Genomic DNA, 115,343 nt, shown 5'->3' with positions numbered 1-115,343 from the left:
GAGGTGTCAGCAGCTTTAAATGTCATTTTTTCTTGTGGCAACCTTTCACGGCGTATTTCAGAAGCTGTTGGCCCGGCGCCTTCAGCGGAAAAAATACGGGAAGTATACCTTCAACTGGCGGACTGCCTCCGGAAAGGCTGCGTTTTTCTACCTGAAAATCCATGCTAAAATTTATACTTACCTGCGAGCACGGCGGAAACGAAATCCCGGCTGCCTACCAGACACTTTTTAAAGACAAAGAAGATATCCTACATTCGCACCGCGGCTATGACAAGGGAGCGCTGGAGCTGCTGCAGCACCTGAAAGAACTTCCTGATAAGAGCTTCGCCAGTTCCACTTCGCGCCTCTTGGTGGAGCTCAACCGCTCTGTTCATCATCACGGGCTTTTCTCTGACATCGTATCGGGTTTGCCTGACAGCGAAAAGCAAACGATACTCTGCGAGTACTATTATCCCTACAGAAATCGAGTGGAAGAGCTAATTGGCGATCTGGTGAGCGTGGGGCATCAGGTGCTGCATATTTCCGTGCACAGTTTTACCCCTGTTTTAGACGGTGAGGAACGGCAGGCAGACATCGGGCTACTGTATGACCCCAAACGGGAAAGCGAGCGCACGTTCTGCCGCAGCTGGAAAAAAGCCATACAAAAGGCGCAACCAGCACTGCAGGTACGCTTTAACTACCCTTATCTGGGCATTGCAGATGGTTTTCCGACGTACCTGCGCCGCAAGTTTACATCCGAACAGTACATTGGCATAGAACTGGAGGTAAATCAGAAGTATGCCGAGGCAGGCGGCAGCGCGTGGCAAAAACTGAAGAATACTATCAGGAGAAGTTTGAAAGCTGTACTTTTGCAAGCCCGCCCCGAGGCTGTGGAAGATAATAGCGCTTAAATTGCTCTATTAACAAAACAAAATATGATCATTTAAAGTATGAAACATCAGTTGACCCTGCCGCAACAGCAATGCTTCAGGGGAATGTATTCTGAACAATTCGTATCATTCAAAAATAAAACCTATGAGAATTAAGAATCTACTCTATTTAGTGGTGGCGTTGGCAACAGGACAGTTCCTGTTTTCCTGTAGCTCTGCCGAATACTATACTTTTAAGCCCGGAAATACGGAAGCATACAATACAGCTAAACCAAAACCTGCAGCACCTGAAGTTGCCCCTGTAACGGAAGTTGCGCCAGCAGTGGCTGAAACGATGGTGGCTACTACCGAAGAAACAGAGATGGCTGCCGCTGATGAGCCGGTTCTGGAGGCTAGCACGAGCACGGCACCTGCACCCGCACTTGCGCCACGGAAAGAAGCAAAAGTGGCTAACGTGCCTGCAGCGGCTACCGAGGAGGTAACGCTGGAGAAGCGCGAAATGACCGTGGTAGAAGCCGAGGCGCTGGCCATGGCCAAAGAGCACCTGAAGAACATGACGAAGGCTGAGAAGAAGGAGCTTAAGAAAGAGGTGAAGGAAATGATGCGCCAGAGTGGTTCCCGCACCTCTGTGGTAGAGATCATCCTGGCCGTGCTTCTGCCGCCACTAGCCGTATTCCTGCACGATGGCATCGGTACTTCCTTCTGGATCAACATCATCCTGACGCTACTATTCTTTATTCCGGGTATCATTCATGCCTTATTGGTAGTAACAGACACGATCTAAGGTATAAACACATCATAACGAAAGAAGCACCATTTACGTGGTGCTTCTTTTTTTTGTAGCTTAGGTAACGAAAGTCACGACAGGTTTTTTCATCTGGGTAGGATAAGCAGGCAGCTTAATAGAAATAAGAGCAGTAAAAACCGGATGAGAATTAAACAATAGAACTGCAGGAAGTCGTACAATAAAGAAACTTCGGAACGCATGGAGTACAAGGACTACTACAACATATTGGGAGTGGATAAAAAAGCCACTCAGGCTGAGATAAAGAAAGCATACCGCTCCCTGGCAAAGAAATATCACCCCGACAAAAACAAAGGGAACAAAGAGGCAGAGGAAAAATTCAAGGACATCAGCGAAGCCTACGAGGTGCTGGGGGATGAGGAAAAACGCAAGCAGTATGACCAACTAGGCGCCAATTGGCGTCAGTTTCAGCAGCAAGGAGCGGGTGGGCAGTACTATGGCCAGCCCGGCGGCGGCTTTAGGGGCAGCTACCAGGGCGACTTCAGCGATATTTTTGGAGCCGGAGGCGGAGGTGGCGGCGGCTTTTCCGACTTCTTTGAGCAGTTTTTCGGGGGCGGCGGAGCAGCTGGCTTTGGAGGCCAACGCGCGGGAGGCCGAGCCCCAAAAGGGCAGGACTACCAGGCTGAGATGGAAATTTCGCTGCAGGAAGCTTACACGGGCACCAGCCGCCTACTCAACGTAAACGAACAGCAGTTGCGCATTACCACCAAGCCCGGAGTGGCCGATGGGCAGGTGCTGCGCATAAAAGGCAAAGGCGCACCGGCACCCGCCGGCGGCCAGCCCGGCGACCTGTATATAAACGTGCGGGTAATGCCTGATGCCCGTTTCGAACGTGCCGGCGACGACCTGACCACCACTTTGCCGGTTGATATGTACACAGCCATACTTGGCGGCGAGGTGCAAGCGCCTACCATGTCGGGGCAGGTGAAACTGAAGATCCCGGGCGGTACGCAAAGCGGCAAAATACTGCGCCTGCGCGGAAAAGGCATGCCAAAGTATGGCCAACCTGACCAACATGGCGATCTGTACGTAAAATTAGAAGTAAACCTGCCTACAAGCTTAAGTGCAGAAGAGCGGGAGCTGTTAGAGCGGCTTCGCGATTTGCGCAAGGCCAGGGCAGTTTAGTATGTGAGCAACTTATTACCCCTACTATACCATGCTTGTAACCATAGAACAAACCCGCTCTTACACCCCTCTGGAGAACTTCCTGGACAGCCTGGCTGATAATAAACTGACATGCTATGCCTCTGATCTGTTGCAGCAGCACGGCTGCGAAAGTATGGAGGAACTGGCGCTGGCGATAAGGCGTGCGACAGAGGTTTGCAATAGCATGCACCTGCCTCTTCGCGAGAACTTCAAGCCGGTTTACCGTTCCCGGAACGGGGAGGTGGTGCAGGACTGGCGGCTGTCGCCGATGGCGTACATGCTGATGGTGCTGAACGCCGACGCTCGTAACGGCCTGGTGGCACGCACACAGGTAGAAATGGTTAAGAGATTCCTGAACCACTAAGCTCCGGAAGAGGCTGTGGCAGGGCCTCCTGTTGCGCCAGCACCGCCTGCCAACCAAACCTATGGCAGAGCCTTAACGTGTTTTCCGGAAGCTGTGCCTGAATATAGACCTGCTGGCCTGTGTAAGGATGGGTAAAACTGAGCGCGGCGGCATGCAGCAGCAGGTAAGGACTGCCCAGCTCCTCCAAAAACATTTTGTTGTGGCGCCAGTCGCCGTGCCGCTTATCGCCCACTATGTAGTGCCGTAGGTGCGCAAAATGCTTCCGGATCTGGTGCATACGGCCGGTTTCAGGCTTAATCTTAACCAGGCTGTAGCGGGCAGTCTGGTAGCGGCCAACCGGAATGGGAAGCTCTACCGTGGCCAGCCGCTCGTAGTGCGTCACGGCATCCTGCGGTTCCTTGTGCCGGTGGTCTTTGTCAGGGCGTATAGGGTTGTCGATGGTACCTGTCTCGGGTGTATAACCTCGCACGATGGCAAAGTATGTTTTGTCTGGCTCGCGTGCCTCAAAAGCCTGTACAATGGGAGTAGCCGCCTCCGCCGACTTAGAAAACAGCAGCACGCCGGAGGTGCCGCGGTCCAGGCGGTGCACCGTGTATACATGGTAGCCCAACTGGTCGCGGAGCATCTGCATGGCAAACTCTTTTTTCTCTTCGGCTATGCGCGTGCGGTGCACCAGCAAACCATTTGGCTTGTTGATGGCCACATAATGCGCGTCTTCATAAACAATCTCTAACACAGCGTCCTTTTTGCGCAAAGATAGCAAACAAGCTTATTTTCTTCTTGCAACGTAAAAAAGAGTTCTCCAAACAAGCGCAGCGCTCCTCTACATCTGTTTTTAATTACCTTTGCTTTATGGAACAGAACAAGCACGACTTACTCGATATCATACACCTGATTTACGTGATGGATCCCATGTGCTCCTGGTGCTACGGGTTCGCCCCGGTAATAAAGCAGCTGGTGCAGGAGCAGGAGGGCAAGATGCAGTTCAAGCTGGTGATGGGCGGCCTGCGCCCCGGCACGGAGAAACCGCTGGAGGAGCAGATGAAGGAAGGTATAAAAAAGCACTGGCAGGACGTAGAACAAATCACCGGTCAGCCTTTTGATTATTCTTTTTTTGAGCGCCAGGATTTTGTGTATGACACCGAGCCCGCCTGCCGGGCAGTTGTAACGATGCGCTACCTGAAGCCGGAAGCTGAGTTTGAGATGGCCGAAACAGTGCAGCGCGCTTTTTACGCCAAAAACAATGATGTTACCAATCCCGAAGTGCTGGCAAGTATAGCCGCTGATTTAGGTGTTGGCGAAGAGGCTTTTCTGGAAAAGTTTGAGAGCGTGGAGATGATAGAGAAAACGCAGCAGGACTTTACCATTGCCCGCCACCTGCAGGCCACCGCCTTCCCGAGCCTATACCTGCTGAATGGCACCAACATCCATCTTATCAGCAGAGGCTACCGCCCGTACGATGGCTTAAAAGCGCACCTGGAGCGGGTATTGCAGCAGCTGGCACCAGACCAAAACCCTTTGGGCAGCTAAAGAAGTATAATAGGAAGCCCAGGAAACGGCATTTGCTTGTATGCGCCATCATCAGGAACCTTTCGGACTTTGCCAGGTAACCAAGAAGCACCTGCCACGGCATCAGCTCGTATCTGGCAAAGCCATTCGACAAAGTATACTGCAGCTCATAAAGCAGGATTACCCCGATTTTGATGAGGAGAAGTATGTATCGGCGGTTGTTCTGGCCAAGTACCGGAAGCTGTACCTGCAGCACATGCTGGAACAGGAACTGGGAGAGCTCTCGGAGCTGGAGGAAGACGTTGTTAAAAGTATAAACAAGCAGGAACTCCTCTCCAGCAACATCGAAAAGGAACTGGAAGAGCAGCTAAGTTTGGGCGACAGGCTGGCGGACATGATCGCTAGCTTTGGCGGCAGCTGGACGTTTATACTTATCTTTTTCTCGTTTCTGTTTCTCTGGATGGCAGTAAACGTGTACCTGCTGGCCACCCGCCCGTTTGATCCCTACCCATTTATACTTCTTAACCTGATCCTTTCCTGCCTGGCCGCCATTCAGGCGCCCATCATCATGATGAGCCAGAACAGACAGGAAGCCAAAGACAGGCAGCGCTCACAGCATGATTATAAAGTAAATTTGAAAGCTGAGCTAGAGATCAGGCTGTTGCACGAGAAAGTAGACCACCTGCTCACGCACCAGAACCAGCACCTGGTGGAAATACAGCAGGTGCAGCTGGACATGTTGGAGGATATCATGCTGCAGCTAAAACGAAAGAAATAAGCCGTTTACAACACCAGTTCCAGCGGGTCTGTGCCGGCCCAGGTGCCCTGGCTGCTGACAGGCTTAAAGCGTGCGAACAGCTCCTCCTTATACCAGTTCTCCTGCCGCGTTCTGCGCATCACCTCCTGATGGAGAGGGTTTCTATACGCATAGTCTTTCATCGCCTCTGCTGACTCCCACACGCTAAAAGTGGCCTGCCGTACCAGTGGCAGTTCTCCCAGGCCGATAGAGCAAAGCAGCCCTTCAGCGTTATCCAGGGCATGGCTGGTTTTGGGCACAAAGCGCCAAAAGGAAGGTAAAGCACGCCAGTTTATACTTGCCCGCGTCAGCACGGCAACCGGACCGCTTGTATACTTATCTGTTAGGGTAGGAGTGAAAGGTGACTGGCCATCCCATTTGCCGTGCTGCTGGAAAGGCAGCAGCTTAATGGTCCAATTTTCGGAAGTGTGGGACTGATATTCCTGCATCAGGGGGGAAGCGTGCAGAAACGCATCGGCCGCCGCCTCCGACTGCCAGGTGCAAAGCAAGCCGTAGCGCCTGAAGTTTGGTTTGATGCTAAAGCCCCGCCCGTGGCCGCTGCCAAGCAGTTTAAAAAACAATAGCCCGGGCACCTGTTGCAGTTTTGGCCCGGAAGTGCCCATCTGCGCCAGCCCCCAGCGAACATGCCCGCTACGTATTCCGAACAGGGTAAGGGTGGTAAGGCGAGGCGAGGAGGGCTGCATGGCAGGTGTCGTATGGTGGTATCAGCAAAGAAATAAAATAAGAACGCAAAAAAGAACACCTGCCAAAATAATCCGGCAGGTGTTGCAGAGAGATGTATTTCCTTATTACAGGTTGATTTTCTTGTTTTCGCCTCCTTTGGCTGGCTCACCGGTCAGGGCGGCTTTGGCCATACCGTACAGCGTCACCATGGTGTTGCTTGGCGTGTCCCAGTATTCTGCCTTGTCAATGGCCACCCGGATCAAGCCGATGTTTTTGTCTTCTTTTCCATCCGGAAACCAGGCCTTCATGTCAGCGCTCCAAAGCTCGTCAATCTTCTGCTGGTCGCGCAGCACGCGGGCTTTACCAGAAACCGATACATACAGGTTGTCATCCGGCTCCGCATAGCTGAGGTTTACGTGCGCATCATGCTCAATTTCGTGCGTTTTTCCTGACGCATACCCAGTAAAGAACCACAGCTCCCCATCTGGCCGCGTCTGTTGCGTTTTCATGGGTCGGCTTCGGAGCGTGCCGTCATCATCCACCGTCGTCATCATGGCAATCTTCACGTCCTTAATTTTATCTATAAGTTTCTCCAGGTTCTCTTTCGTGCTTGGGTCGTTATTCATAGCTTTATCCATTGTTTCTGTTTGATTACGCGGCATGCTGCCTTAGGGTTTATACTTGTAAACCGTGGGCCAAAGCACCAAATTAAGGTTGGAACAAAAGCCGCCGCAGCTTGTTTAGTATAGTTAAACCGATCAGATCAAGAATTTGAACTACCTCGCCCATATTTACCTTTCCGGTAACGACAACGAACTTTTAGTAGGTAATTTTATCGCAGACGCCGTGAAAGGGCGGCAGCTGGAGCAGTACCCCGCAGGCGTCGCCAAAGGCATCCGACTGCACCGCCTCATCGACCGCTATACTGACACGCACCCGGTGGTAGAGGAAACCAAGGTGCGGCTGCGGCCAAAGTATAAAAAGTTCTCGCCGGTTATCGCCGATATGTATTTTGACCATTTCCTGGCCTGCAACTTTGAGCATTACGCTCCAGTACCGCTTACGGCCTTTGTAGATGAGGCTTACACGCTTATTCAGCAGCACCACCACCTGTTGCCCGACGCCATGCAGCACCTTTTTAAGTATATGCATAGCCAAAACTGGCTTGCCTCTTACGCCCAGGTAGAGGGGATTGCGCAAGCGCTGACGGGAATGAGCCGAAGAACCGTTGTTGATTCCGGGATGGAAACAGCTGCAGAAGAACTGGTGGCGCAGTATGAGCTGTACGAAGCTGACTTCAGATCCTTTTTCCCGGAGCTGCAGCAATACGTGGAGCTGGCCAAGCTGCAGTTGTAAGAGGGGCTAAAAAAAGCGCAACAGAAGTACCTGCCGCGCTTTTAAAGTTTTCTATACTTTTATTAATGGTGTACACCGCCTTGGCCGTGCACATGGCCATGGTCCAGTTCGTCCGGGGTAGCCTCGCGCACTTGCTCCACTTTGCCTTTAAAGTATAGCTCTTTGCCAGCCAGCGGGTGGTTGAAGTCCATTTTCACGGTGTCTTCCGTCACGTTCACCACGCGGCCCTGCAGCTGGTTGCCCTCGCTGTCGGTCATAGGTATAAAGTTGCCGATCTCCAGCATATCCTCCGGCACGGCGCCTTCCACCTCGAACGCAGACTTGGGCAGGTCTACCACAGCATTCTCGTCCTGCTCTCCGTAGCCTTCCTCAGCGTTCAGCTTAAAGTCAAAATCATCACCGGTCGAAAGGCCGCTCAGCTGATCCTCAAACTGCTCAGGCAGTCCGCTCATGCCGAAGATAAACACCATTGGGTTCTCTTTTTCTGCTGTCTCTATCAGGCTTGGCTCACCTTGTTCGTTTAAAATGCGAAGTTCGTAAGAGAGTGTCACCACTCTGTTTTTTTCAATTTTCATGTTGCGTGTTTTAGTTCTGCTTTTCAGAAAGTTAGGAAAATATATCCATACCTCTAAATCTGGGGCCTTATTTGGGCTTAAGCCATCAGCTCCTGCAGCTCCCAGGCGCTGCGGTAGGCGTTGATGCTTTCTACATAAGTGAGAAACGCAGCATAAAACGGATGGTTGCTGAGCGTGGCACTGTCGCCTACAATTACAAGCTTTTTCTTAGCCCTGGTCATGGCCACGTTCATGCGCCGGATGTCAGCCAAAAAGCCGATCTCTCCCTGCTCATTGCTGCGCGTCATGCTGATGTAGATGATGTCGCGCTCCTGCCCCTGAAAGCTGTCCACGGTGCCTACCGTCAGGTGGCGCAGTTGGCGCAGCTCGTGCAGCAGCGGGAGGTGCTCCACGCGGTCCTGCAGGTAATTGATCTGCGCACGGTAGGGGGCAATCACACCGATTCGCAGGTGCTCCACTTCTTCGTCGGCGTGGTTGTAGTTCTTGAGCAGGTGCGTCAGGTGGTTCAGCAGAAGGTTAGCCTCGTCGGGGTTGGCAGAGCTGCTGCTTTCCGGCGTTTCCACCTCGTTGTAGCCACAGCCGGCCGTGTCGATGAACTCTACCGCCAGCCCCGGCGCAAAGTGCGGGTTATACTCGTGCAGGTCGCTGCTGTGCACGCTCTCATGCGCCTGCAACTCGCCCTTGTAAAACTGCTGGTTTGAGAACGCCATGATGTGGTGGTGCATGCGGTACTGCGTTTTCAGCATAACCGACACGTCCGGCTGCCGCTCTATGCACTTTTCGAACAGCGTCTTGCCCAGCCCTTTCTGCTCGGCCTCAAACGATTTTACGGTAGGGGGCAGCTGGCAGTGGTCGCCGGCCAGCACCACGCGCCTGGCCCTGGAGATGGGAATCCAGCATGCTGGCTCCAGCGCCTGCGCCGCCTCGTCTATAAACACGGTTTCGTACTCCAGGTGCCGGATGGCCTTGTTGGCCGCACCCACCAGCGTGCAGGTAATCACCTGCACGTTGTTCAGCAGGTCTTCGGTAATGTATTCTTCCACCCGGTCGGCCTCGTCGAGCAGGCGCTTGCTCTCGGCCCGGAAGAACTGGCGCTGCAAGCGCTCCTCGTGCCCGAACTTGCGTTTGTACTGGCCCGCCATCCGCTTATACTCTTCGGCTGTTTTGCGGTAGTCTTTCAGGCTTTTGTAGCAGCGGTGCTCCATGATCTGCGCATCCAGGGTATGCTCCAGCAGCACATCCGACACCCGCGAGGGATTGCCGATCCTGATCACGTTCACGCCCTCATTGGCCAGCTTTTCAGTCAGCAGGTCTACGGCCGTGTTGGAGGGGGCCGTGACAAGCAGGCGCTTCTGTGTCTCCAGTGTTTTAAAGATGGCCTGCACCAGCGTGGTGGTCTTACCAGTGCCGGGAGGGCCGTGAATGATCGCCACATCTTTTGCCTGCACAATCTTGCGCACCGCCTCGTTCTGCGAGGGGTTCAGGGACGGGATGTCGCTCATAGTGGCATCGGTGAAGCTGGCAGGCACATCTCCTAAAAGTATGTCGCGTAGCTCCGCCAGGCGAGTCTTGTATGCCTCAATCACCTTTTTCATGGCTATCTCCATTTCGCGATAGCTCATTTCGTCAAAGGTAAGGTCAATGCCCAGGCGGCCGTCCTCCACCCAGTCCGGAAGGTCTTCTTTGTTTGTGGCCAGCTGCACCTTGTTGCGCCTCAGGCCCACGATTACGCCGTTTATACTTTGGCGCTCGCCCTGGTTGCTAAACAAGGCAGCCGTTTTACCTACCTGAAACAAGTGCAGCTGGTCGCGGTCGCGGGTGCGCTCGAGTTCCAGCACCACTTTGTTGCCAAAGCCCAGTTCTTCTTTAGAGATCGAGACGGGGTACCAGCAAAAGCCCATTTCCTTACGCTCGGCGATGGTGCTTTTCAGGCTTTTGATTTTATACTGCTGTCGGTCCTCTTCCTGCTCAATCTTCAGCAGTTCCTGTACCCGCTTCAGTTCAAATAATATTTCGCTCATGTATGTTCAAAAAGAAAGGCTGGTCGTGTTGTGCCAGCCTTTATACTTTAAAATAAACGGCAGAGGGTTTCCTCCTTTACTGCCAGCTGATTATCTTCTTAAGAGCCTAACAAAATTCGTGCGTTATACGATCCATCTGCCACGCAGGCACAAACTTATACTTTCTTTTTACGCTTCGGCTTGGAGTTGGCCTTGTTTAGCCGCACCTGCAGGAAGACGGCATACAGCAGAAGTATAAATGCGCCCACTGCCAGCACTGTGATCACTTTGTCTTTGCCATACTTTACGTCGTAGCTGGCCTTTACCTGGCTCTGCAGCTCTGCCATCTCACGGTCTTTTTTGCGCAGCGTGCTCTCCAGCGTCTTCACCTCGCCCTTCAGGCTGCTGATCTGCTTTTCAAAATTGCGCTGGTCTTCTATGGTAAGTTTGCTCTCGCGCTTGCTTTGCACTGTTTGATGCGCAAACTGGCGCAGGCTGTTCTCTTTCACCGCAGCCACCAACTCAGAGTCCAGGTTAATGATTTTCTTAAGGGTTTCAATGATACTGAGCAGGTCTTTTTTGGACTGAGTGCCCCAGAAGCTGCTGTTTTGCTGCTTCAGGTACTGGTACTCCAGCACCAGCTGCTCCCGCTCGCTCATCAGCCGCGCCAGTTTATCTTCCTTCTCCTGTTCGCTCTGCGCCTGCGCCCCAATTACCAGGAGGCACAGCATCAACAATGTAAAAAGCTTTTTCATCTTCACTCGCATTACTATTCCCACAATTTACACGCAAATATGGTCATCCTTATTGGATTGGGCCTAATTTATTTTTAGGAATTCGGTAGAAACAGAGCACCAGCACGGGCAGCAGCATCAGGTCGGCGACAACGGCAAATACCAGTGTCAGGCTTACAAAAAGGCCCACATAAAAGGTGGCATCAAAGGTAGAGAGCACCAGCGTCAGGAAGCCGGCCACCAGGATGCAGGAGGTAATGATGATGGCCTTGCCCGTGGAAATAAACGTGCGCTTCACGGCATAGGGAAGTGATTTGCCGGACACCAACTCCAGCTTCAGCTTGCTCAGGAAATGAATGGTATCGTCCACGGCTATACCGAAGGCAATGGTGAAGATAATGGACACTGACACCGTAAATTTTACGCCCATCAGCCCCATGATGCCCCCGATCATCAGCAAAGGGATGATGTTGGGGATGAGCGAAATGATGACCATGCGAAAAGACCGGAAAATCAGCCCCACGATAACAGCAATAACGGCAAAAGCTATCAGCAGCCCCTGCATCATGTTCTGGGTGACGTAGGTATTGTTCTTGTCGAGCAGGATGGCGCTGCCAGTAAGGCGGGTTTGCAATAAATCCGGGTTGATGTGCTGCCGGATAAAACGCTGCAGCGAGTCGTTTTGGGCTGTGGCTCGGGCGCTGCCAATGCCCTGCATGTTGCCGCTCAGGCGGCCTTCCTTGTCGTCTGCCGTTACCACGCTCCGGAGTTCGCTGCGGTTGCGGAAGGCCTGCAGACGGCGCTTTATACTTTGCAAATCACTTCTGCTATCGGGCAACGTATAAAATTGCTGCAGTCCGCCGTTTTGTGCGCGGTTCAGGGTCTTCACGATAGTGGCAGGAGAGGAGATAAAGTTGAGTCCATAGGTTTGGCGCAGGTATACTTCCAGCTTCTCCACTTCCTGCAGCACCTCCTCATCAAATAATGTATGGCCTTCGGCTGCCATCAGGTGCAACTCAAAGGGCCGCACGCCCGCAAACTTCTGATCAAAGTATAAAAAGTCTTTGATGATCGGATCGTCATCCCCCAGGTCTTCCAAAAGCGTTGTATCAACTTTTATCTGGCTGATGCCCGCCAAACTCAGCACCACCAGCACGGCACTGGAGGCAAGTATGGCTTTGGGGTGCAGCAGCACAAAACGCAGCAGCCGGCGCATAAAAATGGGCCAGGAAAAAGTTACCTTACCTGCCTTAATGGGGTTGGGCTTTTTAAGGAGCAGTAGGAGGGCCGGCAAGCTGGTGAAAGCCAACAGGTAAGCAAAGCCAATGGAAATGGCCGTGTAAAGGCCGAAGTTCCGGATTGGAACGATAGCCGTGGTCAGCAAGGTTAGAAAGCCGACAGCCGTAGTGAGAGAGGTAAGGAACGTGGCCAGCCCGACTTCTTTCACCGTCAGCTTCAGGGCAGGCAGCTTGTCCTGGCCGCTGGCTATTTCGGTGATGTAGCGCGACAGGATATGGATCACATCGGACATGCCCACCACAAACATGATCGTGGGCAGCAGCACCGTCATCAAATCGATGGGTTTGTTGAAGAGGCCCATCACGCCCATGGCCCAAAGCACCGATAGCAGCACCACCAGGAGCGGCACCAGCACGCCCCAGGCCGTCCGGAGAGCCACCCACAGAAAAATGATGACCAGCACAATGGAAGCCGACATAAAAATGGCCAGCTCCACCTTCATCTTGTCTACAAACACCGACTGCGCCAGTGCTTTTCCGGCCACGTGGGTTTGAGGCAGCTGCAGTTCCTCCAGTTTCTGTTGCAGGGCCGCCATCAGAGTGTCGCTGGCGCCTTTGCCCAGGTTATCCGTTGTCTGCACAAACAGCGACACGGCCGTCGCGTCCTCGGAAAACAAGGTTCCCACCAATTCCTCCGAAGTATAAATGTTTATGGAATCCTGTTGATAGCGATCCGGCTCTGCCACGTGCAAGTATGGGATCTCAAAATAGCCGAAAGCCTCTATCACAGGGCTCTTTACCGTGGTAGGGGAGAGCACCGCCCTGACGTGGGGCTGCCGTTGCAGGTAACTTGTCAGGCTGTCGACTTTTGTTAAAAAAGGTTTTTCAAAAACGCTACGGCCCTGGTTGTCTATGCCTATCAGCAGGTAATCGTTGTCGTTGCCGAACTTGTCGCGGTAGCTGAAGTAGTAGGCCAGGTCAGGGTCTCCTTTCGGGAAGAAATTATCGAAGTCGTAATCGAAGCGCAGGCGCGAGGCAAAGTATACGCTAAGCGCCGTGAGCACGGCCAACAGCAGCAACACCAGGTAGCTTAAGTTTCGGTAGTTCAAGGTAAGGGCTCTTATGCTGATAATTTTGCAAAATTAACCTGCACCGTCTGTTTTTGTTCGCTGAGCCCGCTGCTTTCTTGCTTTATACTTGTCCAGAGCTATAAAGTAAGAAAGCAGCCGGAAAGAGAGGTTTCTGCTGCGCAGCATGTATCACGAACACAACGTTCAGAACTCCGAAGTCTTTACTATCTTTATAGCTCCACAAACCGAGAGCAGAAAGTATGAAGCAATATTTAGAGTTGATGCAGCACATCCTGGACAAAGGAGTGAAGAAAGAAGACAGGACCGGCACCGGCACGTTGAGCATTTTTGGCTACCAGATGCGCTTTGACCTGCAGGAGGGCTTCCCGCTGGTTACCACCAAAAAAGTGCACCTGCGCTCCATCATCCACGAGCTGCTGTGGTTCCTGAAAGGCGACACCAACATCAAGTACCTGAAAGACAACGGCGTGAGCATTTGGGATGAGTGGGCCGACGAGAATGGCGATTTGGGCCCGGTATACGGCTCGCAGTGGCGCAACTGGCCAAGTCCCGACGGCCGCCACATCGACCAGATCACCCAGGTGGTAAACCAGCTGAAGAACAACCCCGACTCGCGGCGCATTATCGTGAGCGCCTGGAACGTGGCCGAGATCGAGCACATGAAACTGCCGCCCTGCCATGCCTTTTTCCAATTCTATGTGGCCGAAGGCAAGCTGAGCTGCCAGCTGTACCAGCGCTCCGCCGACGTGTTTTTGGGCGTACCGTTTAACATTGCCTCCTATGCGCTGCTGGTGCTGATGATGGCGCAGGTAACCGGCCTGGAGCCCGGCGAGTTTATCTGGACAGGCGGCGACACGCATTTATACCTCAACCACCTGGAGCAGGCAAAACTGCAGCTAACCCGCGAGCCGCGCGAGCTGCCGCAAATGAAGCTTAACCCCGACGTGAAAGACATATTCCAGTTTACGTTTGAGGACTTTGAACTCATGAACTATAACCCGCACCCGGGCATCAAGGCTCCTGTGGCCGTATAAGCTATACTATGGCAGACATCATCAAGGGAAGAGAGGCGATATTTAACCAGCTAAACAAGCTGCAGGCTGATCAAAAACCCGCGTTTGGGAAAATGAGCCCGCAGCACATGGTGGAGCACCTGGCTTTTGTGATAAAATTCTCGAACGGCAAACTGCCCCAAAAGCTGCATTACAATGCGGAGAAGGCTGAGAAATTTAAGCAGAATACCATTTACAGCGATAAAGAGCTGATGCCGGGCTTCCGGGCACCAATGCTGGGAGACGAGCCGGAGCAGCTCATCCATAGCAGCCAACGCGCCGCCCTGGAGAATCTGCGGCAGGAGTTGGAGGCTTTCGACACGTTTTCAGGGAGATGCCAGATGCCAGGCCGGTTAGCCCCACCTTGGGGGAGCTGACGTATGAGGAGTGGGTGATTTTTCATAACAAGCATTTTCGGCACCACCTCCGGCAGTTTGGTTTAGCCTAAACAAACGGTACATACGTATGTTAATAGCTAAAACCCAATCAAAACTATGAAACTAAAAAGTATACTTGCGCTGGCTTTTAGCCTCGGCCTTGCACCTGCTATGGCGCAGCAAACAGCCACACCGGACACCATTAAAACCACGGGCGGACCATTGATTATTCAGCCGATTACGCACGGCACACTGGCGCTGCAGTTCAAAGGCAAAACAATTTATGTGGACCCTTACGGTGGGGCAGCGGGCTTCTCCGGTTTGGCCAAGCCGGACCTGATCCTGATCACCGACATCCACCCGGACCACCTGGACATGTCCACGCTTTCCAACATCCAAACGGAAGGTATAAAAATAGTGGCACCGCAAGCCGTGGCCGACAGTCTGCCGCAAAAGTATAAGCAGCAGGTGGTGGTGCTCAAAAACGGCGACAAAACAGAGCAGCTTGGCATAAAAATATTGGCCTTGCCCATGTATAACCTACCGGAAAGCGCTGATGCAATGCACCCGAAAGGCCGCGGAAACGGCTATCTGCTGGAGATGGGCGGGAAGCGCGTGTACATTTCCGGCGACACGGAGGGAACGCCCGAAATGCGCAACCTGAAAAACATTGACGTGGCTTTTGTGAGCATGAACCTGCCTTATACCATGGACGTGGATCAGGCCGCCGAGGCCGTGCTGGCCTTTAAACCGAAAATCATCTACCCTTACCACTACCGCGGCAAGGACGGTTTGAGCGATGTGGACTCGTTTAAGCAGCAGGTAAACACGAAAGACAAGCAGATTGAGGTGCGCCTGAAAAACTGGTACCCCGAGCAATAGTATAAAGTTGTTGTTGTAGATGAAGCACAGGCCAAACGCCTGTGCTTCTTTGTTTTTGATTTCAAGTATAAATGGTATCTTCCGGCTGATTTTCAACGAAACAGCCAATCACTTGAAACAAGCTTTACCCTCTCTGAAGCGCCTGCCGAGGCGTTTCATACTTGTTGCCCTGTCGCTTTATACTTTGCCAACGGCGGCACAGACTGTCAAACAAGACACCGTGCAGACAGGCTTTGCCCGGCTTCCGGCTGCGGCTGTCACCGAGCCAGCAACAGTACTACACCCCGACAGCCTGCACGCGGGGCTGGTGACTTACACCGAACAGTTGCTAAAGGGGCAAATAGCTGGTCTGCGGGTACGTGATGCAAGCGGCGCGCCGGGAGCAGAAGTGCTGATGAAGCTGCGGTCCGGCACGAGCTTTTACGGAGGAGATGCGCCGCTGGTAGTGCTGGATGGCGTCCCACTGGATGATAACAAGCTTTGGGATAGCTGGCTAACGACGCAGCAACAAGAAACGGGAAATTCCTACCAAAGCCGCCTGTCTTACATTAATCCCGCTGATGTGGCATCTGTCACCTATCTGAAAGATGCTGCCCTCAATGCCGTGTATGGCAGCAGGGCTGCAAACGGCGTGCTCTACATCCGCACAAAGCAGGCAGAACGCACAGCTGGTACAAAAATAACTTACAGCGTAACAGGGGCATTTTCCCAGCTCCGGAAGAAGGCCGATCAGGTATTGAGCGCAGCGGAGTTCAGGGAGTTGATACAGGAGAAGTTTCCGGAGCAGGAGGAGGCGCTGGGAAATTATGATACAGACTGGCAAGACGTTATCTACAGAAATGCCTTTAGCCAAAACCATCACCTTTCTGCAAGCGGAAACCTCTTTAAAACAGTGCCATACTATGTCTCTCTGAACTATTTAAATCAGAATGGCATCATCAAAACATCAGGCCAAAAACGCACATCAGGGCTAGTTTCCCTTAATCCGTCGTTGCTGCACGATCACCTGAACCTGCAGTTATCCTACCGGAAAGCAGCTGAGAAAATAAACGTGATCAATGAGGGGGCCATTAGTGCGGCATGGCTGTTTGACCCGACACAGCCAGTGCACCAGAAAAACAAGTATGGAAATTATTTTACCTACCTTGATGAGTCCGGCAATTACTTATACCCTGAGGTAAGAAATCCCTTGAGCCTGTTAGAGCAGAGCCAGGACTACGAGGAAAATAGTACGGACTTGTTACAGGCAGCTTTACAGTATAAGCTGCATTTTTATCCTGCCCTCAGCCTTCATGCCCGCTACGCGAGTTTTAAACAGACTGCCGATTTCACCTCTGTACGTCTCAACGACATGGATCTGTATGAGTATTATGGCAGCATCACCAACCTTTATAAAACAGATATCAGCTGGAAACAAAAGCAGGTATATGTCGCTTTTGATAAGGCTCTAAAGCCCCTGCAGACCCAACTGAACCTATCGGCAGGGTTAACTCGGAAAGAGCGCGAGAATGACTTGCTGGTTGAAGGCCCCATTTTTGGCAATGAACGCCTACCGCTTCAGACGAGCAAGAGTATCTTAAAGTACAACCTTTCACACGAGGCCCTGTTTGGCATGGCTGCTCTACAAGTAAGGGGCCGCTACAGCCTAAATGCTGCCCTTACGAATGAAAAAGCCTCTACCTTTCTCATCAGAGACGAAAAAACAACTACTGTTGGGCTGGGCGCTTCCTGGAATGTAGCGGAGGAACCATTTTTGAAGGACATCTCTACACTGAGCCAACTACGGCTTTTCAGCAATTACAACGACATAAGGAAACCTGAACTTAGTTCGTACATCAGTAGTAAGGAACCTATAAAACAAGAGCGCACAAAAAAGTGGAATGCAGGCATCTCCTGGGAGCTGCTGAACGAAAGGGTCTCCGCAAGTTTCAGCTACTATAGCACTTCAACAGACGACCTCTATTTAAAGTGGCCAACTGCATCCGGAACTGGAAACAGATACATTTTTGTAAATGGAGGTGAGTACAAGTCCAATGGCGTGGAAGCCAGTGTTAATGCCATTCTCCTAAACAAGAGCTCTTTTACATGGCAGTTAGGCGGAAACGTTACCACCCTACGCTCCGAGGTTGTATCGCTCAACCCATCCATTGCGCTAGATAAACTTATTTATACAGACGACAAGTATGGCTTAGCGTTGGAAACGGGAAAACCGGCAAACACTTTCTATTTATACCAGGTAGTGTACGATGAAAAAGGTTTGCCGACAAGTGAGCTAAAGAAGAACCAATTTGGACATGAAGCAAAGTATGGAATGCATTCTGCAGAGCCTAAGCTGGTGTGGGCGGTGCATTCGCAGATAAACTACCAAAAGTGGCATGCTGGCTTTCTGGTAAGAGGCGAAGCAGGGCAGTATGTTTGGAACTACATGGTCGGGAGGACAAGCAACCCCGTGCTGTATAATGCCCCCTCGGTAGTTTTAACGAATACTACCCGAAATTATAGAGAGAACGGCTACCAATATATTAACTCACACTCTGACCATTACCTGGAGAAAGCTTCTTTTGCCCGCATGGAATACCTGAGTTTAGGATATGACGTGGGAAGCATTTGGAAGGAACGGGCGAAGCTAAGTTTATCGGCATTCGTGCAGAATACCTTAGTGCTCACCAAGTACAGCGGCCAGGATCCCGAAGTAGAAAACGGAATCGATTTTAACCATTATCCGCAGCCGCGAACTTTCTCAGTTGGCTTAAAGCTTGAGATTTAAAGTATAAACCCGGGGTGAGTGGCTCCGGGTTTTATACTTTGTGTGCTTAACTTACTACGGATTTGTGGACCACAAGCCCGCTTCTTTCACAAACACGCGGCGGTTGAGCTTCAGCTGCGAGATGATGAGCTCGGCAAAGTCTTCGGGCTGCATTACGCGCTCGGGGTTACCGTCCGTTAGTTTCAGGTCAATGGCCATATCGGTGGCAACGGTGCTGGGGGTAAGGGTGGTAACGCGAATGTTGTGCTTGCGCACCTCCTGCATCAGCGACTCCGACATGCCGATCAGCCCAAACTTAGAGGCGCTATAGGCGCTGGTGACAGGAGCTCCCTTTTGGCCTGCCGTAGAGGAAACATTCACTATGTCGCCCGTTTGCCGCTCTATCATCTCCGGCAGCACGGCGCGCGTTACATAGTATGGCCCCAGCAAGTTCACCTTAATGATGTTTTCCCACTTATCTGGCGCCATCTCCAGGAACTTGGCAAATGCGCCTACACCCGCGTTGTTTATCAAAATATCGATTGGGCCCAACTGATTCTTAGCCTCGCCTACTGCCTTGTTCACCGCATTAATATCGGTGACGTCGGCCGTTACCACGGCGGCTTTCACGCCTTTTGCCCGAACGGCCTCGGCTACTTCTTCCAGCTGGCTGGTAGTGCGCGCCATCAGCGCGACGTTCACGCCTTCTTCGGCCAGGGCCACGGCAATGGCGCGCCCTATTCCTTTACCTGCCCCGGTTACCAGGGCATTTTTTCCTTTTATAGCTTCCATTAGATATTTGTTTAATGATTGCAGGATTAGAAACAGTGTCTGCTAAAAATTGTTTAGGGGCTCATTAAACAAACAGCCCCCTGCCACAAGGCAGAGGGCTGAAAAATAATCAGGAGTTAGTATAAAATCTATTCTTTCACGAAGCGCTGGAACAGCTGCTTTTGGCCGTCAAACAGTTCGATGGTATAAATGCCTTTGGGCAGTCGTACCACGTCCACACGGTTGATTCCTTTCTGAAGCTGTAGCTGCATCACTTCAGCGCCAGTCACGCTCGTAACACGCAATTGCGTATCCTGGGCCGGCGCCGCAATGTTCAGGTAATCGTGCGCAGGGTTAGGGTAAGCCAGCGCAGCCACAGACTGCTCATGGCCCAGCACCTCTGCCTTGCCCGAATCGCCTGCCTTCGTGGCCGCTGCGATTGCGGTAATGGTATTGCTCACGCTAATGCTATAGTCTTCCACTTCGCCGTAGCTAAACGTTTCGCAGGCGGTCTGGGCAGCGTTATACTTCATGGAGACACGCATGCGGGTAGTGCCCAGCAAGGCTGTAGATGGCACGCTTACAGTGGCGCTGAGGGTGCCGCTGCTGGAGCTGGAGCCACTTACCACCAGTTCACCGGAGTCCTCAAAGTCTCCGTCCTGGTTAAAGTCAATCCAAATTTTCCAGTACTCGGTGTAGGCGCTGCTGGCAAAGCCTGCGCTGATGTAGATGGTCTGGCTGCTGCCCGGCGCCACCGTGCCCACCAGGCTGGTGTTGTCTTTGTAGCCGCCGTCGTTGCCAGAGCTTTTGTTGATGCCCGCAAACTGCACCAGGTCTATCCACTCATAGCTGGAGTTGCTGCCTTTAGAGGCACAGTAGGTAACGCTGCCGGCGGTGGTGGTAAAGGTAGCCGAAGAAGAATAGGCCGAGCTGCCTCCCGCGCAAACGGTATTTACCTGATACTCGTAATTAGTGCCGGCTGTTAACCCTGTTGCACTTGCCGAAGTGCCCGTGACGCTGCCGGTGGTCCAGGTGCTGGTGCCGGTTGGCCGGAAGCGCACGTTATAGCTGCTGGCGCCACTCACGGCAGACCAGGAGAGGGTGGCTGAGGTGGCAGAGATGTTAGAGGCTGTTAGGCCAGTAGGCGAGTTGCAGGTTGGCGTAGCTCCGGAGAAGCTAACGGTATAGTCTTCCACCTCGCCGTAGCCAAACGATTCACAGACAGTTTGTGCGCCGTTATACTTCATAGACACGCGCATGCGGGTGGTGCCGGAGGCGGAGGAGGCGATATTCATAGTACCGGATACAGCCGACTTGCTCAAGCTTCCTGCATCGAACGCCAGCTCGCCAGCGTCGTTAAAATCCCCGTCTTTGTTATAGTCAATCCAGATCTTCCAGTACTCACTGTAGGTAGAGCTCGCAAAACCTGGGGTAAGCTGTACGGCATTGCTGCTGCCGGGGGCAAGGGTAACGGTCGTTCCGGTAAAATCAGAATATCCCGCCGCACCGGATGTTTTAGTGAAGCTTCCGATTTTCACCCCGGCGATCCACTCATAAGAAGAGTTGTTGCCTTGTGAGGCGCAATAGGAGATCTCGCCATACTTGCCGCCGACGCCAACGGCGTTCCAGGCGTTGGTGGTTTGCACCACCGCGTTTGAGCCCGCGCCATACAAATCCTCAGCCGCCTGGATGGCAAACGTGCGCGCATCGGCATAGGTAGAGTTCGCGCTCATGTACACGCTCTCCATACGGTAAACGATCTTGGCCGCAGCCTCAATGCCAATGCCCGACACGTTAAAGCCCGTGCCCAAATCGTTGGTGCCGGACTTACCCACTGACAAAATGTAGAACCAATGGTTGATAACGCCGCTGTTGGTGTGCACACCACCGTTATCGCCGGTGCCGGTGTACCAGTAGGAGCCTTTATACGTATCGGGCTGGCTCTCCGCGTTAGGGTCTACCATGGAGCGCAGCGATGGGCGCTGCTTGTCGATGTCCTCGCCGATAAGCCAGGTAGATTTGTTGGGAGCGGCATAGTACTCCACAGCCGCCGCCCAAATGTCGGACAGGCCTTCGTTCAGCGCCCCGGACTCGTTGCTGTACACCAGGTCTGCCGTAGACGAGCAAACGGCATGGCCAATTTCATGCGCTCCCACGTCCAGGCTGGTCAGCGCGTCGAAACGGGTGGCGCCGTCGCCGTAGGTCATCACGGAGCCGTTCCAAAACGCGTTCTCATAATTCTGGTCGTAGTGCACATAGCTCTTGATTTTGGCGCCGTTGCCGTCGTAGCTGTTGCGGTTATGCTTGATCTTAAAGTAATCGTAGGTTTTCTGGGCCGCCCAGTGTGCATCCAGTGCCGCGTTGTCTTTGGCCGTATTGGCAAACTCCGCTGATGTCCAGTTGTTGTCGTTGTCGGTAAAGTCGACAGCCGTGTTGTAGCTGGTGATGGTGTTGCAGTCGTAGGTCTCGATGCCGCTGCCCCTGGAGGCGTCGCGCAGGCGATAGGAGCCGTTGTAGCTGTCGGTGGTGATGGTTTGCGTGCCGCTATAGCGCGTGCTGGCGGTGCCGGAGGCGGCCGCATGCTTAATGATGGCATTGGTATGCACAATATCGCCTGAGTGTGCATCCACATATACATAGGCACGGCTTAGCGGCTCCAGCGCATACACGTCAAACTTCCAGGCCAGTGTCTGCTGCCCTTGCTTTTCCTTATCCGAGCTTAAATAATTCCGCACAATCACCAGTTCTCCCTCTGGCAGGAAAGTAGCCTTCGGGTTGTTGCGGTCTTTCCTGATCCAGGCTTCCTGGTCTTTGTCTTGCCAGGCATAGGTTTTAGCGCCAACGTAGGAAATGGCTTTTTGCAGGGCAGCGCGCTCAGGCAAGGCAGGTTTGGTGTCAAGGCCTTTAACATGCTTAAACTCACCGCTCATCGCCTGTACTACATCATTCTTGGAGTGGATGGTAAGGTCGGCATACTCTACAGGCACATTCTGATAATACTGCGTGTAGCGCTGATGCACAAAGCCAAGCTTGTCTGTTTCCTGCTTCTTCAGCTTAAGCTCTTCGCCGGGCTGCATGCCCAGGTATGAACGCAGTGCCTGAGGGGCCTCGCTCGCCCGCAGCTTCTGGTTACCGTTTGCTTTAAAATCAATGAGTGTGGGGGCGCCGTGCGCCTCCTGCACATTGGCTTTCACACGCTGGCCTAAGTTGTCTTGCGCAGACGCCTGCCAGCTCAGCCCGCCAATCAACAGCGAAGCTAAAATGTAAACTTTCCTCATACTTGTTATTTAAAAAATTGAACATTAACAATGAGTGAAAGTTGGTTGCGTGAAGTCTTCGTTCTGGTGTTTAGATGTTATGATGTGGACCACAGTCATTCCCCCGAACAGGATATGTAAGTATACCTGCGACTAATGGACCTTATTGCCTCCAACGGAAGCAGTTGAAATAAAGTTAAGGATTTTTTTTCGCCGGTCAAGCATGCCATAGCAAAACATTAAACATGATATGTTATCAAGATAATCAACGCAATTACATCAATTTAAACTGGCGCTTTTATGTCGCTACGGGCAGTGTTGCCATGTTATAATCCCAAGCTAAGGCGCAGCTGCTGCACAAACTCCTCCTGCTGGCTTATGGGCTGGCCCTCTATACTTTCTATACCCCGGATGCCGGTTACGTTGGCAGCAAAAACGGCATCGGCTTTCAGAAGATGATCGGGGGACAGCATTACCTCCTGCACCTGCATCTGTTGTTGTGCGTAGCGCAGGATGTTGCGGCGGGCAATGCCGTTGATGCAGCCTGTTTCAAGAGCCGGCGTACAGAGCACCTGGTTCTGCACCCAAAAGATATTTGACGAAGTAAGCTCCGCCACCATCCCTGCCTGGCTGAGTAGTAGCATGTCGTCCAGCTGGTTTATACTCTTTTCGTGGGCGGCCAAAACATAGAGCGGTCCATTGGGGCCTTTAAAGTGGGAGAGGGGCGTGTAACTTGTATGCGCCGCCTTGCAAATTCCGATTTGAAGCGGCTTGCGGGAAGGAAGGGCCACTATGGGCGCTACTGTGGCCAACACATTTACTTGGTGCGTTTGGGGAGTATACAAACCTGCGCCGGCACGCCATACCTTTAGCTTCAGCCTGCCGGCGCCATGCGCTTTCTCCTGCTCCGCCAGTTGCAGCAAATGCTCTTCAAAAGCGGGTGATAGGATGTAAGAAGGTAACTCAAGCTGCAGCGCCAAAGCCGCCTCCTGCATCCGCTGCCGGTGGTTCTGCCAAAAGCGGAGACGCCCCTCGTGGATGATGGCGGTTTCGAAAAAGCCGTCGTTATACTGAAAGGCTCTGTCGGTGAGCGGCAGCCGGATTTCCTCTTCCGGCACCAGACGATTGTTATAAAGTATAAACAAGGCTGCTAAAGCGGTGTTAAGGTATAAAATGAAGCTCTCGCCGGCACGCACTATTCTTTAGAACAGAAAAAACAGCACGGCGCACAAGCCGTACAATTTACTATAAATTTTATACTTATGATCCGACCTTATCTATACTTCGCATTCCTGTTTATTTTCTTCATGGCCTCCTGCTCCGAAAGCTCTAACGCAGACCGCAACAGAACTACAGACTCTGAGGCACAGGCGCAGCCCCTGGACCAGGACACGGCCGGCCTGGCCAAAGCCGTGTTTGCAGGTGGTTGCTTTTGGTGCACCGAAGCCTATTTTGAACGCCTGAAAGGAGTTGAGGCGGTCGTGTCGGGTTATGCAGGCGGCAAAGAGCCGAACCCGAGTTACGATGAAGTGAGCGCCGGCAGAACCGGACATGCAGAGGCAGTGCAAGTATACTACGACTCAACAAAGATAACTTACCAGGGCCTGCTGGAAGTGTTTTTTGCCACCCACGACCCAACCACACTTAACCGACAGGGGCCGGATGTGGGCAAGCAGTACCGATCCATTGTGTTTTACAGTAACCCTCAGCAGAAGAAACAGGCCGAGGACTACATAAAGGAGCTGGAGGAAGCGGGCACCTTCAAAAACAAGATCTTAACCTATGTGCAGCCGCTCCGCAAGTTCTGGCCCGCCGAAGATTACCACCAGGATTATTACCGCTTAAACCCTGATGACCCTTATGTGCGATCGGTGGCGCGGCCCAAGGTGCAAAAGTTTGAGTCTAACTTCCGGGACAAGCTGAAGCCAGAATATATTAAATAGAGAATAAGAAATATCTATTTCGGTTTCCATCTCGTAGTACGCACAAAACACAACATTCACTATACTTCAAAACTATGGGATTCATTGTCAACTTATTGGTAAGCGCAGGCGTCATTGCTTTGCTGGCCTACATCATGCCGAGTGTGCATGTAAAGAGCTTTTGGACGGCCCTTTGGGTAGCTTTCCTCATCGGTATTTTTAATGCCACCATCGGCTGGCTGCTCGGCGGCATCCTTAACCTGGTTTCCTTCTTTTTGCTGGAGGCAATTGTTAGCCTGATCGTGACGGCGCTGATGATTAAACTGGTAGATGCGCTGGTTGGGAATTTTAAGGTAGACGGTTTCCTGCCTGCCCTGATCATAGCCGTTGCCACCGCCGTTGCGCTGGCTATTGTTGGTTGGGCCATGGGAGGCGATGACGACGTGGCTCTGCTTCAGGACCAAAACGCTTCCAAAACAGCATACGTGGCGGCGGCTTAAGAAATATTATCTCTCTATAACAGAAAAAGCTGCACAGGAAGTGCAGCTTTTTCTGTTTGGGCAAAGTTTGCTTTTCTACTTAAAGCTGATTCTTCTTTTCTCTTTGCTGCTCTGCATCGCCAGCTCTATCACCCGAATTGTGCTGCGGGCCTGCTGCGGCTTTACGACCAGTTCTTCCTGCCCAAGTATGGCTTTGTAGACATTTTGGTACAACCCAGTATAATCGCCTGTTTCGCTGGTGAGCTTGCCTTTGTAGTGCATCCCGTTCATGGTGGTGTGCAGCAAGCCCCACAGGCGTTCCGGCTCCATACCCCAGTTCTGCGTTTCAGCGGGAAAGCGACCGGCCTTCAGGTGCTCCTCCTGCACATCCATGCCATACTTCACAAAAGACCCTTCGCTGCCATGAAGTATAAAATGCGGCCCGTTTTCGCGCACCAGCATGCCCGCCTTGAGTATGGCTTTCATTCGCTCGTAATACAGTACCACTTCAAAATAATCCGGCACCTGCGAGTGCTGCCGCTGCGCCTTCACGTCGGCGTATACTTCGAGCGGCTCCCCGAACAAGTATAAAGCCTGGTCGATGAGGTGCGAGCCCAGGTCGTAGAGAATGCCGGCGCCTGGCAAGTCCTCTTCTTTCCAGGTGTTGGGCTTGATCTCGTTCCGATAGCGGTCGAAGTGCGCCTCGTACTCTACCAGTTCGCCCAACAGCCCCGCCTGCACAACTTTCTGCACGGTTTTAAAGTCAGAGTCCCAGCGGCGGTTCTGGTACACGGTCAGTATTTTCTGCTGCCGCACTGCCAACGCTGTCAGTTCTTCGGCTTCGGCGCTGGTAATGGTAAAGGGCTTATCTACCAGCACATGCTTGCCTGCCTCCAAAGCGGCTTTAGCTAGTTTGTAGTGCGTGGGGTTGGCAGAGGCAACCACTACCAAATCTATACGTTCATCCCCGAAAATATCCTGCTCCTGCGGCACCACTTCCGCCTCTGGGAAGCGCTGCCGCGCCAAGGCCACACTCTCCGGCCGGTTGGCTTTTATCTTTTTAAGCTGCAGGCCCGTCGTGTTGCTGATAAAAGGCGCATGGAAAATTCTCCCGGACATCCCGAAGCCAATCAGGCCCACGTTAATCGTTTTGCTCATAGTTTTCTTATTGTTAAGAACAGCATTTTTAGCGAAACCGCCTCTTTGGCAAGCCAAGGCGGCGGCATTGGCTATACGGCAAGGGCTTATCTGCGTAAGTTATAGTTGCCTGAAGTATAAAATCAACCTAAAATATAGAAAAACGACGGATGAAAAAAAGAAAGCTAGGAAAACAAGGATTGGAAGTATCGGCACTGGGCTTGGGCTGCATGGGCATGTCGGACTTTTACAGCAACCGCAACGACAGCGAGTCCATTGCCACCATACATCGTGCGCTGGAGCTGGGCATTAATTTTCTGGACACGGCCGATATGTATGGCGTGGGCTCAAATGAAGAACTGGTGGGCAAGGCCATCCGCGACCGGCGCGACCAAGTAGTGGTAGCCACCAAGTTTGGCAACGTGCGCGGCAAAGACGGCAGCTTTCTGGGCATTAACGGCAAGCCGGAGTATGTGCGCCAAGCCTGCGAAGCAAGTCTGAAGCGTCTGGGCATTGAGACCATCGATTTGTACTACCAGCACCGGGTAGACAAAGACACGCCTATTGAAGAAACAGTAGGAGCCATGGCCGAGTTGGTGAAGGAGGGGAAAGTGCGCTACCTGGGCCTTTCCGAAGCTGGGGTAGAAACGATCAAGCGGGCGCACCAAGTGCATCCTATTTCGGCGCTGCAGACCGAGTACTCGCTTTGGAGCCGCGACGTGGAAGATGAGATTCTGCCGGCCGTGCGCGAACTGGGCATCGGTTTTGTACCTTACAGCCCCCTTGGCAGAGGCTTTTTAACCGGGCAGATACGCCAGTTTGAAGACTTAGCGGAAGATGATTATAGACGCCACTCCCCACGTTTCCAGGGAAATAACTTTCAGAAGAACTTGGACCTGGTGAAAAAAATTGAACAACTGGCCAAGCAGAAGAACTGCACGCCATCGCAGTTGGCGCTAGCCTGGCTGCTGGCGCAGGGCGAGGACCTGGTGCCGATTCCGGGCACGAAGCGCCGCAAATACCTGGAGGAAAATGTTGGCGCTCTGGATGTGCACCTGACACAGGCAGAGCTGCAGCAGATAAATGAGATTGCCCCCAAAGGCGTTGCTGCCGGCGGCAGGTACAGAGAAGAGCAAATGGCCAGCGTAAATCTCTGATCAGCTTTCTATGCTATACTATTAAAAACAAACTTAAAGACAAAAGCTTATGACTAACTATGTTTTGCTGTATTACTTTGATGACCAGCAGGTAACGCAGCAGTTTGAAGAGCGGCTCAAAAAAGTGTTTAAACGGCACAAAGAGCTGCAGGACAGCGGCTATACGTACTTTGGATTTGCCGATGTAGAAGAACCCGGCGTGGTAGACAAGCTCGACAGCATCCTGAACGATGTGGGCATTGGGGTGCAGGGCAATTTTGGGCAGCAGGACTATGTGGCCTTGTACTTTTCGCGGGAGAAAGACCCGGATAACATCAAGCGGCAGCTCCTGATCGGCACTGCAGACATGGTAGACAAAGGTGCCGAGCGCATGGCTACCGATGCGCACCGCGATAATATTCAGAACCTGCTGGGCTATACTTACCAAAACGCATAAGCCACCTTCTACATCAAAAAAAGCCGGAGTTTGTTCCGGCTTTTTTTGATGCTTATTTTCTTTGCCGCACAGCTAACATTATACTTATAGATGATGTAGCCACTTGAACAATAGGCTGTTAAATTGCGACAGTCTAGCGTATAAAATGGTAGTTAACCCCAAACTGCAGGCTGTTGGCCTTCACTTGGTCTATGACGCCGGGCTTGAGGCCCATGTTGTAACCAAGCACCAGTTCATACTTATCGGCTAATAAAATGCCAAGCCTTACTGGCACTCCAAACCAAACATTATTGTACCTCATGTTGGTTGAGCTGCCCCTGAAGACCATTTCCTCCAAGTTATCATTATAGTAGTGGTGCTCCGAAATTAGTTGGTTTGTAGCATTAAGGGCATAGTTTATACTGAAGCCACCGTTGGCAAAGAGCCGCCATTTGTCGGAAACATAAAAGCTGTATTGTAACTGTGGCGAGAACCTGAGATTGTGATAGCGCTGCACATAGGTGTTTACTCTATAGGAGACCAAACCTCGCGCACGTATTGTTGCGCTTGCATCGTGCTTTACATCAGCATAAGCTAGTTCCCAGCGCACTGCCAAGCGTTTTGTGAATTTGTTAAAGTACGTAAGGTAGCCCAGGGTAACTAAAGGGCCGACCGAATTTGACCTTTCCTTTTCCGTTACGAGCGGGTTATCCTCGCGCACTTTGGCGGCGCTTATGTTAATCCCCAACCCAGCGTACAGGTTCGACTGCTTTCTTCGTTCTTTTTCTGCTTTGGAAGCGGCCTCCTCTGTTTTATTAAGCAACAGCACGATCTCCATCAGATTATTATTGGAATAATCAGCGTTTTCAATTTTCTTCTTCAGCCCGGCACTGGTGCGCCCCAGGGCATTGGCAAGGCCCCACAACTGCCCGCGGTACTGGTGCACATACTTCACATGCATTTCACCGGTAGCTGGCAGGTATTTAGAAAAGTATAGTTCCTGTATCTCGCCGCTCTTGAGGTTCTCCAGAAAAAACCTGGACTTCACATGGTCTGTGTAAAGGTAGAGCGCAGCATTGTTGCCTTTGTGTAGCTGCCGCAGAAAAACACTGTCTGGCTGCACATTCATGTCAGGTCCCACCGCCAGGCGGCTCATTTCCATATAATTCATACTTACTGGCCCTACATAGCGCTTGTAAATATCGATGCCATCGATATTGAGGTAAACCGTATTGGCTGGTGTAAGGGTGCTTTCAGAAGAAGACGCTGTTGATTTAAAGGTGAAGGAGTTGGGATTTATGTTCCATTCCCGCAAATTTACTAAACCCCGCAAAGTATCGCCATTGGACTGCACCACCTGCGCTTTTCTGAAATCTGCCTGCGCTAACAGCGAGAAAGGAAGTAGGAAAAGGATGGTTACTAGCGTAAAAGTTTGTTTCATATCATGAATTTAATTGTGAGAATTTTATTGAGTGTGCTTGATAAATGCTAGGATACAGGAATGCATCAGTGACGGCACAGTTTTATGATGGTAGGGTTAATAAACTCTTTCTTTTAATCCAGACACGTCTATTAAATAGTGGCCGATTCTACTAAAATCGCTCCTTGGGCTCCACCGGTTTACAACCCAATACTTGTCTTTTTGATGCGCTTCTACTATCCAGCGGGAGCCATCCATTCCAAAGGTATCATCAGAAGGTGCCATACTCCAGTAGCCTGTTTCCTGTAGCAGGTTTTCGAACGTTTCCCAATCATTCAGGGTAAGTTGTTTTGTCTCGTTATAAGAAATATTTCCCCTGAATTCTGTATCCATAATAACAGAATGCGTCATAATCATTCTTTTAGTGACAGAGTCATAAACAGCATACATTTCGGGTATAATGTTTAAGCCTCTTTCTAGCGTTTAAGCATTAAGCCATACTTCACTTCCCTTACGGTGCAATGTAACTGCTATTGGTGGATCGAATGATCTTAGTAAAAGGAAACGATATTGATCATGGCCCAGGTAATAATTTGATAGGACCTTCTCGTTAAGAGCATATAAATAAATTGAATAGAAATTAAAAGTATCAATTCCAGTACTTACATTTTTATCATTAAACTTTATTGTAAAAAGGAAATAATTTGTCAAAGAATCTACTGGTGTTCCATAGCTGTCTGATACGGCACTATCTTCATGATAAACCTGCATTTTAGATGTATGATGCATACAAGAAGTAAAGTATAACATACTTGTAACCAATGCTATAATGAAATTTGCTTTCATATATGTAGGATCCTTACCTCGCACAAATCCCCCGATACGCGCACCACTGGCACACATCTAGGTCTTTTGTTTTCTGGATCGGCTCCTGCGGGTCCAGCATACGGCGCACGAAGTCTCCCAACAGAGTCTCCGAGGCCTCTACAAAATCCTTCGGCGTGTCACCATCTGCTTCCATAAAGTTAAACTCCGACGACAGCACGCCCGGGTCCAGGTTACGGAAGGAGAGGATGCCGGATTTGGGGTTTATACTTAGCGGTGAGATATGGCCGGCGTTGCGAAGTATGGTTTCCGGTTGCTCCTCCAGCACCCGCTTCAGCACGTACTCGTAGAGCCACAGCTGGCGGGCCTTGCCATACTTCTGATCCGTCAGGAAATGCAGCTCCACATCCTCCGGCTTTACCTTTAGCTGGTTTTGCTCCACCTTACCGGTTTTGTAGTCGATCACGCGCAGCTCGTGGCCGGTCAGGTCGATGCGGTCAGCTTTGCCCGCGATGCGCACGTTCACCACCTCGTCGCCGACCTGCACCGGAAGTATGGTGGCCAGCGTTTCCTCCAGGCGCAGCACGTATAGCGGCAGTTCGTCAGACTCCTTCAACTTTAGTAGGTATTTCTCCAGCACCTCCACCGCCACTTTATACAGCAGGTAGTTCATGCCGCGCTCCGGCTTGGCGCCTAGCGTTACTTTGCTAAACTCAGCTTTTACCTTCTCCGGCAGCGCCTGCAGCATCCCCTCCACATCCCCGGCAAGTATGGGCTTACCGCTCTGCTCGTGCGGCCGGAAGAAATCCTCCAGCACCTGGTGCACGATGGTACCGAACTGGTCTGCCCCGAGCTGCTCTTCTACCTCGTCCACCTCCTGCATTTTGGCGATGCGGGTAAAATAATACTGCAGCGAACAATTGATGTACATGTTCAGGTGCGAAGGGTAGAGGCCACGCTCCAGCTCCTGCCGCAGCTGGGCAATAGTTTCCGGCGATTTCGGCACCACGATATCCTCCTCATACTTGCGCGTTTCCTGTTGCTCCACCGCCGCAATCATGTCGCGGAACTTGATCTTGGGGTTGCGCAGGGCCAGGTCGTTCTGCAGCTGCAGTATAAAGCGGCTTTTCTCGCCGGAGCCGTAGGTATCGGAGGGCAGCACGTAGAGCAGGTTGATTTTCTTGGCGCGCTGCAGCAGGCGGTAGAAGTTGTACGCCATGGCTCCTTCGGTTTCAGAGTAGGTCGGCAAACCGAACTCGCGCAGCACATCGTACGGCATCAGGCTCTCCTGCCGCTTTGGCGCCGGCAGTACATTCTCGTTTACCGAAAGTATGATCAGGTTCTCAAAATCCAGGGCACGCGTCTCCAGCATACCCATGATCTGTACTTCGGAAATTGGCTCTCCGCTGAACGGCAGTCTTGTCTGTGAGATCAGTTCATACAGAAACTTACGGAAGCTGCGTACCGAGATCTTATGCTCGCGGCAATCGAAAATGGTATCCAGCCGCTTCACCAAGGTATAAAAGATGTACAGGTACTCCGTTTCGATACTGTTGCGGCCGTGCGTGTACACCTGGCGCAGCAGCTCGATCAGCTCATACATGGCTACTATGATGTCATCGCAGTCGCGCCAGGTGCGGAAAAGCACCTCGAAGAGCGGGTGGTGCTGGCTCAGGTCGATCAGCTCCTGCGCCGTGATCAGCACCTTGTTCTCCTGCACCATCTTGTCGAGCACCTGCTGTATCATGCCGTGGTACTGCGCCTGCTCCGGGTCATCGTTCAGGTATAGCTCATACCTGCGGATGAACGGGTGCGTGAGCAGTTTGGTGACGCTGAGGTGATGGTACTGGTATACTTTGTAGCCGGAGCTCTGCAGCTGCGTGACGCCCGTCAGGTGCACCTCGAAAAGCAGATCAATGAGGTTGAACAGCGGCGTGCCCCGGAAGCTGAGGCCCATGGTCACGTTATAGGTCGGTACATCGGCCGGGATGGAGTGCAGCACCGGCAGCAGCAGCGTTTCGTCGGGTAGCACGATGGCGGTTTGCGCGTGCGGGTTCTGCTCCCGGATTTCCTGCAGCAGCTGCCCCGCCAGTTTGCCCTGCATGCTGGCGTTGGCCACACCGATCACGTTAATTTCCTTCTCATCCGTCAGCAGCAGGTTCTGCTGCCAGCGCCACTCCGGCAGGTTCCAGGTGCTTTTATACTTGCGAAGAAAGCTGCCAGCGCGGTTGCTCAGACCCTGCTCGTCTATGTAAAAATCGTCCGTATCGAACAGCACCTCGGCTTTATCATGCTTGAGCAGCGTGCGGATGATCTTTTCTTCGGAGTGGGTGAGGCTGTTGAGGCCGATGAAGATGTATTGCTGGCACTCGCTGTCTTTGGCTATACTTTCTATACTCTTCGCCACCTTCCGGAAAGCCATACCGGTATAAGCCTGTTTGTTCGCCAGCAGCCGTTCCTGCAGCTTGTGGTACGTTTTCTCAATGTTGTCCCAGAGGCTGAAGTATTTTTTGAGGGTAGGGGAGAGCTCCTTGCCCAGGAATTTCGGGTCCCAGCGCTCGAGCGCTTTTGCCTCGCCCAGGTACTCAAACAGCTTCTTCGTGTCCACCAGGTTCTGGTCTATCCGGCTGAAGTCCTCTAGCAAAGTACCGGCCCAGGTCACGAAGTTGTCGAAGTCGAGTTTTGGGTCCTGCTCGCGCATGAGGTCGAACAGCTCCAGCTGCAGGTTGATCGGCTCCAGCACATCGGTTTTGGAGAGCTTCCGGATAAAATCCTCCATGGCATACACCTCCGGAGACCAGATCGGCTCGGGGGCAGCCTGCGCCAGGGCAGTTTTAAAGAAAAAGCTCGCACGCCGCGACGGCAGCACAATGCACAGCTCGCTGATGTTCTCTTTATACTTCTCGTAAACGTACTTAGCCGTTAGCTCCAGAAAGGTTTGCACGTAGGGTTAATTTTGAATGGGTGATTGAGTGAATGTGTGAATCAGGATTTACAGGATGAGAGGATATTCAGGATTTGGAAGCATTATTCCTTCTAATAAATAATAGGCTATTGTAGGAGTACTTTGTTTGACTACATCTGGCGCAAGCGTCCCCTTGTGCCTTTTAATAACTTTTACAGAGGCACAAGGGGACGCTTGCGCCATACCTATAGACAATCCTGCTAACCCTTAAATCCTGATCCTTAATGTATAGAAGTATGCCGGTGCCCCTTCGGCTCATCCGGGAGCAAGAACGGGTTGTAGGCAATCTCCCACAGGTTATCATCCGGATCCGAGATATAGCTGCTGTAGCCGCCCCAGAACACTTTCTCAGGTCGTTTCACTACGGTAGCGCCTTTCTCCTCCAGCTCTGCCACCAGCTCGTCCACCTCCTGCTCCGAGCGCACATTATAGGCCAGCGAGAACTTCTTAAATCCACTGCCTTCCGAAGGCACACCGGCATCGTCAGCCAGCGACTCCTGCGGAAAAAGGGCCAGCTGCATGCCGTTCAGCTGAAAGAAAACGATGCTTTCCGAATCATCTTCTGTTGGCTGCCAGCCAAACACGGTCTGGTAAAAGTCTTTTGCCCTTTGCAGGTTTCTCACCCCTAAGGTGATGATTGTTAATCGTTGTTCCATGGTTACCTCCCCCTTGCCCCCTCCTAAGAACAGGAGGGGTATACAGGCCTTATAGTTTATGTATTTATAATTTTCATTTCACCATCCCCGGTTTTTAGGGAGGGCCGGGGTGGGGTTAAAACATCCCCAACTGTTCTGCCTTTTTGCCGCCGTACTGCCACTCCTTCACCTCTTCGGTTTCGAAATAGTACAGGATACATTTAACTTTCTCGTACCCCAGCTGCCGGAACCGCACGGCGTAGTGGTCCAGTTTATACTTGTGCTCCGGCTCGGAGGGCGGCGTTTTAAACTCGATCAGCACCACGGCCTCCCCGTCAAACACAATGCGGTCAGGTTTATAGAGGTAGGCGCGGGCGTCTAGGACTTCTTTCTCGTGCTCCACCACTACCTGGTTCGTAAAGTAGCGGCCCAATGTCGGGTGTTTCAGCACCTGCGTTAGCTTTTGCTTTAGCTCCGGTTTCTCGCGTTCGCTGATAATGCCTTCGTACACCATTTGGCGCAGTACCTTGTCCAGTTCCGGGGCAAAGGCGATGCGGGCCAAGGCGTAGTGCAGCTTTCGGTTCTGCTGGCGCTGCACGGTCTGCGTCTCAAAGTCGAACACATTGTTGGCGTGCTGCTTTATTTTCAGGCGCTGTTCCCAATCGGCAGAAGTCAGGTGGTCCAGGAAGTATGATTTCTCATCAACGCCGCGGTGATTTATACTTTGCGGCTTGCCCTGCGAGAGTTGGTAACAGTGCTTGCCGAACTCCCATAGCTCCTTGTGCACCAGGTAGCGGTACAGCAGATGGCTCACGTTTTTGCCCTGTCCGTCCAGTTTCGGTGCTTTGCGCTCCTCCTGCAGGTCTTTGGCGTTGCCTATTAAGTATAGCCTGTCGATGGGGCGGGTGAGGGCTACGTAGAGCATGTTCAGGTTCTCGATAAAGGTTTTCTCTATCTCGGTGCTGTACTGCTTGGTTAGTATAGTATTCTCCAGTTTAGAACTTATGTTAACTGCCACGCTGCGCAACTTGCCTGTCACGCTCACATCTTCAGGAAGATGACTCCACATCAGGGAGCCGCGTTTTGGCTCTGTGCTCCAGTCGGCAAACGGGATGATCACGATCGGATAGGCCAGGCCCTTGGACTTGTGTATACTGGTGATGGTGATGGCGTTGCGGTCTTTGGGCGTGTTGATGCTCAGTTTGTCCTTTTGCACATCCCAGTAGGCCAGGAAGTTGTTCAGGTTATTGCTGTGCTTCAGGCTGTACTCCAGCACCAGGTCCAGGAAGCGGAAGAGGTACTCGCTCTCGTTATTCTTGCCCAGCAAATCAAAAATGCGGATCAGCTTTTCGATGAGTTCATAGATGGAGAGGTTGCCCGTTTCGCGTTCCTGCACATCAAAGCCAAACACACGCAGCTGGTCGAAAAATGACTGGTTCTCCTTATCGTTGGCTATGTCGGCAATGGTTTTGGTCATCTCCACATCCGGAATCACGCCCAGCGACACTTTGCACACCAAGTACAACGCCTCAGACTTTGCCAGCGAGTCGTTTGGCCGGTTAAACACCCGGAACATGGCGATGATCAAGTTGATGACCTCGGCGAACTGTAGCGAAAGCGAGTCCTGCGAAATGATGTCATACTTGCGCTCCTTCAGGAAGTTGGCTATCAGCTTACTCTTGATATTCGTGCGGCAAAGTATGGCCATGTCTTTTAGAGTATAACCTTCGGCCTTCGCCTGCTGCACCAGCTGCAGCACCATGTTCAGCGTGCTCTCGTCGTAAGTCAGCGCCTTCTCCAAGGTATAGCCGTCATATAGTTCTGTGGTACGGCCACAGCTGTTCAGGTCATACTTGTAGTTCAGGTCGTCGTCGTGCGTGAACATGACCTGGATATGGCCGCCGCTCTTGTCGCTGCCGGTGGGTACCTGCTGCGCAAAGTCCTTGTCGTAGATGGAAGTGAACATGCCGAACTTCGGGTGCCCCTGGCTGATGAAGGTGAAAAGATCGTTGTTGAAGTCGATGATCTCGGAGCGACTACGGTAGTTCACGCTCAGGTTCTGCGGCTCCAGTGCCTGGTCCACCGACTCATACCTTTCTCGGATAAGCGGGCCGTGGCGGCGGTTCTCGTACAGTTGCCTGGTGTTATTCTTATAAAGGTGCAGGATCTGTTCCATCTCGCCGCCACGCCAGCGGTAGATCGCTTGCTTGGCATCGCCCACCACCATACTGAAATGGCCCGAGGCCAGGGCATTATCTACGAGCGGCAGCAGGTTGTTCCACTGCAGCACCGAGGTATCCTGAAACTCATCAATCAGAATGTGCTTATACTTCTCACCCAGGCGCTCATAAATGAACGGCACCGGCTCTTTCAGCACAATATCGATGATGCGCTTGTTGAACTCGGAGATGTGCACGGTGTTCTTGTCGAGCTTGATTTCCTGCAGGCATTTCTCCAGCTCGTTCAGCAAGGATACTTTATAAAGATGCGGCACCACCTGCTGCACCAGCGTAAACGTGGCGGCGTACTGCTCTTTTATACTTTCGATGTGGTAGTATAGCTCCGTGAGCGGCTGCTTGATGCTGTCGATCTGCGCTTTGGCGTAGGCCGTGGCTTTGCCGCCGTACCATTTATCTTCTTCGATTGTTTTTACCGCGTTGCTGTTGCCATAGTTCAGGTCCACCGACGTCAGCCACTTATTAAAGTATGACCAGATGCCGCGGTTGCTTTGGTAGAGGTCAGAAGGGGAGACGTCGGCCTTTTCGAATAGCTGCATGGCCTGCTGCGCCGCCTCCTGCACCGTTTCGGCCACCTGCTGCTGCACCAGGTATAACTGTTCGCGCACCTGCTTAAAATCCTCCAGGCTCAGCTGCTGCAGGTCGGTGATGGCCTCGTATACCTGCTCGTTCAGGAGGTTAAGGGCAAAGTCCATCAGGTCGTCGGGCAGCATGGTCCAGCTCTTGCCTTCGCGGGCTTTCTCCAGCGCGTACTGCTCCAGCGTCTGCGACAGCAGATCTTCTTTCGAATCCGTCACCTTGTCCAGCAGCAGCGAAACGGCCGTGCTCAGCAAGGTGTTGGAGTCCAGGTCTACCTCAAAATTCTGCGGGATGTTCAGCTCGCGCGTAAAGGCCTGCACGATCCTGTTCACAAAGCTGTCGATGGTGCTCACGCTGAAATCGGAGTAGTTGTAGAGGATCTGTCGGAAAAGTATAGACGCACGCCGGCGCACTTCCTCCACATCCGCCTGCTCCTCCGGGTACTCCAGCTGCAGCTCTTCGGTAATCTGGCGCAACAGGTTCTCGCTTTTATGCAGCTCCTTCTCCGGCAGGTTTGGGTCGTTAAAGTTGCGCAAGGCTCCCATAATCCGCTCTTTCATCTCGGCGGCGGCGTCGTTGGTAAACGTTATGGCCAGTATGCCGCGGTAATAGTCCGGATCGGCGGTATGCAGCGCCAGCTTCAGGTATTCCTTCGTCAGGTTATAGGTTTTGCCGGAGCCGGCAGAGGAGGAGTATATCTTAAAAACAGAAGGCATCGCAGTGGTATCTATACTTTAAAGATACAGCTTTGCCAGCTCATGAACCAAGCCTTAAGCTAAAATTATTAGCAAATAAAACAGCCTCCACCAATATTGGCAGAGGCTGCTATAACTATCGCGTTATGGTTGCCTAACCGGCGTACACCAGTTCTCCTTTTGGTTCCGGGGCAACAAGCGGGGCAAAATCCTTAACGCACACATGGTACATAATACGGGCCATCGACAGAGAGTAGTCTGTGATCAGGCAGCGCTGCTGCTCGGCGCTCATCAACGCTTTGCTGCTGCCCAGGTTAAACTTGTTCAGTTCAATTACCTCATCAAAACTTTGGCGCAGGTTTTTCAGCGCTTTAAACGACAAGTCGTTGTAATAAAGCGGAATCACCTCACACACGGCATAACTACCTTTGGCTCTTTCTTCGTCAATCAGCTTGCATAAGGCCTGTACATTTGTCCGGTCTACATCAGAAAGAATAACAAAAAACACGTTTCGGCGATTAGCGTTGATCGCCTTTGCAGGAGCGCCTCCCAGCAGCATGTTTCGGCTGATTTTGGCATCCTTATGAAAGGTCTCGTCTTTCAGGATCTTGTTGTGGATTTTGAAGGCGAGAGCCCCCGATGCAATTAGATTAAAATCCTTGCCTTTTGTAGAAATTTTGGAGAAATGTAGCATAATGATAGCTGGTTAAAGGTGTAAGAACATGAACGATTCATTAGTTAAAAATAAGTGTAAGGTGCCCCTGGCGCCAAACAGTTTCCTGGCTGCCAAAGTGCCGCATTTCATAGCCTAAGTAGTAAATTTAATGGGAGTTAGTGCAATTACCTATAACAATATTACATCTAAAGCAATTATTCAATCGCTAAAAGCATTGCCAATGCAAGTCTATTACGCCTAAAAGGTTAAAACAATTCACTTTATAGTATAAACTATGGCGAACTGGTTAATTTTTAATGTAAATATATTTCTATTACGGGTGTAGGTTTTAAAAAGTTATCTGTATCCAATAAAAAATTTAACTCATACGGTAATATACAACATAAATTTAAGTATACACATTTATAATATAATAAATTGCCAAAGTCGGTTTTCTGGGGTAAATAATTCTAAACCAGGTGCAAAATGCCGTTAAATGTCTCCTTCAAAAATAAAATAGCAAATCCGTTTAAGAATGACTACCTTTGCAGCGAATTTGGAACAGTCTGATTCGCAGATAACTGGTTACTACACTGTTGGCTACTTAGTTGTTTTTATTGTCGCTCTCCCTAAAAGAAGAGAATGGTTGATTTGCAGGCTGCCTCCAGATGTACAGTTATAAAAAGTTAGATGAACAAAATCAGATTTGAAGAGCTTCCGCTTTCGCCGGAAGTACAGCGTGCCATCGCTGACATGGGTTTCGAAGAAGCCTCCCCAATCCAGACACAGGCAATTCCGGTTGTTTTAGAAGGAAAAGACATTATTGGCCAGGCCCAGACCGGCACTGGCAAAACCGCCGCTTTCGGCATCCCAACCATTGAAACGATCGACCCGAATGACCGAAGTGTGCAGGCGCTTATCCTGTGCCCGACGCGTGAGCTGGCCATTCAGGTATCCGGAGAGATCCAGAAACTTGCCAAGTATAAGCAAGGCATCAGCGTGGTTCCTATTTACGGTGGCCAAAGCTACGACCGCCAGCTGCGCGCCCTGAAGCAAGGCGTTCAAATAGTTATCGGTACGCCGGGCCGCGTGATGGACCACATTAACCGTGGCACCCTGGTGCTGGACGGCGTGAAGAAGATCATTCTTGACGAGGCGGACGAAATGCTGGACATGGGCTTCCGCGAGGACATTGAGTATGTACTGGAGCGCATCCCGGAGGAACGCCAGACCATCTTCTTCTCGGCCACTATGTCCAAGCCGATCATGGAGATGACCAAGCGTTACCAGACAGACCCGGTTATCGTGAAGGTGGTGCACCAGGAGCTGACCGTAACCAACATTGACCAGTCATACTTTGAAGTACGCAACAGCGCCAAGCAGGAAGTACTTTCCCGCCTGCTGGACATGTACAACATGAAGTCGGTGATCATCTTCTGTAACACGAAGCGTATGGTGGATGACCTGGTAAGCGGCCTGCAGGCACGCGGCTATTTCTCGGATGGCTTGCACGGTGACATGAACCAGAACCAGCGCTCTGCCGTGATGAACAAGTTCCGCAACGGTACGCTGGAGATTCTGGTAGCTACGGACGTGGCTGCCCGCGGCCTTGATGTGGAGAACGTTGAGGCGGTGTTTAACTACGATCTGCCGCAGGACGAAGAGTCTTATGTGCACCGCATTGGCCGTACAGGCCGTGCCGGTAAGTCTGGCAAAGCTTTCTCGTTTGTAGGAGGCCGCTCAGACGGGTACAAGCTGAAAGACATCATGCGCTATACTAAGGCGAAGATCGTGCTGCAGCAGGTGCCGTCGCTGGAAGACGTGAACGAGATCCGTACCAACATTTTCTTTGATAAAGTGAAGGAAGTGCTGGAGAAAGGCCATCTGGCCAAGCACGTGGCGCGCATCGAGCGTTTTGTGAACGAGACAGAAGGTTATACTCCATTGGATCTTGCCGCAGCGCTGCTGAAAATGAGCCTGAAGGAGCAGAAGGTGAAGGAGAAAGGCGCTGAGGCTGAAAAAGGCCTGAGTGCAGCCAAAGAAGGTATGGACCGCCTGTTCATCACCATCGGCAAGAAAGACCGCGTGCACCCGCGCGACCTGATCGACCTGCTGGCCCAAAACTCCAGCATTCCGGAAGGGCGTGTAGGTGACATCGACCTGTACGACAAGTTCAGCTTTGTGGAAGTGCCAACGGAGTATACCGCTGAGATTGTACAGAACATCGGACGCGTAGAGTATGATGGCCGTATGGTGATCGTGGAGAAGTCGCAGAAGAAAGGCTCAGGCCCGAAAGAGGGCGGCGAAGACTTTGGCTTTGGCGGTGAGCGCGGAGGAGACAGAGGCGGCCGCAGAGGCGGTGGCGGTTTCCGTGGCGATCGTGACAGAGGTGGCGACCGTGGAGGTTTCGGCGGTGATCGCGGTGGTTTCAGAGACCGTCGTGGTGGCGGCGACCGTGACCGTGGAGGCGATAGAAGAGGCGGAGGCGGCGGTTTCCGTAAAAGAAGATTTTAATCTTACTATTGCTGAAACACAGCGTTTTACCGCACGTATAAATAAATGTAATCAGCGCAAGAAGTGTTAAACTTCCGAGCTTGAAGAAAAGGCCGACTTGAAACGTCGGCCTTTTTGATTTATTTTTTTCAGAAAAGTATAACCTTACAATGCAGCCCCCGTTAAAGAGGGTATCATAAAAAGGTTGGAAGATTAAGCTGACTGCTAACGCAGTTAGACTATACAAGGGTAACATCAGACGGATGTTACCCTTGTTGTTTTTATACTCTCTCGGAAAAATGCCGCAGCTTTACTCGCCGGTGTTTGCCTTAAACACGCGCAGGAAGTTGCCGCCCAGTATTTTATCAACCTCGGCTTCCGAGTAGCCTCTTGCCAGCAGCTCTTTCGTGATCAGTGGAAAGTCTTCCACACCGTCCAGTTGCTGCGGAGCAGAGGAAATCCCATCGAAGTCTGAGCCCAGGCCCACGTAGTCCACGCCAACCAGTTTCACGATGTAGTCCAGGTGGTCGAGGAGCAAGGACAGAGGAGGGCGCAGGTTCTGCACGTCGGCAGGGTATGTTTCCGCCAGATAGTCCATCACGGCCTCATTTTTCCAGCCTTTTGCTTTCAGTGAGTCTGTTTCGGTTTTATGCGCCTTCTGGAAATTCGCCACGCGTGTCTCAAATTTTGGGTCTAAAAAGCCCGAAAAGAAGTTCAGTTGGATCACACCTCCGTTTTTTGCCACGGCTTTAATCTGTTCGTCCGTCAGGTTGCGGAACACAGGGTTAATGTGGTGCACACAGCTATGCGATACCAGTACCGGCTTGTTCGTCACCGCTATTACATCCCAGAACGTCTTCTCGCCCACATGGCTCACGTCTACCATCATGCCCAGCTCGTTCATGCGTTGCACCACCTGCCTGCCAAACTTGTTAAGTCCCTTTTTGGAAGCTTTCATTTTTCCCGATGTCTCGTCCATGGCAGAGCTAGCCCAGGGGGTGGAGTTGTTCCAGGTGAGGGTGAGGTAACGGGCGCCGCGGTTATACAGCTGCTCCAGCTTACCCAGGTCGTTCTCAATCATGTGGCCGCCTTCCACGCCAATCAGGGCCGCCATTTTACCTTCGTCCACTGCCCGCTGAATATCGGCCACGTTATAGGCCATCATCAGCTTGTCGGGGTGGCGCTTTACAATAGCCTCCAGAGAGTCGATCTGCTGGTTTGCATACTTGAAGGTGCCGGTTTTATCGCTCCAGACAGAGAAGAACTGCGCATCTACGCCTCCCTCTTTAAAGCGGTCGAGGTCAGAGTGCGTTTGCCCGCTCAGGTCTTGGCTCAGGTCTTTCCCCTCCATCACGGCAATCAGCACGTCATTATGTGTGTCAACAAGTATGGCCTTCTCGTGCACCTGCCGGTAATCCTGGGCAGATAACGTATGGCTCAGCAAGCCTAAGGCAAGCGCTGCACTGATATGTAGAAACTTTGATTGCTTTTTCATAGAAGGGATGAATCCTTAAGGTTAGAAATCAAAAAAGAGGCAGAACAGTTTTTCAGCCACTTCAATATAGCGATTTTAATTCAATATTCAGCTGAACGTACAGCGCCCTAAGGTATGGCAGCTATGAAGGCCGATGCTTTTTGCAGCACCAGTTCACGTGCCTGGCGGTGCGGCGTGTGGCCTATTCCCGGAATAATAAGCTGCTGCGAAGGCCCCTGCACCTGTCCAACAATAGCCTTTACCTGAGCAAGCGTCCCGTATTCATCTGCCTCTCCCTGCACTACCAGCACCGGGCAGTGAATGGCGGGCAGGAAGTGCTCAATGTTCCAGCTGCGAAAGTGCGGCGAGAGCCAGGTGTCGGACCAGGCGCTGAAAACCTGATCGGTTTTTGCGCCATGGTACTTGTGCAGCCTCTGCGGCAAGTCTGTGTTCCGGAAATCATGCACGGCCGTTCGGATGCCAGCCAGTGTAAGGCCTTCTACAAACACATGGGCACCCTCGGCTATAACCCCAGCTATCCTGCTTTTATACTTGGCAGCGGCCATCAGGGCAATGCTGCCGCCGTCGGAGTGGCCGAAAAGTATGGCCTTATTCACCTGCAGCTTCGCCAGTAGCTGCTCCAACACATCCGCCTCGCGCTCCAGGTAATCCTGCTCTCTGTTAGTGCTTCTGAATGCTGATGACTGGCCGTACCCTTCCCTGTCGTACACCAGAGTGGTAGCGCCGGTGGCCTGCGCCAGCCTCTCCGGAAAATCACGCCACAGCTTGATGCAGCCGAGCGAGTCGTGCAGGAAAACAAGTATGGGCTTGTCTTGGGCAGGCTGGGGCTCAGAGTAAAACCATTTCAGCTGCAGTGTTGCCCCGTCTAAAAGTACGACCTCTTCTTTAACAGAAATTTGTGAGTCAGGCATGGTGCTATAAGTGCAAAAACAAAGTATGAAGATAACAGCTGTGGCGGCTAAAATCAAAAATCCCCACCCGAAAGCTCGGGCGGGGATTTTATACTTATGAATAAAAAGATTAGGCTTCTGCTTTCTCTTTTTTCTTCTTCTTATCCTTGCGCTTTTTCTTCTTGTCTTTCTTTGATTTTTTGTCGCTGTCCTGGCGGCGGGCGTCAACCTGCGGCAGACCCGAAGTATCGTCTGTTACCAGCGTCATTTCCTCCACCAGGTGGCCGGCACCGGCAAATTTATCAATGATAAACAGCACATAGCGGGCATCCACCGAAATATTGCGCACCTGGTCAGGGTTGTATACGATGTCGCTCATGGTGCCTTCCCAGTTGCGGTCGAAGTTAATGCCGATGAGCTGGCCGTTTGCGTTGATGATAGGAGAGCCAGAATTGCCGCCGGTGGTGTGGTTAGAGGCAATGAAGCCCACCGGCATCTCACCGTTCATGCCGTAGCGGCCATAATCCTTTTTCTCATACAGCTCGCGCAGTTTGGCGGGTATGGCGTAGTCTTCGGCAATGCCCGACGCCGCTTTCTCCATCACTCCCTCCAGGGTAGTATAGTATTTATACTTTATGCCGTCTACCGGTTCATAAGGCTCCACAATGCCATAGGCCACCCGCAGTGTAGAGTTAGCGTCCGGGTAGAAAGTCTTGTCCTGCTGCATCTCACGCAGGCCGGCCATGTACTTGCGGTAGAGCAGGCTCAGGTTATCGTTCACCTCCGTATAGGTCGGCATAATGTTTTCGCGGTAGTAATCGGCAACGCTGGAGGCCAGCTCAAAAGCCGGATCTTTCTTGATCGCGTCTTTGCCTTTTCGGGCATCAGCTAATACCTCTTTCACGCCTGCTGCAGAGGCAAAGGCAGATTTTTCGAAAACATCGTCCGCATACTTTGTAAAGTCGCCTTTATACTTGCTGCGCACCATCTTAAACACCTCCGGGTGCATTTCCTTATCGATGTTGTTGTAGTATAGGCTCAGCAAGGCGGCAAATACTTTTTTATCAGACGGGGCATTGTAGTCCTTAAAATAGTCTGTCGCATAAGCTTCCAGTTTGGCAACCTGCGCGTCAATATCGCTCTGCGGGGCTTTCTGCTCCAGCAGGCGCTGCAGGGTGGTAAAGTTGTTGGCCAGCCGCACGATCTCCACGCCAAAGGCAGCCTCGTTTATGTAATCCCTGGAAATCGTGATGCCATCCAGCGCCTTGTAGTTCTTGTCGAACTCTGCCATCAGGTTACCATATTTTTGCTGGCGCGCCGCGTCAGCGGACACCCACTGCGTAAACAGGCGCTCCAGGTTCTGCTTTTCCTCAATGGCGTTGGCCTTTCGGATGCCGCGGTTTTCGCCGATCCACTTTTTCCAGGCGTTGGCGATGCTGGCATACTTGGCGGCATACTTGATGCGTACCTCGTCAGAGGCTTTCATGTCTTTGTCCAGGATGTTCAGCTTCGTTTCGCGGATGTTGATCTTGTGTGGGTTCGATACCTCGTAAATTTCCTTTACCGCCTGCGAGGTCAGGTACTCGTTGGTGCGGCCCGGAAAACCGAAAACCATCGTAAAGTCGCCTTCTTCTACGCCGCTCAGCGAGATAGGCAGGTGGTGCTTAGGCTTGTAAGGCTTGTTCTCCGGCGAATACTCGGCCGGCTCGTTGTTTGGACCGGCATAGACGCGGAACAGCGAGAAATCGCCGGTATGGCGTGGCCACATCCAGTTGTCGGTGTCGCCGCCGAACTTACCGATAGACGAAGGGGGAGCCCCTACCAGGCGCACATCCTTAAAGGTCTCGGTAATATACATGTAGTACTCATTGCCATAGAAGAAGGGGCGAATCACGGCATCATAGTGGGTACCGTTGGTGGCAGCTTTGCTAACTTTAGAAATGTTGCGCTGGATAGTGGCCTCGCGGTCAGCTTCTGTTTTAGCTCCCTCCGTGCCCGCCAGTATCTGCTGGGTTACGTCTTCCATGCGCACAATAAAGGTAGCGGTAAGGCCTGGGTTTGGCAGCTCCTGCTCACGGGTCTTGGCCCAGAAGCCGTCCGTCAAGTAGTCGTTTTCCACGGTGCTGTGCTGCTGCACCGAGCCGTAGCCGCAGTGGTGGTTGGTCAGGAGAAGTCCTTCCGGGGAGATCATCTCGCCAGTACAGAAGCCGCCAAACGATACGATGGCATCTTTCAGGCTTGACTGGTTGACACTATAGATGTCTTCCGCCGTCAGCTTCATGCCTTTCTGCTGCATTTCTGCCTCGTTCAGCTGCTTCAGAAGCATTGGGAGCCACATGCCCTCATCGGGCCGGGCCACGCTTGCACCAATGCTCAGAAAAGCAGCTGCAAAAAAGGTTAATATGCGTTTGCTAATCATGGGTGAATTTTATTTTGGTAGATAATTTGAGTTCTAAAGATAGCTATTTTTTGGCTCTGATGAGCAGTGGCGGTACATTCCCCAAAATCAGAACCCGCTCAAAAAGAAGTATAGAATAAAAAGCAAAAGCACCCCGGGGTTTACAAGAGTGCTTTCGCAGGTATGATGGTTTCCTGAAGTCCGTTCGCTTTAGAAGCGCCCGATGTTCTCGTAACTTACATGGGCTTCCCACTCGCGGTACTTGTTTATCTCTTTGCTGAAGGCATCCACAAACCAGGCCATCAGGCTGATGTCATCCATCAGGCCAACCACAGGTATAAAGTCCGGGATTATATCCAGCGGCGTCACCAGGTACAACAGCACGCCCACCCCAATCAGCAGGGACTTACGGGAAACGTCCCGGTAATCGCCACGGATGTAGGACCGCACCAGGCGGATAAAGGTGGCCATGATGTTTTTCAGCTGCTGAAATCCGGATTCTTTGTCATTTAAATCTACCAGTTTGCCATAAGCAGTTGTTAAAAGTAGACCAAGTTTCATAGGTTTGGCTAGCAAAGCTCCAGCTTTACCGGTAAACCTCCTAAAGAGAGGATTCTGGGAATATCTATACCCTTTTTGTATCCATTCTTGTAGCATATCGCTTTCTATATTTTTGTCAGTTAATATCCTGTACGTGTATCGTCAGTTAAAAGCTGCCTCCATAAAATCTGGTGAGGGGAGTATAAAATCAGCTGACTTTTGCGCTTGCTCCACCCATCCAAAATAGTAAGAATCTATACAGTATCTTTCAGCTAAAGTAGGGCATGCGCTCAGTTCTATTTTGGCGCCACCTTTACAATCTTTATACTATTTAATCGCACTAACTCTAACTACAACAGCTCATTGGCCAGGTTTGCCAGCTCCGACCGCTCACCTTTCAACAGGGTAATGTGCGCGTACAGCGGGTGGTTGCGGGCACGGTCGATGAGGTAGGAGAGGCCGTTGCTCTGCGAGTCCAGGTACGGCGTGTCTATTTGGTAGATGTCCCCGGTAAAAACGATCTTCGTGTTCTCGCCAGCCCTGGAGATGATGGTCTTGACTTCATGCGGCGTCAGGTTCTGGGCCTCGTCTACTATAAAAATGATGTTGGACAAACTGCGCCCCCTGATGTAAGCCAAAGGCGTAATAAGCAGTTTTTCCAGTTCCACCATTTCACGCAGCCGCTGGTACTCTTTGCTTGTTTCAGAGTACTGGTTCTGTATGTACTTCAGGTTGTCCCAGAGCGGCTCCATGTATGGGTTCAGTTTCGACTTGATGTCGCCGGGCAAGTAGCCGATATCCTTGTTGCTGAGCGGTACCACGGGGCGCGCCAGGTAGATCTGCTTATAGTCTTTGCGCTGCTCCAGGGCACTTGCCAGGGCCAGCAGCGTTTTCCCCGTCCCGGCCACGCCCTGTATGCTCACCAGCTTAATGTCCGGGTTCAGGAGGGCGTGCAGCGCAAAGGCTTGTTCTGCGTTTCGGGGTTTGATGCCGTAGGCCGTGAGCCTGTCCACCCGCTCCAGCCGCTTGTCGGCATTGTTGTAAAAGGCCAGCGCGGAGTTTTTAAAGCTCTTCAGCACAAAGAAATGGTTGTCGGGCGGGGAGACTTTCAGCACCTTGTCAGGGTCTGTGGCGCCTTGCTCGTACAACTCGTTTACAGTTTGGGCAGGCACGTCATCCAAGGTGTCGCAACCTGTGTAAAGATCTGCCACATCCTGTATTTTGCCCGTCTCGTAATCCTCAGATATCAGGTTGAGCGCGCGGGCTTTCAGGCGCAAATTAATATCCTTGGTCACCAGCACCACCTTCTGGTCTGGCTTTTCCTGCTGCAGCCTGATAGCAGAATTCAGGATGTGATGATCATTTTTATCGCCGAAAATACTGACAGCGTCAACTCCATTCAAGGTGTTGTTCATGAGCACCTTAAAGCTGCCCTTGTTCTTGCCGTTCAGCGGAATCCAGTCCTGCAGGCGGTGCTCCGACGACAGCTTATCGATAAAGCGGATAAACTCGCGGGCTTCAAAATTCTTAATGTCGTTGCCTTTCTTGAAGTTATCGAGCTCCTCCAGCACCGTGATAGGGATAGCCACGTCGTGCTCCTGGAAATTAAGCACAGAGCTGTGGTCATAAAGTATAACGGAGGTGTCCAGCACAAAAATCTTTGGGGCAAGGCTGGCTTTGGAGGATGCTTTTTTGTTGGCGGCAGCGCCTCTGGTGGTCTTGGCGCTTTTTGCGGCTGGCTTGGTTTCAGGGGAAGCTTTCGGCATACACGTTAGGGTTAGGGTGAAACCTTAATGTAGAAAGAGCGGGCACCTAAAATTACGGCGCCTTTATATAGTGTACGCAACAAGCAGCCGCTGCGGCTGAACCATAAGCCGGCTAAAACAGGTGGTACAGTATACTTAAAGTTTATTACCATTAAAATTATACTATATATAATTGATAATTAACACATTAAGCTTTATTAATATTATTAACTAAATTTTTAGTTATACGTAAAAAAGTTTAGCTTTGCCTTTGTGGTTCAACCTATAACATACACTTACAGCTATGTTGCAGAACAAAAACATACTTTATCTCCTGCTGTTGTTGCTGTTGCCGCTTCTTGGGTTTAGTCAGCAGAAAATTGAGAAGCCTGAGAAGCGGGGGTTCCTGTTCTTTCGGATCAACCGCTTTGATAAGAACGGGGAACGGCATGGCCGCTGGAAAGTATACTTTGGCGAGACTGAAGTTATGATCCGGAACGGGCGGTTCAGGCATGGAGTAGAGGTGGGCAAATGGAAATATTATTACCCCGACGGCACCCGCTACATGGTAGAGAAGTATAGCCGCCGCGACAATAACATTCAGGTAACGAAATACCATGAAAACGGCAGCCTGGCGCGCAAAGGAACGGCACGCATACTTCGCAGTACGTTTAAAGACCACTACTACTGGTTTGGCGATTGGCAGGTGTACGACACGCTAGGCAACTACTCGCACACCGAAACCTACAAGAGCGGCAACTTGGTGGGCACAACCAAAAAATAATTTTTCCGAAGCGCTGGCAAGTAGGATTATCAGAAAGTTTGCGGAATTACTCCAATATGAATAGTATAGAACTACAATGTGAAAAAGTGTTGGAGAGTCTTCACCAGTTCTCCGATGACTTGCTGAACTTAGGAGAACCAATTCTAGACAACAGATTGAGTGAATTCGAGCATCAAATAGGCTTTCAGTTACCCTTTGACTTCAGCTACATTCTAACTAAACATAACTATATTTCTTTAGCAGGAACGGAAATATTTGGAATTGGAAGAGAATTCAGAGAAGAGTCTCTCGATAAAGTGTATTCTTTTGAACAAAATGGAATAGAAAACCCAATGCCTAAAGAATTTCTACCTTTCTCTCCTGATGGAAGAGGAAATTATTATTGCCTTGATTTATCCAGAATAAAAGACGATTCATGTCCAGTGGTTTTCTGGCAACATGACTATGACTACAACTACTCCAACAAAGAAGAAGTGGAGACTTGTAATGAAAATTTCATAGGTTGGGTACAAGAAGTAATGATTGGATGGACTATGGAAGACTATGGTTTTGAAAACAGGTAGAAGTACAAAAGCTTAATCAAATGCTATCTGCCAACAGAGTTCAGCCTTCATGCTCGCCCACCGGATACACTAAAACATTATAGCAAAGTATAAAAGTCTTCTTTTTCCTTGTCGTGCAGCAGCAAGTGCCCGTGTATCACCAGTTTAACCAGAATACGGTAGGCCCGCCGCTCTGACAGGTTTGCCATCTTCATGAACTGACTTAGGGTAATGCGGGGGTGAAACTTAAGGTACTCCAGCAGGGCCAGTTCGTGGCGGTTAAGGGGCAGCGGCTCAAACTGATGATCCTGCTGTTGCTCCAGCACCCTGTTTACCATTTTGCTTGTTTGCACGCTCGTATCCTTTACCCGCACAAACCCACGCCAGTCGTCTTCCTTTAGTTTGGCAAAATGAGGTTTATGGCTGCTTTCCGGCACCCGCACGACCAGCACCATTTTGCCATCCTGCTCTATCTCCTCATACTGTAGCTGCACCGGAGGGTCGCAGTAAAAGTCGGCGGCCAGCTGCAGGGTATGCTTTTCCTCTTCCGGGTCGATGCCGGTAACGTAGCCGTTATCCTTCACGCCGACAAGTATAATGCCGCCGCGGGTGTTAGCAAAAGACACCAGCGTTCGCGAAATTTTTTCGGGCTTGGTTACACGCTGCTTAAAGTCAACGGTATCATTTTCGCCTTCCCAAATCAGGCGCTGTAGTTCGTCCATAGTTGTGGCAGGAGTGGGTTGTATGCAAGAAACGAAGCGGACTTTCTCCCTTGCTTTTATCTTCTTGCTGAATATACTTCTTTTTATAAACAAAAAGCGAGCCTGATGGGCTCGCTTCTATAAAAGTATACTTAAAACCTTAAGTCCTTAAAAAGGAAGGTCGTTGTCGGCATCGCTGCTGTAGAACGAAGGGGCTTCCTGCTGCGGCGCACCGGCACCTGCTCCGCCATCAAAGTTGTTGGATACAGGCTCCATTCTCCAGGCTTGCAGGTTGGTAAAGTACATGGTCTGGCCGTTCTTGGTGAATGGCTTGCCTGTCAGGTTGAAAGTCACCTTCACTTCGTCGCCATTTTTGTAAGCGTCCAGCAGGTTGCACTTGTCCTGCGTCAGCTGAAACTTCACATACTGTGTGTACGATCCGTCCGGAATCTCCAGCACAAACTCGCGCTTTCTGAACTTATCGCTGATCTGCTGCTCATCAAACATCTCGTACAGCTTCCCTTGGATATCAAAAGACATAATCAATAGTTATTTTAGTTGTTCTTACTGTAGACAAAGATAACTATTTTTTGCCGGAATAAGATCCCGCTGCTTCTTGCTTATAGCTAAAAATGCAGAAGAAAACATTGCGGCGGGAACAGCCACAGGCCAAACGGCGTAGAGGGAACCATCTTACCTATAATTATACAAGAACATGCACAAAACAGCCATAGCCATCCACGGCGGAGCCGGCACCATTACAAAAGCCTCTCTCACAGAAGAAAAGGAACGAATATATACTGCAGCCTTAAAGGAGGCGGTAGAGGCCGGGCATAGCGTGCTGGAGAAGGGCGGATCAGCGCTGGAGGCTGTAGAGGAGGCGGTAAGGCACCTGGAGGACTGCCCTCTGTTCAACGCCGGCAAGGGATCTGTTTTCACCAAAGAGGGGAAGCACGAGATGGATGCCGCCATGATGGACGGAAAAACGCTGGAAGCAGGCGCGGTGGCAGGCGTCAAAAGCATCAAAAACCCGATTAAGTTAGCGAGAGCTGTTATGCAGCATTCTGAGCATGTGCTGCTGAGCGGTTATGGGGCCGAGGAGTTCGCGCGGAACCAAGGTTTGGAGTTTGCGCCGGAAGCCTATTTCTTCGACAAGCTGCGGTATGAGCAGTGGCTGGAGGTTCGGGATTCGGAGGCCATTATACTTGACCACACCGAAAAGAAGGATGAGAAGTTTGGCACGGTGGGCGCCGTCGCCGTGGACCAAGCGGGCAACGTAGCGGCGGCTACCTCCACAGGCGGCATGACAAACAAGCGCTACAGCCGCATCGGCGATTCTCCTATCATCGGCTCGGGCACTTATGCCAATAACCGCACCTGCGCTGTGTCCTGCACCGGCCACGGGGAGTATTTCATGCGTGCCGTGGTAGCTTATGATGTATCTTGCCTGATGGAGTATAAAGGCTGTACGTTGCAGCAGGCTTGCGAGGAAGTGGTCATGAAAAAACTGGTGAAGTTCGGCGGCGAAGGTGGCCTGATAGCCGTAACGGCGGCAGGGGAGATAGCCATGCCTTTTAACTCGGAGGGAATGTACCGCGCCAGCAAAGTAGCGGATCAGGACACGTATGTTGGCATCTACAAGAAATAGCGACCACTTACTAAAGTAGCTCCTTTAGCTCCTCAAAACTGGAAATCGTGCAGGAGGCGTACGAGCTGCTGTTGTTTTGTTTCGTATAGAGCACCGTGCGAATGCCCAACTCCCTGCCGGCCTTTAACTCAGAGTGGGGGTCGTCGCCGATAACGAGCACCTCGGTTGGCTTATACTTATAGCGCTCCAGTATACTTTGGAAAACACCTTTCTTCGTTTTATCCGTTTTCGTCGGGTCTACCACATGCAGCTCCGTGAAGTCCGGTGCTATACCCAGGCAATCAATCTTACTTTGCTGCATGTTGGTATAGCCGGTGGTCACCAAAAACTTTGCAAACGGCAGTTGCTTTAAAACAGCGTAATCCTCAAAAGCGGGGATGTGCTTGCTATAGGTAAGCTGTTGCAGGATGGAATCGCCTTTGTCTTTCAGGGCTTCGCTAAACTTATACTTCTCCGCCACTTTCTGGTAAGGGATGCGCATGGCGTCCTTTCTGATTTCCTGCAAGTCGCCCTCATAGTCCTGGCGCTGCTCCAGCAGCTCAAAAAAAGGCTGAAACAGCTCATCGCCGATAGACGGAACCGGAAAAATCGTGTTGTCAAGGTCCAGTATGAGGGCTTGTATGTTCATAGGTGACTTATTTTATTTCATGGTTGAGTTCCTGCAGCTGCACCCGTTTATAGTCTTCTTCGCTTCTGTAAAAGATGCGCGAGTTCATGTCATACAGGTTGCCTTTGGCCAGCACATGCATCACCATGTTGTCGATGGCCACAGGCCGGCCAGACTCCACTTCTTTGATGTTGGTATACTTTACCTCATGCCCGTCTGCAATCACTACCAGGTTAGAGCCGATCGTCTCGATCATGTGCCCCTCGGTTATCAGCACACCTGTGTCTTCTCCCAGGCCGATGCCAATGGTTTTGGGGTGCGTCACCACGGCTTCCATCAATCTGCCGAAGCGGCCACGAATTACAAAGTGCGTGTCAATGATCACATTATCAAGAAGCCCCAGTCCGCGCCCCATCTTAACCGCCCCACGCAGCAGCGACTCGGTAGCGCTGCCTCCTTTGATCATTTCCGCCGACATGGCCATGGCCCCGGCGCTGGTGCCGGCAATCACAAAGTCTTCGTGCAGGTAGCGGCGCTTTAGGATCTCCAGAATCTCGGTTTCCAGGAACATTCGGGTAATGCGCGATTGGTCGCCGCCACTGAACATGATCCCGTCGCATTCTTTGATGCGTTTGATATACGCTGGATTTAACGCGTCTTCCTCTGTGCGGATATGCATCAACTGCACATTCTCCACGCCCAAAATGCCGAAGGCGCTGGTATAGCGCTCCCCAACTTCCTCCGGAATCATGGAGGCCGTGGTAACAACTTCTATATGCGGGTTCTTGGCCGGAACTTCCTTCAGGAATCGCTTCAGAATACCTAACTCGAAAAAGTCGAGGTAGTACTTTCTCTTTGACTTGGGATTGGGGTAGCTGCCTTTGTCTTCGTTTCCGCCAACAGCAATAAGTTTTCCTTTAGGTATATCCACGGGTGATGCTACAGTGTGTTCGTCTACAATATATATACTTCCTATACCTACAAAAGGTATACTTACAGTATGATTACAGCTTTCAGCCTAAATCGTTTCAAATTTGCCCATAAACCGTATTAAGGGATCAGCGGAGTATGGGCACCGCTTATTAGTCACATCTCCATATATAAATTTTGTTATATTATAAAATATCGCTAACCCTCAAATCAGGCTGTTTTACAAATAAAAATCATATATCCCAACCCCGCCGGAATGGTGCCGTATAGTAGGTTCAGTAATAAGCCAAACAGCTATTATTGAAACGCGTAACCTTTCCAAGCTATGAAACTAAACAACTTAAAGGATCTGATGATCCACGAATTGAAAGACATCTATAACGCAGAGCACCAGATTACCAAGGCTTTGCCCAAAATGATGAAAGCCACCTCTTCTGACAAACTCAAGAAGGCTTTTGAAGACCACCTGAACGTTACCGATAAGCAGATTGAGCGACTCGAGAAGGTGTTCGACATGCTGGGAGAAAAAGCCAAAGGTGAGAAGTGCAAGGCCATGGAAGGCATCATTAAAGAGGCTGAGTCTATGATGAGCGAAAAGGCCGAGGACAGCGTGATGGATGCCGCCCTGATTGCCTCTGCCCAGCGCGTGGAGCATTACGAAATAGCCGCCTACGGCACTATCTGCACCTATGCCAAGCAGTTAGGCCTGAACGACGTGCTGAACCTACTACACAAGACGCTGGAAGAAGAAAAGAAAACAGACGAAATGCTGACCAAGATTGCAGAAAGCTCCATCAATATAAAGGCAGAAAGATAACGCTGCCCTACGTATACGTATGAAGGAAGGCTCTGTACCTTCGCCTGGCTCCACCAAGCAGGTCAGAAGGTCACAGAGCTTTCCCCTTGATGCACAAGTATAAAAAAGAAGGCCCTCATACCAGAGGGCCTTCTTTTTTATACTTCATTAAAGCTGTATTTATTTGAGCATTTCATCCAGTGTGACCGTGGAGACAGCATGATAGTTGGGGCGCGCTTTGGCATAAATGGCCAGGGCTTTCTTTTTGCCTTCCGGCGTAGCTGCCAGTGCCTTGTAAATAGGAACCAGAAACTTGCGGCGTCCTACATTGGTTAGGAACTGCTCCATGGCCTCATCTGCGGTCGTATAATTGTTTTGGATGGCATGGATGAACCAGGCCGCCAAAACCTCGGAATTTCCGGAGTTGGTGAAGTTGAAAGCTTTGTCCAGGTCTGCCATTTGCTCCTGGCTCATCTGCTCGGGCAGCATGCGAATAAAGTGCAGCCACTCGTGGCTCGACCAGTCCTTGGTGCTCAGTTGCGCGGCTGGCGTACCGTTTTTCCAGCTTTGGAAGGCTTCTTCTACTTTTGCAAAGCGCGCGCTGGTAGGCACTTTAAAATCAGCTGGCAAACCAGGAGAGTATACCCAGCCATCCACGTTGATTTTCTTGGCCAGTTCCTCATCGCCTTTTATCAGCTCCTTCTGCAGGAAATCCAGGAATTTATCGGTGTTCGTGCTCTGGAAGGCAAAGGTGTTAAAGTAGTTGTTCAGGAACTCATCGAAACGCTCCCGGCCTACGGCCTTCTCAATGTTCTGCAGGAAGAAGCTCCCTTTCTCATAGGCGATGTCGGTCAGCCCCTCATCCGGGTCACGGCCTTCCAGGTCCAATTTCAGGCGAGTGTCCTGGCTGTCCTTCCCAAGGTCGTTGAGGGTGTTCATCAAGTCCTGGTAGCCCAGCACGTTCAGCATATCGGCATAGTCTTTCCCGTAGATCTCCTCCATAATGCGGCGCTCGAAGTATACGGTAAAGCCCTCGTTTAGCCAAAAGTCGTTCCAGGTGCCGTTCGTCACCAGGTTTCCGCTCCAGCTGTGCGCCAGCTCGTGCGCAATGAGGCTGGTCAACGAGCGGTCTTTGGCCAGCACCGTCGGCGTCACGAAAGTCAGGCGCGGGTTTTCCATACCTCCGAACGGGAAGGAGGGCGGCAGCACCAGCAGGTCGTAGCGGTCCCAGCGGTATTTGCCATACAGCTTTTCAGCGGCAACCAGCATCTTGTCCATTTCGGCAAACTCGTAGGCTGCCGCCTCAATGGTGGCAGGCTCCGCATAAATACCTGTTTGTGTGCCCACCTCTCTAAACACCAGGTCGCCCACCGACAGGGCCATCAGGTATGACGGGATGGGCTGCTTCATCTCGAACGTATAAACGCCGCTGGCATTCTTTTCAACCGGGTTGCTGGCGCTCATCACGGCCAGCAGCTCTTTGGGCACTTTTACTTCTGCGTTATAAGTAATGCGGATGCCGGGGCTATCCTGTATTGGAATCCAGGTGCGGGCAAGTATGGCCTGCGACTGCGTGAACAGGAACGGGTATTTTTTGCCGGCGGTCTGCTGCGGGTTCAGCCACTGCAGGGCAGCCGCATCCGGCGAGGTTTTATACTGTATGGTTACTTTCTTTGTGTCGGGCTTGATCTTTACAGAAAGCGGACGGCCCAAAAACTCTTTCTCATCGCCCAACGCAAATCCCGTTTCCTCTTGCGCATCGCCCAGGTATACTTTCTCTATCTCCAGGCCGCGGGTGTCGAACACGATCTCATCGGTGCCGGTCTTGTTTTCGATTAAGTAGGAGGCGGTGCCGTGCAGCACTTTCTGCTCAAAGTTCACATCAATGTTCAGGTCCAGATGCTTGGCCACAGCCTCTGCCGGTTTGGCAAAGCTGTGCACGTCTTTGGCTGACTGCTCTGAAGCGGTTTGTTCCGTTGTCATAGTCTCATTTTCGTTGGTGGTGGAAGAGCAGGAAGCCAGGTAAAGGCTGCCAGCCAGGCCGAGGCCCATTAAAAAACGGTGATAGGTTCTCATGTTGCTTTAAGGATACATTCAGGTGTAAGTTAGGCAATTTGTGTGAATTCTGAAATCAGCTAAGCACCCCGATCAACCCAAAGTAAATACGGCTACGGGCGTAGCTGCCGAAGCGGTAGGACCGCATCAGCATGAAAACTTTTTGTGGCTTATTGAAGTAGAAAGGGAGGAAAACCTAGCAAAACCCTATCAGCCGCTTTCTTATTGCACTAAAAAAAGAAGCACTATGCCAGTTGTGAGCGTGGCATAGAAACTGCTTGTAGTAAAGTGTGCTGAGCTAAAAATAGACGTATGAACCCTTACAAATTAAGATTGATCACCCTTGCTGCTGTGCTGCCTCTGCTGATAGCCGCACTTACGGGCTGCAACAGCAAAGACTCTGATAAAAAAGACAAAAACCTGCTGGAAGACCTGCTGAGCAAAAAAGAGCTTCCGCAAGCTACGACCGACAGCCTCTACGTGCTGAACTATATCTCTAAAAAGCCTGATTTTAAGGAGCATGAGGACCTGATGTTCGAGTTCTACGGAGACCGCAACTATAAGCTTGCCTGGTTCCGCGACAACGACCTGGTGCCGGAAGCTGAAAAATTCCTCGCCGTAATTGATTCTTCCTCTATTGAGGGGCTTGACCCTAAGAAGTATAAGCTGGTTAACTTCCAAGAGCTTTTTCAGAAGTATGAGCAGATGGACCCGCAAGACTCGGCTCGCCTGGACCTGCAGCAGCAGATTGACGTGGCCCTGACCGGCTCCTACTTTAACTATGCCTCCGACTTTTACCGTGGCCGTGTTAACCCGCAGGACGACAACAAAGTGAATTGGGAGGTTAAAAAGAATAAGATAAAGCTGCACAAAGCCCTGCAAACCATTCTAAAAGAACGCGAGAGCACATACCCATATTATGAGTTTGAGGCCCTGCACACCGGCTATACCCGCTTGCGCGATGCCCTGCAGGAGTACAGGGCGCTACAGGCCAAAGGCGGCTGGCCTAAAGTGGAGCTCGGCGGTAAAAAGGCGTTGCAAAAGGGAGACACCGCCCAGGCTGTGGCAGTGCTGCGCCAGCGCCTGAACCCATCGGCAAAGATAAGCCCTAACGATAAAAAGCAGTGGGTGTTTGACGAAGGCGTTGAAAAACAGGTGAAGAAATTCCAGATGCTGCACGGCCTGGACCAGGACGGCGTAGTGGGTGGCAACACGCTGCGCACCATGAACATCCCAATCGATGACCGCATCGAGCAGATCATGATCAACATGGAGCGTTGGCGCTGGATCCCAAAACGCATGGTGCCTAAAAGCCTTGATCAGAAATATATCTGGGTAAACATCCCGGAGTATAAACTCTATATTTACGAAGACCCGGACAACGATCCGGAAGCTGAGCGCGAGTATGAAAAAGTGATGGAGATGCGCGTGGTGGTAGGTAAGACAATGAACGCTACGCCGATTTTCAGCGATAAGATGGAGTATGTTGTACTGGCTCCCTACTGGAATGTACCCAACAGCATCGTAGAAAAGGAAATTAAGCCGCACATGCTTACGAACCAAGCCTGGCTGGACTCCCAGAACATGGAGATCGTGACGAAGGAGAAGAACCCGCAGCCTGTCTCACCTTCCTCCATCGACTGGGAAAGCGTGACGGAGAAGAACTTCCAGTACATGGTGCGCCAGAAGCCGGGTCCGGAAAACTCCCTTGGCCAGCTCAAGTTCCTCTTCCCGAACCAGCATGCCATTTACCTGCACGATACGCCTGCTGACGCCCTCTTCAGCCAGACAGACCGTAACTTTAGCCATGGCTGCGTGCGCTTGGAAAAGCCGGTGCAGCTGGCCAGCTACCTGCTCAAAGACATGCCTGAATGGAATGAGAACCGCATCCGGGAAGTAATGAACGGCGGGGAAGAAGAATGGGTGACATTGCCTAAAAAAATTCAGGTATACCTAGTATACTTCACCAGTTGGGTAGATGAAGAGGGTAATGTGCATTTCCGCGAAGACCTGTACGGGCACGACAAGAAGCTGAAGCAGGAGTACTTTGGCTAAACTAAGTAGGACAGAGGCCAAGGTGCCAACATGATGACGACCGCAATGAGCAAGTATAAAATACTGATGTTAAGCCTGATTTTCGGCACCTTATGGGGCTGTGGCCCGAAGGACACCGATAAAGAGCAGGAAAGCCTGAAGGCCCAGTTAAAAGACACCGCCACCGCTGCCAGCGCGCCGCTAATGGAGGATACCGATACCGTGATGCAGAAAGTGGCAGAGTTGGAGCTGCATGCGCTGGGTAACACCCTGGATGAAATTCGCTACAGCAAAGACACCCTTGAGGTTAAAGCAGGGGAGCACATCAAGTTCACCTTCGTAAATGAGGGCGTAGATATGCCCATGGTGCACAATGTCGTGTTTACCGCACCCGGTAAGTATAAAGAAGTTGCCTTAGCCGGAGACAGCATAGGCGCCTCTGGCAACTACATTCCGCAAAGCGACGACGTAATTGCCGCCACGCCCATCGCTTTGCCGGGGCAGACGGTAGAGTTGGAGTTTATGGCGCCGACCAAACCCGGTTTGTACGACTTTGTTTGCACGTATCCCGACCATTGGCAGAAAATGAATGGTGTGCTGGTGGTCAAATAAATGATCTTCGTCATAAGTGCCTTTAATCTACCTTAAAACAGGCCAGCGAACTACAGAGTTTAGGTGACAATTTTTTACATTTACGGCGTCATTAGAGTCATACTATGAAGTTCGTACCGCCGGAATGTCAGCTTTGCCCTAGCAGAAACAGCTCGTTAATTGGCAGTTGCCTTACAAGTGAACTGGAGGAGCTGGCAGTTCACAAGTCAAGTTGCCTTTTCAGAAAAGGGCAGGAGGTTTTTAGCGAAGGCTCTAAACCTTCGGGGCTTCATTGCGTGCATTCCGGCAAAGTGAAGATCACCAAAATAGGAAGCGACGGCAAAGAGCAGATCATCCGATTGGCCAGGCCCGGTGATGTGATCGGTTACCGTTCGCTGGTGGCAGACGCTCATTACTCCGCTTCAGCGGTTGCAATGGAGGACACGGTGGTATGCTTTGTACCCAAGGCGCAGTTTATGGAGCTGGTACAAGAGAACATGACCTTCAACAGGAACCTGATGCTCCTTTTTTCCAAAGCCTTGGGGGACGCAGAAGCGCGTATGACGCAAATGGCCTGCAAGCCAGTGAGGGAGCGACTGGCAGAGTCCCTGCTGTTGCTCCAGAAAACTTACCAAACAACTGGCGAGGCACAAGGCAACTTTACCATCGCTATCTCCCGGGAGGACCTGGCCTCTATTGTGGGCACAGCCAAAGAAACAACCATCCGCCTGCTTTCTGAGCTGAAAGAAGAACAGATCATCGCCACCAAAGGCAGCCGCATTACCATCTTAAACCCCGACAAGCTGCACAGCATCTGCCACCTGTACGATTAACTTAATTATGATCGTTTGACGAGTATAAGATGCTTATAATACCGAAGGCCGGCTGTAATAAAGCCGGCCTTCGGTATCCTTATAGTCAATACTGCACATGCCATTAATCATGGTAAAGAATCCTAAGTTCTTCTTCAGTTAGTGTCGGAAACATTTCAGGGACTGTTTTTTGCCTAGTCATAGCTGTCCATTTCAACCAATTGCTATCAATTCTCTCACAAGAAGTAAATACCATATTACACATCTCTGCTGGTAGTAATGCTTTAGTATGCGCAGGCAAGTACGCCCATCCTTCAAATTCATCAAAAGCATATTTTTTACGGTTGAGATTAAAATACCCAAAAACTACTGCTTCCCCTCTATAGTCATCACACGAAAATATCTTTACATCATCAATATATCTTCCATCAAAATCCCATATATAAAGGCTGGCTTTATGATAACTCCATTCTTTATTTAATATGCTTTTTGCAGCAAGCGCCATACTTTCTTTCTTTTTAAGAAAATACGCAGTAAGAAATTTATCTCTTTTATAGGAGCGGATCAAGCTAACAGCTTGGCCAAGTAAAATGGCGAATCCTAAACTTATTACTGTTACAGTGATTTTTCTAACAAGCTTCTTATCAATGAAAAGATAAACCACCATTCCTATAAACCAAAGTAAAGCACATAGTAAAATGGTGAAACCCAACCCATAAGGATCGAGAAAGCCATTATAGTTGCTTACTAAGAATAAAAGAATAACAATAACAGGCAGAAACATCAGCAGTAAGCTTATACTTAGCCAGAGAATTTTAAAAGCTTTTTTTAGTAAAACCATTAAAGATGTTCTAATGAGAAGGATAAAGGTATAAAAAGCAGGGTACAAATTAACCTGCATTATTCATTCATTCTGATATTACTCCTGCCTAAAGTGCTAACTAACATCGTTCAACAGCACCCCCACTCAGGATCAGGAAAAGCTTTATAACCTCTGCCACCTGTACGATTAGCTGCAGCCCTAACTTAAAGTATACACCTGTTCGGGTTGGGTATAAAACCAAAAGGCAGGCTGCAAAGCGGCCTGCCTTTCTGCGTTCGTATAGTTAATACGACACGCCAACACCATGTATACTTAACTAAACACTAAACTCTTTCTGATATGATGGCTTTGCGCCAAAGCTGCGTGAAAGGCGCTACTTCATCCGCCTGTCGCTGCAGCTCTGGCAAAAGCAGCTCTCACCTTAAACCACTGCAAAGCTCTTTCATATAGTTGAAAGCAACCGGCTCGCTCCGTTCGTGGCGCCTCCGATTAACTTGATGATGCAAATATCAGGCACTGCGCTTAAACGGGCACTGACAAGGATCAGCTTCTAAACTGATATAAATCATCTTTGCAGGCAGCCATGGCACCTACCTTTGTAAAAGTTACAAAAGGAGAACTATGGCATCGAACGCTGCTTTAAAAACAGAGGCTCAAACCTGCTACCACTGCGGAGACAAATGTGTTGACGAGGTGGTCATGGCGCATGCTAAGTCGTTTTGCTGCACCGGCTGCAAAAACGTGTATGAGCTGCTGGAGGAAAACAACCTGTGCACCTACTATACTTTAGACAGCAACCCCGGCATTAATGGCAAGAGAGAGGTAAACGATGCCCGCTTTGCTTACCTGGACGATCCGGGCGTGGAGGCGCAGCTGATCAACTTTAAGAACGAGAGCATCTGCAAAGTAACTTTTTACACGCCTCAGATGCACTGCAGCTCCTGTATCTGGCTTCTGGAGAACCTGTACAAACTAAACCCCGGCGTAGCTGAGACAACGGTTAATTTTCTGCGCAAGGAGGTATCCTTAACCTTCTCTCACCAGAAAACCAGCCTGCGTGAGGTGGTGCAGCTGCTCAGCCGCATCGGCTACGAACCAGCCATTACCCTGGCAGACACCGACGGTAAAAAGGAGAAAAAACGCAATTTCACGCTTGTCTATAAATTAGGTGTAGCCGGCTTCTGCTTCGGCAATGTCATGCTGTTGGCCTTTCCGGATTATTTTGCAATGGGCGAGGAGGTGCAGCGCGATTATGGGAAGTTCTTTGGCTACCTCAGCATACTGCTGTCATTGCCTGTGCTGCTTTACAGCGCCAAGGGCTTTTTTCAGGCGGCATGGCAGGGCCTGCGCCAGCGCATGGTCAACATCGACCTGCCCATAGCCACTGGCCTCGTCGCTCTGTTCCTTACCAGTATCTACCAGATTATTACTGGTACCGGCCCCGGTTACCTCGACTCCTTCACAGGACTTGTCTTCTTTATGCTGATCGGCAAGTACTTTCAGCAAAAAACCTATGATACTCTTTCCTTTGACCGTGATTATACTTCTTACTTTCCGGTGGCGGTAACGCTGCTGAAAGAAGACGGCGAGGAAGAGTCGGTGCCGGTGCGCAACCTGCAGGTGGGAAACCGCATCCGCATACGCAACCAGGAGCTGATACCCGCAGACGCCATGCTGCTGCGCGGCACCGCCATGATCGACTACAGCTTTGTGAGCGGAGAGTCGGAGCCAGTAGAGAAAGTGGTAGGGGAGGTGATTTACGCCGGCGGCCGCCAGATGGGCGAAAGCGTGGAGCTGGAGGTGGTGAAAGAGGTGTCGCAGGGCTACCTGACGCAGCTCTGGAACAACAGCGTTTTCTCTAAAAGCGAGGAGCACAGTATGAGCACCTACGCCAATGAGGCCGGTAAGTGGTTCATTATTGTCACGCTTATAGTTGCTGCCGGCTCGCTTGCCTACTGGGTTCCGCGCGACATGACAATGGCCATGCGTGCCTTTACCTCTGTGCTGATCATTGCCTGCCCCTGCGCGCTTTCCCTCTCCACCCCGTTTGTGCATGGCAACACCTTGCGCATCTTCGGCAAGAACAAGTTTTTCTTAAAGAACACAGCCGTCGTTGAAACACTTGCCCGAATTGACACCATCGTTTTCGACAAAACCGGCACCCTGACCGAGCCAAGTGCCGCAGAACTCAGCTATAAGGGCAAAAAGCTTAGCCCAGCCCAGGAGCAAAGTATAAAATCGGTGCTGCGCCACTCCACGCACCCGCTGAGCCAGCGCATCTTTCAGGGTATAGCGGGCGCAACGGCAGAGGTTTCTGACTTCGAAGAGTATGCGGGCAAAGGTGTGGCCGGAGAGGCAAACGGAATGTTTGTGCGCGCCGGTTCGGCAGCATACTTAGGAGTAAAGGCCGATGATGTTCAGGATGCCCTCAAAACGAGAGTGTATGTATCCATTGATGGCGTGGTTTTGGGATTTTATACTTTCCAGAACGTATACCGCGGCGGCTTGCAGGAGGTGCTGCAGAGCCTTGGTGCCGATAAAATTGCGGTGCTCTCCGGCGACAACAACCACGAAGAGGCGCGCCTGCGCGAGCTGCTGGGAACTGAGGCTGAGCTCAACTTTAACCAAAGCCCTGTGCAGAAGCTGGAGTATATCAAACAGCTGAAAAACCAGGGCCGAAACGTGCTGATGGTAGGCGACGGATTGAACGACGCCGGTGCCTTGAAGCAAAGCGACGCGGGCATCGCCCTGACCAACAGCGTGACTAACTTCTCGCCGTCCTGCGACGCCATCTTGGATGCCTCCTCTTTTAGTAGGTTGAGCAAGTTTCTTGCTTTTTCTAAAAAGTCGATGAACATCATTCTGGCAAGCTTTGCGGTGTCGCTGGTGTATAATGCCGTGGGCCTGACGCTGGCCGTGCAGGGGCTGTTTACGCCCATCATCTCGGCTATCCTGATGCCTATCAGCTCCATCAGCGTGATTTTGTTTGCCACTATATCCGTACGGCTTGCCGCTAAAAAAGCGGGTTTATAGCCTTTTTGTCCACCATACTAAAGTATAAACGCCATGTTCATTATTTTTCTATTGATCGGGATAAGTGTAACCGTGGCCACTGGTTTTCTGGCCGCTTTTCTATGGGCTGTTAAATCCGGCCAGTACGAAGACGACTATACACCCGCCGTGCGCATGCTCTTCGAAAACGAGCCGTCAAAAGCCACAAAGCATGAGGCTAAACCTAAGCCTCACTGAAAGTTATACTTCATCATCAAACCTATACTTTACTATAAAGCCCTGCCTGATTAGTAGCGCCATACTTTTCCGGTAGGGCTTTAACAGGGATGCTCTCCTGCATGACATTGACATCAATCACCTATGGAAGTGACATTCGTCATCTTTTAAAAAGCCATTCCTGAGCAATTTTGAACCGTGAAAACAGGTAAGGGTTACAGACTGCCGAAAATAGCCAGTAACTGGACCAGCGCCTTAAAAGCCAAACGATAAAACAACAAAACTTTAACCAAATGGAGGACACCGCACATGTCAACTAATGTAGCCGAAGTCTTAGAAAACGCCCCTGACGAGCTCAAGCAAAGGGGGCTTACCGAAACGTTCTTTTACGACAACAAGATCGTTCGGAATTTTGGTATAGCAACCATACTTTGGGGTGTTATAGGTATGCTGATCGGGGTGATTATAGCCTTCCAGCTGGCTAACCCTAACGTGAACATGGGTAGCCAGTATACCACATTTGGCCGTGTAAGGCCGCTGCATACCAACGCTGTTATTTTTGCCTTTGTGGGCAACGCCATCTTTATGGGCGTTTACTACTCCCTCCAGCGCCTCTGCAAGACCAGGATGTACAGCGACCTGCTGAGCAAGATCCACTTCTGGGGCTGGCAGCTGATCATCGTTTCGGCGGTTATCACCCTGCCGCTGGGCATGACGACCTCAAAAGAGTATGCCGAGTTGGAGTGGCCGATTGACATTGCCATTACGCTGATCTGGGTAGTATTTGGCTGGAACATGTTCGGCACCATTGCCAGACGCCGTGAAAAGCACATGTATGTGGCCATTTGGTTCTACATCGCTACCTTCCTGACAGTGGCCGTGCTGCACATTGTAAACTCTTACGAAATGCCCGTTAGCTTCCTGAAGAGCTACTCTGGCTATGCCGGTGTGCAGGATGCGCTGGTGCAGTGGTGGTATGGCCACAATGCGGTGGCGTTCTTCCTGACAACGCCGTACCTGGGCCTGATGTATTACTTCCTGCCTAAAGCAGCAAATCGCCCGGTATACTCTTACCGCCTGTCTATCATCCACTTCTGGTCCCTGATCTTTATCTACATCTGGGCCGGACCGCACCACTTGCTTTATACCGCCCTGCCAGACTGGGCACAGTCACTGGGTGTAGCGTTCTCTGTGATGCTGATCGCTCCAAGCTGGGGCGGTATGATCAACGGCTTGCTTACCCTGCGTGGTGCCTGGGACAAGGTGCGAGAGAACCCGATCCTGAAGTTTATGGTGGTGGCCATTACTGCCTACGGTATGGCTACATTTGAGGGCCCAATGCTGTCGCTGAAAAACGTGAACGCCATTGCCCACTTTACCGACTGGATCGTAGCGCACGTGCACGTGGGTGCCCTTGGCTGGAACGGCTTCCTGACATTTGCCATGCTGTACTGGCTGTTCCCGCGCCTCTACAAAACAGAGCTGTTCTCTAAGAAAATGGCTAACGCACACTTCTGGCTGGGTACACTGGGTATCCTTTTTTACGCCATCCCCATGTATTGGGCAGGCTTTACCCAAGGCCTGATGTGGAAACAATTTACCGCGGAAGGCACGCTGCAGTACTCTAACTTCCTGGAAACAGTGCTGCAAATTGTACCGATGTACTACCTGCGCGGTATTGGCGGTGTGTTATACTTATCTGGTGTGTTACTGATGGTATACAACCTGTACAAAACAGCCAAATCCGGCAACCTGGTTGCCAACGAGCGTACCGAGGCCCCGGCAGTCATCAAAGCGGAAAGCTCAAACGCTTCTCACTGGCACGCCTGGATCGAGAAGCGCCCAATGCAGATGGCCATTTGGGCAACGGTTGCCATCATGATCGGAGGCTTGGTAGAGTTTATACCTGCTTTCGTGATCAAATCAAACGTTCCGACCATTGCCAGCGTGAAGCCTTATACTTCGCTGGAGTTGCAGGGCCGCGACCTGTACATCAAAGAGGGATGCGTGAACTGCCATACGCAGATGGTGCGTCCGTTCCGATCAGAGACAGAGCGTTACGGCGAGTACTCTAAGGCAGGGGAGTTCGTGTATGACCACAACTTCCTGTGGGGCTCTAAGCGTACCGGCCCGGACTTGCACCGCGTGGGCGGGAAGTACCCGAACTCATGGCACTACCACCACATGATGGACCCAACCTCTATGTCGCCGGGCTCTATTATGCCGCCATACCCTTGGTTATTTGAGCAGGAAATAGACATGGGCTCTACGCAGGACAAGCTGAAAACCCTGAAAACGCTGGGCGTTCCTTACGAAGAGGAGTACATCGCCAACGCTAACGAGGAGCTGATGACGCAGGCGAAAGAAGTGTCGGCCCAGCTGGCCAAAGAAGGTATAGAAGTAGCGCCAAAGAAAGAAATCGTGGCTCTGATCGCCTACCTGCAGCGCCTGGGCACCGACATCAAAGTAAAAGCGGAAGAATAAGATGCTAGACGCTAGATTCTAGGCAATAGACTTACACCTACTGTAGAGAATCTAGCATCTAACTACCAACATCTAAAGTCTAAAAAAATGTATAAAAACGTTTTAGAAGCCATAGACGGCATCGAAATATACCCAATCATCTCGTTCAGCATCTTCTTTATTTTTTTTCTGGGGCTGCTGCTGTATGTAAGCCTGCTGGACAAGAAGCATGTGGAGGCGATGAGCCAGATCCCTTGCGCACAAGACAACGACACGACACCAAAAGAAAGACAGAGACAATGAGCTGGTTAACTTTATTACCTGGAAAGAAAAGCCTGCACCTGGCAGCAGCCATGCTGCTGGTGGGGGTAGCTGGCGCACAGGCACAGGATGCTGTAGAAGGGAAAAAAGTATTTGAGGCCAACTGTACCGTTTGCCACAGCATAGAGTCTGATGTGGTGGGGCCGGCCCTGAAAAACGTGCACGAACGACGCGATGAGGAATGGATCATCAAGTTTGTGCAGAACTCGCAGGAGCTGGTGCAGTCTGGCGACAAGGACGCGGTAGCGGTTTTTGAGAAGTTCAACAAAGTGCCGATGCCTTCTTTCGGAGGTTCGCTGGCAGAGGCCGACATCAAGAACGTCATCGCCTACATTAAAGAGGAAAGCGCAAAAGAGGCCGAGGCTCCCACCGAAGCCGCCGTAACGCCAACTGATGACCAAGCCAGCACACCTGCCGCGCCCGCGGAAGTATCGTTCATGGAGCTGCCGCCTGTGGTGCACCTCACGTTCATACTTTCAGCCATCATCATACTGCTGTCGCTGGTAACGCTTGTTATGCTGTTCCGCCTGTTTGTGCCAATGATGGGGGATACGATCCATGACGAGGATTTCCGCAAGTCTTTTGCAGGCCGCGTGCTGTTCCTGCTGCGCGGCGACGCCACTGTGGTAACCGGCCAGGCAAAGGACAAGATCCACTCGCACCACGATTTTGACGGTATTCAGGAGTATGACAACGACCTGCCGCCGTGGTGGAAGGCGATGTTCTATGTATCCATTGTGTTTGCGGTAGGCTACATGCTGCACTACCATGTGTTTAAAACCGGCACGCTGCAAACAGAAGAGTATGAGATGGAAATAGAACAGGCTGCCATCTTTGCGGCCAAAAATGCAGAGGACCCGAACGCTGTTACCAACTATGAGGCCCTGACGGACGCCGCCTCCATTGATGCCGGTAAGTCGATCTTCAGCACGAACTGCGCCGCCTGCCACGGCCAGGAAGCCCAGGGTGCCGTTGGACCGAACCTGACAGACGAGTACTGGCTGCACGGAGGAGACGTTAACGAGATCTTCAAAACAGTGAAGTTCGGGGTGCCGGCCAAAGGCATGGTGCCTTGGCAGGGCAAGCTGACAAAGGACCAGATACTGCAGGTATCGAGCTATATCCTGAGCCTGAAGGGCACCAACCCAGCCAATGCCAAAGAGCCACAGGGAGAGAAAGAATAATAGAACAGACTATATTTCATGAGCTGCGGGCACCTGAAACAGGTGCCCGCACTTTTTATGTACGCCCCCTTTGGTGACGACTATCACCCCAACAACTGACCTATGTCATCTTTTTAGTTAGCCCTTATGCGGACTTTTGTAGGGAGGATCAATGAGGCCTCATACACCTAATATTTAATCTTATAAAGGCAGGAGTAATATCCGCACCAGTTATCACTGCCATGGCAACTAAAGCAAAACCAACCGACGAATTTCGGGACCACATCTCCACGGTGGATGAAAAGGGTAAACGCGTATGGGTGTACCCTAAAAAACCAAAAGGAAAACTTTACAACTACCGCAAATACGCAAGCTACCTTCTGCTGTCGCTGTTATTTGCAGGCCCTTTTATCAAGATCAACGGATTGCCGCTGCTCATGCTGAACGTAGTGGAGCGCAAATTCGTGATATTCGGCGTGCTGTTCTGGCCCCAGGACTTCTTCCTGCTTGTGCTGGCCTTCTTAACGCTGGTCGTGTTCATCATACTTTTCACGGTAGTATACGGCAGGGTCTTCTGTGGCTGGGTCTGTCCGCAGACCATTTTCCTGGAGATGGTTTTCCGACGCATTGAGTATGCCATTGAAGGAGATTACACCAAGCAGCGAGCCTTGGACAAAATGCCCTGGAACGCTGAAAAGATCATGAAGAAGGGCACCAAAATCACCCTTTTCCTGCTCATCTCCTTTTTGATCTCTAACATATTCCTGGCCTATGTGATAGGCATTGACGAGCTAAAGCATATCATCACGGACGGACCGCTGGAGCATGTGGCCGGCTTTGGGGCCATGCTGGTGTTTACCGGAATCTTTTTCTGGGTTTTTGCCTGGTTCAGAGAGCAGGTATGTACCATCGTGTGCCCGTACGGCCGCTTGCAGGGCGTAATGCAGGATAAAAAGACCGTGGTGGTGGCCTACGACTATGGCCGCGGGGAGCCTCGTGGCAAGCTAAGAAAAGGGCAGGAGCGAACCGAAGGCGATTGTATTGACTGCCACCAGTGTGTGCAGGTGTGCCCCACAGGCATTGATATCCGCAACGGGGCGCAGCAGCTGGAGTGCATCAACTGCACCGCCTGCATCGACGCCTGCAACGACATCATGCGCATGATCGACAAGCCTGAAGGCCTGATTCGCTATGAGTCGGAGGAGGCAATTGAGAAAGGCACCAAGTGGACCTTCTTTACCCCTCGCGTGATGGGCTACACTGCCGTGCTGGCCATACTTTTGACGGCGCTTACAACGCTTCTGCTTCTCCGCGACGAGGCTGAGGCCACTATTCTTCGCACGCCGGGCCAACTTTACCAGAAAACAGAGCAGGGGCACATCAAAAACCTCTACAACATCTCCGTGATCAATAAGACCAACCATGACATGCCGCTCACGCTTAAGCTCCTCAACAAGGAGGGAAGTATAAAAGTGATTGGCGAAGAAAAGCTGTTACTGCCAGCACAGGGAATTGTGGAGGGCGTTTTCTTTACAGAGATTGACCCAAGTGAGCTCGAAGGCTTGAACTCCAAGATCGAGATTGGTTTATACTATGGCGATGAGCTTATCACCACGCAGGACACCAAGTTCCTGGGACCAGCCAAGTAAAGCATCTGTTTCAACAACCTTATCTAAAACGCACCATGTCAACCGAAAACAAAACATTTACCTTGTGGCCTTACGCTATCATTGCAGCCATTGTGCTGTTTGCGGGCTACATCATCTTTTTCGTGGTGAAGGCCATGAACCAGGACGTGGATCTGGTAAGCAAAGACTACTATGCACAAGAGATAGCCTACCAGGACCACATCAACAAGCTTGGGCGTACCATTGCCGTGGGCGAGGTGGGCATAACTTACAACCAGGAAGGCAAGACTATACTGCTGCAGCTTCCGGAAGGGTATAAGGATCAGAAAATTTACGGGCAAATCGAGTTTTTCCGCCCTTCTGACGATGCCCTTGACTTTAAGATGCCCCTGCAGCCCGGTCGCGACCTAAGCCAGCTGATCCAGGCGGATACGCTGCAGCCGGGCCGCTGGAAAGTTCGCGTGAACTTTAGCGCCAACAACGAGACCTTTTACGCCGAGAAGGCACTAACCATAGAGTAGCAGACCATGATCTGGGCAGGATTCTTATTTGGCTTGCTAGGCAGTTTCCATTGTGTCGGGATGTGCGGCCCGATTGCTATGGCCTTACCATTTGGCAGGAGCAACGGCTGGCGTTTTTATGCCGGCCGGCTCCTGTACAATGGGGGGCGATTGGTTACCTACGCCGCACTGGGCGCTTTGGCAGGAACCTTCGGCAAATCGTTGCAGATGGCAGGGCTACAGCAGTTTGTCTCCATACTTTCCGGGTTGCTCATTCTTTTCCTGCTGGTTGCGCCGGCTACCCTAAAAGGCAAGGCAGGAAGTATACTTGGCACCGATAAGGCCGTAGCGTGGGTCCGAACAAAGTTAAAAGCCTTGTTTGGCCGCGAAAACCTAGGTGCGCTTTTCCTGGTGGGAGCTTTAAACGGACTGTTACCCTGTGGCTTTGTGTATATTGCACTGGCAGGCGCCATTAGCGCGCCAGGCATCGGAGGGGCAGCGCTTTACATGTTTCTCTTCGGGCTAGGCACTTTCCCGCTGATGTTCCTGGTCTCTCTGTCTGGTAAGTTCATCAGCCTAAAGCTCCGCAGCACCTTTAACCGGCTGGTGCCATACGTGGGCATGGCGTTGGCCACGCTTTTTATCCTGCGTGGCCTGAACCTGGGCATCCCATACCTTAGCCCCCGCATAATGCATACTGCCGAGCATACCACAGAAATCACCTGCTGCACCAATCCGGCACAGGCCGCTAAAAACTAACAAAAGTCACTTTTGAAGATGATCCTACGCAGTTTTTCCCGCTGAGCAAGGCAGTACCTTTACCTCAGAAACTGATCATAGTATGAAAAAGCCTTCTCTTGTAAACCGTATTTTAGTGCCCCTACAGCTTGATGCTAATAGTACCTCAATCCTAAGTTATGCCGGTCGTTTGGCCAATGCATTAGAGGCCGACCTGCTTCTGCTGCACTGCACCGGCACCCGGGAACTTACCTTCACGATGCAGAGCCGCGCCATACAGGCACTGAGAACATTAGGCGAGCGCCAGTTGGCGCATGCAGGCAAGGCAGGCGGAGATTCCGTTAAGTTTGACTGCGTGGTACGGCCTGAAAGCTTAGCTGAGGCGATAAAAGCAGTCGTGCAGGACTATGCTGCAGATTTGGTGCTGATGCAGGCTAATTCAGGTACTACAACAGACCTGCCAGAGCCAAACCAAGCCGCCGTTGTGATGGAAGCAGTAGAGGTTCCTGTGATGGTGATTCCGAAAGGGGCTGCATACCGAGAGGTAAAGCACCTTGTCTTTGGCACCGATTTTACCGACACCGACCCCCAGGTGCTCAACCGCATTAAAAAGTTCTCGGAGCAAACCGGCGCCCGACTGGACCTGGTGCAGGTGTATACCGAAGCAGACACCCAACAGCTCAGCGCTATGAACCAAGCCATGCGCGGCGTGGAGAAGTTGCTCAACAGCAGCCGCGTTAGCTGCACGCTAATGGAGGAAGAGGATGTGCTGGAAGGCATAAGCGACTATGCTGAAGAGGCGGGAGCAGACATGCTGGTACTAGCCACCCAGGACAGTTACCTGCCGCAACGGCTGCTGGGCAGCGCCTACCTAAAAACAATGGCCTATCACACGCAAATCCCGCTGCTCGTCTTTAGGCAGCTTAAACGCAAACCCTGCTCAGGTTGCTGCGCCACGTGTACCGGCAAAAAACCAGAAGTGCAAACCGCGGATTCATTGAAGATCATTGCATAAGTGTAAATACAAGTATAGCTTTAAGTATAAACTTCCAAGCAATTGCTAAACAAACTATAATAGCGAAAGGATAAAAAAAGGCATCGTGGCAAATGCTGCCAAACAAAGTATACTTTTTCTGCTGATGAGCCGCACCCGTAATAGGGGCGGCTTATTTGTTTAGAACCCGCTGCCACCGCTAGGAGTATGTGCAAGTAGCCCGAATCATACTTCTCCGGCGCTTAAATAACACATGAGCAAGATCCTAAGCAAGTTAAAATTTCTCTACCAGTACATCATCAGCAGTATCGGTTTTCTGCCCACACTCATCTCCGCCGGCTTTTTTGTGCTTGCCTTTGTAGTGCTATACCTCGAGACCACCGGGCTAAGCCAGTTTCTCCGCGACCAGATGCCGTTTATGATCATCAACAACGGCGATACGGCCCGGCTGATACTGAGCACCATCGCCACCGGCATCATCTCGCTGATGGTGTTTAGCTTTACCATGGTGATGCTGGTGCTAAACCAGGCAAGTTCAAACTTCTCGCCCCGCGTTATACCCGGTCTGATTACTTACAAGGCTAACCAAAGCGTAACGGGCCTTTACCTGGGCACGGTGATTTATACCTTGGTTATCATGGTAAACATCCGCTCCGACTTTTACAGCGTGGCGCTGCCGGGGTTTGCCATTTTTTTGTCGATGTGCTTTGCCATTGCCAGCCTTGGCTTCTTTGTCTATTTCATTCATTCCATCTCTCAGTCTATCCAGATCGAAAACATCCTGCAGGACATTTACAGGGTAACAGAAAAGCAACTGGAGTATGAAGTAGACCGGCAAAAGAATACGCCTACCCCAAATATATTCGAGCACCGGGAAGGATGGGTGCCCCTAATGAGTCCGCGCACAGGCTATCTGCAGAGCCTGGACGAAGATGCGGTGGTGAGCCTGATGGCAGACAAGGACCTGGTGCTGGATTTCAACTACCCTTTGGGCGCCTTTCTGGTAGAGGGCGTGCCGTTTGCTTATATCAATAAAGAAGTGCCCGAGATGGAGGAGTTTAGGAGTAGGCTCTTCAGTTACGTGAGCTTTTACCTGGAAGAGCGGCCCTCGATCAACTATATCTTCGGGTTTAAGCACATCACAGAAAGCGCAGTAAAAGCCTTAAGCCCCGGTATAAACGATCCTGGAACAGCCATCAAAGCCATTGACTACCTTACGGCACTGTTTGCGCTGCGCATGCAACTATCCGACGAAAAATTGCTCCTGGATGCAGACGGCGCGGCGCGGATCAGGTTCCGACACGATACTTTTAAGGAGTTGTACAGCATGTGCCTGAGCCCTATCCGCTTGTATGGCAAACAGGACAGCACCATTATGCTGAAGCTGCTGTCGCTGTTGCAGAGCCTGCTCTACAAAGTACAACCATACCCGCACCTGAAACCAGTGCTGTACGATGAGGCAATTTTCCTGCTCCAGACTGCTGATGAGAACATCCCAAACCCGGGCGACCGCCAGCGGATAAACCAGGTACTGCTGCATATAAACAAGATGAAGGCGTTCAGCAAGCCGCTTCCGCCGCTGGCAGTAGCGTAGTAGGCACTTTCATTTATTTGGCTATTTTTGTAGCCAATCATTTCAAGAAGTATGCTTTTACAGTCCCTAAAAAAGCTGCTGGGCAATGTCCTCAACATTCAGCATGAAACCGATGAGGCTGGCACCATCCGGGAAATAAACGACAAGATCCCGATCCGGGGGAACAACACCTGGATGCTGATATGCTCGGCCATGCTGGCTTCTATCGGCCTCGACACCAGCTCCGGTGCCGTTATTATCGGGGCCATGTTAATTTCGCCGCTCATGTCGCCGATACTGGGTGTGGGCCTTGCAGTGGGTATAAACGACCGTGAAATGCTCATTGCCTCGCTGAAGAACCTGGCTGTGGCGGCAGCGGCAGGCCTGCTGGTAAGCGCCTTTTACTTTAGCATTACGCCGCTTGGCGAGCCAACCAACGAGCTTCTGGCCCGCACCACGCCCACATTGCTGGATGTGATGGTGGCCTTTTTCGGAGGCGTGGCAGGCATTGTCTCCATTTCCCGCTCCGACAAATCAAACGCCATTCCAGGGGTAGCCATCGCTACTGCTTTGATGCCGCCGCTATGCACGGCAGGCTATGGGCTTGCCGTGGGCCGCTACGACTTCTTTTTCGGAGGCTTTTACCTGTTCTTCATCAACGCGGTCTTCATCAGCCTGGCCACCTACATGATCGTGAAATACCTGCACTTCAGCCCGAAAGAGTATGTAGACCAGGCAAAGCAAAAGCGTGTAGCGCAGGCCATGGTGGTGATGCTGGTAATTGTGGTGCTGCCTAGCATCTACTTTCTGTACAACATCTACAGCGGCATACAGACCAAGAAACAGATAGAGCAACTGGTGATCTCCGACTTTACCCGCCGCAACAACGAGATCATCAAGTGGGAAGTGCAGCCCGGCGATTCCTTGCAGTACATCAAGATCTACAGCGTTGGCAAACAGGTAGACGAGCAGCTGGTGCAGCATTACGATAAAATTCTGGCAGCTAATCAACTGAGCAAGTATAGAGTCAAGCTCGTGCAGTTGGACGTGTCGCCGGAGGAGGTGCAGCAGATCGCCTACGACATCACCAACAACCTGACGCAGGACTTTCTGAAAACGCTGGAGCTGCAGAAAATGCAGGAGCAGCACACCGACAGCCTGCAGCGCAAGCAAGAGCTGGAGCTTAACGGAACAGCTGCCAAGGACTTGAAAATGCTGTTCCCGGAGATCAGGAAGGTGCAGTTGGGGGAGATGGTGAACACAGCCAACGTGGGCAAGCCTGATACCGTGATGCTGGTAATGCTGGACTGGCGGCAACCGGAGCCAGAAAAAAAGCCTTCGCAGAAGGAGCAGCCTGTGCCCCAGAAAATGAAGCCCGAGCAGGTGCAGGAGTACGAGAACCGCATCAGGGGCTATCTCAGCTACAAACTAAACCGCGACTCTGTGCAGGTGATCTCTACCTTCTAATCCTCTGTGATCAAAGTAACATTACCTTGCAGCTTTGGATAATAAACAAATACAGCAACACATTTAAACCAACGTATAGTTGAAATAAGTATACCGTAGACCGGGCATGGCGAAAGAAAAAACACTCAAACAGCAGCTGTACACTATCATTTTTGAGGCTGAAACGCCTGCGGGCAAGCTGTTTGACGTGCTACTGCTCTTCTTTATCACGGCCAGTGTTACGGTGGTGTCTTTGGAGAGCGTGGTAACCTTGCGCCGGGAACACCTGCACCTTTTCTTGGGCCTGGAGTGGGGCTTTACCATACTTTTCACCATCGAGTACCTATTACGCATCTATAGCTCACCAAAGCCGCTAAAGTATATTTTCTCGTTTTTTGGCCTCGTAGACCTGCTATCGATCATTCCTTCGTACTTGAGTTTGTTTATACTTGGGTCGCAGTATTTGTTGGTGGTGCGTGTGCTGCGTTTGCTGCGTATTGCCCGAATCTTTAAACTCACGCAGTTTATAAACGAAGGGCAGGTACTCTCCAACGCGCTAAAAGCGAGCTTTGCGAAAATAACTGTTTTCTTAGGCACCGTCATCCTGTTAGTGGTTATTATCGGCTCGGCCATGTATGTGATAGAAGGCACCGCCAGCGGCTTTACCAGCATACCCACCAGCATTTACTGGACCATCGTCACACTCACCACGGTTGGCTATGGTGATATTGCTCCGCAAACAGCCTTAGGGCAGATACTGGCTAGCTTTGTGATGATCATGGGCTATGGCATCATAGCCGTGCCTACCGGCATTGTAACGGTGGAGATGTCTAAATCTGACAAAAAGATGGTGCCTACGCGTGTTTGCCCCAACTGCCACCAGGAAGGGCACCCGGTAGGGGCCCACTTCTGCTACAACTGCGGCTATGCGTTTGAGTACACGGTAGACTAGATTACCGGCCTATAACGATGGTATGATAGGTAGGCGCGTAGCCTCCCCAAATGCCCAGCCCGCCTTTTATGTTGGATTGCGTGATGTTAGGCGAGGAGATGGGGCTGCCGTTGTTGTTCTGCTCATTCTCCAAGGTATACCAAAAGCGATAGTGCGCTATATCGATGGCCGCCCAGCGCACCGTTACCGTGTCGCCGATGCCAAAGTAGCTGTACAGATCCTGATCCACCTCTTCCTGCCCCTTTGGCTCCCCGCGGTCCAGCGGGTAATCGATCGTGGCGCCGTTCACTAGCTCATCCGACAACACGGACAGCAACAGGCCCGGGTAAAAAGGCTCGCTGTTTCGCTTGGTAAAGTAGCGGATGCTGTTGCCCAGTGTATCAGGGTCGGCATAGCGGTAGTAGAGGCTTACCAGGCTATCCTGTGCCGGGTCGGGGTGCGGCACCACCCATAGCGAGTCGAGCGGGTTATACTGCGGAATGGTAGTAACGGCGCTAAGCTCGCGCCCCTCGTGCAGCACACGCAGCGTATAGCTTTTCCCTGTTTCACCCAAGAGTTCATCCGACGTATAAACGAAGAAATCTACATTGCCCGACGCGGCTCCTGCGACAGGCTGCACTCCAAACTGCATCGCCAGCGCTTGCTTAACGTTATCATTTAGAGCACCTACAGGATATTCTTTTAAAGTATAGCTTTTCTCGTCCACAGACACCGTAACCTGCGCCTCGTGCACGAAAGCGCCTGACAGCGCCGCTGCAGAAATCTCAGAGAAAACCGGCACCGTGCGGGTCAGCACCACGATAGGAGGCGCACCGGGCTCTATGTGCCCTTCCACCACCAGCTGCTCTTCCCCGGGCGGCACCTCAATCGTTATGTCTTCCTCGCAGCTAAAAAACAACAAGCCGCACAAAGTGATAAGTATAAATTTCAGCTTCGGCATACTATTTCCAGCTAAAGTTTAAGGTAACAGAAGGCAACGGAAATGGCACGATCGATACCTTTTTGGCCTGCAGCTTTACGCTGTCGCCAAAGGCGCTTCCTTCGTTATCGATGTAGTATAAGTAGGGATTCCGGCGGCCATACACGTTGTAGAGCGAGAAGGTCCAGCTGTTTTCGATGTTCTTCCATTTTTTCCCTTCCAGTGTAGCGGCCAGGTCGAGGCGGTGGGTGGGCTGCATCCGGAAGCTGTTGCGCTCGCCGTACTGGTAGTTCACGGTGCCCTCCAGAAAATAACGACGCACCGGCTGGGTGGTGGCCTCGCCGGTGCCGTACACAAACGTGCCGCCCAAGGTCCAGCGCTCGTTATACTTATAGGTCGCCACCAACGACAGGTCGTGGCGGCGGTCGTAGCGGGCCGGGAAGGGTGCCCCGTTGTTTAACGCTGGAAACGTGCGCGTGGTGCGGGAGAGCGTGTAGCCCAGCCAGCCCTGCAGGTTGCCGTAGTTCTTGCGCAGGAAAAGCTCTATGCCGTAAGACTTGCCGCAGCCGCTCACAAACTCATACTCCAGGTCGCGGTTGCTGGGGCCGGGCGCAAAGCCCTCGCGGTACTCCAGTTGGTTTTTCATCTTTTTATAGTATACTTCCACCGAGCCTTCGTACTGGTTTTGCTTTATACTTCTAAAGTAGCCCAGCGCATACTGCGTGGCATACTGCGGCTCCACCAGCGCTGAGCTTGGCACCCACACATCCAGCGGCAGCGTGGTATAAGCATTCGAAACCAGGTGCAGGTACTGGGCAGACCGCGTAAAAGCGGCTTTTACAGAAGAACCTGGGCTAAGCTCATACTTGGCAGACACCCGCGGCTCCAGCGCCTGATAGGTTTTCACCTGTTCGCCCCGGCCATAGCTGGCAGAGTCAGTGGCTATCATCCTATCGTTAAACTGGTAGCGGGTAAAGGGCCCGACTTGCGTAAAGTAACTGTTCCGAAGGCCCGCGCTAAGAAGCAATTTATCAGTGATGTAAAAATCATCTGAAACATAAAACGCATACTCGTGGCCATACTTGTTGCGGAGCCGCTCTGTGGAGAACACCTGCCCGCCTGCTCCCTCGGCCTCACCGGAGCGGGGTCGAAGCTTGTGGTATGTATACTGCACGCCATACCGCAGCTGATGCCGCGCACTTGCCTGATAGTTAAAGTCAATGTTGGCGCTATAATCCTGCACGCCCGTTTGTGCAACTGTGTTAAAGCCGCCAAAGTCCCAGCTAAACTCAAAGTCATACTTACTCAGCACCCCCGACACATCCAGCTGCAGTTTATCGCTAAAGGTATGGTGCCAGCGGGCGGTAGCGCTGGTGTTGCCCCAGAAAAAATCAGCGTCGAAGCGGCCATCCGACAACGTGAGCGCCCCCACATCGCGGCCATAGTAGCCACTCAGGTACAGTTTGTCTTTGCCGGAAAGTATAAAACTGAGTTTGCCGTTGAGGTCGTAGAAATAGTAAGGCACGCCGCCCTGATCTGTGTTCTTTAGGAAGGGGTTCATGAGCACGTCGGCATAGGTGCGCCGCCCCGAAAGTATAAAAGAAGCCTTATCCCGCGCCAACGGCCCCTGTACCGACACCCGCGAAGAGATCAGCCCCACGCCGCCATCCACCTGAAAGTCATTGTAGTCGCCGGTTTTCATGCCGATGTCGAGCACGGAGGAAAGGCGCCCGCCGTAACGGGCCGGCATGCTGCCTTTGATGAGCGTGGTTTCATCGATGGCGTCGCTGTTGAACACCGAGAAGAAGTTGAACAGGTGGCCGGGGTTGTACACAGTGGCCTTGTCGAGCAGCACCAGGTTCTGGTCTGCGCCGCCGCCCCGCACGTAAAAGCCCGTGCCGCCCTCACCAGCCGACTTTACCCCCGGCATCAGCTGCACGGTTTTCAGGATGTCGACTTCCCCAAACAGCACCGGCAAGGATTTGATCGTCTCGAGCGGCAACTCTAGTTCTCCCATGGCAGCCGTTTCGGTGAGGGGTGGTTTGCGGGCGGCAGTCACCTCCACCTCCTGCACCTGGTACGCGGTGGGCACCAGCTTTATTCGTAAGTCTACTGACTGATTGAGCTGCAGCGGGAGCTCTTGCTGCTGATAGCCAATAAACTTAACCACAAGCGTATACATGCCTTCAGGAGCAGCAAAGCTAAAACTGCCCGTAGCCTCCGAAACTGCTCCTGCCGCTGGCCGCTCTTTCAGCGCCACGGCAGCGCCGGCCAGCGGCTCACCGGTTTGCGCATCCAGCACCAAACCGCCTATTTTGAAAACAGATTGTGCCGTAGCCGGAAAAAGCAGGCACAGCAGGCCTGCCAGAAGTAAAAAAGTATGCTTTGAGATTCGCAAATTGGTTGCTCTTGTTTTGCAAAGCAACAGGCAGCAAAGGCAAAGGTTTAGCGGCTAAAGTAGGGGTACTTCTGCAGCAGCCTGAAGTATAGCATGGAGCAAAGAAAGGCCATAAGGGCGCCCAACAAGGCACCCAGCAGCACATCCGCCGGAAAATGCACACCCAGGTAAATGCGGCTGTAGGTAACCACTACCGCCCAAGCCACCAATACCACCTTAAAAATAAAGTAGCGGTCGGAGAGGATGAGGTTAAAGAAAACAGCCAGGGCAAAGGTATTGGCCGCATGCGACGAGATAAACCCGTACCTGCCGCCGCAGCCCTCCACAATGTTGACGATCCCTGAAAGCGTTGGGTCATGACAGGGGCGGAGGCGCATAAAGTATGGCTTCATGAGTCCGGAAGCGATAAAATCGGAGAGGCCGATCGCCAGCACAACCAGCAGGATCATCAGGATGCTTTGCCTGCGGTAGCGCCACACCAGGTAGCCGACCAGGCCCAGGTAAAACGGTATCCACACCAGCTTCTCCGACACGAACACCATCACAGCGTCCCAGAAAGGACTGTGCAGGTCGTTCAGGTAAACGAAAACTTCTTTATCCAGCTGCTCCAGCGCCTCTACCATTACCTGCCTTCGTTTACCCAGTCGATGTCTTTTTTCAGATAGCTGAGCGTCTGCTCCTCAGCGCTTCTTGGCTCCGGCGTGAAATTATACACCCAGGAAGCATGCGTCGGCAAACTCATGAGGATAGATTCGATTCTGCCTTTGGTCAGCAGCCCAAACTTGGTGCCACGGTCATATACCAGGTTAAATTCCACATAGCGGCCGCGGCGGATGAGCTGCCACTGCTTCTCGCGCTCCCCATAGGGCAGGTTGCGGTTCTGGTTGATGACAGACGTATAAAACGGGATGAACGCATAGGCCACATCATGTACAAAAGCCAGGCGCTCTTCCATACTTATCTCCTCTGTTGCCATCAGCCTGTCGAAGAAAATGCCGCCCACGCCGCGCGTCTCGTCGCGGTGCTCGTTGTAAAAATAATCGTCGGCCCATTTCTTAAACTCCGGGTAATAGCTGGGGTGGTGCTTATCACATACGGCCTTCATCTGCTCATGAAACTCCCGCGCCTGTTTCACGTCCACGTAAATGGGCGTCATATCGATGCCGCCGCCGAACCAGGCCTGCCCGTTGCCCGCCTCAAAGTAGCGCACGTTCATGTGTGCGATGGGCACCATCGGGCTGTGCGGGTGCATCACCACCGATACGCCGGTGGCAAAATAGCGTGGGTCTGGCATCTGCAGGGCCTTCAAAAACTGCGGCGACAACTCGCCGGTTACGGCAGAGAAGTTGACGCCGCCTTTTTCCAGTACCTGGCCGTTCTCAATCACACGGGTAATACCCCCGCCGCCGCCTTCGTGCTGCCATACTTCTGAACTGAAAGTGGCGCCGCCGTCGCATGTTTCAAGGGCATGGCAAAGATCTGCCTGGAACTGGCGCATAAACGCCTCAACTTTTTCTCTGAACATTATACTAGATGATAGATGATAGATGTAAGAAGCTAGAAATTATACTTAGTGATTATGGATACAACATTAACAGAGAGGTTATTGCATTACGATCAATGCAACCGCAGCAAGCAATTTACCAATCTTCGGAGCCTTCTGTCGCGCAGCGCTTGTTGTGTTTCCTTTATCAAGTATCTCATGTATACTATTCAGCGTATCGATACTTTCCTGCAAAATTACCTAATTCTGGCGGCTCTACCGAACCCATTTGTCACTTTACTTAAAACCTGAAAATTTGTAACTTCGGGCAAACCTTAATGCAACCTATGTCACACGAAACCCTGGAAGCCACAAAACTAGATCTGGAATTACTAAAAAAGGCTTACCGACTGATGATAACTGCCAAAACCATGGCAGATACCTACGAAGAAAACAAGGCGATCTGCAGCAAGTATGTGCACAGCACCTCGCGCGGCCACGAAGCCATACAACTGGCTGCCGCCCTGCAGCTACAGCCCTACGATTACGCCTCGCTCTACTACCGCGACGACTCTATGCTGCTGGGCATGGGCCTGCAGCCCTACGAGCTCATGCTGCAGCTCATGGCCAAGGCTGATGACCCCTTCTCAGGAGGACGCACCTACTACGGGCACCCATCACTGAAGCGCGAAGGCTTTCCCACTATACCGCACCAGAGCTCGGCAACCGGCATGCAGGCCATACCGGCAACAGGCATGGCCCACGGACTGGCCTACCTGGAAGGGCAGGGGCTGCTGAAAGGGGAGGAGAAACCTATCGTGTTGTGCTCTTTGGGTGACGGCTCTGTGACCGAAGGCGAGGTGGCCGAGGCTTTTCAGATGGCAGTGCTGAAGGGGCTGCCGATCATCTACCTGATACAGGACAATGACTGGGGGATTTCGGCTACCGGCAAGGAGATGCGCGCCATGGACGCCTTTGAGTTTGCGGCTGGCTTTAAAGGGATGGAGCGCCTGCGGGTGAACGGCTCTGATTTTGAATCTTCCTACGAAGGGATGCGCGTAGCGATAGAGTATGTGCGCAAAGTGCGCCGCCCGATACTGGTGCATGCCAAGGTACCGCTGCTGGGCCACCATACTTCCGGCGTGCGCCGGGAATGGTACCGGGGCGATAACCTGCAGCAGCACAGCATAGACGACCCGATTCCGAAGCTGCGCGAGGTGCTGCTCGAGTCAGGTGTGCCGGTGGAGGACATAAAGCTGCTGGAGCAGGAAGCGATGAACACGGTAGCCGCAGACTATGAGCGGGCCTTAAAGGCACCCAACCCCGACCCAGCCTCTTTCGATACGCATGAGTTTGCTCCGACGCCGGTAACAGAAGAGAAAGGGGAGCGCAGCCCGCAAGGCGCAGAGAAAGCGATTATGGTGGATGCCGCCCTGCACGCTGTGGATGACATCCTCAAAACCTATCCAGAGGCACTATTTTACGGCCAGGATGTGGGCGGAGAGTTGGGCGGCGTGTTCAGGGAGGCTGCCTTGCTTGCTAAAAAGTATGGTGATGCCCGTGTGTTTAATACTCCGATTCAGGAAGCCTATATTGTGGGGTCAACGGCCGGTATGTCGGCGGTGGGCGCCAAAGCTATTGTAGAGATTCAGTTCGCCGATTATATCTGGCCCGGCATTAACCAGCTGGTAGAAGAGCTATCGAAGAGCTGCTATCTGAGCAACGGCAAATTCCCGATTCAGTCTGTTATCCGAGTGCCGATCGGTGCTTACGGCGGCGGCGGCCCATACCACTCCGGAAGTATAGAGTCCACGCTGCTCAACATCCGCGGAATAAAAGTCGTGTTTCCTAGCAACGCTGCCGATATGAAAGGCCTGATGAAAGCTGCCTTCCTGGACCCGAACCCGGTGGTGATGCTGGAGCATAAGGGCATTTACTGGTCAAAAGTGCCGGGCACCGAGGATGCCAAAACCGTGGAGCCGGATGAGAACTATATCCTGCCGCTGGGCAAGGCAAACGTGGTGCAGCAGGCTAATGAACAGGAAATGCGCATGGGCAACAGCCTGACCGTCATTACTTATGGCATGGGCGTATACTGGGCTAAAACAGCCTCTAAGCAGTTTCCGGGAAGTATAGAAATCGTGGACCTGCGCACCCTCAACCCGCTGGACTATGAAACAGTGAAGGCTTCGGTAGAGCGCCACGGCAAAGCACTGGTGCTGACGGAGGAACCCCTGATGAACTCCTTTGCCGAGTCTCTGGCTGGGCGATTGTCGAGAGACTGCTTTCAGAAGCTGGATGCCCCCATTTATACCTTAGGAGCCGCCAACCTGCCTGCCATTCCGCTGAACGTGGAGCTGGAGAAGATGATGCTGCCAAACGCTGAGAAAGTAGCCGCTAAAATAGAAGAGCTGCTGAACTACTAAGGTTTAGTTAAGCAAGTATAAAATGGAAAGCCCTGCCGGTAAAAGGCGGGGCTTTTCGTTTTGCCTGAAATCGAAGTAAATCCTACATCAGTTAAAAATGCTTAGAAGGATTTCAGCAACTACTAAGAAATTCCCCTCCCTGGAGGGGCTAGGGGTGGGTTCAGGATGCAGGCAAACAGGTTTGCCTATGTTCTTTTGGACAACCTGTAAATCCTGATTTAGAAAGGATAACCGATACCAATCTGCAGGGTGCTTTGGTTGTTGGTGGTAAAAAAGCCGCCCAGGTTAAAGTTTGGCAGCACGAAACGCTCGTTCTTCCACTGTGCCGGATCATATACTTTGGTGGCAAAATCAAAGCGCAGAATGAGCACCGACAGATCGAAGCGGAGGCCGAAACCAGTACCTACGGCCAGCTCTTTGTAAAAGCGGTTAAACCTGAAATCTGCCCCTGGACGGTTGGCATCCGGGTTGAGCAGCCACACGTTGCCGGCATCCACAAAAAGAGCTCCGTTTATAAAGCTGAACATGTTAAAGCGGTACTCCATATTTGCCTCCAGCAGCACCTCGCCAGGCTGCTCTATGTCATAGTCGCGCACAATCACTTTATTGCCTTCTGTGTCCTCTTTCACCGTGAGGGCGGCATACGAACCCAGCCCCAGGCGCCGCGACTGCCATGCCCTGACGCTGGAGGCGCCCCCGGCAAAGAAAAACTTGTCGTAGGGCAGCGTTTGGCCGCTGAACATGGGAGAGGCCACGCCTCCGTTGATGCGGTATACAAAATAGCGTTTGTTGCCCAAAGGGATATAGCGGCGGTAATCTGGGTTGATGCGCCCGTACTGGTAGGTGCGCAGGTTGTTTACGTTCAGGTTCAGGCCAAGCTCCTTCGTAAGCCCTCCCAACTCCACCAGCGTCCTGAAGAACCTTGCATTACGGGTTTGCGTGAAATCATTGGTGTTGTAGATAAAGTTGAAGCCAATGAACGAAATAATACCGTCATCGAAACTGCCCAACAGGGAGCGGCTGCCAGAGCTGTTGTTCTCCAGCCTGCTCCGGAATCCGATGTCCTTGATATCGCCCTGCACGATGTTGAAATTGACAGGGGAGAAGATGAACTGCATTACGGGCGGCTGCAGCGAGCTGCGCGCGCGTTGCCAAATGTAATCAAGCCCCAGCTCGTAAGTGGAACGGACATACTCCTGGCGGTCTTCGCTGTTATAGCCGGTATAAAAGCGCGTGCGCGGGCTGAAGTCGGCCAGCAGGTTCTTTCTCGTAAACGGCAAAAGTATAACCGGGAACGAAAGCGAGGAATTTAGACCAAACTCCCGAATCAACACAGCCTGGTCCGGGTCTGAAAGGCTGGCCTGGTACTCAATACCGCCTCGCACGCCGAAATCCAGGTTCTCGGCTCCGCCAAAAACGTTTCGCACACGCAGGTTCAGGCTGGAGAACGGGCCCGGCTTTTTCTCCGTAAAATTCATACCTAACTCAGCTGTTTCCTGAAATTTTTTGGCGGGCAGGGCATTCACCAGCGCGTTCAACTCATAGCTTGAGTCGGTTGGGGCCTGCACTTTGGTATAGAACACGTTATTAAACTGAAACGCGTCTAGGTCGGCCAGTTTGCGCTGTGTGGTGAGGGTGCGCAGTTGGCTGTATCGCTGGCCCGGGTAAATGTCCACCTTCTTATCCAGTATCTTAGAAGAGTACTTATGCTCGTAAGCAATGTACTTAATGCCGTTATACTCCAGCGTATCGCGCGGAATGCCGAAGCGGTCTGCATCCGTTTTAAAGTATACATTTTTGATGGTGTAAACTTTATGCGTCGAGTCCTGCTCGGGGCTCTGCACAATGGTTTTTACGCGGGCTGTGTTTTCGGCAAAACTGGTGTCTACCTCAAACTCAATATACGCTCTAGCAAAATCATAGTAGCCCCGGTTGCGCAGCATTTCATAGAGGCGGTCGCGCTCCTGCGTCAGCTGCTCCTCATCGTAGCGCTCGCCTGTCTGCAGCAGCGACCGGTTTTGGCTGCGCTCCACAATCCGCAGAATGCGCGGGTCTTTTATATCGTAGCTAAGTTCGGAGTAGACGTATGGCTGGTTCTCCTCGATATTGATATCTATGTAAACCAGCTTCTCCTGCTTAACATCTTTGGTATAGCTTAGATTGTTGTTGAAGTAGCCTTTGGAGTTAAGGTAGATCTCAATCTGGTCCATGGTCTCCTGCATGCGCAGGGAGTCGTAGATGGCGGGCGGCTCGCCCAGCTGCATCACAAAGTTCCCTTCCTGCAACTTGTTCTTCAGCCTGTCTATGCGCCCGTTAAATTTGTCGCGCAGCTTGTTTATCTTTACGGTATCGGTGCCGGCCTCTTCTATTTTGCGGTCCATCCGGTTCTCCTGCTTCTCCATCCTTTGGCGGATTTTCTGCGGGTCGTAAAACTTTTTGCCGAAATTGTAGAGTGCCAGGTATGGCGTAGACCCAAGCACCATGCGGTTGGGCTGTTGCTGGTAAAGTTCCTGAATGGCAGCAGGATCCACCGACTTCAGGCCGGTTGGCTCCATACTGACAAGCAGCCGCTCGTTTTCCCCCAGGTTCTTGGTCGGGATGCAGGCGTGGAGGCCCAGCATTGCAAAACTCAGGGCGGCTATGTATAATCGTGATCTCAAACGTGTAACCAGCTATGTTGTCTAAAGCAGTAGTAAAGTATATTAAATCGTTGCAAGTAAAAAAATACCGCAACCAACACCAAGCCTTTGTGGTGGAGGGAGCGAAAAGTGTGCTGGAGCTACTGCAGTCTGACTTTGAGGTACAGCACCTGTTCGTTACCCAAGACTTCCTGCGAGAACATACAGCCATACTGGCCAAAGGTTTTAAATATGAGGTGGTAACAGAGGAGGAACTGGTAAAGGCCGGCACCTTCTCCAGCAATAACGCCGCCCTGGCCGTAGCACACATGCGGCAGCTGCCGCCCCTGCACGTTAGCCCCTCAGAGCTGGTAATTGCCCTGGATGATATCCGCGACCCCGGCAACCTGGGCACCATCATCCGCATCGCCGACTGGTATGGCATACAGCAGGTGGTCTGCTCAGAAAATTGTGCCGATTTCTACAACCCGAAGGTCATTTCCGCTACCATGGGCTCTTTTACAAGGGTGAACGTCTACTACCTCAACCTGCCCGCGTGGCTGCAGCAGCACACCGATAAGTATAAAATTTACGGCGCGGCGCTAAACGGCGAGAACCTGCACCGAATGCAGCTGAAGCCGGAGGGCATAGTGGTGCTTGGCAACGAGGCGAACGGTATACGGCCCGAAGTGGCCCACCAGGTAAACCGGCTCATCAAAATACCGGCTTTTGGCAAAGCGGAGTCCTTAAACGTAGCCACTGCCACTGCCATCATTATCGACAATTTCCGGCGAAACGGGTAAAAGAAAAAAGGAGTCGTTGTTCGACTCCTCCTTTACTCTCACTTTAAACAATCACATTTATACTTTAGTAGAGCAACCTGAAACCAAAGCTCAGCACATTCTCTTCCGGGCCGCGGTTATTTTTAAACAGGTTGTTCATGTTATACTTTGCAAAGAGGTCTACGCCGCCATATCCTATCACACCCTCCACACCGTACTGGAAGTCGTTGAGGTTGAAGCTATCACGTATTTTGTCTTTCTGTGTTTTACCCTCTTCCTCATATTTTAGTTTTAAGTGGCTGCCCAGGCGGTAGCCGATGAAGGGGCCGGCACCGATGCTGAAGCCATCCTTACCATTGTCGCGCTTAAACTCCAGGCTTGCCATCAGCGGCAGGTTAACAGAGGAGTGGGTTAGCTTAGACTTTTCATAGTTTCGCTCCGGATCGACCGTAAAGTAGGTCATGTTGTCGATGTCCTGCACGATAATGTTGTCCTCAAACATATAGTTGTTGAAGGCGAACTCCAGGCCAGACACCAGGTGGAAAGGGCTTTTTTGGCCGCCAATCTGAGACTTGAGGCGGAAGTTCAGGCTCACGTACCGAGAGCCCCACGGCTTAAGGTCTGCCGTATTTTGCCCCTGCTCTGTAAAGGTGTTGAAGCCTAGGTCCACGTCAAAGCCTGTGCGGGTAGCCTTGTATACTTCTTCGTGGGCTGTTTCCTCGGCAGTGTCTTGTGTGCTGCGGTCCGGGAAGTCAACGTTTACGTGGGTGTTATCGCCGTCTTCCTCCACATCTACTTTAATCTTAAACTTTTTGTTGATCACCACCTCGTGGGTCTCCTTGCGCACTTCGCCGGTCTGTGGGTCCTGCTCCTGCACCGTTACGGTTACATGCTCAGCCTTGCCATCCTGCGCCTCCGACTTGTTAAATGTTACCGTCATTTCCTTCGACTCCGGGTTGGAGCCTTCCATTTGGTCCACGCGCTTCACATACTTGTTCAGCTCCCGCATCAGCGAGTCGAGGCTGTAGTTCTGGAAGGCCTGCAGCTGCTGGATGTTCTCCAGGTGCAGGATCATGGTGGCGCCATTCGCCATTTTCACCACAATGGTGTCTTGTTCGGTACCGTTTAGTCTTTCTTTCAGGGTGTTACCGCCCTTGGCAGACACACCGGTAGCGGCGGCCATGAAAATGGCCATTACGAGTAGTAGAATCCGTTTCATGTTTTTGTGTTTAGAGATTGATCACTTTAGAGATTTTCTGTTTGCCGATCTGCGTTTCCAGCGCGAGCCGGTCGGCGCGGATGCCCAGTTCCTCCAGTTCCACACTTTCCCCCGTGGCAAGGTTTTTCACCTGCTTAAAGATGTTCTTGGCAAGTGCCTTCTTTCTGCCGCCGGTGGGCGCTTCATCGCCTGCAGGCTCCGTTAAACTAGAAGCTACGCCGCGCTTGATGATGATCTCCACTGGCTCAGCGTTCAGGTTGGCACTGGCCAGGGCTGCTGACGCAGAAACAGGTGCCGCCTCCTTCGCAGTAGTCGCTGGGTTTGTGTTAGATGCGATGGCCGTCTGCGCATCTTCCATAGTCGCCTCTTTTACAGTAGCCTTTGCATTACCGGACTGCTGTGTAGCTTTAGGCTTTGTTGTTGCCATTGCTACGGCTTGCTGTTTTGTTGGCGTCTTTGTTAGGTTAGATGCAGGGTTGGTTGCTTCGGTTGCCTGTAGTTCAGATTTTTTTTCTTGTTCTGATGAATTTTCTTCAGCCGGTTCCGTTTGCGCCATCATACTTTCAGGCGTGCCTGCTTCCGGCTCTGGTACAAGTATAGGCGCTGCGTCTGGCCGGCTCTCCGGCAGCTTTACATCATACTTGGTGATGGTTTCATTGATCTCAGGTGTACCGGACTTGATGTTGTAGAACACCACGCCGACAGCTAAAAGGAGCGACAGGGTAGCGGCCACCGAGGAGTACACCCACATGTACCGCTGCTTTCCTTCTTTCTTCTGCTCCGCCTCAGGTGTAAGTATAACCAGCGGCTTCTCCTGCTCAGCCTCCATACGCTCCTGCAGGCGGCTCCAAAGATCTGCCGGAGGCGTGGGGGCGGTGTTGCCCAGGCGCTCCTTAAATAGTTTGTCTATGTCTTCGGGTTTCATTGTATCCTCCTTCGTTTAACTGGCCACAGCCTCTAAGCCTTCCAGCCTCCGCTGCAGCATGGTGCGTGCCTTGCTTAACTGAGACTTGGAGGTTCCCTCGGTAATTCCGAGCATATCGGCTATTTCCTTATGTGCGTATCCTTCTATAGCGTACAGGTTAAAAACCGCCCTGTAGCCTGCGGGTAATGTCCGGAGCAGTTCCAGCAGCTCACCTTCCGCCATATCGTGGTCGGCACCGGTGGGGCTGGCTACCTGCGTGTAGGTGTCTTCAATGGCCAGGTGCAGCGGCTCTTTCTTGCGCAAAAAAGCCAGTGCCTCGTTCACCATAATCCGACGAACCCAGCCTTCAAAGCTGCCTTTCCCCTCAAAACGGTCTATGTGCTGATAGATCTTCATAAACCCGTTCAGCAGCGCCTCTTCCGCGTCCATCTGGTTCTTAAGATAGCGCAGACATACGCCGTACATCTGCGAGGCAAAGCGCTCATACAGGTGCTTCTGCGCCTTCCCGTCTGCCTTCTGGCATCCTGCTATCAGTTCTGCTTCTGTCACGCGCTGTAAAAGTTTGATCTATACGATTTTCTTCCGTTTCAAATGAGGAGCAGCGTTTGCTCTTTACCCCTTAGATGCAAGGTACCCGTGGAGTGGTTGCCTGAGGATGTCTAAATTTTCATCTTTTTTTTCACGTTCACAATGCGTCTACTATAAAACACTCGGTATCAACTCAAAAAGAAAGCGGTAAAGTTAAATTTATGGCGTCTACGGGATTATTTTGACGGGAAGTATGGCTACAGGGCGCTAGTTAATAGAGAAAAGAGAGGGGAAAAGTATTGGTGAAAAAACAGAAGCGGCTCCCCATTTCTGAGAAGCCGCTTCGTGTTTTTGAAAATCAAATTTTCAACTTTTAGCCATACATACTAACGGGACTGGTGGAAGAAGGTTACGGTAGGTGCAAAAAAAAACTACACTTCCTCTTCAAGCAGGATTGGCCCCAGCACTTGCCATACGTTCTCAGCCAGTATCTTTTGCCCTTCCTCAGTTGGGTGGATGCCGTCTTTTTGGTTGAGGTCCGGCTCCCCGCCAACGCCTTCCAGCAGGAAAGGCACCAGTTGCACATCTTTTTCGGAAGCCACCCGGGTAAAGACATCCTTAAACTCCTGTGCATATTGCTGCCCCATACTTGGCGGCACCTGCATGCCCGTTAAGATAATGTTGACATCAGGGTTGCTTTTCCGAACCTTGTCGATGATGATGCCCAGGTTCTGGTAAGTTTCCGCGGTAGGTATGCCGCGTAAGCCATCGTTTGCCCCAAGCTCCAACACAAAGACATCTACCGGCTGCTTTTTCAGAAGCCAATCCACCCGGTTTTTACCGCCGGCAGTTGTCTCGCCGCTCAGTCCGGCATTAATGGCTTTGTAAGGCAGGTCAAGTGAGTCCAGGCGCTCTTGTATCAGGCCCGGGAAAGCCTGGGCAGGATCATCCAGTCCGTAGCCCGCCGTCAGGCTGTTACCAAAGAACAGGATTGTCTTTGTTCTGGCTACTGTCGCCTCTTTTTTACCGCTTTCGGCAGGTGCCGAAGCCTGCTGTTCCTGGGAAAGCTGTTCATTTGTAGATGCATCGCTGCAAGCCGTAAGGGCTGTCAGGGCGGCCAGCGTTAGGGTTAAAAGGTGATTTTTTATCGTCATCATGTAATTTTTGCTACTTTTATACTTAGCCTAAGCTAAACATATAACGTACCGAAAGAGTTATTTTGTTTTTAGACTGAAGACTTTAAAACTGTCCTGCAGAACCTGAATTTATACTTTCAATCTTAAACTTATACTTCAACCGTGCCTTCCATACTAGACATCATAAACCTTAAAAAAGATTACGACAGCGGCGACCGTCACCTGACAGTGCTGCAAGGTATAAATTTTTCGTTGGATGCCGGCGACATGTGCGCCATAGTGGGGCCCTCAGGCAGCGGTAAAACTACCTTGCTGGGGCTTTGCGCGGGGTTAGACCGTGCTTCCTCGGGCTCTGTTATACTTAACGGGATCAAACTCGACGAGCTGTCGGAGGATGCCCGGGCGCAGGTGCGAAACCAGTACGTAGGCTTTATCTTCCAAAACTTCCAGCTGATACCCACGCTTACTGCCCTTGAAAACGTGATGGTGCCAATGGAGCTAAGGGGAGAGCGAAATGTGCAGCAACAAGCCATGGAGCTGCTGGCGCGGGTAGGGCTTGCCGAGCGGGCTGACCACTATCCTACGCAATTGTCGGGAGGAGAGCAGCAGCGGGTGTCGCTGGCCAGAGCCTTTTCTAACAAACCAGCCATACTCTTTGCGGACGAACCAACCGGCAACTTGGACGAAGAAACCGGGGAGCGGGTGGAGAAGCTACTTTTCGACCTGAACCGGGAAGCGGGCACCACGCTAGTTCTCGTTACCCACGACCTGGAGCTGGCCGCCAAAACTGACCGCATCATCCGCATCAAAGGCGGCACGGTGGTTTCGGATCAGCTTACGGCCTTTATGGCGAACGATTAGTGGTTAATCTCTAATATTGATTAATTAGCTCCAGAAGTTAATCATTTATCATGATCTAATCACTACACCTTCACCCACTCAAACCTCAAAACCAAGTGCCTGAACACACCGATCTTATACCTGGCAAACGCCCCTTGCAACTGCGCTGGCTCCTGAAAATGGCCTCGCGCGACAGCCGCCGCAACCGCGGCCGGTTGGCTTTGTTTGTTTCCTCCATCATACTTGGCATTGCGGCCCTGGTGGCAATTAACTCTTTTGCCGATAACCTGCGCACGGATATAGACAAACAGGCAAAATCCTTGATTGGAGCAGACCTTGTCATTGCCGCACACAAAGAGATAGAGGATGAGCAGCAGCAACTGCTGGACTCCATCGCCGTGGGGGGCGATCGCTCTGATGAGGTGCGCCTGGTGTCGATGGTGCAGTTCAAATCCTCGGGTGGTACTCGGCTAGTGCAGGTGAGGGCTCTGGAAAAAGGGGGTTTTCCATACTATGGGGCTATTGAGGCTGAGCCGCAGCGCGCGAGCAGCACGTTTCGGGAAGATGGGCGAAAGGCGCTGGTTGACCAGACGCTCCTGCTGCAATACAACGCCAAGCCCGGCGACTCGATACAGGTGGGCAAGCAGACATTTGTTATTGCGGGGGCCTTGCATAAAATCCCCGGCCAGACGGCCATGACGGCCACGATCGCGCCGGCCGTATACATCCCGCGGCGCTACCTGGATGAAACAGGCCTCTTGCAAAAAGGAAGCCGCGTAAGCTACTACCACTACTATAAGCTTCCTGCCAAAACAGACCCTGACAAGCTGGTAAAGAAGCTGGAGAAACGGCTGGATGAGGCGGGTTTTGGCTACGACACCATCGAGAGCCGCAAGGAGAGCACCGGCAAATCTTATGAAGAGCTGGCCCGTTTTCTGGCCTTGGTGGGCTTTGTGGCGCTGCTGCTGGGCTGTGTGGGCGTAGCCAGCGCCGTGCATGTATACATACGTGAGAAATTGGCGACTATTGGTGTGCTGCGCTGCCTCGGCGTTAGCGGTAAGCAGGCATTCCTGATCTACCTGTTCCAGGTAATGGCCATGGGATTTATCGGCTCCATCGCTGGGGCTGTGCTGGGCAGCCTGATTCAGCTGTACCTGCCCGAACTGTTTAAGTCTTTCCTGCCTGTGGAGGTAACCGTGGCCGTATCATGGGCCGCGATTCTGCAGGGGATTGCCATTGGCGTGGTGGTGGCCGTGCTGTTTGCGCTGTTGCCGCTGCTATCTATCCGTAACATCTCGCCGCTCATTACGCTGCGCGCAGGCATTGAGCACGTTTCCAAACGGCCTGATAAGCTACGGTGGGGGGTATACTTTCTCATTCTGGCGTTTATATTCCTGTTCTCATACTTCCAGCTGGGTACCTGGCTGCAGGCGCTCGCTTTTACAGGCGGGGTGCTGGTAGCCTTTGTGGTGCTGGCGCTTATCGCGCGCGGTATGATGTGGCTCGTAAAGCGCTTTTTCCCGGTAAGCTGGGGCTATGTTTGGCGCCAAAGCCTGGCTAACCTGTACCGGCCCAACAACCAGACGCTTTTACTCACGGTATCCATTGGTCTGGGCACAGCGCTCATTGCCACGCTTTTCCTGATGCAGCGCCTCCTGCTAAGCGAGGTGGCCTTCGCTGCCAGCGAAAATCAGCCGAATATGGTATTGTTCGACATACAGACCGCGCAGAAGGACGCCGTAGCAAAACTCACGAAAGACCAAGGCCTTCCGCTGCTGCAGCAAGTACCCGTTGTTACCATGCGCCTGGAAGAACTAAACGGGCTGACCGGAGCCGACGTAAGGGCCGACACGACGCTGGAAATTTCAAAATGGGCATTTACGAGAGAGTTCAGAGTTACCTACCGCGACTCTTTGATTAGCTCTGAGAAAACGGTCGAGGGAGAGTGGCTGGGCGAAGTGAAAGATCCAAACAAGCTGGTTCCGATCTCTGTGGAGGCTCGTTATGCAGAGCGGCTTAAAGCGGGCTTAGGCGACACTTTGGTATTTAATGTGCAAGGCGCGCTGATACCTACTGTTATTACGCACCTGCGGGAGGTGGAGTGGAACCGGGTGCAAACAAATTTCCTGATACTGTTCCCGAAAGGGGTGCTGGAGGAGGCGCCACAGTTCCATGTCCTCATGACCCGCACCCAAACCGATGAGCAGGCGGCACGGTTCCAGCAGACGCTGGTGCAGCAGTTCCCGAACGTTTCAGCCATTGACCTGGGGCTGATCCTGGAAACGCTGGACGATATATTGGGCAAAATATCCTTTGTAATTCGTTTCATGGCCTTGTTCAGCATCAGCACAGGCCTGCTGGTACTGATCGGCTCCATCAACAACAGCAAGTACCAACGTGTGCAGGAAAGCGTGCTGCTGCGCACCTTGGGGGCAAGCCGCAGACAAATACTAGGTATAAACGCGTTTGAGTATTTATTGCTTGGCGCACTGGCCGCCGGCACCGGCATCATACTAGCCGTGGCCGCAAGCTGGGCGCTGGCGCTTTATAGTTTTGAAGTAGCCTTTGTACCGGACCTCTCTCCGCTGCCGCCTGTGTTTGCCGGCATAACTGCCTTAACCGTATTTATCGGCATGCTCAACAGCCGCAGCATCCTGAACCGCCCGCCACTGGAGGTGCTCCGTCGGGAAACGGCATAGAGACGCCAACAGCTATCAAAACCTGAGCAGCTAAACATAATTGTACTGGGGCTGGTACAACTATAAAAGTTACCTCTAGAAATTTATAACCCAGCTAATATATAAACTATGAAAACAGAGACCGATAAACGAAGAACAGCACTGATCACCGGCGCCTCAAATGGCTTTGGGATGGAGTTTGCCAAACTGTTCGCAAAAGATGGGCACAACCTGATACTCGTTGCCCGCAGCACTGAACGCATGCGCAAGCTTGCCCATTACCTGCAGGATGAGCACCAGTTAGAGCACGTCTGCGTAATCACAGCCGACTTGACGCGCCCGGAGGCACCGCGGGAAGTATATGAGCAGGTAAAAGACAGCGGTTTAGAGGTTGATTTCCTTATTAACAATGCCGGTGCCGGTGTGCACGGTTTTTTTAGCGAAACAGACTTAGGCCGTGAAAAAGCCATTATGCAGCTGAACATGATTACCCCGGTAGAGCTCACCAAGTTGTTTCTGCCAGACATGAAGCGCCGCAACTTTGGCAGAATCCTGAACCTGGCTTCTACGGCTGCCTTTATGCCATCGCCGCTCCTGGCAATTTATGGTGCAACAAAGGCGTTTATACTTTCTTTTTCAGAAGCGCTTTCAAATGAGCTGAAAGATACGGACATAACCGTAACAGCTCTTTGCCCAGGGCCCAGCAACACCATGTTCTTCAGGAGAGCCGGCGCAGCGCATACCCGTGCGGCAAACGGCAGCCTTTCGGAGCCGGAGGAAGTGGCCAAAGACGGGTACGAAGCCATGATGCACGGAGAAACACGCATTGTCTCAGGCCTGAAAAACAAACTGCAAACCTCCACCTCCAATTTCCTGCCCGACATGGCACTGGCAGCCACCATGCGCTATATGATGGAAGAAGAACCTGAAGAAGGACCGACAGGTGAGGCGAAGCATGAACCCAGCGAGGAACATCAGAAACAATAAAATATAATAGCCCCGGCACAAGTTACAAGTGCCGGGGCTATTCATTTTGCCCAACCTATAAAAACAAACAGGGATCTTTATACAAGATCCCTGTCTTTCAGAACATAGACAACGAATGCCATCTGTTCTTGTTTCCTTTATATACGTTGCTGCAGAATGCAGGTTATACTCAGAAAAGAAATTTTTAATAACTGCTTGATGCTAGCATCACCAATGTGCAGTGGTGCAGGGTTTCAATGTCAGCCTCCTGCGCCATCTGCTCCAGCTCAGGGTTTTCCGTGCCTGGGTTGAATATGATGCGCTTTGGCTTTAGGTTCAGAATATAATCATACCATACCGGCTGGTTACGAGGGCCAACATAGAGCGTCACAGTATCCACATCTTCAATAGGCTCCGTTTTATCGGTGATGATCTTTTTACCGCCTACTTCAGCATTCTTTATACCTACCGGCACTACCTCGTGCCCATGCTGCTGCAGCCTGTGCACCGCTTTATAAGCATAGCGCATTGGGTTATCAGAGGCGCCTAATACAACAGTTTTTTTCATATATCTAGTAAAATCAGGTTCAACAAAAATTATACTATTGTACTTCAAGTATAAACCAAAGGTTAAATACAATTAGGGGCACCAAAAGACAATGCCTGTAAACCACTATTAGCATGAATTTTATACTTAGCAAGATCAACTTCTTGTTTAAGATGCTGATATACCTGCCCGGACAGCGGCCTTCTCGGCACAGCGCTCGCCGTCCATGGCTGCGGACACGATACCACCTGCGTAACCGGCCCCCTCACCACAAGGATACAGACCTTTTACCTGCACATGCTCCAGCGTCTCGCGGTCGCGGGGAATACGGACAGGGGAGGAGGTGCGACTTTCCACGCCTACAATTTGGGCTTCATTGGTCAGGTAGCCGCGCATTTTGTTGCCAAAGGCCTTAAAGCCCTCGCGCAGCCGGTAAGCCGTTTCATCCGAAAACAGCTGGTTCATATCAACCGGCACCAACCCGGGCTGGTAAGATGTCTCTAGAAGTTCTTTGCTTTGGCGGCGGTTTACAAAATCTTTTAACAGCTGTGCCGGCGCGGCCTGGGTGCCACCGGCCATTTCACAGGCTTTCTGCTCCAACGCCTGCTGCATGTGTAATCCAGCCAAAGGACCATACTTCTCCAGCTCCATGTCCTCCAGTTCTATGGCTACTACAATGCCGGAATTAGAGAACCGTGAGTCTCGGCGGCTCGGCGACATGCCATTCACCACCACCTCACCGGGAGCCGTAGCAGAGGGAACAATAAATCCGCCCGGACACATGCAGAACGAAAAGATGCCGCGCTGCTTCCCGTTGAAGTGCGTCTGGTGCACCAGGGCGTAAGACGAGGCCGGCAAATAGGGTCCGCGGTCCTCGCACTTATACTGGATGCTATCGATCAGGCTTTGCTGGTGCTCTACCCGCACGCCCATGGCAAAGGGTTTAGCCTCTATCAGCACCTCTTTCTTGTGCAGTAGCTCAAAAATATCGCGGGCGCTGTGGCCGGTGGCAAGTATAACCGACTCGCCCAGGTGCTCCACACCGTCCTGCGTCACCACCCCGCGCATTTCGCCACGCTCCAGTATAAAATCTGTAACCCGCTTATCAAACAGTACCTCGCCGCCTGCGTTTCTGATCGTCTCGCGGATAGCCTCTATGATTTTCGGGAGTTTGTTCGTGCCGATGTGCGGGTGTGCATCAAAAAGTATATCGGCCGTAGCGCCATGCTGCACAAAAATATGCAGGATACGCTGCAAATCGCCGCGCTTTTTTGAGCGGGTATAGAGCTTTCCGTCTGAGTAGGTGCCGGCTCCGCCTTCACCAAAACAATAGTTGGAGTCAGGGTTAACCGAATGTTCTTTGTTGATGGCTGCCAGGTCACGGCGGCGGCTACGGACATCTTTGCCACGCTCCAGCACCACCGGCTTCAGGCCTAGCTCAATGCAGCGCAAGGCAGCAAACAGACCAGCCGGACCGGCTCCCACAATCACCACACGCTTGGCATGGGTAACATCCGGGTAAGTATACGTTGGGGTCACAACCTCGGCAGGAGGGGAGTCCAGGTATACATCAGCGCGAACCCGCACCTGCACCTGGCGGCCACGGGCATCGATGGAGCGCTTTACATGGTGCAGAAACTTCACGTCCTCCTGCAGTACTTTGGCACTTTTCAGAATCTCCCTATCAAGCTGCTGGGCATCAAAGGCCAGCTCTGGAGGAAGCACCAGATCCAATTCTTTCTTTCTCATTTATAGCAGGTAAGGTAGTTAGCCTTAAACTTTAAGATTAATGGTTAAATGGCTGAATGTTTAAATTGCTATTTGACACCTCAGCTGTAGTTTGTGTATAACACCGCAAAATAAACGCAAATTCAACCTGATGTAAAAAAGTCACATCCCGGACTAATAGACACCGCTAATTCCTAAACTAGTATGAAATCAGGAAACAGATTATCCTCCGGAGACCTATCAGCTCTCTTTTTCAAAAACAATGTAACAATCTAGTAATGCAGCAATTTAAAAATCCCCGTTCAGCACCTTTTCAACCCAGCCTTTGCCCCATTCGGCTATCTCTTGCTCGGTCCAAAGCTCAGGGTAAAAAATGCGTTTCTGGAAACGCGGCGGCAGGTACTTTTGCCAGTTAGTGCCTCCGGTCGCGGCAATAATATCGGGGTCGCGCTGCAGGTAACGCACAGCAGACTTATAGTGCATCAGCGGCCAGTTCACGTTCACGTTGCTGTCCAGGTCGCGCATGGCCTGCTGTAGTTTGGGGTTCTGCTGCGCTTCCTCAGGCAGGTTCTTGTACACATGCCACACGTTCTTGTCGGTATATTCTTTGGCAAAGCTGATGAGCTGCTGCGTATACTTCTCCTCGAACTGTATCAGGGTGAGCGTTTTGGCGCCGGAAGCCACTTCGGTAGCGCCTTCTTTCCAGTAGATGCAGCCAATCATCTCCTCCTGCGTGCTCTCCAGCCCTAAAGCGGCTCGTTTAGCTTTGTCCACCAGATTACGCAGGTCTGTAGAGGCGATCTCAATCAAACGGTATTGCACCGATTGAAAGCCACTGGCTGGCATCAGCGCCATCCGGAACTGCAGGAATTGCTTCGGATCCATGCCGTCCACCATCACATCAAACGAGTTGATCAGGTTATCGAAGTACCGGTTAATGCGGATCAAGCGTTTCTTCAACACCTCTGCAGTAATCTCTTTATCTTCACCAATTTGTCGAAACTCCTCCAGGCACAGCTTAAAGTATAACTCCGTGATCTGGTGATACATGATGAATATCTTTTCATCCGGAATATTGGTGCGCGGGTTCTGCAGGCTCAGCAGCGTATCCAGGTGAATATAATCCCAGTAGGAGAGGAAGTTTGTATGGTAAAGGCCCTCCAGGTAAGCTGCCAAATCCTGGCCCAGAGGCACATATTTCTCCTCCAGGCGCTTCAGCTGTTCCAGCACTTCGGGCTTAAAGGCATGTTCCATTTTTAAAAACTTTAGAAGTGGTAAGTGCAAAAATAAGAAAACATTCCCACCCTGCCGCACCAAAGCGGCAAAATAGAAAAAGCTCTATACTGATCTAAATTTATACTTACCGCAGCCCAAAGCCAGGTCTTTTGTAGCCCGATATTTTAAGTTAGTAGACAAATACCATGGGTTAGTAGAATTATATCGAAAATAAGCTTAAAATAGCGTAAAGCTGGCGCGTAATTGCTAAATTTGGTTTTTACAATATTGAAAGAATGGCAGAGAAAAGCAGTGTTTTTGACATGATTGGCCCTGTGATGATTGGCCCGTCCAGCTCGCATACTGCTGGGGTTGTGCGTATTGCCCGTGCGGCGATCCGTATTTTAGGTGCCGCCCCCGAAGAAGCGATCGTTACGTTCTATAACTCGTTTGCCCGCACCTACGAGGGCCATGGCAGCGACCGGGCCATCGTAGCCGGTCTTCTTGACTTTAAAACGGATGATAAGCGCATCAAAGAAGCCTTCGACCATGCCAAAGAACGCGGGCTAAAGTATACGTTCCGCTCTATCGGAAACGCCTCTACCATGCACCCGAACACGATTAAACTGAACCTGAAAGCCGGTGGCCGGGAGGTAGAGGTGATTGGACAGAGCCGTGGCGGCGGAGTTATTAATATTGCAGAGGTAGATGGCTTTTCTGCCAACTTCTCGGCAACGCTGCATACTTTGATCATCGATGCTGCCGACGTGAAAGGGAGCATCGCCTTTATTGCCTCCGTGCTGGCCCACGACGATTGCAACATTGCCACCATGAGCGTGTCGCGCAAAGGCAAAAACGAACGGGCTCGCCAGTTTATTGAGATGGACTCGGGCATAAAGCCCATTACGCTGGAGTACTTGCGCCAGCTCGACTGGGTGAAGCACGTGGTATACATCCCTAACATTGACCTATAACAAAGTATAGCCACTATGAAAAAGACATCACATGTCCTTTTGCTTGCCTTGGGACTGACAATGGCTGGCGCATCGCTAGCCCATGCGCAGCAGGACCCCAACGGCGATGGCGTCTGGACGCTGCAGGAGGCGGTGGATTACGCCCGTACGAACAACCTGCAGGTGCGCCGCAACATGCTGAGCCGGAAGTTAGCACAAACCGACTTGACGCAGTCGCGCTTTAGCAGGCTACCTTCCATAAGCGGAAGCTCGTCTTACAACTTCAACTACGGTACCTACGTGGACCCTACCACGCAGGACCTGCGCTCTGAGCAAAGCCAGACAAACAGCTACCAGGTTAGCGCCTCGGTTCCGTTGTTTATGGGTTTTCAGCAGGTTAACAGCATCAAGCAAAACGAGATTGACCTGCAGGCAGCGGAGCAGGATGTGATGTCGCTGCAGAATGACGTCTCGCTGCAAATCGTTACGTCTTACCTGAACATACTTTTTGCAGATGAGTTGATCAAGCTGTCGCGGCAGACCCGGGACCTGACCAAGCAACAGCTGGACCGTACCCGCATCCTGTTTGAGGCTGGAAGTGTGGCAGAAAATGCAGTATTAGACCTGGAGTCGCAGTACGCAGCAGACGACCTGGAACTGATCAATGCCGAGAACCAGCGCGATATTTCGCGGCTTAACCTGATGCAGTTGCTAAATTTGCCTGCCTCTCAGGAGTTTCAGGTGGAGATACCAGACATACCTGAACCTGACCAGGAGCCATCAATGCTGGATGAAAACCTGATCTACGACACAGCCGTGCAGACGCAGCCAGCCATAAAAGCTGCTGACCTGCGTATTCTTAGCGCCGGAAAAGCGCTTGATGTGGCTCGGGGAGCCTACTTTCCACGACTTTCCATGTTCGGAGGCATTAACACCTTTTACTCCAGTGCCCGCGATTTCACCATACCGGAACAGGGAGGTTTGGAGCGTACAGCACTAGGGTTTACAGATGCTGAAGGTACGAATCCATTCTACATTTATACTCCCTCCACTAGCTTCAGGCGGGAAGAGTATGCCTACATGGACCAGTTGAAAGATGGAGTTGGTAAGAATTTCGGGTTCTCTCTGCAAATACCAATTTTTAATGGATTACAGGTCCGCAGCAGCGTGCAGCGGGCCAGGCTTCAGCAGCAAGATGCTGAAATTAATGCTGACATAGCTCGTAACAACCTGCGTCAGACAATAGAGCAGGCTTATGTAGACGTCCTAGCGGCACAGCGGCGTTATGTATCGGCAAAGGAACAGCTGCGGGCCGCCCAGAAAAACTACAGCAATGCCCAGCTTCGCCTGAACGCCGGTGTCATCAATACGGTGGACTTTAACATTATCGCAAATAGTTTCCGCTCGGCGCAGTCCAACCTGCTGCAGGCAAAGTATGAGTATACGTTCAAACTAAAAGTCCTGGATTTTTACCAGGGCAAAGACATTTCTTTCTAAAACTATGGCAAAGAAAAAATCAAGGCTGATCCCGATTCTGATCGGCGTGCTGGTGCTAATACTGGCATTTATAGTTATCGCGAAAATGGCGGGCTGGATTGGCAAAGAAGAAGGCACCGAAGTAGTGTTGGCAGAAGCCAAGCCTACTGATATCGTGGAAAAAGTGAGCGCCTCCGGCAAAGTGCAGCCTGAAACAGAGGTGAAGATCAGCCCGGACGTATCCGGCGAGATCATTGAGCTGAATGTAGAGGAAGGCGACTCCGTGGTGAAGGGCGAACTGCTGCTCCGTATACGCCCTGATAACTACCAGTCGATGGTGGATGCGCAGCAGGCGATGGTAAACACGCAGCGTGCTAACCTGGCACAGGCAAGGGCAAGGCTGGCGCAGGCACAGGCTAACTTTACGCAGGTAGAGCAGAACTACAAGCGCAACAAACCCCTGGTAGACCAGAAAGTGATCTCTACTTCAGAATGGCAGGAAATTGAATCCAGCTACCTGGCCACCAAAGCCGAAGTAGAGTCTGCCAAGCAAAGCGTGAGAGCATCGGAGTATAATGTGCAAAATGCCCTGGCCTCCCTGAAAGATGCCCGCGAAAACCTGAACAAAACTACCATATACGCGCCGGTTAGCGGTACCGTATCGAAACTGAACGTGGAGCAGGGCGAGCGCGTAGTGGGAACATCCCAAATGGCAGGTACAGAGATTATGCGCATTGCCAACCTCAACAACATGGAAGTGCGCGTAAACGTGAACGAGAACGATATTATCCGTGTAGCGCTGGGCGACTCAGTAGAGGTAGAGGTTGACTCCTATGCCAGCCGCGACGAGAAATTTAAAGGCATCGTAACTGCCATTGCCAACACAGCCAAAGACGCCACCACCCTGGAAGCCGTAACGGAATTCGAGGTGCGCATCCGCCTGCTGAACAAGTCATACGACCACCTGCGCGAAACGACCGCCCGTCCTTTCCGCCCGGGCATGACAGCCTCAGTGGATATTATTACAGACAGAAAGAACGATGTATTGGCTGTGCCGCTCTCTTCGGTGACAACCCGCTCTGCCAATGGCGAGGAAAACAAACCTAATAGCGAAGACCAAGAGGAGGAAAACGACCAGAATCAGCCAAACAAGCAGGAAACTGCCCCGGCGCAGGTAGAGGAAGTCGTGTTTGTGTATGATGAGGCCACGAATACAGTGAAGTCCGTAAAAGTTGAAACTGGCATCAGCGACTTTGAGAACATCCAAATCCTGAGCGGCGTCACCAAAGGACAGAAAATAGTGGCAGGTCCTTTCCGGGCTGTGTCTACGTTGCTGAAAGACGGTGCCAAGGTGGCGGTTAAAGATGAGAAATCGCTTAACAAGCAGGCCATTGCCGCTGAAACGAACGAAGATTAAGAAATAGATTGGAAAAAATAGCAGTACTAGGAGGAGGCAGCTGGGCTACAGCCCTGGTCAAAGTCCTCTCAGAGAATAAATCGCAGGTTAACTGGTGGATGCGCAACGACGCGGATGTGCAGCATCTCATCAATTTTAAGCACAACCCGCGCTACCTGAGCCAGGTACAGTTTGATTTAAATTATGTTAAACCCTCCTCTGATATTGAGGCTGTGGTGGCCTCTTCGGAATGGGTGATACTGGCGGTGCCAGCTGCATTTGTGCAGCTGGCACTTGCCAATTTACCGACAGATGCGCTAAAAGGTAAAGCAGTGGTTTCAGCCATTAAAGGAATGGTTCCGGTCGAAAATACGCTCGTAACGGATTTTCTGAAGCACCACTACAGTGTGCCGGAAGAGCAGCTGCTGGTAATTGCCGGCCCCTGCCATGCGGAGGAAGTAGCCCTGGAGAAACAGTCATATCTCACCATCGGCTCGCACAACATGCCGGCTGCCGAGCATTTCTGTGAGCTGCTGCGCAACCGCTACGTAAAGGCCAACCCCCTCGACGACCTGGACGGAATTGAATACTGCGCTGTGATGAAAAACATCATCGCCCTTGCCTGCGGCATCGCTCACGGGCAGAACTACGGCGATAACTTTCAGGCGGTGCTGGTATCCAATGCCATGTTTGAGATAGAGCGTTTTCTAGATGCCATGGTGCCCCTCCACCGCGCCCTCAATGGCTCAGCTTACCTCGGTGACCTGCTGGTGACAGCCTACTCTCAGTTTAGTCGCAACCGTACCTTCGGCAACATGATTGGGCGAGGCTATACAGTAAAATCGGCTCAGGTAGAGATGAACATGGTGGCAGAGGGCTATTACGCGGTGCAAAGTATACATGAGCTGAACAAAAAGCTTCAGGTAGCGATGCCCATCACTTCTGCCGTTTATAACATACTGTACGAGCGCATCTCTCCTGCAGTAGAGTTTGCCATACTTAAGGAAAAGCTAAAGTAAATTTATCAGGCGCGTGTTCGGCTCATATTATTATCACCCAGGGCACGGTAAACGCCCATAATGGTTATGGCTGCGGCAAACAACATACTATAGATCACATTTAGTACAAGCCCTTCAGAAACAGAAATGTACTGGAGCTTGATTTGATGGAGCAGGAGCACCAGCAGAGCTGCGATCACGCAGCCAGCCAAAGAAAACATGAAGGCTCTGCTGAATGTTCTGTCTGGAAGCCTGTCGATGAGCGTTTGGCTTTTTAGGTGCCAGTGGAGCGGCTGCGCCTTGCCTTTGCGTATGGCAGCGCGTGTTAGCCTAGTGGCAAACCATCCAAGGACGAAGCCCAGCACAGCACTATAAGCAAAAAGAAAAGAAGCCATACTTTTCTGGCCCCACAAAGAAATATCAGCCTCTTCAGCCCAAAACGAACTTACTAGTGTTGTAGAAATTGCTGCACAGGCCACGGCAAACAGCACAACCAGCATAATGAAAAATCTATAGTTAAGGCTTAACAGCATAAAGTTAGAGTTTTATATTACAGATACTTATACTAATATTAGGCCCATCAGGATTTATACTTTTGTTTAACTAACCTGCCGCTTCGTATAAGCATCGTACTTGCAAAAAAGCAAAAGAAGCCAGCGCCGTAGCGCTTATAAACCTGAACACCTGATTAATGAAGCGGCACTTTCAGCAGATAGACGTGATAAAAGGAGTAGCTATTTTGGCGGTGCTGCTGCTGCACTCTTTTACGCGCCAACAGCTGGAAGATAGCTATGCCGTATACCATATCTGGCAGGCGGTACCGCTCTTTATGGTGGTGATGGGGCTAAACCTGGGCATATCGGTGCAGGGAAAAGAACAGCGGCTGGGGCAGCTTTATACCCGCAAGTACTTCACGAAAAAGGCAGCCCGCATCTTCGTGCCATTTCTGATCATATTTATAGCCTCTATTCTGGCAGGCCTACTATGGGAGGCGGTAACGCAGGAAAAAGTGCTGGAATTTAACGGCTATACCTGGCTTGGTGTACTGCCCGTCACTGGCCGCGGAAACTATTTCATTACCTTACTACTGCAGTCGGTGCTGCTGCTACCGATCATGGGGTATGGCTTTGCACGGGCACCTGTTATTACTACGGCACTTCTGGTCTTGCTTGAAATTGCTTTTCAGCTTTGGGCTAGCAGTTACAGCTATTTTGATGCAAACAATTACCTGTACGATGCTGCTTTTCCAAGGTACTTCTCTGCTGTGGCTTTCGGGTTCTGGCTATCAAGACTGCTCGGGGAGCCTTTTAAAGGGAGGCATTTTATTTTTCTGGGCTCTGCCGCTTTTGTGGCCATTGTTGTGCTATACCTGCTGGTATATGATGTGCTTAGCGTAGAATACCTCGTGCGGCCTGAATGGCAATTACAGCAACCGCTTACCTTTGGCTATGCCGCCATGCTGGTGTGGCTGGGGCTAAAACTTCTTCCCTCTACCTCCAGCGCCATCTGGCTTCAGCTACCCGCAGAGCTCGGCAAAGCATCCTACCATATCTTTTTGGTGCAGGTGGTATACTTTGGTTTAGCCGACCAGGACCTGCCGGTAACTATCAACCTTTTGCTGCCAGTGAGCCTGGGTTACCTGTTCTTCAAGTATGAAAAAACGCTTTTGTTTGGTAAAGTATAACTTGCGATTCTTTTGAACACAACCTTTTAAATCTCCTGTTGTCTTTAAACCTAGCATCATAACTTTATGATCACAGTAGTTTGTGCCCTAATCGAACATAATAACCGTGTACTGATCGCCCAGCGGGGAGAGAAAATGCAACAAGCTCTGCTTTGGGAATTTCCGGGTGGCAAGTTGGAACGGGGAGAGGCAGAAACCGACGGGCTGGTGCGGGAGATACAAGAAGAACTGGCCATCACGGTGCAGCCTTATCAGCGGCTCAGCGCCGTGAATCACAATAATGCACTACAATTGGTGCCTTACCTTTGTCACTTCCGGGGCGGCATTGTTCAGTTACTCGAGCACCGGGCTTACTACTGGGTTGTGCCAGAGGAGCTGCCAAAGTATACCTGGTGTCCTGCCGACGTGCCTGTGGTAGAGGAATACCTGCAGCTGACCAAGTGCAGAGATTAGCCACGCTTTCAGAAACTGCATTTTAGCCGTACCTTTACCGCATGCAATTACCAGTATCATTTACCAACCGCATGCAGCGCCTGCTGGGGCAGGAGGAGTATCCAAAGTTTCTGGAGGCCTTGCAGCACACGCCACCTGTAAGCGTCAGAATTAACCAGGCAAAGGCAGCGGCAGCAGCTAACCTCACACCTGTGCCCTGGGCAGCGGCAGGTCATTATTTGCCGGAGCGGCCGCTCTTCACGCTCGACCCCGCCATACATGCCGGCGCTTATTACGTGCAGGAGGCCAGTTCTATGTTTGTGGAGCAGGCCCTGCGGCAGGCGGTAAACCTGAACCAGTCGCTACAGGTACTCGATCTTTGTGGCGCACCGGGCGGAAAATCCACGCACCTGGCCAGCCTTATCTCGCCGGACAGCCTCTTGGTATCCAACGAGGTGATCCGTAGCCGGGCCTCCATACTTGCCGAAAACGTGGCCAAGTGGGGCAGCGGCAATGTGCTGGTCACCAGCAACGATCCCCGCGATTTTGGTAGGTTGCCTGACTTTTTTGATGTGATGGTGGTGGATGCTCCCTGCAGCGGCGAAGGCATGTTCCGCAAGGACCCGCAGGCCGTGGAAGAGTGGTCGGAGGAGAACGTGAACCTGTGTGCCCAGCGCCAGCAGCGCATTTTGATGGATGTATGGGAGGCCCTGAAGCCCGGAGGAGTACTGATCTACAGCACCTGCACCTGGAATGAGCAGGAGAACGAGGAGAACATTGCCTGGCTGGCAGAGCAGGAAGGTGCCGAAAGTATAAAGCTGCAACTGCAGCCGGAGTGGGGCGTGGTGCCCACGCAGCTAAAAGGGGTGGAAGGCTACCGTTTCTACCCGCACCGCGTGCAGGGCGAAGGTTTCTTTATGGCCGTCGTGCGTAAGGCAGGAGAAGAACAAGTCATCAGTCACGGTAAGAGCAAAAAGAAAAAGTATAAACTAACGGTAGCTGGTAAGAAAGAGCAGGCGCTGGTACAGGACTGGCTGCAGCAGCCGGAGCAGTATACTTTTGTGCAGCACGGCGAGGTAATCTCCGCTTTGCCCGAAAACCTGTTTGAAGCGACCGATGAAGTATACCAGAACCTGTATGTGTTGTATGCCGGCACAGAACTGGCAGAGGTAAAAGGTAAAAAGCTAAAGCCCCTGCAAGGCCTGGCGCTATCACAGCACCTAAACAATGATGCTTTCCGGATTACCGAACTGGACCTGGAACAGGCGTTGCGCTACCTCCGCAAAGAAGATATCAGCCTCGGCACCAACGGCTCTGATTGGCTACTGCTGCAGTACAAAGACCTCCCGCTGGGTTGGGCCAAGCAGATTGGGAGCCGCATGAACAATTACTACCCGAAAGAGTGGCGCATACGGATGGAGCTACCTCCAGAACTGCCTTCTGGTAGTTTGGTAGTTGATATCAATTAAAATATGGAAATTAAAGTTGTGTGGGTTTTCAATACTTCTAATTCTAGCTTTTCTGGTGGAATTTTCGAGGATTTTGAAGTTGCAGAAGCATGGATTAAGAAGAATAAGCTAACTGGAACGCTGACTAAATATCCTTTAAATAAAGGTACCCTTGAATGGGCAATTGAGAACGACTGTGTGGGTATTAAACCTGAAAAATTAAAGGAGAAGATGAAAAGTCCCGAATTTATTGGAGGCTTTACTTCAGCATCAATGGAGCATTATCACTACGAGGCTGGATATAGGGATTAAAAAATATTATAAAAGGCCGGAGCTATACTTTACAGTTCCGGCCTTTCCCTTTATAATCAGTTCAAGTATAACTCCTACTCCACAAACAGCACCAATCCCTTCAGGTATTCGCCTTCCGGGTGGAAAATGGAGATAGGGTGATCGGCGGGCTGGGAGAGGTGGTGCATGATCTTGATGTTGCGCCCGGCCTCAATGGCAGCGGCCATCACCGTGTTGTTGAACAGGTATTTGTCCACGACCTGCGAGCAGGAGAAGGTGAACAGGATACCGCCTGGCTTAATCCTTTTCATGGCCTCTGCATTCAGACGCTTATAACCCATCAAGGCATTATGGCGCACCTTCTGGCTTTTCGCAAAAGCGGGAGGGTCCAGCACAATCACGTCATACTTGTCCTCCTTGCCTTTCAGGAATTCAAAGGTATCCATGGCAAAAGCCTCGTGCTTCTCCGGCGCCTGGCTCAGCTCCCCGTTCTTCACTGTCAGCTCGATCGCCTTTTTCGATACATCCACGGAGTGCACCTCCGTAGCTCCAGCGTTTAGCGCATAAACCGAGAAGCCACCGGTATAGCAGAACGTGTTCAGCACGGCTTTATCCTTCACGTAACGCGCCAGCAGGTCACGGTTCTCACGCTGGTCAATAAAGAAGCCTGTTTTCTGGCCGGTTTCCCAGTCAATAAAGAACTGATTGCCATTCTCGGTCACGACCACACCGCCTTCTGATTGCCCGTAGAGGTAGCCGTTTTGCGCCTGCACCGGTGCCTTTGCCGGCAGCGATTCCGCACTCTTGTCATACACAGCGCGAAGTTTGTTGCCGTAGATCTCCTGCAGCGCCTGCGCCACATGTTCCCGCACGTTGTACATGCCCACCGAATGCGTTTGCACCACCGCTGTGTCTTTATAGAAATCCACGATCAGGCCCGGCACGCCATCACCCTCGGCGTATACCAGGCGGTATACATTCGTGTTGGGGTTGTCTGTTAGGCCGAGGCGCTGGCGGTAATCATAGGCTTTCTGCACTTTGCCTTTCCAGAAAGTATAATCCGGCTCCGCCTGCTCAAAAGAGAAAATACGCACGGCAATGGAGCCCGGCGCATAATGGCCCATGCCCAGGAACTCGCGCTTGCTGGAGTAAACTTCCACTACGTCGCCTTCTGCCGGTTCTCCGTCTGCCTTTTTTATAGCTCCAGAGAAAACCCACGGGTGCTGGCGCTTTAAAGAATGCTCCTTGCCCGGAGCCAGATATAATTTGATAAATGACATCTTGGTTGATGATTGTTAATTGCTGATTGTTTATACTTCTGGATGAGCTAAAGTATAAACTTTTGCAAAGGTAGCCATTTCGATGTTATTAGCAGTCGGGGTGTAGCATTACAAATAGATAAAGAAAACAATCAACAAGGATCAATCAACCATCACAATCCCCAGCTCCTCCAGCTTGGCATACAGCTTCTGCACCGGCAGTCCCACCACGTTAAAGTAGGACCCTTCGATGCGCTCAATCCCGATCATGCCGATCCACTCCTGTATGCCGTAGGCCCCGGCTTTGTCATAGGGCTTGTAGTGCGTGATATAATGGTCGATTTCCGCCTCCGACAGCTGTTTAAAGTATACTTTGGTCGTGTCGTGGAAGACGGTTTTCCGCTCTTTGGTCAGGATGCACACGCCCGTGATCACCTCGTTGTGCGTGCCCGACAGTGCCTGCAGCATCTCCTTTGCTTCCGCGTAATCAGCGGGTTTGTTCAGCACGCGCTCGCCCAGGCAAACGATCGTATCCGCGGTGATCAAAGCCTCATTCGTAATATCTGAAATATAGTGATCGGCCTTGTGCGAGGCCAGAAACTCGGCAATCTCCTCCCGCTTCAGGTGCTCCGGAAAATCTTCGTCCACCTCCTTCACCAGCACCTCATACTTCAGCCCGAGGCTGGAGAGCAATTCCTTGCGGCGGGGCGAGTTAGAGGCAAGCAGCAGCGGCCGTTGTAAATTCATCTTCTTTAATCGAGCTAAATAAAAATCCACAGATAACTTTTGGGTAAAAGAAGGTCGATTTCTGCGGCATCACCGCGCCGCTGTTGCACACGCGCTTCACCTGCTCCATCGATATCTCGTTTGTGATGAGCGCCAGCTGCGCCTCGCCTTTGTCCACCTTCCGGATACAGGCCGTGAAATTGCGTTCGTAGCTGAGGCCTTTATAGTCGCGCTGCTGCTGGCGGTAAATGCCCAGGATCTTCTCAAAGATAAAGTAGTGCATCACCGTCAGGTCCAGCTGCTTTACCTCCTCCGGAAAGTTCCAGTCTATACTTGGGTGCACCTCCGGCTTCAGGCGCAGCTTATAGGCGTTGCCGTTCAGGTACATTCCGAATGCCCAAGGCTTGCCCACAATCACCTCGTTCAGCTCGTATGGGTCTTCTTTGGGCGTCACCGTGAAATACTCCTGCAGCCGCTCCAGAAACTCCTCCTCCGGCATGGGCAGCTGCTTTAGCAGGCGGTGCGTAGGCAGGATGCGCAGGTCGTCGTGCTCAGAGTTGGTAAGGTACATTAGGTGGTAATTGTAGGGCTCAAAATCCGTGTGGTTGGGGTTCTCGGCCATCATTTTGCGGCGATAGAACAGGGAGCCCTCGTAGCGGTGGTGCCCGTCGGCCAGCAGGACCTGCTTCTCGGCCAGCGTCTGCAGAAACAGCTCTATCGCGGCATGGTCATGAATCACAGCCAGCACGTCGCGCACGCCCTGGTAATCCTCTGTCTCGTAAATCGGGGTGCGGATGCTCTCGTCCATGTACGGCTCCAGCAGAAACTCAGCATCCGTGTACAAACCGTGCGTGGGGCTTACGTTCAGCAGTGTCTCCTCCAGCAGCTCAATGCGGTCGTTAACGGCGCTGGGAATGGTATTCTCATGGCGCAAGAGCACTTTCTCGTGCCAGTCGTAGGCTTTTATGTTACAGATAAAGCCTTTGCGCACATATTCTTTGTCGCTGCCCGGCAAGCGGAAGTACTGGTAGTATACATAGATGCCCGGCAGGCCGTCCTGCAGTATAATGCCTTTCTCTTTCCACTCCTGCAGCAGCAAAGCAGCATCCTGTGCCGGATTATCGCCGCGTGGCACCGAAAGATGAATGCTGTTGAGGGGATTCTGATACAGCGCCTCCCGCTGCTTTTCAGACACCACATCGAAAAGCGGAGAGGTAAGTTGTTCTATTTGGTCTTTTAGTGTATCGGTATAGCGCCAGGCACGCAAGGGTAATATTTCTGCCATTGTTCAGTTGTAAGTATAAAATCAGCCGCCACAAGTATAAACATGAAGCTCTCAGGGAGCCAGCCGTTTAATTAGCCACTCCTGGCCCTGCAGTTCGTAGGCAAGGCGGTCGTGCAGGCGGCTTGGCCGGCCCTGCCAGAACTCCAGGTACGCGGGTACCAGCCGGTAGCCGCCCCAATACTCCGGGCGCGGCAATTCTTCCGCTTCGGCATATTTCGCGCTCAGCTCTTTCTCCCGCTGCTCCAGCACCTGGCGCGCGGAAATAACCTGGCTCTGCGGCGATGCCCAGGCGCCTATCTGGCTGCCTTTCGGGCGGCTGTGAAAATACTCGTCAGATTCCTGGGCAGCTACCTTCTCTACTTTTCCTTCTATGCGCACCTGCCGCTCCAGGGCCGGCCAAAAAAATGTGAGGCTGGCATAAGGGTTCTGCGCCAGTTCCTGCCCTTTGCGGCTTTCATAGTTTGTAAAGAACATAAACCCCTGCTCATCCACTCCCTTCAGCAGCACCACCCGCGCAGAAGGCCGACCCTGGCTGTTAACCGTTGAAAGCACTAGCGCCGTGGGCTCCTCCACCTCCGACTGTAGTGCCTCCTGCAGCCATTTGTTGAACTGGCTGATCGGCTCCGGGCTTACTTCCTGCTCTGAGAGAGACTGCTTGGAGTAGTTTTTCCTTATCTCGGCTATATTATTTGTCAGCGACATCTTATCAGTGTTTTGACCAAAAGTATAAAATTATATGCTGCCGCTAAACATAATCTTCCGAAGATGTGCCGCAACCAAGCCAACTGTTGACCTATGATTACAGTATAGCAGCAAAAAACAGCTGTTAGGCATCGTTAATCTTTACTTAATCAATCAGATTTCGTAGTTATTAACAAAATCCTTATATTTAAAATAGATATATGTAAGGCTAAGTGCCCTACAGCTGCCAAAACAGAGTATAAAACGTGTAGAAAGATAAATGATGGCAGATAGTAAAACAGTAAAACCGCAAAACGGCAGTATCCTGATTTCTGAACCTTACCTGGGCGACCCGAACTTTGAGCGCAGCGTGATTCTATTATGCAGCCATCAGGAGGAGGAGGGGTCTTTTGGGCTGGTGCTGAACAGGGCTTCCAACTTACATCTGTCTGACGTGCTGGATGTGTTTGAGGAGGACTTTGACATGGTGCTAGGCATAGGCGGCCCTGTGCAGTACAATACGCTGCACTATGTGCACCGGCTGCCCGACCTTCCGCAAGCGGTAAAGCTGGACGAGGGCCTTTATTGGGGCGGTGACTTTGAAACCCTCCGCACCCTGATAGACGCCGGCATGGTGCATAAAGACGATGTTAAATTCTTCCTGGGTTATTCCGGCTGGACACCGGGCCAACTGCAGGAGGAGATTGACAAAAATGTTTGGATCGTGAACAATAATGCTGCGAATAAATTATTTACTTTGGATACAGAAACTCTCTGGAGGAGCATCCTCCGAGAAATGGGAGGGAAGTTTAAGGTGCTGAGTAATTACCCCGACGACCCACGCCTGAACTGAAACGCAATATGTTTTACTAAACAGCGTAAACATGACAACTGACAAAGAGCATATGGACACCACCGGAGCTGAAGCCAACAAGCCAGAGAACCAGCAAAGCCCTATTGGGCAACCTATTTCTTCACAGAATGAGCCACCCTCAGAACAGGCTGTTAACAAAGAGGAGCAGCCCGAAATAAAGCCTGAACTGGCCACTGAACAGGAAAGCCGCACATCAGAAAATATAACCGAGGCCTTTGCTGAAGCTAACACGGATGTAAAAGATGCTAACGCGGCTGAAACGCCAGCACAAGAGGCAACAGCCGCTGCGCCAGCACCTCAAAACCGCCACGAAGAAGAAGAGGAAGAGGAGGAAGACCATACGGACTATAGTCAGCTGTCCATTGATGAGTTGCGCCAGCACCTCACTGCTTTGTTAAAAGGCGCCGATGCCATGCGCCGCCACCGCACCGTTAATGAGCTGCATCGGCAGTATGACACCAAGTTTCAGGCACAGCGCCAGGAGGCTTTGGAGAAGTTTAAAGAGGAGGGAGGATCGGACGAAGGCTTTGAGTACCATGCCTCACCAGAGCACCATGACCTGGAAAAACTACTGTCGGTTTACCGCGAGACGAGATACCAGCAGCGCCAGAGCCAGGAAGAGCAGCGCCAGCGCAACCTGGAGCGGAAGCAGGAACTGCTCAGCCGCCTGCGTGAGTTAGTGGAGTCGGCTGAGACAAAGAACAGCGGTGATGAGCTGAAAAAACTGCAGGCCGAGTGGAAAGCCATCGGTCCTGTACCGGCCGGCGAGGCGCAGGAGCTGTGGGATTCCTACCACGCGCTTCTCGACATCTTCTACAACAACCGCAGCATGTTCTTCGAGATGAAGGAGCTGGACCGCCGCCGCAACCTGGAGGCCAAGCTTCAGCTCATAGACCGTGCCCAGGCGTTGCAGGAGGAGCCAAGTATAAACAAAGCACTGCAGGAGCTGCGCCACCTGCACGAAGAGTGGAAAAACATCGGCCCTGTGCCGAACGATCAGCGCGACCCGATTTGGGAGCGGTTTACGCTGGCATCTGAGAAAGTGCACGAGCGCCGCCGCGCTTACCATGAAGAACGCAACGAACGCGAGCTGCAGAACCTGACCGTCAAGCGCGGCCTGCTGGAGCGGCTGCAGGAGTTCTCCGCCTTCAACACCGACCGCATCAACGAGTGGCGCGATAAGACTGATGAGATACAGAAGCTAAAGGAAGAGTGGGACAAAGCCGGACTGGTACCCAAAGAAAACGCCGAGGAGGTGAACAAAACTTTCTGGGGAAACTATAAGGCATTTTTCCAGCACAAGAACCAGTTCTTTAAGGCCCTGGATGAGCAGAAAATGCAGAACCTGCAGCTCAAGACCCAGCTCTGCGAAGAAGCCGAAGCATTGAAAGACAGCAGCGACTGGGGAGCCACTAAAGAAAAGCTCATCCAGCTGCAAAAGAAATGGAAAACCATTGGCCGGGTACCTGACAAATACTCTGATAAAGTATGGCAGCGCTTCCGCTCGGCCTGCAACGAGTTCTTTGATCGCAAGCAGGCACAGGAGCAGCATCAGTCCGCGGAGTTGGAAAAGCTCTCAGCCGAGAAAATGGAGATCTGCGACAGAGTGGCCGACAAACTGGCGCAGCCTAGCGCCACCGGCTCAGTGGAAGAGTTTAACAGTTTTGTGCAGCAGTGGCGCGGCACCGACAAAGGCAGCAAACGCACCAGCCCCAAAGCCGAGGATAAATTTATCTCCCTGATGGAGAAATACCTGGAGCGCGTGCCGGAGCTGAACCTGGAAGAGCGCACCGAGATGCTGGTGAAGCTGCAGGTGGAGCGCATAAAGCACAGCCCGGATGCCAGCCAAAAACTGCACCAACGCGAAAACACGCTTCGTCGCGAGATCGCGCAGCTGCAAAACGACATCCAAACGCTTCGAACCAATATCGAGTTCTTTGCCCGATCTAAGAACGCCGATAAGCTGCGCGAGGAGTATGAAGGACGCATTGCCGACGCCCAAAAGCGCATTGCACAGCTGCAGCACCAGCTGGATGCCTTCAGAGGCTAAAAAATTTTTCTCCTGACTCTCAATTTTTTAGAAAGGGCCAGGAGAAAAATTTAAGGCATGTATTTGCAGAATAAAATCTAAAACATACCTTTGCAACGCTTTAACACAATAAAGCACAACAAAAAAGGTTAAGCCTCCTTAGCTCAGCTGGTAGAGCAACTGACTTGTAATCAGTAGGTCGCTGGTTCGATCCCGGCAGGGGGCTCAACTCCAAAAGCAAATGATTGTACTGCATCTGCTTCCCTGGTAAACATAAAGTACAAGCCTCCTTAGCTCAGCTGGTAGAGCAACTGACTTGTAATCAGTAGGTCGCTGGTTCGATCCCGGCAGGGGGCTCTGCAAAAGAGAATGCCTTCAGACGTATCTGAAGGCATTTTTTATTTTATACTTTGTGCCGCATTCCCCCCTCACCGGCACCTGTATTCGCCTCACATCCGCATTTATACTTCCATTTCTTGCAGATAATAGTTTATTTAGCATTTTCTATTCCAATAAGACGATGAAACTGATCGAGGTAAACACTCCTGAACTTGCCCAGGAATTCCTGATGCTGCAGGTGAGGATGTATAAAAACGACCCCAACTATATCCGCCCGCTGGACAAAGACATAGACAATGTTTTTGATCCTAAAAAGAACAAGTTGCTGCGCGATGGCGAGGCCATCCGTTGGATACTGCAGGACGACAAGGGCAAGTCGATAGGCCGTGTAGCCGCTTTCGTGAACAAAAAGACCATGAACGCGGCAGAGCAGCCAACCGGCGGCATGGGCTTCTTTGACTGCATAAACGATCAGGAAGCTGCCAATATGTTACTTGACGCCTGCCGTGAGTGGCTGAAGGAACGGGGCATGGAGGCCATGGACGGACCGATCAACCTGGGGGAGCGCGATAAATGGTGGGGCGTACTGATAGACGGTTTTCACCAACCGACGTACTGCATGCCTTACAACTTCCCCTACTACCAGCAGCTACTGGAGAACTACGGATTTCAGCTCTACTTTAAGCAGTATACTTACTACCGCACCGTGCACGACGACATTCCGGAGAAGTATAAAGTGAAGGCAGAGAAAGTGCTGGCAGATGAGAACTACCACTTCCGGCACCTGGATAAAAAAAACCTGCAGAAGTATACCAATGACTTCAGGGAAGTATACAACAAAGGCTGGGCAAAGCATGAGGGCGTAAAACCTATGACCGAGGCGCAGGCCGCGGCCATTATGAAACAGCTGAAGCCAATATTGGACGAGCGCATCATGTGGTTTGCTTACTACAACAACGAGCCGGTGGGCTTTTTCATTGCCATACCTGAGCTGAACCAGCTGTTTAAGTATGCCAACGGCAAGCTTGACCTGTGGGGCAAGGTGAAGTTTATCTTCCACCGCTGGAGAGGGGCCTGCAAAACGATGTACGGCATAGTCTTCGGCATTACGCCAGAGCACCAGGGTAAAGGCGTAGAGGCAGCCATGATCGTAGAGGCGGGAAAACTGGTGATTAACAATCCGAGCATCCCATACTATGACCTGCAGATGAACTGGATAGGCGATTTTAACCCAAAGATGATGCGCCTGGTAGAGCAGATTGGCGGCAGGATCTATAAAACGCACGCCACCTACCGCTACCTCTTCGACAGAACAAAGGAGTTTACCCGCGCCAGGATCATTCACTAGAAGGCTTAGCGTATATCTCTTAAATCAAGGTCGGTATTGAATTTTGGGTTGGCGATTTCCTCCCACTCCCAACCAACATAACTCAGCATGGCGTTAAGCAGTTTGCGCCGCTTGCGCAGCTGGTCCAGCCGCTCTGCCTCTGGCAACTGGAGGGGGATGTTCGCCTCCTCCAGCTGCTTAATTCCTAAGTACGGCTCCTCCAGCGATTTTGGCGCCGGTGTAATGGCTGTAAGCGACTCCATAAACGTCGTGATGGCCCTGCGGATGGGTACCATTGTCTGGTTGGACGGCCTTTTATCCTCCGGCACATACAACAGCAGCATAGTGAGGGCTTCATCTAAAGCTGCTAGGTTAGGCAGCAGCGCCACCGCCTTCTCGGAATGATAAAAGTAGTGCAGCAAGGGGTAGGCCAGGTGCAGCTGCCCCTGTTTGGCAATGGGCTGTGCCAACCCGGAAAAGTGCTTGTCCAGGCTTTTAAAGTCTTTCCCGTCCCAGCTGTTTAGCAGCATCAGTTCCGGGCTGTCGCCGATGGCGGCGATGCGTATACTCAGCGACCGGCGCTCTGTAACCGCCGAAAGAATCGGCACCATATAAGAAATGGCGATCGTGATAAAGATCAGCCCCGAAAAGGAGATAAAAGCTGAGTACACGCGCCACGCATTCGTGCCGCCCTTAAAATCACCGTTTCCGAGCGAGGATAACGTGTAGCCGGTAAAATAAATACGGTCATATAAGTTTGCCGGCACCTCGGTCGTGCTGTTTACCACCGCGTCCACATCCGAGAGGTAAATGAGTGTTTGCCCTGCCCAAAGCATCAGTACCCAGCTTAGTATGGTAGCCATGATGATCGTGATCCCGGCACCTGCCAGCGCCCTCCTGGTCTTAAAAAGCATACTCAGTCCTAAAAAGAACCTCCAGATAAGGGTAGAGGTCAAGCCACTCATCAGCCCCGCGCCCCTAGGCGCAAAGGTTGTGTACAGCAGGTCATAGACTCCCAGGCAGATAATCAAAACGCCCAGGATAAAAAAAAGCACTTCGTCCATTTAAACGGCAGGATTTAATTGTTTTTGTTGCAAGGCAGCTTGTTTATACCTTTACAAACCAGCCTTAGTTGCAGCACAGCTATTGGCCTTGGCCGGATTATACTTTAAATCACCTCATGGATTCGTTAACACAGATTGTACTAGGGGCCTCGGTGGGAGAGGCCGTGGCAGGCCGGAGGCTAGGCAACAAAGCCCTGTTATGGGGCGCAGTGGCCGGTACCATCCCGGACCTGGACGTGCTGGCGAGTCCCTGGCTCGACCCTGTGCAGCAGCTTAGCTTCCACCGGTCGGTTACGCACTCTTTTCTGTTTGCCCTAGTCATGTCGCCGCTACTGGCCTGGCTGATGCAGCGGCTGTACAAGCATGCCGCTGCCACTTTCCGTGATTGGTCGCTGCTCTTCTTCCTGGGC

100 protein-coding genes and 2 tRNA genes (2 of these 102 running past the window's edge) are annotated in these 115,343 nt (G+C 51.6%); 55 read left to right on the top strand and 47 right to left on the bottom strand.

The window, feature by feature from the left end:
* From FJM65_RS01010 to FJM65_RS00990, 5 genes are all read left to right on the top strand, one after another.
* Positions 1-168, top strand: partial view of a carboxylate-amine ligase gene (locus FJM65_RS01010; protein WP_239022782.1) — the 3' end only. The gene continues 1,101 nt to the left of window position 1, outside the view; the window shows 168 of its 1,269 coding nt (coding positions 1,102-1,269); its start codon lies beyond the left edge, outside the window; its stop codon occupies positions 166-168.
* On the top strand, positions 162-890 hold the full coding sequence (locus FJM65_RS01005; protein ID WP_140618467.1) for an N-formylglutamate amidohydrolase: 729 nt from the start codon (positions 162-164) through the stop codon (positions 888-890). The genes FJM65_RS01010 and FJM65_RS01005 overlap by 7 nt, the downstream gene beginning before the upstream one ends.
* Before the next feature lie 124 nt (positions 891-1,014).
* A complete protein-coding gene (locus FJM65_RS21800) occupies positions 1,015-1,653 on the top strand; it encodes a YqaE/Pmp3 family membrane protein (protein WP_317131332.1) in 639 nt (212 codons plus the stop codon).
* Positions 1,654-1,854: 201 nt separating this feature from the next.
* The gene (locus FJM65_RS00995; RefSeq protein WP_140618464.1) at positions 1,855-2,799 is read left to right on the top strand and encodes a DnaJ C-terminal domain-containing protein; all 945 of its coding nucleotides are present in this window, start codon (positions 1,855-1,857) and stop codon (positions 2,797-2,799) included.
* A gap of 31 nt (positions 2,800-2,830) precedes the next feature.
* The gene (locus FJM65_RS00990; RefSeq protein WP_140618461.1) at positions 2,831-3,184 is read left to right on the top strand and encodes a hypothetical protein; all 354 of its coding nucleotides are present in this window, start codon (positions 2,831-2,833) and stop codon (positions 3,182-3,184) included.
* On the opposite strand, the gene FJM65_RS00985 is transcribed toward FJM65_RS00990, so the two are convergent.
* A complete protein-coding gene (locus tag FJM65_RS00985) occupies positions 3,162-3,920 on the bottom strand; it encodes a pseudouridine synthase (protein WP_140618457.1) in 759 nt (252 codons plus the stop codon). The genes FJM65_RS00990 and FJM65_RS00985 overlap by 23 nt on opposite strands.
* A 116-nt stretch (positions 3,921-4,036) precedes the next feature.
* On the opposite strand from FJM65_RS00985, the gene FJM65_RS00980 reads away from it, so the two are divergent.
* Both FJM65_RS00980 and FJM65_RS00975 read left to right on the top strand, forming a co-directional pair.
* Positions 4,037-4,714, top strand: a complete 678-nt coding sequence (locus FJM65_RS00980) for a DsbA family protein (protein ID WP_140618455.1) — start codon at positions 4,037-4,039, stop codon at positions 4,712-4,714.
* Positions 4,715-4,754: 40 nt separating this feature from the next.
* Positions 4,755-5,471 carry a DUF1003 domain-containing protein gene (locus FJM65_RS00975; RefSeq protein ID WP_140618453.1) on the top strand — a complete coding sequence of 239 codons (717 nt, stop codon included), beginning with the start codon at positions 4,755-4,757 and terminating at the stop codon, positions 5,469-5,471.
* 5 nt (positions 5,472-5,476) lie between these two features.
* Here the strand turns inward: FJM65_RS00975 and FJM65_RS00970 are convergent, their stop codons facing one another.
* Together FJM65_RS00970 and FJM65_RS00965 are read right to left on the bottom strand one after the other, a co-directional pair.
* Positions 5,477-6,193 (bottom strand): DUF3291 domain-containing protein, encoded by a 717-nt coding sequence (locus FJM65_RS00970; protein ID WP_140618451.1) that lies wholly within the window; start codon positions 6,191-6,193, stop codon positions 5,477-5,479.
* Positions 6,194-6,298: 105 nt separating this feature from the next.
* Positions 6,299-6,799: a pyridoxamine 5'-phosphate oxidase family protein gene (locus tag FJM65_RS00965; RefSeq protein ID WP_140618449.1), complete on the bottom strand. Its 501-nt coding sequence runs from the start codon at positions 6,797-6,799 to the stop codon at positions 6,299-6,301.
* 145 nt (positions 6,800-6,944) lie between these two features.
* Between FJM65_RS00965 and FJM65_RS00960 the strand changes: the two genes are divergently transcribed.
* Entirely contained in the window at positions 6,945-7,529 is a 585-nt protein-coding gene (locus FJM65_RS00960) for an acyl carrier protein phosphodiesterase (protein ID WP_140618447.1), read from the top strand.
* Positions 7,530-7,591: 62 nt separating this feature from the next.
* On the opposite strand, the gene FJM65_RS00955 is transcribed toward FJM65_RS00960, so the two are convergent.
* From FJM65_RS00955 to FJM65_RS00940, 4 genes are all read right to left on the bottom strand, one after another.
* Positions 7,592-8,104, bottom strand: coding sequence for an FKBP-type peptidyl-prolyl cis-trans isomerase (locus tag FJM65_RS00955; RefSeq protein WP_140618444.1), 513 nt, complete (start codon positions 8,102-8,104; stop codon positions 7,592-7,594).
* Between the two features lie 77 nt (positions 8,105-8,181).
* Positions 8,182-10,125 (bottom strand): AAA domain-containing protein, encoded by a 1,944-nt coding sequence (locus FJM65_RS00950; protein WP_140618442.1) that lies wholly within the window; start codon positions 10,123-10,125, stop codon positions 8,182-8,184.
* A gap of 155 nt (positions 10,126-10,280) precedes the next feature.
* Complete coding sequence (locus tag FJM65_RS00945) at positions 10,281-10,859, bottom strand: hypothetical protein (protein WP_239022781.1); 579 nt, start codon at positions 10,857-10,859, stop codon at positions 10,281-10,283.
* 49 nt (positions 10,860-10,908) lie between these two features.
* On the bottom strand, positions 10,909-13,185 hold the full coding sequence (locus FJM65_RS00940; protein ID WP_140618438.1) for an efflux RND transporter permease subunit: 2,277 nt from the start codon (positions 13,183-13,185) through the stop codon (positions 10,909-10,911).
* Positions 13,186-13,406: 221 nt separating this feature from the next.
* Here FJM65_RS00940 and FJM65_RS00935 point away from each other — a divergent pair, with 221 nt between their 5' ends.
* From FJM65_RS00935 to FJM65_RS00920, 4 genes are all read left to right on the top strand, one after another.
* On the top strand, positions 13,407-14,201 hold the full coding sequence (locus tag FJM65_RS00935; RefSeq protein WP_140618436.1) for a thymidylate synthase: 795 nt from the start codon (positions 13,407-13,409) through the stop codon (positions 14,199-14,201).
* Positions 14,202-14,209: 8 nt separating this feature from the next.
* A complete protein-coding gene (locus tag FJM65_RS00930) occupies positions 14,210-14,596 on the top strand; it encodes a hypothetical protein (protein ID WP_140618434.1) in 387 nt (128 codons plus the stop codon).
* A gap of 117 nt (positions 14,597-14,713) precedes the next feature.
* Positions 14,714-15,478 carry an MBL fold metallo-hydrolase gene (locus FJM65_RS00925; protein ID WP_140618431.1) on the top strand — a complete coding sequence of 255 codons (765 nt, stop codon included), beginning with the start codon at positions 14,714-14,716 and terminating at the stop codon, positions 15,476-15,478.
* Between the two features lie 112 nt (positions 15,479-15,590).
* A complete protein-coding gene (locus FJM65_RS00920; protein WP_181163604.1) occupies positions 15,591-18,245 on the top strand; it encodes a TonB-dependent receptor plug domain-containing protein in 2,655 nt (884 codons plus the stop codon).
* 54 nt (positions 18,246-18,299) lie between these two features.
* Here FJM65_RS00920 and FJM65_RS00915 read toward each other — a convergent pair whose 3' ends face one another.
* The 3 genes from FJM65_RS00915 to FJM65_RS00905 form a co-directional block, all read right to left on the bottom strand.
* The gene (locus tag FJM65_RS00915; protein WP_140618427.1) at positions 18,300-19,016 is read right to left on the bottom strand and encodes a 3-ketoacyl-ACP reductase; all 717 of its coding nucleotides are present in this window, start codon (positions 19,014-19,016) and stop codon (positions 18,300-18,302) included.
* Between the two features lie 128 nt (positions 19,017-19,144).
* Entirely contained in the window at positions 19,145-22,273 is a 3,129-nt protein-coding gene (locus tag FJM65_RS00910) for a M4 family metallopeptidase (RefSeq protein ID WP_140618425.1), read from the bottom strand.
* Positions 22,274-22,578: 305 nt separating this feature from the next.
* The gene (locus FJM65_RS00905; RefSeq protein ID WP_181163603.1) at positions 22,579-23,397 is read right to left on the bottom strand and encodes an aminotransferase class IV; all 819 of its coding nucleotides are present in this window, start codon (positions 23,395-23,397) and stop codon (positions 22,579-22,581) included.
* Between the two features lie 117 nt (positions 23,398-23,514).
* On the opposite strand from FJM65_RS00905, the gene msrA reads away from it, so the two are divergent.
* Positions 23,515-24,195, top strand: a complete 681-nt coding sequence (msrA, locus tag FJM65_RS00900) for a peptide-methionine (S)-S-oxide reductase MsrA (protein ID WP_239022780.1) — start codon at positions 23,515-23,517, stop codon at positions 24,193-24,195.
* A gap of 74 nt (positions 24,196-24,269) precedes the next feature.
* Complete coding sequence (locus tag FJM65_RS00895) at positions 24,270-24,674, top strand: phage holin family protein (RefSeq protein ID WP_140618421.1); 405 nt, start codon at positions 24,270-24,272, stop codon at positions 24,672-24,674.
* 75 nt (positions 24,675-24,749) lie between these two features.
* Here the strand turns inward: FJM65_RS00895 and FJM65_RS00890 are convergent, their stop codons facing one another.
* On the bottom strand, positions 24,750-25,811 hold the full coding sequence (locus FJM65_RS00890) for an oxidoreductase (protein ID WP_140618419.1): 1,062 nt from the start codon (positions 25,809-25,811) through the stop codon (positions 24,750-24,752).
* Positions 25,812-25,960: 149 nt separating this feature from the next.
* Here FJM65_RS00890 and FJM65_RS00885 point away from each other — a divergent pair, with 149 nt between their 5' ends.
* Positions 25,961-26,947: an aldo/keto reductase gene (locus FJM65_RS00885; RefSeq protein WP_140618417.1), complete on the top strand. Its 987-nt coding sequence runs from the start codon at positions 25,961-25,963 to the stop codon at positions 26,945-26,947.
* Positions 26,948-26,996: 49 nt separating this feature from the next.
* On the top strand, positions 26,997-27,383 hold the full coding sequence (locus tag FJM65_RS00880) for a hypothetical protein (protein ID WP_140618414.1): 387 nt from the start codon (positions 26,997-26,999) through the stop codon (positions 27,381-27,383).
* Between the two features lie 133 nt (positions 27,384-27,516).
* Here FJM65_RS00880 and FJM65_RS00875 read toward each other — a convergent pair whose 3' ends face one another.
* From FJM65_RS00875 to FJM65_RS00845, 7 genes are all read right to left on the bottom strand, one after another.
* Positions 27,517-28,803: an outer membrane beta-barrel protein gene (locus FJM65_RS00875; protein WP_140618411.1), complete on the bottom strand. Its 1,287-nt coding sequence runs from the start codon at positions 28,801-28,803 to the stop codon at positions 27,517-27,519.
* A 96-nt stretch (positions 28,804-28,899) separates the two neighbouring features.
* Positions 28,900-29,199: a hypothetical protein gene (locus tag FJM65_RS00870; protein ID WP_181163602.1), complete on the bottom strand. Its 300-nt coding sequence runs from the start codon at positions 29,197-29,199 to the stop codon at positions 28,900-28,902.
* A 66-nt stretch (positions 29,200-29,265) separates the two neighbouring features.
* Positions 29,266-29,571 (bottom strand): hypothetical protein, encoded by a 306-nt coding sequence (locus tag FJM65_RS00865; protein WP_181163601.1) that lies wholly within the window; start codon positions 29,569-29,571, stop codon positions 29,266-29,268.
* A gap of 70 nt (positions 29,572-29,641) precedes the next feature.
* The gene (locus FJM65_RS00860) at positions 29,642-32,551 is read right to left on the bottom strand and encodes a PD-(D/E)XK nuclease family protein (RefSeq protein ID WP_140618405.1); all 2,910 of its coding nucleotides are present in this window, start codon (positions 32,549-32,551) and stop codon (positions 29,642-29,644) included.
* A 242-nt stretch (positions 32,552-32,793) separates the two neighbouring features.
* On the bottom strand, positions 32,794-33,228 hold the full coding sequence (locus FJM65_RS00855; protein WP_140618403.1) for a VOC family protein: 435 nt from the start codon (positions 33,226-33,228) through the stop codon (positions 32,794-32,796).
* Positions 33,229-33,343: 115 nt separating this feature from the next.
* Complete coding sequence (locus FJM65_RS00850; protein WP_140618401.1) at positions 33,344-36,739, bottom strand: UvrD-helicase domain-containing protein; 3,396 nt, start codon at positions 36,737-36,739, stop codon at positions 33,344-33,346.
* Positions 36,740-36,872: 133 nt separating this feature from the next.
* A complete protein-coding gene (locus FJM65_RS00845; protein WP_140618398.1) occupies positions 36,873-37,412 on the bottom strand; it encodes a hypothetical protein in 540 nt (179 codons plus the stop codon).
* 651 nt (positions 37,413-38,063) lie between these two features.
* On the opposite strand from FJM65_RS00845, the gene FJM65_RS00840 reads away from it, so the two are divergent.
* Complete coding sequence (locus FJM65_RS00840; RefSeq protein ID WP_140618396.1) at positions 38,064-39,887, top strand: DEAD/DEAH box helicase; 1,824 nt, start codon at positions 38,064-38,066, stop codon at positions 39,885-39,887.
* Between the two features lie 289 nt (positions 39,888-40,176).
* Here FJM65_RS00840 and FJM65_RS00835 read toward each other — a convergent pair whose 3' ends face one another.
* The 5 genes from FJM65_RS00835 to FJM65_RS00815 form a co-directional block, all read right to left on the bottom strand.
* The gene (locus FJM65_RS00835; RefSeq protein ID WP_140618393.1) at positions 40,177-41,361 is read right to left on the bottom strand and encodes a dipeptidase; all 1,185 of its coding nucleotides are present in this window, start codon (positions 41,359-41,361) and stop codon (positions 40,177-40,179) included.
* A gap of 107 nt (positions 41,362-41,468) precedes the next feature.
* Positions 41,469-42,272, bottom strand: coding sequence for an alpha/beta fold hydrolase (locus tag FJM65_RS00830; protein ID WP_140618391.1), 804 nt, complete (start codon positions 42,270-42,272; stop codon positions 41,469-41,471).
* Between the two features lie 109 nt (positions 42,273-42,381).
* Positions 42,382-44,667 carry a S46 family peptidase gene (locus tag FJM65_RS00825; protein ID WP_394348130.1) on the bottom strand — a complete coding sequence of 762 codons (2,286 nt, stop codon included), beginning with the start codon at positions 44,665-44,667 and terminating at the stop codon, positions 42,382-42,384.
* 192 nt (positions 44,668-44,859) lie between these two features.
* Positions 44,860-45,210 (bottom strand): YkvA family protein, encoded by a 351-nt coding sequence (locus FJM65_RS00820; RefSeq protein ID WP_239022779.1) that lies wholly within the window; start codon positions 45,208-45,210, stop codon positions 44,860-44,862.
* A 329-nt stretch (positions 45,211-45,539) separates the two neighbouring features.
* Positions 45,540-46,955 carry a PhoH family protein gene (locus tag FJM65_RS00815; RefSeq protein WP_140618385.1) on the bottom strand — a complete coding sequence of 472 codons (1,416 nt, stop codon included), beginning with the start codon at positions 46,953-46,955 and terminating at the stop codon, positions 45,540-45,542.
* A gap of 283 nt (positions 46,956-47,238) precedes the next feature.
* Between FJM65_RS00815 and FJM65_RS00810 the strand changes: the two genes are divergently transcribed.
* The gene (locus FJM65_RS00810; RefSeq protein ID WP_140618383.1) at positions 47,239-47,718 is read left to right on the top strand and encodes a toxin-antitoxin system YwqK family antitoxin; all 480 of its coding nucleotides are present in this window, start codon (positions 47,239-47,241) and stop codon (positions 47,716-47,718) included.
* A gap of 56 nt (positions 47,719-47,774) precedes the next feature.
* The gene (locus tag FJM65_RS00805) at positions 47,775-48,281 is read left to right on the top strand and encodes an SMI1/KNR4 family protein (RefSeq protein ID WP_140618381.1); all 507 of its coding nucleotides are present in this window, start codon (positions 47,775-47,777) and stop codon (positions 48,279-48,281) included.
* 77 nt (positions 48,282-48,358) lie between these two features.
* Here the strand turns inward: FJM65_RS00805 and FJM65_RS00800 are convergent, their stop codons facing one another.
* Both FJM65_RS00800 and FJM65_RS00795 read right to left on the bottom strand, forming a co-directional pair.
* Complete coding sequence (locus FJM65_RS00800; RefSeq protein WP_140618379.1) at positions 48,359-48,982, bottom strand: AlbA family DNA-binding domain-containing protein; 624 nt, start codon at positions 48,980-48,982, stop codon at positions 48,359-48,361.
* Positions 48,983-49,129: 147 nt separating this feature from the next.
* Complete coding sequence (locus tag FJM65_RS00795) at positions 49,130-49,501, bottom strand: DUF3127 domain-containing protein (protein ID WP_140618377.1); 372 nt, start codon at positions 49,499-49,501, stop codon at positions 49,130-49,132.
* Between the two features lie 175 nt (positions 49,502-49,676).
* Between FJM65_RS00795 and FJM65_RS00790 the strand changes: the two genes are divergently transcribed.
* The gene (locus FJM65_RS00790; RefSeq protein WP_140618375.1) at positions 49,677-50,609 is read left to right on the top strand and encodes an isoaspartyl peptidase/L-asparaginase family protein; all 933 of its coding nucleotides are present in this window, start codon (positions 49,677-49,679) and stop codon (positions 50,607-50,609) included.
* Positions 50,610-50,619: 10 nt separating this feature from the next.
* Here the strand turns inward: FJM65_RS00790 and FJM65_RS00785 are convergent, their stop codons facing one another.
* Together FJM65_RS00785 and FJM65_RS00780 are read right to left on the bottom strand one after the other, a co-directional pair.
* The gene (locus FJM65_RS00785; protein ID WP_140618373.1) at positions 50,620-51,237 is read right to left on the bottom strand and encodes an HAD family hydrolase; all 618 of its coding nucleotides are present in this window, start codon (positions 51,235-51,237) and stop codon (positions 50,620-50,622) included.
* Positions 51,238-51,244: 7 nt separating this feature from the next.
* Positions 51,245-52,147: a cyanophycinase gene (locus FJM65_RS00780; protein ID WP_140618371.1), complete on the bottom strand. Its 903-nt coding sequence runs from the start codon at positions 52,145-52,147 to the stop codon at positions 51,245-51,247.
* A 324-nt stretch (positions 52,148-52,471) separates the two neighbouring features.
* On the opposite strand from FJM65_RS00780, the gene FJM65_RS00775 reads away from it, so the two are divergent.
* Positions 52,472-52,963, top strand: a complete 492-nt coding sequence (locus tag FJM65_RS00775; RefSeq protein ID WP_140618368.1) for a YciE/YciF ferroxidase family protein — start codon at positions 52,472-52,474, stop codon at positions 52,961-52,963.
* A 159-nt stretch (positions 52,964-53,122) separates the two neighbouring features.
* On the opposite strand, the gene FJM65_RS00770 is transcribed toward FJM65_RS00775, so the two are convergent.
* Positions 53,123-55,018: a M1 family metallopeptidase gene (locus FJM65_RS00770; protein WP_239022778.1), complete on the bottom strand. Its 1,896-nt coding sequence runs from the start codon at positions 55,016-55,018 to the stop codon at positions 53,123-53,125.
* Positions 55,019-55,309: 291 nt separating this feature from the next.
* On the opposite strand from FJM65_RS00770, the gene FJM65_RS00765 reads away from it, so the two are divergent.
* The 3 genes from FJM65_RS00765 to FJM65_RS00755 all read left to right on the top strand — a co-directional run bounded on the left by FJM65_RS00765 (position 55,310) and on the right by FJM65_RS00755 (position 58,455).
* A complete protein-coding gene (locus tag FJM65_RS00765; protein WP_140618366.1) occupies positions 55,310-57,052 on the top strand; it encodes a L,D-transpeptidase family protein in 1,743 nt (580 codons plus the stop codon).
* 30 nt (positions 57,053-57,082) lie between these two features.
* Positions 57,083-57,643, top strand: a complete 561-nt coding sequence (locus tag FJM65_RS00760; RefSeq protein WP_140618364.1) for a plastocyanin/azurin family copper-binding protein — start codon at positions 57,083-57,085, stop codon at positions 57,641-57,643.
* A gap of 104 nt (positions 57,644-57,747) precedes the next feature.
* Positions 57,748-58,455 carry a Crp/Fnr family transcriptional regulator gene (locus FJM65_RS00755; RefSeq protein ID WP_140618361.1) on the top strand — a complete coding sequence of 236 codons (708 nt, stop codon included), beginning with the start codon at positions 57,748-57,750 and terminating at the stop codon, positions 58,453-58,455.
* Between the two features lie 103 nt (positions 58,456-58,558).
* On the opposite strand, the gene FJM65_RS00750 is transcribed toward FJM65_RS00755, so the two are convergent.
* Entirely contained in the window at positions 58,559-59,275 is a 717-nt protein-coding gene (locus FJM65_RS00750) for a hypothetical protein (protein ID WP_140618359.1), read from the bottom strand.
* Between the two features lie 603 nt (positions 59,276-59,878).
* Between FJM65_RS00750 and FJM65_RS00745 the strand changes: the two genes are divergently transcribed.
* The 12 genes from FJM65_RS00745 (at position 59,879) to FJM65_RS00690 (ending at position 74,263) form a co-directional block, all read left to right on the top strand.
* Positions 59,879-62,290 (top strand): heavy metal translocating P-type ATPase, encoded by a 2,412-nt coding sequence (locus FJM65_RS00745; RefSeq protein WP_140618357.1) that lies wholly within the window; start codon positions 59,879-59,881, stop codon positions 62,288-62,290.
* A gap of 33 nt (positions 62,291-62,323) precedes the next feature.
* Positions 62,324-62,506: a cbb3-type cytochrome oxidase assembly protein CcoS gene (ccoS, locus tag FJM65_RS00740; RefSeq protein WP_140618355.1), complete on the top strand. Its 183-nt coding sequence runs from the start codon at positions 62,324-62,326 to the stop codon at positions 62,504-62,506.
* Between the two features lie 288 nt (positions 62,507-62,794).
* Positions 62,795-64,969: a cytochrome-c oxidase, cbb3-type subunit I gene (gene ccoN / locus FJM65_RS00735; RefSeq protein WP_140618353.1), complete on the top strand. Its 2,175-nt coding sequence runs from the start codon at positions 62,795-62,797 to the stop codon at positions 64,967-64,969.
* A gap of 87 nt (positions 64,970-65,056) precedes the next feature.
* Positions 65,057-65,251, top strand: a complete 195-nt coding sequence (locus tag FJM65_RS00730) for a hypothetical protein (protein WP_140618351.1) — start codon at positions 65,057-65,059, stop codon at positions 65,249-65,251.
* Positions 65,248-66,453, top strand: a complete 1,206-nt coding sequence (locus FJM65_RS00725; RefSeq protein ID WP_140618348.1) for a c-type cytochrome — start codon at positions 65,248-65,250, stop codon at positions 66,451-66,453. The genes FJM65_RS00730 and FJM65_RS00725 overlap by 4 nt, the downstream gene beginning before the upstream one ends.
* A 221-nt stretch (positions 66,454-66,674) precedes the next feature.
* Positions 66,675-68,081 carry a cytochrome c oxidase accessory protein CcoG gene (ccoG, locus tag FJM65_RS00720; protein WP_140618346.1) on the top strand — a complete coding sequence of 469 codons (1,407 nt, stop codon included), beginning with the start codon at positions 66,675-66,677 and terminating at the stop codon, positions 68,079-68,081.
* 35 nt (positions 68,082-68,116) lie between these two features.
* Positions 68,117-68,581 carry a FixH family protein gene (locus tag FJM65_RS00715; protein ID WP_140618343.1) on the top strand — a complete coding sequence of 155 codons (465 nt, stop codon included), beginning with the start codon at positions 68,117-68,119 and terminating at the stop codon, positions 68,579-68,581.
* A 6-nt stretch (positions 68,582-68,587) separates the two neighbouring features.
* On the top strand, positions 68,588-69,319 hold the full coding sequence (locus FJM65_RS00710) for a sulfite exporter TauE/SafE family protein (RefSeq protein ID WP_140618341.1): 732 nt from the start codon (positions 68,588-68,590) through the stop codon (positions 69,317-69,319).
* A gap of 82 nt (positions 69,320-69,401) precedes the next feature.
* A complete protein-coding gene (locus FJM65_RS00705; protein ID WP_140618339.1) occupies positions 69,402-70,313 on the top strand; it encodes a universal stress protein in 912 nt (303 codons plus the stop codon).
* Between the two features lie 232 nt (positions 70,314-70,545).
* A complete protein-coding gene (locus FJM65_RS00700) occupies positions 70,546-71,886 on the top strand; it encodes a DUF2254 domain-containing protein (protein ID WP_140618337.1) in 1,341 nt (446 codons plus the stop codon).
* Between the two features lie 51 nt (positions 71,887-71,937).
* The gene (locus FJM65_RS00695; RefSeq protein WP_140618334.1) at positions 71,938-73,332 is read left to right on the top strand and encodes a TIGR00341 family protein; all 1,395 of its coding nucleotides are present in this window, start codon (positions 71,938-71,940) and stop codon (positions 73,330-73,332) included.
* 106 nt (positions 73,333-73,438) lie between these two features.
* A complete protein-coding gene (locus FJM65_RS00690) occupies positions 73,439-74,263 on the top strand; it encodes an ion transporter (RefSeq protein ID WP_140618331.1) in 825 nt (274 codons plus the stop codon).
* A gap of 1 nt (position 74,264) precedes the next feature.
* Here FJM65_RS00690 and FJM65_RS00685 read toward each other — a convergent pair whose 3' ends face one another.
* The 4 genes from FJM65_RS00685 to hemF are packed head-to-tail and all read right to left on the bottom strand — an operon-like array spanning position 74,265 to position 79,105.
* Entirely contained in the window at positions 74,265-75,203 is a 939-nt protein-coding gene (locus FJM65_RS00685) for a DUF4249 domain-containing protein (protein WP_140618329.1), read from the bottom strand.
* A gap of 1 nt (position 75,204) precedes the next feature.
* Entirely contained in the window at positions 75,205-77,580 is a 2,376-nt protein-coding gene (locus FJM65_RS00680; protein WP_239022776.1) for a TonB-dependent receptor, read from the bottom strand.
* 47 nt (positions 77,581-77,627) lie between these two features.
* Complete coding sequence (locus FJM65_RS00675) at positions 77,628-78,203, bottom strand: phosphatase PAP2 family protein (protein ID WP_140618326.1); 576 nt, start codon at positions 78,201-78,203, stop codon at positions 77,628-77,630.
* Entirely contained in the window at positions 78,203-79,105 is a 903-nt protein-coding gene (gene hemF / locus FJM65_RS00670) for an oxygen-dependent coproporphyrinogen oxidase (protein ID WP_140618324.1), read from the bottom strand. Before hemF ends, FJM65_RS00675 begins: the two co-directional genes overlap by 1 nt.
* Positions 79,106-79,410: 305 nt before the next feature.
* Here hemF and FJM65_RS00665 point away from each other — a divergent pair, with 305 nt between their 5' ends.
* Positions 79,411-81,489: an alpha-ketoacid dehydrogenase subunit alpha/beta gene (locus FJM65_RS00665; RefSeq protein ID WP_140618322.1), complete on the top strand. Its 2,079-nt coding sequence runs from the start codon at positions 79,411-79,413 to the stop codon at positions 81,487-81,489.
* Positions 81,490-81,707: 218 nt separating this feature from the next.
* Here the strand turns inward: FJM65_RS00665 and tamL are convergent, their stop codons facing one another.
* Positions 81,708-84,149 carry a translocation and assembly module lipoprotein TamL gene (tamL, locus tag FJM65_RS00660; RefSeq protein WP_140618320.1) on the bottom strand — a complete coding sequence of 814 codons (2,442 nt, stop codon included), beginning with the start codon at positions 84,147-84,149 and terminating at the stop codon, positions 81,708-81,710.
* 14 nt (positions 84,150-84,163) lie between these two features.
* Between tamL and FJM65_RS00655 the strand changes: the two genes are divergently transcribed.
* Entirely contained in the window at positions 84,164-84,910 is a 747-nt protein-coding gene (locus tag FJM65_RS00655) for a TrmH family RNA methyltransferase (RefSeq protein ID WP_140618318.1), read from the top strand.
* 64 nt (positions 84,911-84,974) lie between these two features.
* Here FJM65_RS00655 and FJM65_RS00650 read toward each other — a convergent pair whose 3' ends face one another.
* The 4 genes from FJM65_RS00650 to FJM65_RS00635 all read right to left on the bottom strand — a co-directional run bounded on the left by FJM65_RS00650 (position 84,975) and on the right by FJM65_RS00635 (position 88,715).
* Positions 84,975-86,108, bottom strand: a complete 1,134-nt coding sequence (locus FJM65_RS00650; RefSeq protein ID WP_140618316.1) for an outer membrane beta-barrel protein — start codon at positions 86,106-86,108, stop codon at positions 84,975-84,977.
* Positions 86,109-86,118: 10 nt separating this feature from the next.
* Positions 86,119-87,033 (bottom strand): hypothetical protein, encoded by a 915-nt coding sequence (locus FJM65_RS00645; protein ID WP_140618314.1) that lies wholly within the window; start codon positions 87,031-87,033, stop codon positions 86,119-86,121.
* Between the two features lie 15 nt (positions 87,034-87,048).
* On the bottom strand, positions 87,049-87,582 hold the full coding sequence (locus FJM65_RS00640) for an RNA polymerase sigma factor (protein WP_140618312.1): 534 nt from the start codon (positions 87,580-87,582) through the stop codon (positions 87,049-87,051).
* A 410-nt stretch (positions 87,583-87,992) separates the two neighbouring features.
* Positions 87,993-88,715 carry an arylesterase gene (locus FJM65_RS00635; protein ID WP_140619459.1) on the bottom strand — a complete coding sequence of 241 codons (723 nt, stop codon included), beginning with the start codon at positions 88,713-88,715 and terminating at the stop codon, positions 87,993-87,995.
* A gap of 144 nt (positions 88,716-88,859) precedes the next feature.
* Here FJM65_RS00635 and FJM65_RS00630 point away from each other — a divergent pair, with 144 nt between their 5' ends.
* The 3 genes from FJM65_RS00630 (at position 88,860) to FJM65_RS00620 (ending at position 93,202) form a co-directional block, all read left to right on the top strand.
* The gene (locus FJM65_RS00630; RefSeq protein ID WP_140618310.1) at positions 88,860-89,558 is read left to right on the top strand and encodes an ABC transporter ATP-binding protein; all 699 of its coding nucleotides are present in this window, start codon (positions 88,860-88,862) and stop codon (positions 89,556-89,558) included.
* Between the two features lie 95 nt (positions 89,559-89,653).
* Positions 89,654-92,236, top strand: coding sequence for an ABC transporter permease (locus FJM65_RS00625; protein WP_317131331.1), 2,583 nt, complete (start codon positions 89,654-89,656; stop codon positions 92,234-92,236).
* A gap of 108 nt (positions 92,237-92,344) precedes the next feature.
* Positions 92,345-93,202: an SDR family NAD(P)-dependent oxidoreductase gene (locus FJM65_RS00620; protein WP_140618308.1), complete on the top strand. Its 858-nt coding sequence runs from the start codon at positions 92,345-92,347 to the stop codon at positions 93,200-93,202.
* Positions 93,203-93,386: 184 nt separating this feature from the next.
* On the opposite strand, the gene FJM65_RS00615 is transcribed toward FJM65_RS00620, so the two are convergent.
* The 3 genes from FJM65_RS00615 to FJM65_RS00605 form a co-directional block, all read right to left on the bottom strand.
* Positions 93,387-93,749 (bottom strand): CoA-binding protein, encoded by a 363-nt coding sequence (locus tag FJM65_RS00615; protein WP_140618306.1) that lies wholly within the window; start codon positions 93,747-93,749, stop codon positions 93,387-93,389.
* A gap of 147 nt (positions 93,750-93,896) precedes the next feature.
* Entirely contained in the window at positions 93,897-95,477 is a 1,581-nt protein-coding gene (locus FJM65_RS00610; RefSeq protein ID WP_140618304.1) for an FAD-dependent protein, read from the bottom strand.
* Positions 95,478-95,744: 267 nt separating this feature from the next.
* A complete protein-coding gene (locus FJM65_RS00605; protein ID WP_140618302.1) occupies positions 95,745-96,710 on the bottom strand; it encodes a tryptophan 2,3-dioxygenase family protein in 966 nt (321 codons plus the stop codon).
* Positions 96,711-96,967: 257 nt separating this feature from the next.
* Between FJM65_RS00605 and sdaAB the strand changes: the two genes are divergently transcribed.
* Genes sdaAB through FJM65_RS00585 form a run of 4 tightly spaced genes read left to right on the top strand, consistent with a single transcriptional unit; the run spans position 96,968 to position 101,515 of the window.
* On the top strand, positions 96,968-97,645 hold the full coding sequence (gene sdaAB, locus FJM65_RS00600) for an L-serine ammonia-lyase, iron-sulfur-dependent subunit beta (RefSeq protein WP_140618300.1): 678 nt from the start codon (positions 96,968-96,970) through the stop codon (positions 97,643-97,645).
* Between the two features lie 15 nt (positions 97,646-97,660).
* Positions 97,661-99,121, top strand: coding sequence for a TolC family protein (locus FJM65_RS00595; RefSeq protein ID WP_140618298.1), 1,461 nt, complete (start codon positions 97,661-97,663; stop codon positions 99,119-99,121).
* A gap of 4 nt (positions 99,122-99,125) precedes the next feature.
* Positions 99,126-100,517: an efflux RND transporter periplasmic adaptor subunit gene (locus tag FJM65_RS00590; protein WP_140618295.1), complete on the top strand. Its 1,392-nt coding sequence runs from the start codon at positions 99,126-99,128 to the stop codon at positions 100,515-100,517.
* Positions 100,518-100,525: 8 nt separating this feature from the next.
* Positions 100,526-101,515: an NAD(P)H-dependent glycerol-3-phosphate dehydrogenase gene (locus FJM65_RS00585; RefSeq protein ID WP_140618293.1), complete on the top strand. Its 990-nt coding sequence runs from the start codon at positions 100,526-100,528 to the stop codon at positions 101,513-101,515.
* A 5-nt stretch (positions 101,516-101,520) separates the two neighbouring features.
* On the opposite strand, the gene FJM65_RS00580 is transcribed toward FJM65_RS00585, so the two are convergent.
* Positions 101,521-102,027, bottom strand: a complete 507-nt coding sequence (locus FJM65_RS00580) for a hypothetical protein (RefSeq protein ID WP_140618290.1) — start codon at positions 102,025-102,027, stop codon at positions 101,521-101,523.
* Positions 102,028-102,185: 158 nt separating this feature from the next.
* On the opposite strand from FJM65_RS00580, the gene FJM65_RS00575 reads away from it, so the two are divergent.
* From FJM65_RS00575 to FJM65_RS00560, 4 genes are all read left to right on the top strand, one after another.
* Positions 102,186-103,178, top strand: coding sequence for an acyltransferase family protein (locus tag FJM65_RS00575; RefSeq protein WP_140618288.1), 993 nt, complete (start codon positions 102,186-102,188; stop codon positions 103,176-103,178).
* A 66-nt stretch (positions 103,179-103,244) separates the two neighbouring features.
* Entirely contained in the window at positions 103,245-103,631 is a 387-nt protein-coding gene (locus tag FJM65_RS00570) for a (deoxy)nucleoside triphosphate pyrophosphohydrolase (RefSeq protein WP_140618285.1), read from the top strand.
* A 41-nt stretch (positions 103,632-103,672) separates the two neighbouring features.
* On the top strand, positions 103,673-105,079 hold the full coding sequence (locus FJM65_RS00565) for a methyltransferase RsmF C-terminal domain-like protein (RefSeq protein ID WP_140618282.1): 1,407 nt from the start codon (positions 103,673-103,675) through the stop codon (positions 105,077-105,079).
* A gap of 3 nt (positions 105,080-105,082) precedes the next feature.
* Positions 105,083-105,370, top strand: coding sequence for a DUF7710 domain-containing protein (locus FJM65_RS00560; RefSeq protein WP_181163600.1), 288 nt, complete (start codon positions 105,083-105,085; stop codon positions 105,368-105,370).
* A 74-nt stretch (positions 105,371-105,444) separates the two neighbouring features.
* On the opposite strand, the gene FJM65_RS00555 is transcribed toward FJM65_RS00560, so the two are convergent.
* From FJM65_RS00555 to pdxH, 4 genes are all read right to left on the bottom strand, one after another.
* Positions 105,445-106,629, bottom strand: a complete 1,185-nt coding sequence (locus tag FJM65_RS00555; RefSeq protein ID WP_140618279.1) for a class I SAM-dependent rRNA methyltransferase — start codon at positions 106,627-106,629, stop codon at positions 105,445-105,447.
* Between the two features lie 141 nt (positions 106,630-106,770).
* A complete protein-coding gene (locus FJM65_RS00550; RefSeq protein ID WP_140618276.1) occupies positions 106,771-107,355 on the bottom strand; it encodes a Maf family nucleotide pyrophosphatase in 585 nt (194 codons plus the stop codon).
* On the bottom strand, positions 107,321-108,619 hold the full coding sequence (locus FJM65_RS00545; protein WP_140618273.1) for a DUF1015 domain-containing protein: 1,299 nt from the start codon (positions 108,617-108,619) through the stop codon (positions 107,321-107,323). Before FJM65_RS00545 ends, FJM65_RS00550 begins: the two co-directional genes overlap by 35 nt.
* Before the next feature lie 51 nt (positions 108,620-108,670).
* Positions 108,671-109,315, bottom strand: coding sequence for a pyridoxamine 5'-phosphate oxidase (pdxH, locus tag FJM65_RS00540; protein WP_219855938.1), 645 nt, complete (start codon positions 109,313-109,315; stop codon positions 108,671-108,673).
* 265 nt (positions 109,316-109,580) lie between these two features.
* Here pdxH and FJM65_RS00535 point away from each other — a divergent pair, with 265 nt between their 5' ends.
* The 5 genes from FJM65_RS00535 to FJM65_RS00515 all read left to right on the top strand — a co-directional run bounded on the left by FJM65_RS00535 (position 109,581) and on the right by FJM65_RS00515 (position 113,890).
* The gene (locus tag FJM65_RS00535; RefSeq protein WP_140618267.1) at positions 109,581-110,153 is read left to right on the top strand and encodes a YqgE/AlgH family protein; all 573 of its coding nucleotides are present in this window, start codon (positions 109,581-109,583) and stop codon (positions 110,151-110,153) included.
* A gap of 31 nt (positions 110,154-110,184) precedes the next feature.
* The gene (locus tag FJM65_RS00530) at positions 110,185-112,224 is read left to right on the top strand and encodes a DUF349 domain-containing protein (protein WP_140618265.1); all 2,040 of its coding nucleotides are present in this window, start codon (positions 110,185-110,187) and stop codon (positions 112,222-112,224) included.
* A 132-nt stretch (positions 112,225-112,356) separates the two neighbouring features.
* Positions 112,357-112,429: transfer RNA gene (locus FJM65_RS00525), tRNA-Thr, on the top strand.
* Between the two features lie 58 nt (positions 112,430-112,487).
* Positions 112,488-112,560, top strand: a tRNA-Thr gene (locus tag FJM65_RS00520).
* A gap of 163 nt (positions 112,561-112,723) precedes the next feature.
* Positions 112,724-113,890: a hypothetical protein gene (locus tag FJM65_RS00515; RefSeq protein WP_140618263.1), complete on the top strand. Its 1,167-nt coding sequence runs from the start codon at positions 112,724-112,726 to the stop codon at positions 113,888-113,890.
* 5 nt (positions 113,891-113,895) lie between these two features.
* Here FJM65_RS00515 and FJM65_RS00510 read toward each other — a convergent pair whose 3' ends face one another.
* Positions 113,896-114,933 (bottom strand): potassium channel family protein, encoded by a 1,038-nt coding sequence (locus tag FJM65_RS00510; RefSeq protein WP_140618260.1) that lies wholly within the window; start codon positions 114,931-114,933, stop codon positions 113,896-113,898.
* A gap of 116 nt (positions 114,934-115,049) precedes the next feature.
* Between FJM65_RS00510 and FJM65_RS00505 the strand changes: the two genes are divergently transcribed.
* Positions 115,050-115,343, top strand: the 5' end (the start) of a protein-coding gene (locus FJM65_RS00505) for a metal-dependent hydrolase (RefSeq protein ID WP_140618258.1). It continues 726 nt past the right edge of the window; the window shows 294 of its 1,020 coding nt (coding positions 1-294); its start codon is at positions 115,050-115,052; its stop codon lies off the right edge, out of view.

Origin of the sequence: Pontibacter mangrovi, from assembly GCF_006385705.1 — a bacterium.
Lineage (GTDB): Bacteria > Bacteroidota > Bacteroidia > Cytophagales > Hymenobacteraceae > Pontibacter > Pontibacter mangrovi.
The sequence above is the reverse complement of the archived record's forward strand: the minus strand, read 5'-3'. Positions and strand labels throughout refer to the sequence as shown.

Bases quoted from the DNA above. Each gene is read 5' to 3' on its own strand.
- FJM65_RS00620 (WP_140618308.1), top strand. From the start codon at position 92,345: ATGAAAACAGAGACCGATAAACGAAGAACAGCACTGATCACCGGCGCC.
- FJM65_RS00895 (WP_140618421.1), top strand. From the start codon at position 24,270: ATGGGATTCATTGTCAACTTATTGGTAAGCGCAGGCGTCATTGCTTTG.
- FJM65_RS00555 (WP_140618279.1), bottom strand. From the start codon at position 106,629: ATGTCATTTATCAAATTATATCTGGCTCCGGGCAAGGAGCATTCTTTA.
- FJM65_RS00885 (WP_140618417.1), top strand. From the start codon at position 25,961: ATGAAAAAAAGAAAGCTAGGAAAACAAGGATTGGAAGTATCGGCACTG.
- FJM65_RS00925 (WP_140618431.1), top strand. From the start codon at position 14,714: ATGAAACTAAAAAGTATACTTGCGCTGGCTTTTAGCCTCGGCCTTGCA.
- FJM65_RS00850 (WP_140618401.1), bottom strand. From the start codon at position 36,739: ATGCCTTCTGTTTTTAAGATATACTCCTCCTCTGCCGGCTCCGGCAAA.
- FJM65_RS00790 (WP_140618375.1), top strand. From the start codon at position 49,677: ATGCACAAAACAGCCATAGCCATCCACGGCGGAGCCGGCACCATTACA.
- FJM65_RS00890 (WP_140618419.1), bottom strand. From the start codon at position 25,811: ATGAGCAAAACGATTAACGTGGGCCTGATTGGCTTCGGGATGTCCGGG.
- FJM65_RS00710 (WP_140618341.1), top strand. From the start codon at position 68,588: ATGATCTGGGCAGGATTCTTATTTGGCTTGCTAGGCAGTTTCCATTGT.
- FJM65_RS00945 (WP_239022781.1), bottom strand. From the start codon at position 10,859: ATGAAAAAGCTTTTTACATTGTTGATGCTGTGCCTCCTGGTAATTGGG.
- FJM65_RS00665 (WP_140618322.1), top strand. From the start codon at position 79,411: ATGTCACACGAAACCCTGGAAGCCACAAAACTAGATCTGGAATTACTA.
- FJM65_RS00560 (WP_181163600.1), top strand. From the start codon at position 105,083: ATGGAAATTAAAGTTGTGTGGGTTTTCAATACTTCTAATTCTAGCTTT.
- FJM65_RS00915 (WP_140618427.1), bottom strand. From the start codon at position 19,016: ATGGAAGCTATAAAAGGAAAAAATGCCCTGGTAACCGGGGCAGGTAAA.
- FJM65_RS00795 (WP_140618377.1), bottom strand. From the start codon at position 49,501: ATGTCTTTTGATATCCAAGGGAAGCTGTACGAGATGTTTGATGAGCAG.
- FJM65_RS00880 (WP_140618414.1), top strand. From the start codon at position 26,997: ATGACTAACTATGTTTTGCTGTATTACTTTGATGACCAGCAGGTAACG.
- FJM65_RS00835 (WP_140618393.1), bottom strand. From the start codon at position 41,361: ATGAAAAAGCAATCAAAGTTTCTACATATCAGTGCAGCGCTTGCCTTA.
- FJM65_RS00865 (WP_181163601.1), bottom strand. From the start codon at position 29,571: ATGCATCATACATCTAAAATGCAGGTTTATCATGAAGATAGTGCCGTA.
- FJM65_RS00700 (WP_140618337.1), top strand. From the start codon at position 70,546: ATGAGCAAGATCCTAAGCAAGTTAAAATTTCTCTACCAGTACATCATC.
- FJM65_RS00870 (WP_181163602.1), bottom strand. From the start codon at position 29,199: ATGATTATGACGCATTCTGTTATTATGGATACAGAATTCAGGGGAAAT.
- FJM65_RS00935 (WP_140618436.1), top strand. From the start codon at position 13,407: ATGAAGCAATATTTAGAGTTGATGCAGCACATCCTGGACAAAGGAGTG.
- FJM65_RS00535 (WP_140618267.1), top strand. From the start codon at position 109,581: ATGATGGCAGATAGTAAAACAGTAAAACCGCAAAACGGCAGTATCCTG.
- ccoG (WP_140618346.1), top strand. From the start codon at position 66,675: ATGGCAACTAAAGCAAAACCAACCGACGAATTTCGGGACCACATCTCC.
- FJM65_RS00770 (WP_239022778.1), bottom strand. From the start codon at position 55,018: ATGAGAACCTATCACCGTTTTTTAATGGGCCTCGGCCTGGCTGGCAGC.
- FJM65_RS00575 (WP_140618288.1), top strand. From the start codon at position 102,186: ATGAAGCGGCACTTTCAGCAGATAGACGTGATAAAAGGAGTAGCTATT.
- FJM65_RS00690 (WP_140618331.1), top strand. From the start codon at position 73,439: ATGGCGAAAGAAAAAACACTCAAACAGCAGCTGTACACTATCATTTTT.
- FJM65_RS00995 (WP_140618464.1), top strand. From the start codon at position 1,855: ATGGAGTACAAGGACTACTACAACATATTGGGAGTGGATAAAAAAGCC.
- FJM65_RS00765 (WP_140618366.1), top strand. From the start codon at position 55,310: ATGAACCCTTACAAATTAAGATTGATCACCCTTGCTGCTGTGCTGCCT.
- FJM65_RS00750 (WP_140618359.1), bottom strand. From the start codon at position 59,275: ATGGTTTTACTAAAAAAAGCTTTTAAAATTCTCTGGCTAAGTATAAGC.
- FJM65_RS00955 (WP_140618444.1), bottom strand. From the start codon at position 8,104: ATGAAAATTGAAAAAAACAGAGTGGTGACACTCTCTTACGAACTTCGC.
- ccoN (WP_140618353.1), top strand. From the start codon at position 62,795: ATGTCAACTAATGTAGCCGAAGTCTTAGAAAACGCCCCTGACGAGCTC.
- FJM65_RS00615 (WP_140618306.1), bottom strand. From the start codon at position 93,749: ATGAAAAAAACTGTTGTATTAGGCGCCTCTGATAACCCAATGCGCTAT.
- FJM65_RS00930 (WP_140618434.1), top strand. From the start codon at position 14,210: ATGGCAGACATCATCAAGGGAAGAGAGGCGATATTTAACCAGCTAAAC.
- FJM65_RS01005 (WP_140618467.1), top strand. From the start codon at position 162: ATGCTAAAATTTATACTTACCTGCGAGCACGGCGGAAACGAAATCCCG.
- FJM65_RS00685 (WP_140618329.1), bottom strand. From the start codon at position 75,203: ATGCCGAAGCTGAAATTTATACTTATCACTTTGTGCGGCTTGTTGTTT.
- FJM65_RS00635 (WP_140619459.1), bottom strand. From the start codon at position 88,715: ATGACGATAAAAAATCACCTTTTAACCCTAACGCTGGCCGCCCTGACA.
- FJM65_RS00775 (WP_140618368.1), top strand. From the start codon at position 52,472: ATGAAACTAAACAACTTAAAGGATCTGATGATCCACGAATTGAAAGAC.
- FJM65_RS00650 (WP_140618316.1), bottom strand. From the start codon at position 86,108: ATGAAACGGATTCTACTACTCGTAATGGCCATTTTCATGGCCGCCGCT.
- FJM65_RS00980 (WP_140618455.1), top strand. From the start codon at position 4,037: ATGGAACAGAACAAGCACGACTTACTCGATATCATACACCTGATTTAC.
- sdaAB (WP_140618300.1), top strand. From the start codon at position 96,968: ATGGCAGAGAAAAGCAGTGTTTTTGACATGATTGGCCCTGTGATGATT.
- FJM65_RS00655 (WP_140618318.1), top strand. From the start codon at position 84,164: ATGTTGTCTAAAGCAGTAGTAAAGTATATTAAATCGTTGCAAGTAAAA.
- FJM65_RS00970 (WP_140618451.1), bottom strand. From the start codon at position 6,193: ATGCAGCCCTCCTCGCCTCGCCTTACCACCCTTACCCTGTTCGGAATA.
- FJM65_RS00705 (WP_140618339.1), top strand. From the start codon at position 69,402: ATGAAAAAGCCTTCTCTTGTAAACCGTATTTTAGTGCCCCTACAGCTT.
- FJM65_RS00815 (WP_140618385.1), bottom strand. From the start codon at position 46,955: ATGCCGAAAGCTTCCCCTGAAACCAAGCCAGCCGCAAAAAGCGCCAAG.
- FJM65_RS00510 (WP_140618260.1), bottom strand. From the start codon at position 114,933: ATGGACGAAGTGCTTTTTTTTATCCTGGGCGTTTTGATTATCTGCCTG.
- FJM65_RS00755 (WP_140618361.1), top strand. From the start codon at position 57,748: ATGAAGTTCGTACCGCCGGAATGTCAGCTTTGCCCTAGCAGAAACAGC.
- FJM65_RS00605 (WP_140618302.1), bottom strand. From the start codon at position 96,710: ATGGAACATGCCTTTAAGCCCGAAGTGCTGGAACAGCTGAAGCGCCTG.
- FJM65_RS00760 (WP_140618364.1), top strand. From the start codon at position 57,083: ATGATGACGACCGCAATGAGCAAGTATAAAATACTGATGTTAAGCCTG.
- hemF (WP_140618324.1), bottom strand. From the start codon at position 79,105: ATGTTCAGAGAAAAAGTTGAGGCGTTTATGCGCCAGTTCCAGGCAGAT.
- FJM65_RS00745 (WP_140618357.1), top strand. From the start codon at position 59,879: ATGGCATCGAACGCTGCTTTAAAAACAGAGGCTCAAACCTGCTACCAC.
- FJM65_RS00695 (WP_140618334.1), top strand. From the start codon at position 71,938: ATGCTTTTACAGTCCCTAAAAAAGCTGCTGGGCAATGTCCTCAACATT.
- FJM65_RS00800 (WP_140618379.1), bottom strand. From the start codon at position 48,982: ATGGACGAACTACAGCGCCTGATTTGGGAAGGCGAAAATGATACCGTT.
- FJM65_RS00570 (WP_140618285.1), top strand. From the start codon at position 103,245: ATGATCACAGTAGTTTGTGCCCTAATCGAACATAATAACCGTGTACTG.
- FJM65_RS00910 (WP_140618425.1), bottom strand. From the start codon at position 22,273: ATGAGGAAAGTTTACATTTTAGCTTCGCTGTTGATTGGCGGGCTGAGC.
- FJM65_RS00855 (WP_140618403.1), bottom strand. From the start codon at position 33,228: ATGGAACAACGATTAACAATCATCACCTTAGGGGTGAGAAACCTGCAA.
- FJM65_RS00730 (WP_140618351.1), top strand. From the start codon at position 65,057: ATGTATAAAAACGTTTTAGAAGCCATAGACGGCATCGAAATATACCCA.
- FJM65_RS00610 (WP_140618304.1), bottom strand. From the start codon at position 95,477: ATGAGAAAGAAAGAATTGGATCTGGTGCTTCCTCCAGAGCTGGCCTTT.
- FJM65_RS00725 (WP_140618348.1), top strand. From the start codon at position 65,248: ATGAGCTGGTTAACTTTATTACCTGGAAAGAAAAGCCTGCACCTGGCA.
- FJM65_RS00845 (WP_140618398.1), bottom strand. From the start codon at position 37,412: ATGCTACATTTCTCCAAAATTTCTACAAAAGGCAAGGATTTTAATCTA.
- FJM65_RS00530 (WP_140618265.1), top strand. From the start codon at position 110,185: ATGACAACTGACAAAGAGCATATGGACACCACCGGAGCTGAAGCCAAC.
- FJM65_RS00545 (WP_140618273.1), bottom strand. From the start codon at position 108,619: ATGGCAGAAATATTACCCTTGCGTGCCTGGCGCTATACCGATACACTA.
- FJM65_RS00805 (WP_140618381.1), top strand. From the start codon at position 47,775: ATGAATAGTATAGAACTACAATGTGAAAAAGTGTTGGAGAGTCTTCAC.
- FJM65_RS00515 (WP_140618263.1), top strand. From the start codon at position 112,724: ATGAAACTGATCGAGGTAAACACTCCTGAACTTGCCCAGGAATTCCTG.
- FJM65_RS00595 (WP_140618298.1), top strand. From the start codon at position 97,661: ATGAAAAAGACATCACATGTCCTTTTGCTTGCCTTGGGACTGACAATG.
- FJM65_RS00950 (WP_140618442.1), bottom strand. From the start codon at position 10,125: ATGAGCGAAATATTATTTGAACTGAAGCGGGTACAGGAACTGCTGAAG.
- FJM65_RS00675 (WP_140618326.1), bottom strand. From the start codon at position 78,203: ATGGTAGAGGCGCTGGAGCAGCTGGATAAAGAAGTTTTCGTTTACCTG.
- ccoS (WP_140618355.1), top strand. From the start codon at position 62,324: ATGTTCATTATTTTTCTATTGATCGGGATAAGTGTAACCGTGGCCACT.
- FJM65_RS00715 (WP_140618343.1), top strand. From the start codon at position 68,117: ATGTCAACCGAAAACAAAACATTTACCTTGTGGCCTTACGCTATCATT.
- FJM65_RS00550 (WP_140618276.1), bottom strand. From the start codon at position 107,355: ATGAATTTACAACGGCCGCTGCTGCTTGCCTCTAACTCGCCCCGCCGC.
- msrA (WP_239022780.1), top strand. From the start codon at position 23,515: ATGATCCGACCTTATCTATACTTCGCATTCCTGTTTATTTTCTTCATG.
- FJM65_RS00785 (WP_140618373.1), bottom strand. From the start codon at position 51,237: ATGAACATACAAGCCCTCATACTGGACCTTGACAACACGATTTTTCCG.
- FJM65_RS00580 (WP_140618290.1), bottom strand. From the start codon at position 102,027: ATGCTGTTAAGCCTTAACTATAGATTTTTCATTATGCTGGTTGTGCTG.
- FJM65_RS00990 (WP_140618461.1), top strand. From the start codon at position 2,831: ATGCTTGTAACCATAGAACAAACCCGCTCTTACACCCCTCTGGAGAAC.
- FJM65_RS00840 (WP_140618396.1), top strand. From the start codon at position 38,064: ATGAACAAAATCAGATTTGAAGAGCTTCCGCTTTCGCCGGAAGTACAG.
- FJM65_RS21800 (WP_317131332.1), top strand. From the start codon at position 1,015: ATGAGAATTAAGAATCTACTCTATTTAGTGGTGGCGTTGGCAACAGGA.
- FJM65_RS00965 (WP_140618449.1), bottom strand. From the start codon at position 6,799: ATGAATAACGACCCAAGCACGAAAGAGAACCTGGAGAAACTTATAGAT.
- FJM65_RS00830 (WP_140618391.1), bottom strand. From the start codon at position 42,272: ATGCCTGACTCACAAATTTCTGTTAAAGAAGAGGTCGTACTTTTAGAC.
- FJM65_RS00875 (WP_140618411.1), bottom strand. From the start codon at position 28,803: ATGAAACAAACTTTTACGCTAGTAACCATCCTTTTCCTACTTCCTTTC.
- FJM65_RS00565 (WP_140618282.1), top strand. From the start codon at position 103,673: ATGCAATTACCAGTATCATTTACCAACCGCATGCAGCGCCTGCTGGGG.
- FJM65_RS00810 (WP_140618383.1), top strand. From the start codon at position 47,239: ATGTTGCAGAACAAAAACATACTTTATCTCCTGCTGTTGTTGCTGTTG.
- FJM65_RS00590 (WP_140618295.1), top strand. From the start codon at position 99,126: ATGGCAAAGAAAAAATCAAGGCTGATCCCGATTCTGATCGGCGTGCTG.
- FJM65_RS00645 (WP_140618314.1), bottom strand. From the start codon at position 87,033: ATGAAACCCGAAGACATAGACAAACTATTTAAGGAGCGCCTGGGCAAC.
- FJM65_RS00820 (WP_239022779.1), bottom strand. From the start codon at position 45,210: ATGAAACTTGGTCTACTTTTAACAACTGCTTATGGCAAACTGGTAGAT.
- FJM65_RS00975 (WP_140618453.1), top strand. From the start codon at position 4,755: ATGCGCCATCATCAGGAACCTTTCGGACTTTGCCAGGTAACCAAGAAG.